93 protein-coding genes and 2 tRNA genes (1 of these 95 only partly in view) are annotated in these 115343 nt (G+C 70.1%); 58 read left to right on the top strand and 37 right to left on the bottom strand.

Going from position 1 to position 115343, the window contains the following annotated elements; genetic code table 11:
- Window positions 1-262 precede the first annotated feature (262 nt).
- The 4 genes from V6R91_RS05425 to V6R91_RS05440 all read right to left on the bottom strand — a co-directional run bounded on the left by V6R91_RS05425 (window position 263) and on the right by V6R91_RS05440 (window position 5516).
- A complete protein-coding gene (locus tag V6R91_RS05425) occupies window positions 263-1237 on the bottom strand; it encodes a family 43 glycosylhydrolase (RefSeq protein WP_336394561.1) in 975 nt (324 codons plus the stop codon).
- On the bottom strand, window positions 1234-2328 hold the full coding sequence (locus V6R91_RS05430) for a Gfo/Idh/MocA family protein (RefSeq protein WP_336394562.1): 1095 nt from the start codon (window positions 2326-2328) through the stop codon (window positions 1234-1236). The genes V6R91_RS05425 and V6R91_RS05430 overlap by 4 nt, the downstream gene beginning before the upstream one ends.
- A gap of 230 nt (window positions 2329-2558) precedes the next feature.
- Complete coding sequence (locus V6R91_RS05435) at window positions 2559-4346, bottom strand: ABC transporter ATP-binding protein (RefSeq protein ID WP_336394563.1); 1788 nt, start codon at window positions 4344-4346, stop codon at window positions 2559-2561.
- A gap of 162 nt (window positions 4347-4508) precedes the next feature.
- Window positions 4509-5516 carry a LacI family DNA-binding transcriptional regulator gene (locus tag V6R91_RS05440; protein ID WP_336394564.1) on the bottom strand — a complete coding sequence of 336 codons (1008 nt, stop codon included), beginning with the start codon at window positions 5514-5516 and terminating at the stop codon, window positions 4509-4511.
- A gap of 325 nt (window positions 5517-5841) precedes the next feature.
- Here V6R91_RS05440 and V6R91_RS05445 point away from each other — a divergent pair, with 325 nt between their 5' ends.
- The 3 genes from V6R91_RS05445 to V6R91_RS05455 are packed head-to-tail and all read left to right on the top strand — an operon-like array spanning window position 5842 to window position 9594.
- On the top strand, window positions 5842-6843 hold the full coding sequence (locus V6R91_RS05445; protein ID WP_336394565.1) for an ABC transporter permease: 1002 nt from the start codon (window positions 5842-5844) through the stop codon (window positions 6841-6843).
- A 10-nt stretch (window positions 6844-6853) separates the two neighbouring features.
- On the top strand, window positions 6854-7810 hold the full coding sequence (locus tag V6R91_RS05450) for a carbohydrate ABC transporter permease (RefSeq protein ID WP_336394566.1): 957 nt from the start codon (window positions 6854-6856) through the stop codon (window positions 7808-7810).
- Window positions 7811-7842: 32 nt separating this feature from the next.
- Complete coding sequence (locus tag V6R91_RS05455) at window positions 7843-9594, top strand: ABC transporter substrate-binding protein (protein ID WP_336394567.1); 1752 nt, start codon at window positions 7843-7845, stop codon at window positions 9592-9594.
- A 324-nt stretch (window positions 9595-9918) separates the two neighbouring features.
- On the opposite strand, the gene V6R91_RS05460 is transcribed toward V6R91_RS05455, so the two are convergent.
- Genes V6R91_RS05460 through V6R91_RS05470 form a run of 3 tightly spaced genes read right to left on the bottom strand, consistent with a single transcriptional unit; the run spans window position 9919 to window position 14020 of the window.
- Window positions 9919-10524: a YesL family protein gene (locus tag V6R91_RS05460; protein ID WP_336394568.1), complete on the bottom strand. Its 606-nt coding sequence runs from the start codon at window positions 10522-10524 to the stop codon at window positions 9919-9921.
- Window positions 10525-10568: 44 nt separating this feature from the next.
- Window positions 10569-11558: a LacI family DNA-binding transcriptional regulator gene (locus V6R91_RS05465; RefSeq protein ID WP_336394569.1), complete on the bottom strand. Its 990-nt coding sequence runs from the start codon at window positions 11556-11558 to the stop codon at window positions 10569-10571.
- On the bottom strand, window positions 11552-14020 hold the full coding sequence (locus tag V6R91_RS05470; RefSeq protein ID WP_336395048.1) for a glycosyl hydrolase family 95 catalytic domain-containing protein: 2469 nt from the start codon (window positions 14018-14020) through the stop codon (window positions 11552-11554). The genes V6R91_RS05465 and V6R91_RS05470 overlap by 7 nt, the downstream gene beginning before the upstream one ends.
- A 122-nt stretch (window positions 14021-14142) precedes the next feature.
- On the opposite strand from V6R91_RS05470, the gene V6R91_RS05475 reads away from it, so the two are divergent.
- The 9 genes from V6R91_RS05475 to V6R91_RS05515 all read left to right on the top strand — a co-directional run bounded on the left by V6R91_RS05475 (window position 14143) and on the right by V6R91_RS05515 (window position 29406).
- A complete protein-coding gene (locus tag V6R91_RS05475) occupies window positions 14143-16191 on the top strand; it encodes a beta-galactosidase (protein WP_336394570.1) in 2049 nt (682 codons plus the stop codon).
- A complete protein-coding gene (gene yicI / locus V6R91_RS05480; RefSeq protein ID WP_336394571.1) occupies window positions 16188-18545 on the top strand; it encodes an alpha-xylosidase in 2358 nt (785 codons plus the stop codon). The genes V6R91_RS05475 and yicI overlap by 4 nt, the downstream gene beginning before the upstream one ends.
- Complete coding sequence (locus V6R91_RS05485) at window positions 18542-21139, top strand: glycoside hydrolase family 3 C-terminal domain-containing protein (RefSeq protein WP_336394572.1); 2598 nt, start codon at window positions 18542-18544, stop codon at window positions 21137-21139. Before yicI ends, V6R91_RS05485 begins: the two co-directional genes overlap by 4 nt.
- Before the next feature lie 299 nt (window positions 21140-21438).
- Window positions 21439-22317, top strand: coding sequence for an ABC transporter permease (locus tag V6R91_RS05490; protein ID WP_336394573.1), 879 nt, complete (start codon window positions 21439-21441; stop codon window positions 22315-22317).
- The gene (locus tag V6R91_RS05495; protein WP_336394574.1) at window positions 22304-23287 is read left to right on the top strand and encodes a carbohydrate ABC transporter permease; all 984 of its coding nucleotides are present in this window, start codon (window positions 22304-22306) and stop codon (window positions 23285-23287) included. Before V6R91_RS05490 ends, V6R91_RS05495 begins: the two co-directional genes overlap by 14 nt.
- A gap of 111 nt (window positions 23288-23398) precedes the next feature.
- Window positions 23399-24955 carry an ABC transporter substrate-binding protein gene (locus V6R91_RS05500; RefSeq protein WP_336394575.1) on the top strand — a complete coding sequence of 519 codons (1557 nt, stop codon included), beginning with the start codon at window positions 23399-23401 and terminating at the stop codon, window positions 24953-24955.
- Between the two features lie 88 nt (window positions 24956-25043).
- Complete coding sequence (locus V6R91_RS05505; RefSeq protein WP_336394576.1) at window positions 25044-25700, top strand: YesL family protein; 657 nt, start codon at window positions 25044-25046, stop codon at window positions 25698-25700.
- A 6-nt stretch (window positions 25701-25706) separates the two neighbouring features.
- Window positions 25707-28097: a glycoside hydrolase family 2 TIM barrel-domain containing protein gene (locus tag V6R91_RS05510; protein WP_336394577.1), complete on the top strand. Its 2391-nt coding sequence runs from the start codon at window positions 25707-25709 to the stop codon at window positions 28095-28097.
- Window positions 28098-28176: 79 nt separating this feature from the next.
- On the top strand, window positions 28177-29406 hold the full coding sequence (locus V6R91_RS05515; protein WP_336395049.1) for an ROK family transcriptional regulator: 1230 nt from the start codon (window positions 28177-28179) through the stop codon (window positions 29404-29406).
- A gap of 55 nt (window positions 29407-29461) precedes the next feature.
- Here V6R91_RS05515 and V6R91_RS05520 read toward each other — a convergent pair whose 3' ends face one another.
- Complete coding sequence (locus tag V6R91_RS05520; RefSeq protein ID WP_336394578.1) at window positions 29462-30376, bottom strand: PmoA family protein; 915 nt, start codon at window positions 30374-30376, stop codon at window positions 29462-29464.
- A 196-nt stretch (window positions 30377-30572) separates the two neighbouring features.
- Here V6R91_RS05520 and V6R91_RS05525 point away from each other — a divergent pair, with 196 nt between their 5' ends.
- The gene (locus V6R91_RS05525; RefSeq protein WP_336394579.1) at window positions 30573-30851 is read left to right on the top strand and encodes a GlsB/YeaQ/YmgE family stress response membrane protein; all 279 of its coding nucleotides are present in this window, start codon (window positions 30573-30575) and stop codon (window positions 30849-30851) included.
- A 187-nt stretch (window positions 30852-31038) separates the two neighbouring features.
- Here the strand turns inward: V6R91_RS05525 and pgm are convergent, their stop codons facing one another.
- Window positions 31039-32682: a phosphoglucomutase (alpha-D-glucose-1,6-bisphosphate-dependent) gene (gene pgm / locus V6R91_RS05530; RefSeq protein WP_336394580.1), complete on the bottom strand. Its 1644-nt coding sequence runs from the start codon at window positions 32680-32682 to the stop codon at window positions 31039-31041.
- A 205-nt stretch (window positions 32683-32887) separates the two neighbouring features.
- Here pgm and pheA point away from each other — a divergent pair, with 205 nt between their 5' ends.
- Window positions 32888-33868, top strand: a complete 981-nt coding sequence (gene pheA, locus V6R91_RS05535; protein ID WP_336394581.1) for a prephenate dehydratase — start codon at window positions 32888-32890, stop codon at window positions 33866-33868.
- Between the two features lie 16 nt (window positions 33869-33884).
- Here the strand turns inward: pheA and V6R91_RS05540 are convergent, their stop codons facing one another.
- Together V6R91_RS05540 and V6R91_RS05545 are read right to left on the bottom strand one after the other, a co-directional pair.
- Entirely contained in the window at window positions 33885-34952 is a 1068-nt protein-coding gene (locus V6R91_RS05540) for an LLM class flavin-dependent oxidoreductase (protein ID WP_336394582.1), read from the bottom strand.
- A 194-nt stretch (window positions 34953-35146) separates the two neighbouring features.
- The gene (locus V6R91_RS05545; RefSeq protein ID WP_336394583.1) at window positions 35147-36166 is read right to left on the bottom strand and encodes a LacI family DNA-binding transcriptional regulator; all 1020 of its coding nucleotides are present in this window, start codon (window positions 36164-36166) and stop codon (window positions 35147-35149) included.
- Between the two features lie 144 nt (window positions 36167-36310).
- Between V6R91_RS05545 and V6R91_RS05550 the strand changes: the two genes are divergently transcribed.
- The 4 genes from V6R91_RS05550 (at window position 36311) to V6R91_RS05565 (ending at window position 41547) form a co-directional block, all read left to right on the top strand.
- Window positions 36311-38326, top strand: coding sequence for a beta-galactosidase (locus V6R91_RS05550; protein WP_336394584.1), 2016 nt, complete (start codon window positions 36311-36313; stop codon window positions 38324-38326).
- Window positions 38323-39255, top strand: a complete 933-nt coding sequence (locus V6R91_RS05555; protein WP_336394585.1) for a carbohydrate ABC transporter permease — start codon at window positions 38323-38325, stop codon at window positions 39253-39255. The genes V6R91_RS05550 and V6R91_RS05555 overlap by 4 nt, the downstream gene beginning before the upstream one ends.
- Window positions 39252-40151: a carbohydrate ABC transporter permease gene (locus V6R91_RS05560; protein ID WP_336394586.1), complete on the top strand. Its 900-nt coding sequence runs from the start codon at window positions 39252-39254 to the stop codon at window positions 40149-40151. The genes V6R91_RS05555 and V6R91_RS05560 overlap by 4 nt, the downstream gene beginning before the upstream one ends.
- Before the next feature lie 67 nt (window positions 40152-40218).
- Window positions 40219-41547, top strand: coding sequence for an ABC transporter substrate-binding protein (locus V6R91_RS05565; protein WP_336394587.1), 1329 nt, complete (start codon window positions 40219-40221; stop codon window positions 41545-41547).
- Between the two features lie 269 nt (window positions 41548-41816).
- Here V6R91_RS05565 and V6R91_RS05570 read toward each other — a convergent pair whose 3' ends face one another.
- Window positions 41817-42458 carry an NADPH-dependent F420 reductase gene (locus tag V6R91_RS05570; RefSeq protein ID WP_336394588.1) on the bottom strand — a complete coding sequence of 214 codons (642 nt, stop codon included), beginning with the start codon at window positions 42456-42458 and terminating at the stop codon, window positions 41817-41819.
- A 115-nt stretch (window positions 42459-42573) separates the two neighbouring features.
- Between V6R91_RS05570 and V6R91_RS05575 the strand changes: the two genes are divergently transcribed.
- Window positions 42574-43560 (top strand): aldo/keto reductase, encoded by a 987-nt coding sequence (locus tag V6R91_RS05575; RefSeq protein WP_336394589.1) that lies wholly within the window; start codon window positions 42574-42576, stop codon window positions 43558-43560.
- A 69-nt stretch (window positions 43561-43629) separates the two neighbouring features.
- Here the strand turns inward: V6R91_RS05575 and V6R91_RS05580 are convergent, their stop codons facing one another.
- Together V6R91_RS05580 and V6R91_RS05585 are read right to left on the bottom strand one after the other, a co-directional pair.
- Window positions 43630-44985 carry a cryptochrome/photolyase family protein gene (locus V6R91_RS05580; RefSeq protein WP_336394590.1) on the bottom strand — a complete coding sequence of 452 codons (1356 nt, stop codon included), beginning with the start codon at window positions 44983-44985 and terminating at the stop codon, window positions 43630-43632.
- 82 nt (window positions 44986-45067) lie between these two features.
- A complete protein-coding gene (locus V6R91_RS05585; RefSeq protein WP_336394591.1) occupies window positions 45068-46384 on the bottom strand; it encodes a diacylglycerol kinase family protein in 1317 nt (438 codons plus the stop codon).
- Window positions 46385-46482: 98 nt separating this feature from the next.
- Here V6R91_RS05585 and serS point away from each other — a divergent pair, with 98 nt between their 5' ends.
- The 6 genes from serS (at window position 46483) to V6R91_RS05615 (ending at window position 52974) form a co-directional block, all read left to right on the top strand.
- Window positions 46483-47748, top strand: a complete 1266-nt coding sequence (serS, locus tag V6R91_RS05590) for a serine--tRNA ligase (protein ID WP_336394592.1) — start codon at window positions 46483-46485, stop codon at window positions 47746-47748.
- On the top strand, window positions 47745-48719 hold the full coding sequence (locus V6R91_RS05595; RefSeq protein WP_336394593.1) for an HAD family hydrolase: 975 nt from the start codon (window positions 47745-47747) through the stop codon (window positions 48717-48719). The genes serS and V6R91_RS05595 overlap by 4 nt, the downstream gene beginning before the upstream one ends.
- 134 nt (window positions 48720-48853) lie before the next feature.
- Window positions 48854-48938: transfer RNA gene (locus V6R91_RS05600), tRNA-Ser, on the top strand.
- Window positions 48939-48987: 49 nt separating this feature from the next.
- Complete coding sequence (locus V6R91_RS05605; protein ID WP_336394594.1) at window positions 48988-50268, top strand: LCP family protein; 1281 nt, start codon at window positions 48988-48990, stop codon at window positions 50266-50268.
- Window positions 50268-51566, top strand: coding sequence for an LCP family protein (locus V6R91_RS05610; RefSeq protein WP_336394595.1), 1299 nt, complete (start codon window positions 50268-50270; stop codon window positions 51564-51566). Before V6R91_RS05605 ends, V6R91_RS05610 begins: the two co-directional genes overlap by 1 nt.
- A 112-nt stretch (window positions 51567-51678) precedes the next feature.
- Window positions 51679-52974, top strand: coding sequence for a GGDEF domain-containing protein (locus tag V6R91_RS05615; protein ID WP_336394596.1), 1296 nt, complete (start codon window positions 51679-51681; stop codon window positions 52972-52974).
- 41 nt (window positions 52975-53015) lie between these two features.
- Here V6R91_RS05615 and V6R91_RS05620 read toward each other — a convergent pair whose 3' ends face one another.
- A complete protein-coding gene (locus tag V6R91_RS05620; RefSeq protein ID WP_336394597.1) occupies window positions 53016-53708 on the bottom strand; it encodes a DUF2278 family protein in 693 nt (230 codons plus the stop codon).
- A 130-nt stretch (window positions 53709-53838) separates the two neighbouring features.
- Here V6R91_RS05620 and V6R91_RS05625 point away from each other — a divergent pair.
- Window positions 53839-53927 (top strand) — tRNA-Ser (locus V6R91_RS05625).
- A gap of 278 nt (window positions 53928-54205) precedes the next feature.
- On the opposite strand, the gene V6R91_RS05630 is transcribed toward V6R91_RS05625, so the two are convergent.
- Complete coding sequence (locus V6R91_RS05630; RefSeq protein ID WP_336394598.1) at window positions 54206-54640, bottom strand: hypothetical protein; 435 nt, start codon at window positions 54638-54640, stop codon at window positions 54206-54208.
- Here V6R91_RS05630 and V6R91_RS05635 point away from each other — a divergent pair.
- A complete protein-coding gene (locus V6R91_RS05635) occupies window positions 54612-55208 on the top strand; it encodes a hypothetical protein (RefSeq protein WP_336394599.1) in 597 nt (198 codons plus the stop codon). The genes V6R91_RS05630 and V6R91_RS05635 overlap by 29 nt on opposite strands.
- A 146-nt stretch (window positions 55209-55354) precedes the next feature.
- On the opposite strand, the gene V6R91_RS05640 is transcribed toward V6R91_RS05635, so the two are convergent.
- On the bottom strand, window positions 55355-56029 hold the full coding sequence (locus V6R91_RS05640; protein ID WP_336394600.1) for a TetR/AcrR family transcriptional regulator: 675 nt from the start codon (window positions 56027-56029) through the stop codon (window positions 55355-55357).
- A 117-nt stretch (window positions 56030-56146) separates the two neighbouring features.
- On the opposite strand from V6R91_RS05640, the gene V6R91_RS05645 reads away from it, so the two are divergent.
- From V6R91_RS05645 to V6R91_RS05685, 9 genes are all read left to right on the top strand, one after another.
- The gene (locus V6R91_RS05645; RefSeq protein WP_336394601.1) at window positions 56147-57148 is read left to right on the top strand and encodes an NAD(P)-dependent alcohol dehydrogenase; all 1002 of its coding nucleotides are present in this window, start codon (window positions 56147-56149) and stop codon (window positions 57146-57148) included.
- A 95-nt stretch (window positions 57149-57243) separates the two neighbouring features.
- Window positions 57244-57732, top strand: a complete 489-nt coding sequence (locus V6R91_RS05650) for a DUF6326 family protein (RefSeq protein ID WP_336394602.1) — start codon at window positions 57244-57246, stop codon at window positions 57730-57732.
- 87 nt (window positions 57733-57819) lie between these two features.
- On the top strand, window positions 57820-58236 hold the full coding sequence (locus tag V6R91_RS05655; protein WP_336394603.1) for a DUF6153 family protein: 417 nt from the start codon (window positions 57820-57822) through the stop codon (window positions 58234-58236).
- Window positions 58237-58327: 91 nt separating this feature from the next.
- The gene (locus tag V6R91_RS05660) at window positions 58328-58915 is read left to right on the top strand and encodes a DUF305 domain-containing protein (RefSeq protein ID WP_336394604.1); all 588 of its coding nucleotides are present in this window, start codon (window positions 58328-58330) and stop codon (window positions 58913-58915) included.
- A gap of 198 nt (window positions 58916-59113) precedes the next feature.
- A complete protein-coding gene (locus tag V6R91_RS05665; RefSeq protein WP_336394605.1) occupies window positions 59114-59308 on the top strand; it encodes a hypothetical protein in 195 nt (64 codons plus the stop codon).
- Window positions 59309-59432: 124 nt separating this feature from the next.
- Window positions 59433-60005 (top strand): dihydrofolate reductase family protein, encoded by a 573-nt coding sequence (locus V6R91_RS05670; protein ID WP_336394606.1) that lies wholly within the window; start codon window positions 59433-59435, stop codon window positions 60003-60005.
- Window positions 60006-60251: 246 nt separating this feature from the next.
- The gene (locus V6R91_RS05675) at window positions 60252-64616 is read left to right on the top strand and encodes an Ig-like domain-containing protein (protein ID WP_336394607.1); all 4365 of its coding nucleotides are present in this window, start codon (window positions 60252-60254) and stop codon (window positions 64614-64616) included.
- A gap of 91 nt (window positions 64617-64707) precedes the next feature.
- Window positions 64708-65328 (top strand): SGNH/GDSL hydrolase family protein, encoded by a 621-nt coding sequence (locus V6R91_RS05680; protein ID WP_336394608.1) that lies wholly within the window; start codon window positions 64708-64710, stop codon window positions 65326-65328.
- 30 nt (window positions 65329-65358) lie between these two features.
- Window positions 65359-66045: a GntR family transcriptional regulator gene (locus V6R91_RS05685; RefSeq protein WP_336394609.1), complete on the top strand. Its 687-nt coding sequence runs from the start codon at window positions 65359-65361 to the stop codon at window positions 66043-66045.
- Here the strand turns inward: V6R91_RS05685 and V6R91_RS05690 are convergent.
- The 8 genes from V6R91_RS05690 to V6R91_RS05725 all read right to left on the bottom strand — a co-directional run bounded on the left by V6R91_RS05690 (window position 66021) and on the right by V6R91_RS05725 (window position 74731).
- Entirely contained in the window at window positions 66021-66881 is an 861-nt protein-coding gene (locus tag V6R91_RS05690) for an amidohydrolase family protein (RefSeq protein ID WP_336394610.1), read from the bottom strand. The genes V6R91_RS05685 and V6R91_RS05690 overlap by 25 nt on opposite strands.
- The gene (locus tag V6R91_RS05695) at window positions 66878-67819 is read right to left on the bottom strand and encodes an aldo/keto reductase (RefSeq protein WP_336394611.1); all 942 of its coding nucleotides are present in this window, start codon (window positions 67817-67819) and stop codon (window positions 66878-66880) included. The genes V6R91_RS05690 and V6R91_RS05695 overlap by 4 nt, the downstream gene beginning before the upstream one ends.
- On the bottom strand, window positions 67789-68577 hold the full coding sequence (locus V6R91_RS05700; RefSeq protein ID WP_336394612.1) for a ribonuclease activity regulator RraA: 789 nt from the start codon (window positions 68575-68577) through the stop codon (window positions 67789-67791). Before V6R91_RS05700 ends, V6R91_RS05695 begins: the two co-directional genes overlap by 31 nt.
- A gap of 46 nt (window positions 68578-68623) precedes the next feature.
- On the bottom strand, window positions 68624-70564 hold the full coding sequence (locus tag V6R91_RS05705; RefSeq protein WP_336394613.1) for a hypothetical protein: 1941 nt from the start codon (window positions 70562-70564) through the stop codon (window positions 68624-68626).
- A gap of 3 nt (window positions 70565-70567) precedes the next feature.
- Window positions 70568-71527, bottom strand: coding sequence for a carbohydrate ABC transporter permease (locus tag V6R91_RS05710; RefSeq protein WP_336394614.1), 960 nt, complete (start codon window positions 71525-71527; stop codon window positions 70568-70570).
- On the bottom strand, window positions 71527-72465 hold the full coding sequence (locus V6R91_RS05715) for a carbohydrate ABC transporter permease (RefSeq protein WP_336394615.1): 939 nt from the start codon (window positions 72463-72465) through the stop codon (window positions 71527-71529). Before V6R91_RS05715 ends, V6R91_RS05710 begins: the two co-directional genes overlap by 1 nt.
- Before the next feature lie 69 nt (window positions 72466-72534).
- The gene (locus V6R91_RS05720; RefSeq protein WP_336394616.1) at window positions 72535-73794 is read right to left on the bottom strand and encodes an ABC transporter substrate-binding protein; all 1260 of its coding nucleotides are present in this window, start codon (window positions 73792-73794) and stop codon (window positions 72535-72537) included.
- A 142-nt stretch (window positions 73795-73936) separates the two neighbouring features.
- On the bottom strand, window positions 73937-74731 hold the full coding sequence (locus V6R91_RS05725; protein WP_336394617.1) for an IclR family transcriptional regulator: 795 nt from the start codon (window positions 74729-74731) through the stop codon (window positions 73937-73939).
- A gap of 174 nt (window positions 74732-74905) precedes the next feature.
- Here V6R91_RS05725 and V6R91_RS05730 point away from each other — a divergent pair, with 174 nt between their 5' ends.
- From V6R91_RS05730 to V6R91_RS05750, 5 genes are all read left to right on the top strand, one after another.
- On the top strand, window positions 74906-75835 hold the full coding sequence (locus V6R91_RS05730; RefSeq protein ID WP_336394618.1) for a carbohydrate ABC transporter permease: 930 nt from the start codon (window positions 74906-74908) through the stop codon (window positions 75833-75835).
- Window positions 75832-76725 (top strand): carbohydrate ABC transporter permease, encoded by an 894-nt coding sequence (locus tag V6R91_RS05735; RefSeq protein ID WP_336394619.1) that lies wholly within the window; start codon window positions 75832-75834, stop codon window positions 76723-76725. Before V6R91_RS05730 ends, V6R91_RS05735 begins: the two co-directional genes overlap by 4 nt.
- Window positions 76726-76783: 58 nt before the next feature.
- A complete protein-coding gene (locus V6R91_RS05740) occupies window positions 76784-78070 on the top strand; it encodes an extracellular solute-binding protein (protein ID WP_336394620.1) in 1287 nt (428 codons plus the stop codon).
- A gap of 77 nt (window positions 78071-78147) precedes the next feature.
- Window positions 78148-80397 carry an FAD-dependent oxidoreductase gene (locus tag V6R91_RS05745; RefSeq protein WP_336394621.1) on the top strand — a complete coding sequence of 750 codons (2250 nt, stop codon included), beginning with the start codon at window positions 78148-78150 and terminating at the stop codon, window positions 80395-80397.
- A gap of 71 nt (window positions 80398-80468) precedes the next feature.
- Window positions 80469-82355 (top strand): alginate lyase family protein, encoded by a 1887-nt coding sequence (locus V6R91_RS05750; RefSeq protein WP_336394622.1) that lies wholly within the window; start codon window positions 80469-80471, stop codon window positions 82353-82355.
- A 102-nt stretch (window positions 82356-82457) separates the two neighbouring features.
- Here V6R91_RS05750 and V6R91_RS05755 read toward each other — a convergent pair whose 3' ends face one another.
- Complete coding sequence (locus V6R91_RS05755; RefSeq protein ID WP_336394623.1) at window positions 82458-82964, bottom strand: hypothetical protein; 507 nt, start codon at window positions 82962-82964, stop codon at window positions 82458-82460.
- A 189-nt stretch (window positions 82965-83153) separates the two neighbouring features.
- Here V6R91_RS05755 and V6R91_RS05760 point away from each other — a divergent pair, with 189 nt between their 5' ends.
- Both V6R91_RS05760 and V6R91_RS05765 read left to right on the top strand, forming a co-directional pair.
- Window positions 83154-83324 carry a hypothetical protein gene (locus tag V6R91_RS05760; protein WP_336394624.1) on the top strand — a complete coding sequence of 57 codons (171 nt, stop codon included), beginning with the start codon at window positions 83154-83156 and terminating at the stop codon, window positions 83322-83324.
- A gap of 283 nt (window positions 83325-83607) precedes the next feature.
- Window positions 83608-84105 carry a flavodoxin family protein gene (locus V6R91_RS05765; RefSeq protein ID WP_336394625.1) on the top strand — a complete coding sequence of 166 codons (498 nt, stop codon included), beginning with the start codon at window positions 83608-83610 and terminating at the stop codon, window positions 84103-84105.
- A 53-nt stretch (window positions 84106-84158) separates the two neighbouring features.
- Here V6R91_RS05765 and dinB read toward each other — a convergent pair whose 3' ends face one another.
- Window positions 84159-85355 carry a DNA polymerase IV gene (gene dinB / locus V6R91_RS05770; RefSeq protein ID WP_336394626.1) on the bottom strand — a complete coding sequence of 399 codons (1197 nt, stop codon included), beginning with the start codon at window positions 85353-85355 and terminating at the stop codon, window positions 84159-84161.
- A gap of 66 nt (window positions 85356-85421) precedes the next feature.
- Window positions 85422-85847 carry a pyridoxamine 5'-phosphate oxidase family protein gene (locus V6R91_RS05775; protein WP_336394627.1) on the bottom strand — a complete coding sequence of 142 codons (426 nt, stop codon included), beginning with the start codon at window positions 85845-85847 and terminating at the stop codon, window positions 85422-85424.
- A gap of 244 nt (window positions 85848-86091) precedes the next feature.
- Here V6R91_RS05775 and V6R91_RS05780 point away from each other — a divergent pair, with 244 nt between their 5' ends.
- The 3 genes from V6R91_RS05780 (at window position 86092) to V6R91_RS05790 (ending at window position 88752) form a co-directional block, all read left to right on the top strand.
- On the top strand, window positions 86092-87057 hold the full coding sequence (locus V6R91_RS05780) for a ThuA domain-containing protein (protein ID WP_336394628.1): 966 nt from the start codon (window positions 86092-86094) through the stop codon (window positions 87055-87057).
- Window positions 87058-87241: 184 nt separating this feature from the next.
- On the top strand, window positions 87242-87982 hold the full coding sequence (locus tag V6R91_RS05785) for an IclR family transcriptional regulator (RefSeq protein WP_336394629.1): 741 nt from the start codon (window positions 87242-87244) through the stop codon (window positions 87980-87982).
- A 2-nt stretch (window positions 87983-87984) separates the two neighbouring features.
- The gene (locus tag V6R91_RS05790) at window positions 87985-88752 is read left to right on the top strand and encodes an IclR family transcriptional regulator (RefSeq protein WP_336394630.1); all 768 of its coding nucleotides are present in this window, start codon (window positions 87985-87987) and stop codon (window positions 88750-88752) included.
- Window positions 88753-88790: 38 nt separating this feature from the next.
- Here V6R91_RS05790 and V6R91_RS05795 read toward each other — a convergent pair whose 3' ends face one another.
- From V6R91_RS05795 to V6R91_RS05810, 4 genes are read right to left on the bottom strand one after another with little or no spacing between them, the layout of a single operon-like run.
- Window positions 88791-89465 (bottom strand): TetR/AcrR family transcriptional regulator, encoded by a 675-nt coding sequence (locus V6R91_RS05795; RefSeq protein ID WP_336394631.1) that lies wholly within the window; start codon window positions 89463-89465, stop codon window positions 88791-88793.
- Window positions 89462-90394, bottom strand: a complete 933-nt coding sequence (locus V6R91_RS05800) for a shikimate dehydrogenase (protein ID WP_336394632.1) — start codon at window positions 90392-90394, stop codon at window positions 89462-89464. The genes V6R91_RS05795 and V6R91_RS05800 overlap by 4 nt, the downstream gene beginning before the upstream one ends.
- Window positions 90391-90693: a Dabb family protein gene (locus tag V6R91_RS05805; protein WP_336394633.1), complete on the bottom strand. Its 303-nt coding sequence runs from the start codon at window positions 90691-90693 to the stop codon at window positions 90391-90393. The genes V6R91_RS05800 and V6R91_RS05805 overlap by 4 nt, the downstream gene beginning before the upstream one ends.
- A complete protein-coding gene (locus V6R91_RS05810; RefSeq protein WP_336394634.1) occupies window positions 90690-92537 on the bottom strand; it encodes a bifunctional sugar phosphate isomerase/epimerase/4-hydroxyphenylpyruvate dioxygenase family protein in 1848 nt (615 codons plus the stop codon). Before V6R91_RS05810 ends, V6R91_RS05805 begins: the two co-directional genes overlap by 4 nt.
- 132 nt (window positions 92538-92669) lie before the next feature.
- On the opposite strand from V6R91_RS05810, the gene V6R91_RS05815 reads away from it, so the two are divergent.
- Both V6R91_RS05815 and V6R91_RS05820 read left to right on the top strand, forming a co-directional pair.
- Window positions 92670-93428, top strand: coding sequence for an IclR family transcriptional regulator (locus V6R91_RS05815; protein ID WP_336394635.1), 759 nt, complete (start codon window positions 92670-92672; stop codon window positions 93426-93428).
- 5 nt (window positions 93429-93433) lie between these two features.
- Entirely contained in the window at window positions 93434-94195 is a 762-nt protein-coding gene (locus V6R91_RS05820; RefSeq protein WP_336394636.1) for an IclR family transcriptional regulator, read from the top strand.
- A gap of 62 nt (window positions 94196-94257) precedes the next feature.
- On the opposite strand, the gene dctP is transcribed toward V6R91_RS05820, so the two are convergent.
- Window positions 94258-95316 (bottom strand): TRAP transporter substrate-binding protein DctP, encoded by a 1059-nt coding sequence (gene dctP / locus V6R91_RS05825; RefSeq protein ID WP_336394637.1) that lies wholly within the window; start codon window positions 95314-95316, stop codon window positions 94258-94260.
- A 315-nt stretch (window positions 95317-95631) separates the two neighbouring features.
- On the opposite strand from dctP, the gene V6R91_RS05830 reads away from it, so the two are divergent.
- Both V6R91_RS05830 and V6R91_RS05835 read left to right on the top strand, forming a co-directional pair.
- Complete coding sequence (locus V6R91_RS05830) at window positions 95632-96714, top strand: Gfo/Idh/MocA family protein (protein ID WP_336394638.1); 1083 nt, start codon at window positions 95632-95634, stop codon at window positions 96712-96714.
- Window positions 96715-96742: 28 nt separating this feature from the next.
- Window positions 96743-98104: an FAD-dependent oxidoreductase gene (locus V6R91_RS05835; RefSeq protein ID WP_336394639.1), complete on the top strand. Its 1362-nt coding sequence runs from the start codon at window positions 96743-96745 to the stop codon at window positions 98102-98104.
- A gap of 9 nt (window positions 98105-98113) precedes the next feature.
- Here the strand turns inward: V6R91_RS05835 and V6R91_RS05840 are convergent, their stop codons facing one another.
- The 4 genes from V6R91_RS05840 to V6R91_RS05855 all read right to left on the bottom strand — a co-directional run bounded on the left by V6R91_RS05840 (window position 98114) and on the right by V6R91_RS05855 (window position 103491).
- A complete protein-coding gene (locus tag V6R91_RS05840; protein WP_336394640.1) occupies window positions 98114-98569 on the bottom strand; it encodes a type II 3-dehydroquinate dehydratase in 456 nt (151 codons plus the stop codon).
- An 82-nt stretch (window positions 98570-98651) separates the two neighbouring features.
- Complete coding sequence (locus V6R91_RS05845) at window positions 98652-99932, bottom strand: TRAP transporter large permease (protein ID WP_336394641.1); 1281 nt, start codon at window positions 99930-99932, stop codon at window positions 98652-98654.
- A gap of 4 nt (window positions 99933-99936) precedes the next feature.
- Window positions 99937-100590, bottom strand: a complete 654-nt coding sequence (locus V6R91_RS05850) for a TRAP transporter small permease (RefSeq protein WP_336394642.1) — start codon at window positions 100588-100590, stop codon at window positions 99937-99939.
- A 207-nt stretch (window positions 100591-100797) separates the two neighbouring features.
- Window positions 100798-103491, bottom strand: a complete 2694-nt coding sequence (locus V6R91_RS05855; protein WP_336394643.1) for an outer membrane protein assembly factor BamB family protein — start codon at window positions 103489-103491, stop codon at window positions 100798-100800.
- Between the two features lie 306 nt (window positions 103492-103797).
- On the opposite strand from V6R91_RS05855, the gene V6R91_RS05860 reads away from it, so the two are divergent.
- From V6R91_RS05860 to V6R91_RS05895, 8 genes are all read left to right on the top strand, one after another.
- On the top strand, window positions 103798-105252 hold the full coding sequence (locus V6R91_RS05860; RefSeq protein WP_336394644.1) for an aldehyde dehydrogenase family protein: 1455 nt from the start codon (window positions 103798-103800) through the stop codon (window positions 105250-105252).
- Between the two features lie 61 nt (window positions 105253-105313).
- Window positions 105314-106174, top strand: a complete 861-nt coding sequence (locus V6R91_RS05865; RefSeq protein WP_336394645.1) for a citryl-CoA lyase — start codon at window positions 105314-105316, stop codon at window positions 106172-106174.
- The gene (locus V6R91_RS05870; protein ID WP_336394646.1) at window positions 106171-107934 is read left to right on the top strand and encodes a thiamine pyrophosphate-binding protein; all 1764 of its coding nucleotides are present in this window, start codon (window positions 106171-106173) and stop codon (window positions 107932-107934) included. The genes V6R91_RS05865 and V6R91_RS05870 overlap by 4 nt, the downstream gene beginning before the upstream one ends.
- 44 nt (window positions 107935-107978) lie before the next feature.
- Window positions 107979-110702 (top strand): TIM barrel protein, encoded by a 2724-nt coding sequence (locus V6R91_RS05875; protein ID WP_336394647.1) that lies wholly within the window; start codon window positions 107979-107981, stop codon window positions 110700-110702.
- A 101-nt stretch (window positions 110703-110803) separates the two neighbouring features.
- The gene (locus tag V6R91_RS05880; protein WP_442928105.1) at window positions 110804-112651 is read left to right on the top strand and encodes an alpha-amylase family protein; all 1848 of its coding nucleotides are present in this window, start codon (window positions 110804-110806) and stop codon (window positions 112649-112651) included.
- Between the two features lie 97 nt (window positions 112652-112748).
- Window positions 112749-113738, top strand: coding sequence for an NADP-dependent oxidoreductase (locus V6R91_RS05885; protein WP_336394648.1), 990 nt, complete (start codon window positions 112749-112751; stop codon window positions 113736-113738).
- A gap of 213 nt (window positions 113739-113951) precedes the next feature.
- Window positions 113952-115088 carry a hypothetical protein gene (locus V6R91_RS05890; RefSeq protein WP_336394649.1) on the top strand — a complete coding sequence of 379 codons (1137 nt, stop codon included), beginning with the start codon at window positions 113952-113954 and terminating at the stop codon, window positions 115086-115088.
- Window positions 115085-115343, top strand: partial view of an O-antigen ligase family protein gene (locus tag V6R91_RS05895; RefSeq protein WP_336394650.1) — the 5' end (the start) only. It continues 908 nt past the right edge of the window; 259 of the gene's 1167 nt are visible here — the first part of the coding sequence; its start codon is at window positions 115085-115087; its stop codon lies off the right edge, out of view. Before V6R91_RS05890 ends, V6R91_RS05895 begins: the two co-directional genes overlap by 4 nt.

The raw sequence follows: 115343 nt of genomic DNA on the forward strand, positions 1-115343 counted from the left end.
TGTCCTCTCTTGAACGTCTGCGTTCGTGTTCGCCGCGAGACGTTCGTCGTCTGGTGTGCGGTGTGGCGCGTCCCTCAGTGCGGAAAATGCGGTGCTGGAAAGCGCTTGCCCGCTACGGTACCCGAGGCAAAAACGTTTCGCAAGACATGAAGGCGAGAAATTTAAACGATTCAGTAACGGCGTGCCGTTCTCCGCGCACAGGAACTGTGCCCGGTCACAGTCCAGGTTGCGGACGGCGACGGGTATGCCGGCCCGGCTCGCGTCAGCGCTCGGCGATCAGCTCGCCGTCCACCACGCGGAGGCGGGCGACGTGGATCGCGCTGCGGCGATGCGTGCGCTCGTCGGCGTCGGCGAGCTCGCTGCCGTCCCACCACGGGTGGGTGAAGAAGTACAGTCGCGCCTCACCGTCCGTGACCACGGCAGACCCGTGGCGCCCGATCTGCACGCCGTCGGCCGGAGCGCCGCTCTCGCCGAGGATGACGGCATCCGCCCCACCCTGTCGCGTCCACGACACGGCGTCGTCGCTGCGGTAGACCGCCATGCCGCGCCACTCGTCGGTGAGCATCCACCACCAGTCGCCGAGCTCGAAGACGTACGGGCCTTCGTGCGGGCGCCCGCCGATCGCGGTGCCGACGGGATGCCACGTCTCGAGGTCGTCCGAGACCGCGACGGCCGTCGTCGAGTCGGCGGCCTCGTCCTTGCACCAGAGCCGCCACCGTCCGTCCGGGCAGCGGGCGACGGCGGCGTCGATGACCCGGTCGCTCGCGAGGGGCACGACGCCGCGCCTGGTCCACGTGCGCAGGTCGTCCGAGACGTATTCGACGATGTGGCGCTCGTGTCCCTCCCACCGCGTCGGGATGCCGTCGATACGGGTCAGGTACATGCGCCAGCGCGTGCCGTCGTGCACAACCTCGGGTGCCCAGTGCGTCTCGGAGACCACGAGCGGAGGCGCGCCGGCCCGGAGGACAAGCGCGTCTTCGCTCGCCTCGAGCGTGCCGGCGTAGCGCCAGCGAAGGCCGTCGTCGCTGTGGGCGACGCCGATCCGGCTGCCGTGCACCCACGCCACCCCGGGTCCGGGGTCATGATGCGTCGCGCGCCGCTGCGTGTAGAACAGCCACCACTGGCCGTCGCCGTCGCGGACGACGGTCGGGTCGGTGGCGCCGTCGTACACCGGATCCCGGTACAGCTCGCGGGGCGCGGGCGCTCCGGGGTCGATCGACGGGGCCGTGGTCGTCATCGATCCGCGCGCAGGTCGATCACGGTGCTCGCGAAGCTGCGGCGGTGCGTCGGGTGGGCCGCCAGGTCCGCCGGAGTGATGACCGCACCGTCGGCGTCCGCCGACGCGTACATCGCCGCCACCAGCTCGAACGTCCGCGCGGGCGCGTCGGCCGTCGAGGGCAGCGGTGCGCCGGACCGCAGCGCGTCGAACACGTCGCGCAGCAGGAACTCGTGGTCGCTGCGCTCCTCGGGTCCGGTGAGCTCCCACGCCGCAGCCTCGGCGGGGTCGATGTGCGCCGCCGGCGTGATCAGCCAGTTCTCGTGGCCGTGGCCGTACAGGTGATCGACGGTGATCGTGGCCTTCTCGGTGTCGATGCGGATCGAGCTGACCTCGCGGGGCGAGAGCGTGCTCGAGACGACCTGCGCGACGACGCCGCCCTGGAAGACGACGGTCGCCGTCGAGACGTCCTCGGTCTGCGTCTCGCGGTCCAGCCGCCACATGCGGCCCTCGACCCGCTCCCAGTCCCCGAGCAGGTACGACAGCAGATCGAGCTGGTGGATGCCGTGCCCCAGGGTCGTGCCGCCGCCCTCGGTCTCCCACTTCCCGCGCCACGGCACCGCGAAGTAGGCGGCGTCCCGGTACCAGAGGGTCTGGCACTGGGCGAGCAGGGGACGCCCGAGCGCGCCGGAGTCGAGGAGCCGCTTCACGTGAGCGGCGGCTGTGCCGGTGCGCTGCTGGAAGATGACCGCGAGCTCGCGACCGGCGGCGGAGGCGGCATCCGTCATCTGTTCCAGCTCGTCCAGCGACGGCGCCGGGGGCTTCTCCACGACGACGTGCGCGCCGGCGGCGAAGGCGGCGATCGCCTGCGACGTGTGCGCGACCGGGGGCGTGCAGATGTGGACGACGTCGGGCTTCGCGTCCGCGAGGAGCTCGTCGAGGTCGTCGTAGACCGCGGGCCCGCCGTACTGCTGCGCGAACGCCTCGGCCGACGCCCGCGAGAGGTCGGTGACGGCGACGAGCTCGGCGTTCGGGTAGGCCGCGATCGCTCGGATGTGCGAGTGCGCGATGGCTCCGGTGCCCACGATGGCGCAGCGAAGGGTGTCGGTCACGGTGGCTCCTCGGGATCGAGCGGATGCCGCAGCCGCCGGCATCCCGTCCCCTCCAGGGTAGGCGTTCGCAGCGGAAAGCGCTATCCCATTCCCGCGCCGCCGCCCTTTGCGCCGATCCGGAGTTCGGACTTCCGCACGTTTTCCGGACCGCCGCCGGCGCGTCGCTCCGGAAAGGCGCCCGATCTCCGAATTCCGGATCGCGCCCGCCGGAGGGGACACGCCGCGCCCGCTCAGCGCTGGAGGCCGGCCTGGGTCGCGTGCAGATGGGCATAGCGGCCACCGGCGGCGACGAGGTCGTCGTGGCTGCCGATCTCGACCACCTCGCCGTGCTCGAGCACGACGATGCGGTCGGCCTGGCGAATCGTCGACAGGCGGTGCGCGACGACGAGTGTCGTGCGCCCCCGCATGAGACGGTTGAGCGCCTCCTTGACGAGCTCCTCGGACTCGGGGTCGAGCGCCGACGTCGCCTCGTCGAGGAGCAGGATCCGCGGATCGCGCACGAGCGCCCTGGCGATGGCGAGCCGCTGCCGCTGTCCTCCCGAGAGGCGGGCGCCGCGCTCGCCCACGACGGTGTCCCAGCCGTCGGGCAGCGCGTCGACGAACTCGGCGGCGTTGGCGTCGCGCAGCGCCGCGCGCAGCCGCTCGTCCGACACGTCGTCGAGGCCGTAGGCGATGTTCTCGCGGATGCTGCCCTCGAAGAGCACCGACTCCTGCGGCACCACCGACACCGCGCGCCGGACGGTGCGCAGGTCGAGGTCCTGCATGTCGTCGCCGTCCAGCAGGAGGCGCCCGGAGGTCGGGCGCACGAAGCCGAGGACGAGGTTGAGCATCGTGGACTTGCCCGAGCCGGACGAGCCGACGAAGGCCACCGTCTCGCCGGGCCGGATGTCGAGCGACACGTCGTGGACGGCATCCCGGTCGGCGCCGTCGTAGCGGTGCGAGACGTGCTGCAGCTCGAGGCGCCCGTCCACCGTCGCGACCGGGCGCTTGCCCTCGTTCTGCTCGAGGTCCGGCTCCTGGAGCACCTCCGAGATCGAGCGCATGGACTCCATGCCGCGCGCGCCGACGGGGATCAGCATCAGCAGCGACGTGAGGCCCTGGGTCAGCAGCGTGAAGTAGGTCGACAGCAGCACGACTTCGCCGGGCGTGATGGGGAGGATCCCGGTGAGGGCGAAGATGGCGGCGGCGACGAGGCATCCGAGTCCGAGCAGCTGCATCGCGACCCACGAGATCGAGGCCACGTGGCCGTTGAGCATGTCGAGGTGCAGCCCCGCGCGGCGCACCCCGTCCGCGCCCGCCTGGACGCGCGAGACGGCGGTGCGCTCGAGCCCGTGCGCTCGCGTCACCGGGATGAGGGATGCCATCTCTCCGACGCGGGCGGCGAAGCCCTCGACCTCGCGCCGGAACACCTCGTTGCGGGCGCGGGAACGGCGGCTGAGCGCCCACCGCAGGCCGAGCGCGATGGGGACCGCGAGTGCGTAGACGGGCAGGAACTGCGGCACAGCGATCGCGGTCATGGCGACCGCGCCGATCAGCACCATGGTCGCCGACAGCAGCGGGTGGGTGACCTGCTGCAGCATGAGCTCGACGTTCTCGACGTCGCGCACGACCTTGGTCTGCACGATCGAGGAGCTCACGCGCGTGTGGTAGCCGATCGAGAGGCTCTGCAGTCGCGCGGCGAGGGCGTTGCGCAGGTCGGCCCCGGTGTCGCGCACGACGGTCATGAAGTTGCGCGTGTACGCAATGTGCATCGGGTAGTTCTGGATCAGCAGCACCGCCGCCACGACGAACCAGATGAGCACCGTCGACACGTCGCCGCCCGTCGCCACGAGGTCGATGATCCGCGCCGTCACCACCGGGAGGAACCACAGTGGGATCTCTTTGCACGCGAAGGCGAGGATGGCGAGCGTCATCCGCCCGGGCCGACGGGCGAGCAGGCGCAGGACGGAGCGGCCCGGCTTGGGATGCTGGGCGATCGCGATGACGCGGATGGGCCCGGTAAACGCTTTCTGCGCCATGATGACATGGTAGACGGATGCCGCCCCCGCGGGCCCGGAGAGGACGAAGAGCGGGGCGCACGGCGCATCGCGGCCTTCGTCGCACGCTCGCTCCGCGCGATCGAGAGGCGCGACGGCGACGAGCCCGCCCGGGGTTCGCAGCTCGTCAGCTGAGCGGTGCCGCTACCGCGCGGTGGACGCCCGCACGATCAGCTCCGGCTGGTAGACGACCTCGGTGAGGTCGAGACCGGCGGTTCCCGAGATCCGCGCGAGCAGCATCTCGGCGGCGGTCCGGCCCATCTCGCGCGCCGGCTGGCGCACCGACGTGAGCGGCACCGCCGCGATGGCCGCGAACTCGATGTCGTCGTAGCCGACGACGGCGACGTCCTCGGGCACGCGCACGCCTCCCGCGATGAGACCGTGGACCAGTCCGATCGCGAGGTGGTCGTTGGAGGCGACCAGGCCGTCGGGCCGTTCGGCCGGGGGGCGGGCGGCCAGCTGCTCGCCGAAGGCGAGCCCTCGCGCGGACGTCGTGCGCTCGGTCCAGATCGGCTCGATGGTCGCCCCCGGGCAGGCCGCCACGGCCTGCCGCGCGCCATCGAGCCGCTCGCGCACCTGCCGCACGGCCTGACGGGCGCCGACGAAGGCGAGCCGGCGTCGTCCCGTCGCGAGGAGGTGCTCTGCGGCGAGCCGACCGCCGGCGACATCGTCGAAAGAGACCGACGGGAGCTCGCCGGCGTCGTCGACGGCGTCGACGAGGACGACGGGGATGCCGCGCCCGCGCAGCCGGTCGAGCCACGGTGCGAGCGGGCCGAACGGGCTCACCAGCGCGCCCTCGACCTGGACGCGCTCGAACAGCTCGAGGTGGTCCCGCTCCTTCGCGATGTCGTCGGAGCTGTTGCCGACGAGGACGCGGAGGCCTGCGGCGGATGCCGCGTCCTCGGCGCCGGCGACCATGTCGGCGAAGAAGGGATTGGCGATGTTGATCACCGTCATGCCGAGCAGGCCGGAGCGTCCGGCGCGCAGCGCCTGCGCCGCCTGCAGCGGAACGTAACCCAGCTGATCGGCCGCGGACCGGACGCGGGCGACGAGCCGCTCGCTCACCATGTGCGGCCGGTTGAGCGCGTTGGAGACCGTGCTGATCGAGACGCCGGCGCGCTCCGCGACATCGCGGATGCCCACTCGCTTCATCTCGGTCGTCCCGTTCTGCTCCCTGTCGCGGGCGTGGATGCCGCCCGCGCGCTCGGTCCGACTATGGTAGGCGCTTTCCGACGCACGCCGCCGCTGCGCCCACGGCGACGATCGTTACCCCCGCGTTACGAGAAGACATTTGACGAACCGAACACGTCCCGCCTACTCTTCAATCGAAGCGGTTCGAAATCGAAGCGGTTCGACTGATCACCACGGATCCCGCCCCCCGCCCGGGGCACCCACGTACACGAAGGAGTGACATGGAAGCGCGGCATGCTCACCCGACGGCATCCGACCCGGACGCCCTTCTCCGAGTCACGGTCCGATGACCACGCAGGCTCAGGCGCAGACGGTCTTCCAGGAGGCGGCCGTCCACAACCTCGAGAAGAACACCCGCAAGCGCCGCGGCCCGCGGATCCGCCCGGCCGGCAGCAGGACGTCGTTCAAGCTCTTCCTCTGCATCGTGCCGTTCCTGGTGCTGGCGTTCCTGTTCTCCTACCTCCCGCTGTACGGCTGGGTCTACTCGCTCTACGACTACAAGCCCGCGCTCGGCCTCGAGGGCAGCGAGTTCGTCGGCCTGCAGTGGTTCCAGATGCTCGTCAGCTCGCCGACCCAGATGGCGCAGATCGGGCAGGTGCTGATGAACACCCTCGCGATCAGCTTCCTGGGGATCGCGACATCCGTCCTCCCGCTCTTCTTCGCGATCCTCCTCAACGAGGTGAAGGCGCCGTGGTTCCGCAACTCGGTGCAGACGCTCACGGCGCTCCCCAACTTCATCTCGTGGGTGCTCGTGTACATGATCGCGTTCTCGCTGTTCTCGAGCTCGGGTCTCGTCAACGACGTGCTGATCGACGCGGGGCTCGTCACGGCCCCGGTCAAGTTCCTCGACACCGACGAGAACGTCTGGCTCACCATGACGCTCTGGAGCATCTGGAAGGGGCTGGGCTGGGGCGCGATCATCTACCTCGCCGCGATCGCCGGCATCGACCAGTCGCTGTACGAGTCGGCGCGCATCGACGGTGCCGGACGCTTCCAGCTGATGCGCCACATCACCATCCCGCAGCTGATGCCGACGTACCTGGTGCTGCTGCTGCTGTCGATCGCGAACATCCTCAACAACGGCATGGAGCAGTACTACGTGTTCCAGAACGCGTTCAACAAGGAGTGGATCCAGGTGCTCGACCTGTACGTCTACAACATCGGCATGACGGGCAACAGCCTGTCGCTGGCCACCGCGATCGGCATGCTGAAGAGCCTCATCTCGGTCGCGCTGCTGCTCACCGTCAACGCGGTCTCCAAGCGTGTCCGCGGCGAATCGATCGTCTGAGGGCCGGGCCATGACCACGACGATGACCAAGACGCTCACGACCGCCCACCGAGGCGACAGCTCGGCCCGGTACCGGCCGTCGGCCGGAGACATCCTGTTCCGGTTTCTGAACTACGTGCTGTTCGCGGTGTTCGCCCTGATCTGCGCGTACCCGTTCTACTACCTGATCATCAACTCCGTCAGCGCCAACGACGTCTCGGCGCTCGGCGATGTGCGACTGTGGCCGGTCGACTTCCACCTGTCGAACTACGGGCAGGTGTTCCAGCTGCCCGGCCTGCCGATGGCGACGGTCGTCTCCATCGGCCGCACGGTGATCGGGACGATCCTGACCGTCCTCGCCTCGGCGTTCCTGGGCTTCATGTTCACGCAGACGCGCATGTGGGGCCGCAAGTTCTGGTACCGCTTCCTCATCATCACGATGTACTTCAGCGCGGGCCTGATCCCGGTGTTCATCATCATGAAGTCGCTCGGGCTCACGAACAACTTCTGGGTCTACGTCCTGCCGTTCGTCGTCCAGCCGTTCAACGTGATCCTCGCCAAGACGTACGTCGAGTCGATGCCGAAGGAGCTCCAGGAGGCGGCGGAGGTCGACGGCGCCAACATCCTCCAGGTGTTCTTCCGCGTGTACCTGCCCAACATGACGCCGATCCTCGCGACGATCGCGATCTTCAGCGCTGTCATGCAGTGGAACAGCTTCCAGGACACCCTCATCTACATCACCGACCAGAGCCTGTACACGCTGCAGTACCTGCTCTACATGTTCATCAACCAGGCGTCGAGCCTGGCCCAGGCGGCGCAGGACGCCGGCGGCAATCTCGGGCAGATCGCGGGCGCGGCGACGACCCAGACGCCGACGTCGATCCGCATGACGGTCTCCGTGCTCGTCGTGCTGCCCATCATCTTCATCTACCCCCTGTTCCAGCGCTTCTTCGTGAAGGGCATCATGCTGGGCGCCGTCAAGGGTTGACGGCGGCCACGCACCACCGAGAAAGGAAAGCAATGAAGCTGAGGAAGAAGGTGTCCCTCGCACTCGTGGCGCTGCTCGCCGCGGGATCGCTGGCATCGTGCAGCGCGGGGGGAGGTGACGAGCAGGGCGCGATCGACGAGTTCCCCGAGAAGTGGGACGAGCAGATCACGATCGACGTCTTCGACGGCCTCGCCAACTACATGGGCGTGCAGCAGGGCTGGTTCGCCAAGATCGTCGAAGACGAGTTCAACATGAAGCTGAACATCATCGCCCCCAACGTGGCCGGCGGCGGTGACACGCTCTACAACACCCGCGTCGCCGCGGGCGAGCTGGGCGACCTCATCATCGTCAACAAGGGCGAGCAGCTCGACGAGCTCGTGCAGGGCGGCCTGGTGCTCGACGCCGCCGACTACTACCCGGCGATGGAGAGCGTGTCGAAGTTCGACAAGGCCGTCGAGCACCTCAACGACGGCAAGGACGGCGTCTTCGCCTTCCCGTCGTCGGTGTCGTCGCTGAAGCCGACCGAGCCGTCGGAGGGTCTCAACCCGACGTTCGGCCCCTTCGTGCGGTGGGACTACTACAAGGAGCTCGGCTACCCCGACGTCGGCACGCTCGAGGACCTGCTGCCGGTGCTCGCCGACATGCAGGCCGCGCACCCGACCACCGACAACGGCCAGCCCGTCTACGGCTTCTCGCTGTTCAAGGACTGGGACGGCAACATGATGGTCACCGCGAAGCAGCCCGCCTGCTTCTACGGCTACGACGAGATCGGCTTCGTGCTGGCCAAGGCCGACGGCTCGGACTACCAGGGCATCCTGGATCCGGACGGCGAGTACATGCGCAGCCTGAAGCTCTACTTCGACGCCAACCAGCTCGGACTCGTCGACCCGGAGTCGACGACGCAGAACTACGACACCCTGTTCTCGAAGTTCCAGAACGGCCAGGTGCTCTTCTCGTGGTGGCCGTGGCTCGGCCAGTCGGCGTTCAACACCGAGGAGAACATGGCCGCGGGCAAGGGCTTCCAGATGGTGCCCATGGAGGACCAGGAGATCTTCTCCTACGGCGCCGAGGCGTACGGCGGCAAGCCGATCTTCGCGATCGGCTCCAAGGCCGAGGACCCGGAGCGGATCGCCGCGTTCATCGATTGGCTGTACTCGGCCGATGGCGCCTACGCCAACAACGCGCAGACGGGCGCCTCGGCGGGGCCGCAGGGTCTCACGTGGGATGTCAACGACGCCGGCGAGCCGGAGCTCACCGACTTCGGCAAGCAGGTCTTCCTCGAGGGCGGCGGGACCGTCCCCGAGGAGTGGGGCGGCGGCGACTACGCCGACGGCGTCTCGGCCCTCAACATCAGCGCCGTGCTGCCGATCGAGGTCGACACCGAGACGGGCTTCCCGTACAGCTACACCTTCTGGCCCACCTATCAGGCGGCGATCGCGAACCCGCTGACCGAGGACTGGTCGGCCAAGATGGGCGGCGCGACCTCGACGATGGAGTACCTGCAGACCAACGACCAGGTGCTCGTGGCCCCCGGCGCCAGTTACGCGCCGCCGGCGGACAGCTCCGAGATCGAGACGCTGCGCAATCAGGTCAAGGAGATCGTCAAGCAGTTCTCGTGGCAGATGGTCTTCGCCGACAGCGAGGCGAAGTTCGAGTCGCTGCGCGACGAGCTGATCGAGACCGCGAACGGTCTCGGCTACGAGAAGGTGCTCGAGTTCGACATGGAGAACGCCAAGGCGCAGGACGACGCCCGCGTCGCCGTGACGGAGGAGTTCGCCGGCTGACACAGGCCGGCAGGCGAGGGGCTCGGGATGCTGCGGCATTCCGGGCCCTTCTGCCGTCCCACCCCGCGCCGGGGCGTCGACCGCGTCCCGTCGTCACCCCGCGTTCCGTCGCCCTGAGGCGGCCGATACACCGCGTTCGCGACGAGACACGACGCCGCGCGCTGGTGTGTCGTCGCATCTGCGGTGTTTGCCCACATACTCGGGACCCGGCGTCCGACCGCGGGGACGACGAGGCGTGCGTCGCCGCGCCGGGGAGGGGAGGGGAGGGGAGGGGGGACGGATGCCGTGGGGCCGAGGCATCCGTCGACGCGGACGCCGCGGCGATCAGGCCTCGTGGCGGGCGAAGACGCTGCGGAAGAGGAACGCCGTCGCGTACGCGCCGACGGAGAAGCCGATCGTGAGCACGAGGAAGCCCACCGGCGGGAAGAGGATCGTGAGGGCGACGGCCGTCACCGGGATGATGAGCAGCCCCAGGGTGCGCACCGGCTCGGCGGCGGGGAGGAGCAGCGCGTTGCGGAGGGTCTGGCGCACGGTGTTGCGGAAGTACGCGACCTGGGCCATGGCGTACAGGAACGCCGCGAACAGGTACACCGCGCCGATGATCGCGAGCACGCCCGCCACCCCTGCGAACAGCGCGGGATGGGCGAACCAGAACACGCTCGAGAACCCCAGCAGTGCGGCCGGCGCGAGCAGGCACAGCATGAGGACGCTCGCCCGCCCGAAGTTCGCCCGGAATGCCGGGAGGTAGTCCTTGAGCGGCCGGCCGCTCTCGTCGTCGGAGTACCGGATCGTGACCTCGAACAGGGCGCTCGTGGCGGCCCCGATCGTCACGACCGGCAGGCACAGCACGATGTAGAGCAGGTTCAGCGCGACGAACGTGAGGAAGGTCGAGAAGCCGTTCAGGGCGCGGCTGTCGGGGTCGATGCGCATCCGTGGTCACCTGCCGCCGCGCGGGCGGGCGGCTCGTCTCGCCCTCACAGGGCCGGCGTGCTTCCGGTCAGCGCCGGCGGCAGCAGGCGCACGGCCGGCTTCGCGCCGTTCGCGAGGATCTCGCAGATCATGTCGGTCGCGGCGGCCCCGATGTCCTCGGCCGGCACGGCGATGCTGTCGGCGAGTCCCGCCACGGAACGGGCGACGTCCTCGGGGCAGAGGGCCACCACCGAGAGCTCGTCGCTGCGCCTGCGGCCGTGCTGCGCGATCGTGGCGGCGACGTGGGGGAGCGCGCCCTCGTTGTGCACGAAGAAGCCGGTGATATCGGGGTTCTCGTCCATCACCGCGTCGACCGTGGCCGCCGCCTCGGCCGTGCTCGGGCAGGCATGGACGGTCCCGGTCACGCCGTTCGCCTCGCACGCGGCCAGGAAGCCGCGCACGAGCCGGTCGGCATAGGACGTGTGCCGCGACATGACCTCGGGCGGCGAGCCGATCAGCGCGATGCGCCGGTGTCCCAGATCGACGAGCCGGTCGACGGCGAGCCATCCGGCGGCCTCGAAGTCGAAGTCGACGCAGGGGATCGCGCGGCGGCCCTCGGGAAGGCCGATGAGGACGCTCGGATGCCCCAGCCCCGACAGCGTCTCGATGCGCGGGTCGTCGGACTCGACATCCATCACCAGCAGGGCGTCGACCATCGACCCCTTCGCCGCCCGCTGCAGCGCCTTCGCGTCGTCGCTGGCCAGCAGCAGGATGTCGTACCCGTGCTTGCGCGCCTGCGTCACGACGCCGGTCACGATCTGCATCACCACGTGGACGTCGACGCCGGTGCGCAGCGGGGCCTGCAGGCCGATGACGTTGGTCGACCGCGACGCGAGCGACCGGGCACCCGCGTGCGGGCTGAATCCGAGGCTGTCGATCGCCTTCTCGACGCGCACGCGCGTCTCCTGCGAGATGGCGCGCTTGCCGCTCATCACGTAGGAGACGGTCGAGATCGACACGCCCGCCGCCTGTGCGACGTCCGCGATCGTCACCATGAGGTACCCAGCTCTCTCGCGTCGATCACCCTCGAGGTTCCGGGGGCGAGTTCGAACGTGTCGATCGGACCGTCGGGTCCGCTCACACTCATTGTCGTCGTTCGCGACCCCGCCTCGAACCGGGCGCGCACGAGGCGTCCGCCCGCCCACTCCAGGTCGACCGCCACATCGCCACGCGAGCGGATGCCGCGCACCGCCCCGTCCGGCCACGCCGGCGGGAGCGCGGGGAGCAGCTTCACCCGCACACGTGCGGGCGCCGGCGCGTCCTGCGCCACCCCGGGGCCGGGATCGCCCGCGGCGACCGGCTCGTGGAAGGACTGCACCAGCGCCTCGGCGATGGCCGCGGTCACCCCCAGGTTGCCGTCGATCTGATACGGCGGGTGGGCGCTGAGGAGGTTCGGGTACACGCCGCCGCGGTGCTCGTGCGAGTCCTCGTCGGCCGGTCGCAGCGCCAGGCGCAGCTGCGCGTGGACGGCCTCGCCGTCGCCGAGCCTGGCCTGCATGCCGGCCCGCCAGGCGAGCGCCCAGCCGGTCGACTCGGGGCCGCGCAGGCGGATCGACTCGGCCGCCGCGCGCGCGAGCTCAGGCGTCGCCTCCGGCGTGATCTGCGCGTACGGGAACAGCCCGACGAGGTGGGAGAGGTGACGGTGCAGCGGCTCGGCCTCGACGCGGTCGCGGTCCCATTCGAGCAGCTCGCCGCGCGCCGACACCTGCGGATCCGGCAGCGCGCCGGTGCGGGCCGTGAGCTCCTCCACCCAGGGCTCGGAGAGGCCGAGGGCGCTCGCGGCGGCTCGGCACACCACGGCCAGCTCCCGCAGCAGCGCGACGTCCATCGTCGCGGTCGTCGCGACGCCGCGCTCGCGGCCGTCGTCGTCGACGTAATGGTTCTCGGGCGAGGTCGAGGGGCTCGTCCACGCGCGCTCGTCGTCGCCCTGGATCCACGACAGCGCGAAGGCCGCGGCGGAGGCCAGCACGGGCCACGCCTCGTCGCGCAGGTACGCGCGGTCGCCCCCGAACGCGTAGTGCTCCCACAGGTGCAACGCGAGCCACACGCCCCCGAGCGACCAGTTCGCCCACGCCGGGTCGCCGTGCCCGGCGCCGACCGGCGCGGCGTGCGCCCAGGCATCCGAATTGTGGTGCGCCACCCAGCCGTCGGCGCCGTAGAGCTCGCGGGCGACGACCGGGCCCGTCGTCTCGGAGAGCCGCCGGACGAAGCGCAGCAGCGGCTCGTGGCACTGCGCGAGCCCCGTCGTCTCGGCCGGCCAGTACGCCATCTGCGTGTTGATGTTGAGGGTGTAGGCGCTCGACCACGGGCCGGGCAGCTCGGCGTTCCAGAGCCCCTGCAGCGTCACGGGGAGGCCGCCGGGCTGCGACGACGCGATCAGCAGGTAGCGCCCGTAGTGGAAGGTCAGCGCCGCGAGGGCCGGATCGTCGCGCTCCTGGGCGCGGCGGACGCGCTCCACCGTGTCGATCGCCTCGCCGTCCGCGGGGTCGGGGAGTTCGAGCAGGCAGCGCTCGTAGAGCGCGCGGTGGGCGGCGGCGTGCGTCTGCGCGCGGTCCGCTGCGGTGGCGGCGACATCGGACAGGGCCGGGATGCCGTGCAGCAGCGCGGCGGCCCTCTCGAGCGCGTCGCCGGCGACGTCCGGATCGCCGGGCAGCGACGGGGCCGTCGCCGTGGCCACCGCGAACAGCAGCGTGGTCCCCGGCTCGGTGACCAGCGCGCCCTCGGCGACCGCGGACGGACCCAGGGCGCGCACGACGACGGCGCCGTGGCGCCCTGCCGCATCGTCGTACCGGATCGGCTCGGCGGGATCCTCGTGGCCGGGTGCGACGTCGACCGGGAACCACCAGTCGGTGGCGAGGTCGCCGTCGCGGTCCGCTGCGGCGGAGCGGCTCCGCAGCAGCGATCCCACCGTGAGTCGTGCGCGCACGGGGGCGTCGGCGGTGATCTCGTGCATGAGGGCGCCGGTCACGAGATCGGCCCACGTGCGGTGGCGCACGGCGGCGTCGCCGATCCGGTACTCGTGCGCCGCGATGCCGGTCGGGAGGTCGAGCCGGCGCGTGAACGCGCCCGCCGGGGGTGCGGCATCCACATCCAGCACCTGGATGTCGATCCAGCCGAGCGGAAGGTACGCCTGCACCCACGGGGTCTGCATCCGCTGCAGCAGGCCTTCGGCGGCGTCGAGGTCACCGTGGTCGATCGCCGCGCGGACGGCGCCCAGCGCGTCGGCGCCGCGGGCGGTCGTACCCTCGAGCGGGTCGCGGTCGGCGTGGCCGGACCACGCCGTGATGTCGTTCAGCCAAAGGCGATCGCCGCCCGCGAGCCCTGCGCACATCGCGCCGCGCACGCCGTTGCCGACGGGGTAGGCCTCGAGCCAGCGGGAGGCGGGGGCAGAGGCGCGCAGCACGTGGAGCGCTTCGGCGGCGGGCTGGTCGGTCGCATCATCGCGGCGCGTGGACATCGTCACAGTCCCTAGTATATGGTCTCGGTGTTGAAGCGCTTCGAAAGCCGATGGCAGAGTCGTGGCGCTCAGACATCAGACCGCCGCTCCGACCGAAACTCAGCGAAGAGGTTCTCCCCGCCATGGCCCGCACCCCGCTCCCGCGCCGCGCCGACGCCCTGTCGCAGCTCACCGGCGATCTCGGCATCTGCTTCGGCGGCGACTACAACCCGGAGCAGTGGCCGCGCGAGGTGTGGCGCGAGGACGCCGAGCTGATGGTGCGCGCCGGGGTGAATCTCGTCACCGTGGGCGTCTTCAGCTGGGCCCGCCTGGAGCCGTCGCCGGGGGAGCGGGACTTCGCCTGGCTCGACGAGGTGCTCGACATCCTCCACGCGCACGGCATCGCGGTGGACCTGGCGACCCCGACGGCGTCGCCGCCGCCATGGCTGGGCGTGCTCCACCCCGAAACGCTGCCGGTGAACCCCGACGGGGTGCGGCTCGTCGCGGGCTCCCGCAACCAGTTCACCCCCGCCTCGCGCGTCTACCGCGAGCACGCCCGGTCCATCGCGACCGCGCTGGCCGAGCGCTACGTCGCGCACCCGGCGGTGCGCATGTGGCACGTCGGGAACGAGTTCGGCCAGATCGACTTCGGAGATGAGGCGGCCCGCGAGTTCCGGCTCTGGCTGCGCGAGCGGTACGGCACCATCGACGCGCTCAACGACGCGTGGGGCACGCTGGTGTGGGCGCAGCGCTATCGCGACTTCGACGAGATCCTGCCGCCGCGGCGCATGCCGTACCTCGTCAACCCCGCGCAGTCGCTCGACTTCCGGCGCTACACGTCGTGGGCGCTGCAGCGCGTGTACGCCGAGCAGCGCGACGCCATCCGGGCCACCGGTGCCGAGCAGCCCATCACCACGAACTTCATGGGCTTCGAGCCGCTCACCGACCTGTGGGAGTGGGCGGACGAGGTCGACGTCGTCGCCGACGACCAGTACCCCGACCACGGTTCGGCCACAGCCTCCTCCGACATCGCCCTCGTGCAGGACCTCATGCGCTCCCTCGGCGCCGGAAGCCCCTGGGTGCTGATGGAGCAGTCGGTGAGCGCGACGTCCTGGCGTGCGCACAACCTCCCCAAGACGGCGCAGCGCGCCCGCCTGGACTCGCTGCAGGCCGTCGCGCGCGGGGCCGACGCGATCTGCTTCTTCCAGTGGCGGCAGGCGCGCACCGGCGCCGAGCGCTTCCACTCCGCCCTCGTGCCGCACGCCGGCGCCGACACCGACGTCTTCCGGGGCGCGATCGCGCTCGGCGCCGACCTGCGCAGGCTCCGGCCCGTCGTGGGCGAGCGGGTGGAGGCATCCGTCGCCGTCCTGTTCGACTGGCCTTCGTGGTGGGCGGCGGAGGAGCCGGCACGTCCCACCGAGCGCCTGCGCACGCTCGAGCAGGTGCAGCGCTGGCACCGGGCGCTGTGGCGCCGCGGGATCGCGGTCGACCTGGTGCGCCCGGGTGCGGACCTGTCGGCCTACCGCGTCGTGCTCGTACCGCACTCCTACATCGTCGAGACGGATGCCGCGACCGCCCTGCGCCGGGCGGTCGAGGCGGGCGCGAGCCTCGTCGTCGGCCCCTTCTCCGGCGTCGCCGATGCGAACGCGGGGGTGCTCACCGGGCGGTCGCCCGTGCTCCTGCGCGACCTCGTCGGCGTGAGCGGCGAGGAGTGGGTCGGCCTGCCGGACGACCCCACCCCGCTCACCGCGGAGCCCCACTGGGACTCCGCACCCGCGACGCCGGAGGCCGGCGTGCTGGGCGAGCGGCTCCGCGCCGAGGGTGCCGACGTCCTGGCGCGCTTCGCCTCCGGCCACCTCACGGGGGCGCCCGCCGTCACGCGGCATCGCGTCGGCGCCGGCATCGCATGGTATCTCGGCGCCCTCGTCGCGGACGACACGCTCTCCGCCGTGCTCGACGACGCGCTCGACGCCGCCGACGTGACCGGCGTGCTTCCCGAGCGTGTGCTGCCGGACGGCGTCGAAGCCGTCCGCCGCGGGGCGGCTCTCTTCCTCCTCAACCACGGCGACCAGGCGCAGCACGTCACCGTGCCCGGCCGGCGCCGGGATCTCCTGACCGACGCGGACGTCGAGGGGCGGGTCGCACTGGCCCCCGGCGCCGCCATGGTGCTCATCGAAAGGCACGCAGAGTGAAGTTCACCGATGGCTATTGGCTCACCAGGCCCGGGCTCGCCCCGCTCTACGCGGTCGAGGTCGACGACATCCGCCACGACGAGGCGGCGGGGACCATGACCGTCTACGCGCCGACGGCCGTCATCCGCGACCGCGGCGACACGCTGAACCGGCCGATGCTCACGGTCACGTTCTCGGCCCCGGCCCCGGGCGTGGTCAAGGTGCGGCTCGAGCGGCACGCCGGCGCGGTGCGCCGGGGTCCGGACTTCGAGGTGACAGGGCAAGACGGCTTCCGCCCCGAGGTCTCGATCGACGGCGAGGGCGGCATCCTCGACTCCGGCCCGCTGCGGGTGCGCGTGGTGAAGTCGGCGGGGCAGTGGCGGGTCGACTTCGAGAGCGACGGCCGCGTGCTCACCAGCTCGCTGCCGCGTTCCATCGGCCACTTCACCGACACGACGGGCACGTACTGCACCCCGGGCACGGCCGGCACCGCGGGGACGGCGGGCACGGCCGCCGGGGGAACCCAGCCCACGTGGGTGCACCAGCAGCTGACCATCGAGCCCGGCGAGCGCGTCTACGGGCTCGGCGAGCGGTTCGGCGCCTTCGTCAAGAACGGCCAGGTCGTCGACACCTGGAACGCCGACGGCGGCACCTCCAGCGAGCAGTCGTACAAGAACGTGCCGCTCTACCTCACGAGCCGCGGTTACGGCGTGTTCGTCGACAACCCCGCCAATGTCTCCTTCGAGGTCGCCAGCGAGGTCAACTCGCGCGTGCAGTTCTCGGTCGAGGGCGAGTCGCTGGAGTACTACGTGATCGCCGGCCCCGAGCCGAAGGACGTGCTGCGCCGCTACACCGCCCTCACCGGGCGTCCCGCCCGCGTGCCCGCGTGGTCGTTCGGGCTGTGGCTGACGACGTCGTTCACCGCCAGCTATGACGAGGACACCGTCAGCGCCTTCGTCGACGGCATGGCCGAGCGCGACATCCCGCTGTCGGTGTTCCACTACGACTGCTTCTGGATGCGCGAGTACCAGTGGACCGACTTCGAGTGGGACTCCCGCGCCTTCCACGATCCCGTCGGCCAGATCGCCCGCATGCACGAGCGGGGCGTCCACGTGTCGGTGTGGATCAACCCGTACATCGCGCAGCGCTCGGCGCTGTTCCGCGAGGCGGCCGACCGGGGCTACCTCCTCAAGCGCACCGACGGCAGCGTCTGGCAGTGGGACATGTGGCAGGCGGGCATGGCGCTCGTCGACTTCACGAACCCCGATGCCGCCCAGTGGTACGTCGGCAAGCTCCAGGGCCTGCTCGACCAGGGCGTCGACGCGTTCAAGACCGACTTCGGCGAGCGGATCCCCGTCGAGGGCGTCGCGTGGCACGACGGGTCGGACCCGCACCGCATGCACAACTACTACGCGAAGCTGTACAACGAGGTGGTGTTCCGCGCCCTCGAGCAGCACCGCGGCGTCGGCGACGCGGTCGTGTTCGCCCGCTCGGCGACCGCGGGCTCGCAGCAGTTCCCGGTGCACTGGGGCGGCGACAACGACTCCACCTTCCTCTCGATGGCCGAGTCGCTGCGCGGCGGGCTGTCGCTGGCGATGTCGGGCTTCGGATACTGGAGCCACGACATCGGCGGCTTCGAGGGGACGCCCGACCCCGGGCTGTTCAAGCGGTGGCTCGCGTTCGGCCTGCTGTCGTCGCACTCCCGCCTGCACGGCTCGTCGTCGGTCCGGGTGCCGTGGGCCTTCGACGACGAGGCCGTCGACGTCGCGCGGGAGTTCACCCGCCTGAAGATGAGTCTCATGCCCTATCTCGCCCGCGTCGCGGAGGAGGCGCACACCGACGGCACGCCGATGATGCGCCCGATGGTGCTGGAGTTCCCCGGCGACCGCACCGGCTTCGACGCCGACTGCCAGTACATGCTGGGTGACGCGCTGCTGGTGGCGCCGGTGCTCACCGCCGACGGATCGGTGGAGTACTACCTGCCCGACGGGGAGTGGACGTCGCTGCTCGACGGCTCCGTCGCCGACGGACGCCGGTGGGTGACCGAGTCGCACGGCTACGACTCGGTGCCGCTGCGGGTGCGGCCGGGGACGGTGCTGCCGATCGGCGCCGTCGAGGACCGCCCCGACTACGACTGGGCGGACGGCGTGACGCTGCGCTGCTTCCGGCTCCCCGACGGCTACGACGCCGTCACGACCGTGCCCGGGCACGATGGAGCACCGGCGACGACCTTCCGGGTCCGTCGCGAGGGCGCGGCGATCATCGCGTCGTCGGACGACGCGCGCGCGCCGTGGGCGCTGCAGACGGGCGACCGGATCGCCCGGACCGAGGCATCCGGCGAGCTCCGGATCGAGATCGAGGAGGACCAGCGATGACCGAGACGATGACGGATGATCTCGATACGGGCGCAGAGCGCCCACTCGATCCGGCGGCCGCGGCCCCGCGGCCTGCGGCGGACATGGCCGGCGGACAGCCGCTGTTCCGGCAGGTCGACCAGCCCCTGGCGGCGCGGGCGCGCGACCTCCTGGATCGGCTGACGCCGGACGAGCGCCTCGCGATGCTGCATCAGGCGGCCCCCGCGATCGAGCGGCTCGGCGTGGCCGAGTGGCGCACGGGCTGCGAAGCGCTCCATGGCGCCGCGTGGCTCGGCCGGGCGACGGTGTTCCCCCAGTCGGTCGGACTCGCCGCGACATGGGACACCGACCTGCTCGAGCGGGTGGGGGAGGTGGCGGGGGTCGAGGTGCGCGCGAAGCGCGCCGAGAACCCGCTGGTGAGCCTCAACGTGTGGGCGCCCGTCGTCAACACGCTGCGCCACCCGGGGTGGGGGCGCAACGAGGAGGGCTACTCCGAGGACCCGCACGTGACCGCTGTCTTCGGCACGGCGTACTCCCGGGGCCTGCGCGGGAACCATCCGCGCGTGTGGCGCACCGTCCCGGCGCTCAAGCACTTCCTCGGCTACAGCAACGAGACGGACCGCTCGACGACGTCGTCCGAGATGTCGCTGCGCACCCTCCACGAGGAGGAGCTGCCCGCCTTCCGCGGCGCGATCGAGGCGGGCGCTGCGGGCGGCATGATGCTCGCCTACAACCGGGTGAACGGCGTCCCCGCGCACACGCAGCCCGAGCTGGTCGCCGAGGCGCGGTCCTGGGCGGACGAGTCGATCGCGGTGGTGTCGGATGCCGGGGCCCCGACCTTCCTCGTCACCACGCAGCGCGCGCAGCCCGACCACGTCCATGCCGCGGCCGCCCTCGTGCGCTCCGGGCTGGACTCGTTCACCGACAACGACGCGGACGCGGCGCCGACGATCGGTTACCTGCGCGACGCCCTCGCCCAGGGCCTGCTCTCGACGGACGACATCGACCAGGCGGCGCTGCGCCTGCTGGAGCTGAGGATCCGCACCGGCGAGTTCGACGGCGACGCCGACCCCTATGGGGGCATCGGCGCCGACGCGATCGACGCGCCGGGTGCGCGCGAGCTGGCCCGGGAGGCGGTGGTGCGCTCGGTCGTCGTGCTGCGGAACGACGCCGGCGTCCTGCCGCTCTCCCGGGCCTCACGGGTCGCGGTGGTCGGCAACCTCGCCGACCTGGTGCTCACCGACTGGTACGCCGGCACGCCGCCGTACGCGGTCGGGATCGGTGCGGCGGCGACCGAGCGCTTCAGCGAGGCCGAGGTCGTCACGGGAGCCGACACGGTCGCGCTCCGCGCGGTCTCGACCGGCCGCTACGTCGTGACGGACGCAGAGGGATCGGTCGTCGAGGCGGCAGGCGCCGCCGCCGGCGCGGACGCGCTGTTCGACGTGACCGACTGGGGCGACGGCATCCTGACCCTCCGCTCCCACGCGAGCGGTCTGCTCCTCACCGGCGGGAAGTGGCCGATGCGGGCCGACGCGGCACGGGTGGGCGAGTGGGTCGTGCAGGAGAGCTTCCGCCGGCACGTCCACGCCGACGGGACGTGGTCGCTGCTGCACCTCGGATCGGGTCGCTGGGTGCGGGTGTTCCGCGACTCGGGCCTGCTCGCCGCCGAGGCGGTCACGCTCGAGCAGGCGGAGCGGTTCGGCGTGCGCGTCATCCGGTCCGGCGCGGAGGCGGTGGCCGAGGCGGCTGCGGCGGCGGACGCCGTCATCGTCGCCGTCGGCAACGACCCGCACCTCAACGGGCGCGAGACCGAGGACCGCCCCCACCTGCGACTGCCGGAGGCGTGGGCAGAGCTGTGGCGCGTCGCCCGCGAGGCGAACCCCCGCGCGGTGCTCACGATCGTCTCGAGCTACCCGTACGTCCTGGCCGGCGTCGATGCCGAGACCGTCGTGTGGTCGAGCCACGGCGGGCAGGAGCTCGGGCACGGGGTGATCGACGTGCTCTCGGGCGACCGCGAGCCGTCGGGCCGGCTGTCGCAGACCTGGCCCGCGACCGAGGCGCAGGCCGGTGACCTGTTCGACTACGACACGCTCCGGCAGGGGGCCACGTACCGGCATCAGGCCGAGGAGCCGACGTTCGCCTTCGGTCACGGCCTCACCTACACCGAGGTGGTCTACGAGCGCGTCGAGCTGTCGGATGCCGCGACCGCGGCGCCGCCGCCGACCCACCGGCATCCGTCCTTCGAGCCGCGGCCCGGCGAGGCCGCCGTCCGCGCCGTCGTGCGGGTGCGCAACGCGGGGGAGCGGGCTGCGGAGGAACTCGTGCAGCTCTACGCGCTCCCGGCCGATGACCTCGCCCTGGCGGCGCCGCGCCGGCTCCTCGTCGCCTACCGGCGCGTCGTCCTCTCCCCGGGTGAGGTGCGGGAGGTCGAGCTCTCGTTCTCGCCCGGGCGCCTGGCCGTATGGGACGACGCCGTGCGCCTGCCCGGCGCCGTCGACGACTGGCTCCATCAGGGTGCCCTTCGGGTGCAGCCGGGCTCGTACACGATCGCCGCTGGACCCTCGGCGTGGGATCTCCGGACAGACGCCTCACTCGAGATCGCCGACGGCGGCTAGAGCTCGGGCAGTCCTCGCCCCGGACCGCGGAAACACCGCCGGTCCGGGGCTTTTTCATGTCCGGACAAATTGGGGCTTGTGCTCGGAATGCCCCTCACCATACTCTGGCCGAAGTTTCTTCGAGGGTTAGTTTTATCCTCATTCCTGGTGTCGGCGTCGATGCCCGGCCCACCGCAGAGAGGCGGAGGATGTCTGTACTGGAAGCACGGCAAGAGAGCGCGCCGCCCGCCCCGGCGTGGCCCGACGACACGCCGCCGCGCCGTCGCCGATCGTTCTGGCGGCACGTCAAGGACAGCAGGATGCTCCTGCTCATGTGCGTGCCGGCGGTGCTGTTCTTCCTCGTGTTCAGCTACGGCCCGCTGCCCGGCGTGTGGATCGCGTTCACGAACTTCAACTACACCGACGGCGTCTTCGGCAGCCCGTTCGTGGGGTTCCAGAACTTCGAGTTCCTCATCAAGTCCGGCCAGCTGTGGGTGCTCACCCGCAACACGATCCTGTACAACCTCGCGTTCATCGTGGTGGGCAACGTGCTCCAGATCGCCATCGCGATCATGTTCAACGAGGTGCGCCTGAAGTTCTTCAAGAAGATCACGCAGGGCGTGATGTTCCTGCCGTACTTCATCTCGGTGGTCCTGGTCGGCGTCATCGCCTTCAACCTGCTCAACTACGACACCGGTGCGCTCAACACGCTCATCGAGCAGACCGGCGGCGACCCGATCAAGATCTACAGCATGGCCGGCGCCTGGCCGCTCATCATCATCATCGTCTTCCTGTGGCAGAGCACCGGCTACGGATCGATCGTCTACTTCGCGGCGATCATGGGCATCGACAAGGGGCTCTTCGAGGCGGCGGCGATCGACGGCGCCTCGGCGTGGCAGCGCATCCGCTACGTGATCCTGCCGAGCCTGAAGCCGACCTTCATCATCCTCCTGCTGTTCTCGCTCGGCGGGATCATGCACGGCAACTTCGGGCTGTTCTGGAACCTCGTGGGCAACAACGCCGCCCTCTTCCAGACCACCGACATCATCGAGACCTCCGTCTACCGGATGGTCATGTCGCAGAACAACTTCACCACGTCCACCGCCGTCGGCCTGTATCAATCCCTGTTCGGCTTCGCCATCGTCCTGCTGGCGAACTGGATCGTCCGAAAGATGAACAAGGACTATGCCCTCTTCTGATCTGCTGCTGCCCTCGGTGACCGAGACGCTCACGACGGCCCCCGGCAAACGGCGCTGGTGGACGGCATCCAACCGCGCTCGGCCGGTCCGCCTCTCGCGCAGCGACTACGTGCTCCGCGGCATCTCGTACGTCTTCATCTCGCTGTTCTCGCTGTTCTGCCTGCTGCCCTTCGTGCTGATCCTGTCGGCGTCGCTCTCGAGCGAGGACGAGATCATGAAGACCGGGTTCGGGCTGCTGCCGAAGGGGTTCACCTTCACGGCGTACGAGTACATCTTCGCCGCCCCGCAGCAGGTGATCGGCTCGTACATCGTCACCGTCACGATGACGGTGACCGGTACCGCGGTCGGCCTCCTCATCATCGCGATGACGGGGTACGCGCTCTACCGGCAGGATTTCCGCTTCCGCAACCAGATCACGTTCTTCATCTACTTCACGACCCTGTTCTCGGCAGGACTCGCACCCACGTTCCTCTGGATCAGCCGCACGCTCGGCCTGCGCGGCAGCTACCTCGCCGTCTGGCTGCCGCTGCTGATGACGCCGTGGCTCATCATCCTGATGAAGAACTTCATGCGCACCGTCCCGTACGAGATCGTCGAGTCGGGCAAGGTCGACGGGGCGGGCGACTTCCGGATCTTCTGGCAGCTGTCGCTGCCGATGATGAAGCCCGCGCTCGCGACGGTCGGACTGTTCCTCGCCCTCGGCTACTGGAACGAGTGGTATCTGTCCTCGCTCTATCTCGGCAGCACCGTCGAGTTCAAACCGCTGCAGTACTACCTCTACAACGTGATCAACACGGCCAACGCTCTGCGCACCTCCGTCGCGGGCGCGAACGTCAGCATCGCCGAACTGCCCAGCAACACCCTCCAGATGGCGAGCGCGGTCATCGCGACGGGCCCGATCCTGCTCGCCTACCCCTACGTCCAGCGGTACTTCGTCAGCGGCATCACCGTCGGCGCCGTGAAGGGCTGAACTCCCCGCTGACGATCAGCGGTCCGCCCCCGCGCGGACCGCGACGAGGGATGCCGCCCACCGGCGCGGCATCCCGCACCCCCTCCAAGAAATGAGTCGAAGGAGCCTCACATGACACACCGCCTGATCAAGGGCGCGGCGGGACTCGCCGCCCTCGGCCTCGCCACGGCCGCGCTCGCCGGCTGCACAGCCGACAGCCAGGACGACCCCGACAAGCCCACGGAGATCACCATGCTCGTGCTGGGCAACAAGCCCACCAACGGGCGGCTCGAGGCGATGCTCGAGAAGCTCAACGAGAACCTCGTCGAGCAGGCGAACGCCACGCTCGACCTCTTCTACGTCGAATGGGCCGACTGGCAGACGCAGTACAACCTGCAGCTGCTCTCGGGCGACGACAACGTCGACCTCATCACCACCGCGACCGACTGGCTCTTCGCGTGGGAGAACGCCGAGAAGGGCGCCTTCCTGCCGCTCACCGAGGAGATGCTCAAGGAGCACGCGCCCAAGACATGGGAGCAGGTCGACGCCGACGGCGACTGGGAGCTGACCAAGCTCGACGGCAGCATCTACTTCATCCCCGAGGACAACTACACCCAGTACACGAACCACGGCTTCTTCTACCGGGGCGACTGGGCCACCGAGGCCGGCTTCGCGGACGGCGAGATCACGCAGTTCGAGGACTTCACCACCTACTTCCAGTGGATCAAGGACAACAAGCCCGATGTCTACCCCTGGGACGTGGTCGGCGCGAACGAGTCGGCGCTGACCGGCTACCTCCAGGGCCACACCGACCTGCAGACCATCCAGCAGGTGACCGCGGGCAACTACTTCCCGTTCCAGACGTCGGAGTCCGACCCCACGAGCGTGACCTCCTGGTACACCGAGGGCGACGATCTGATCGAGGCCGCGGAGCTCGCGAAGGAGTGGAACGACATCGGCGTGTGGCGGGAGGACGCGCTCAACTACGACGGCGACACGCGCGAGTCGCTCTACGCCGGGCTGACGGGCGCCGACCAGCACCACACGCAGACGTTCGTGACGCAGATCGTCTACAACATGAACGAGAAGCAGCCCGGCTCCGACCCGCGGATGTTCTCGTGGGGCCAGGAGAACGGCAACTTCTTCAAGGACATCAAGACGCACGGGGCGATGGCGGTCAGCGCGAACTCCAAGCACCCCGAGAAGGCTCTCGAGGTCTACGACCTGCTCCGCAACGACGAGGAGAACTACGGCCTGCTCAACTTCGGCATCGAGGGCACGGACTACGTCATGACCGAGGACGGCAAGCTCGGGTACCCGGAGGGCTACGACCCGTCGACCGATTCGCTCGGCTCCAACTTCTGGGCCGGACGCATGGACGAGTTCGAGCCGGACAAGGTGACCGACGCGCCGAACAAGCAGGAGATCTACGACGAGCTCTCGGCGGTGGCCAAGGACTACCCGTACTCGACCTTCGTGGTCGACAAGACGCCGCTGGACTCGACGCTCGCAGCCGTCAGCGGAGTGCTGTCGGAGTACATCCCGCAGCTGCAGTACGGCAAGTTCGAGGACCCGGAGGCCGCGGTCGCCGAGATGCGGCAGAAGCTCGCCGACGTCGGGTTCGAGGACGCGCGCGCCGAACTGGAGCGCCAGGTCCAGGAATGGGCCGACGCGGGCGGCCTCGACTGATCGTCCTCGTCCCCCGTCCGGGCGGGCCCGCGCGCCCGCGGGCCCGCCCGGCATCCCACACGATCGCTCTGCGAGGAAGGCAGAACACATGAGCAGCATCTTCGCGCCCGACTCAGCGCTGATGCGGTTCCTCACGCGGATCGCCGATCTGATGATCCTCAACGTCCTCTTCATCGTGACGTCGCTGCCGATCGTTACCCTCGGCGCGTCGCTGACGGCGCTCAACTTCGTCACGCTGCGCATCGCCTCCGACACCGACCGGACGATCGTGGGGGACTACCTTCGGTCGTTCCGGCAGAACTTCCGGCAGGCGACGCTCGCCGGACTCGTCGTCGGGGCGTTCGCCGCCGCGCTCGCCGCCTGGTATCTCGTGGTGACCGAGCTGGTCACCGCGCCCGTCGCGCAGTTCGCACTGCTGGCGGTCTGGTACGCGCTCGCCTTCCTCGCCGCCATGGCCGCGCTGTACGTCTTCCCCTACCTGGCGAGCTTCGAGGGCACGCTGGGTGAGGTCCTGCGCAATGCGCGGCTGCTGTCGCTGCGGCATCCGCTCGCCCCGCTCGCGGTCCTCGTGCTGACCTTCCTCGCCGCTGTCGTCACGATCTTCTCGCCCCAGGCGACCGGCTACGGGCTGCTGTGGCTGTTCATCGGCTTCGCCGGCCTCGCCTACCTGGGCGCCCTGCTCTTCGCGCGCGTCTTCGCGCGCTACGCCCCGATGCCCGCCGCCCACTCCCCGGAACAGGACTGACCCACCATGCGCACCCTCCCGCTCGAACGCTGGTCGTTCGCGCTCGCCGACGACGCCGGCGCCCGTGCCAAGCGCTACGACGACTCGGGGTGGCGTGCCGTGCGCGTCCCCCACGACTGGAGCGTCGAGCAGCCGTTCTCGGCAGCGCACTCCAGCGGCACCGGCTACCTGCCCGGCGGTGTCGGCTGGTACCGCGCCCATGTCTCGCTGCGCGAGCTCGCCGCACAGGCCGACCAGCATGTGCGGCTGGCGTTCCACGGCGTGTACAAGAACGCCGACGTCTGGGTCAACGGCTACCACGTGGGCGGTCGACCCTCGGGCTACGCGCCGTTCTCCTTCGACCTGACCGAGATCCTCTCCTACGCGCCCGACGACGACCTCGTGGTGAGCGTGCGCGTCGACCACACCGACATCTCGGACTCCCGCTGGTACAACGGCTCTGGCATCACCCGAGGCGTCGAGCTGCAGGTGCACGAGCGGGTGCGGCTGCGCGAGCACGGCACGTCGGTCACGACAGTGTCGGCGGATGCCGCGACCGCGACGCTGCGCATCGGCCAGACGGTCTGCAACGACGGCGACGAGGCCGTGGCCGTGCGCGTGCTCCACGAGCTGCGCTCGCTGACGACGGATCGCGTCCACCGCTTCGGAGCCGAGGCGCAGGTGCCCGCCGGCGACTCCGCCGAGATCGCCCTCGAGGCCGTCCTCCCCGACCCCGAGCTGTGGTCCGACGACGACCCTGCGCTGCACCGGCTGACGACGACGCTGGAGTGGCGGGGGGACGGCGCGGAGCGCCGTGCGTCGTACGACCTCGTCACCGGCATCCGCACCTTCGCCTTCGACGCCGACCGCGGGTTCTCCATCAACGGGCAGCCGCGGGTGCTGCGAGGGGTCTGCCTCCACGAGGACGCCGGATGCCTCGGCACCGCCGTGCCCGCCGCGGTCTGGGTGCGCCGGCTGCTGTCGCTCAAGCGGATGGGCTGCAACGCGGTGCGCATGGCCCACAACCCGCACGCGCCCGAGCTGTACGCGCTGTGCGACCTGCTGGGCTTCTACGTCGTCGACGAGGCGTTCGACGAGTGGGAGAACCCGAAGAACAAGTGGTGGCAGGGCCACAACGTCTATCCGCCGCGCCACGAGGGCTACGCGAAGGACTTCCTCGAGTGGCATGAGCGCGACCTCGTCGCGATGATCGAGGCGCACCGCCACCACCCGTCGGTCATCGCGTGGAGCATCGGCAACGAGGTCGACTACCCGAACGACCCCTACGCGAGCCCGCTGTTCGCCGAGATGACCGGCAACAACGACGCGAACAAGCCCGCCGCCGAGCGCCTGTACGACGCCAGCCGGCCCGATGTGCGGCGGCTCACCACGATCGCGCGGCGGCTGGCCGGCATCGTGCGGCGCGCGGACCCGTCGCGTCCGGTGACGCTCGCCGCCGCGTTCCCCGAGCTGTCGAGCCGCACGGGCCTCCTCGACGACCTGGACGTCGTCGGCTACAACTACAAGGAGCACCTCTACGAGGCCGATCACGCGCGGTTCCCTGACAAGCCGCTGCTGGGCAGCGAGAACGGGCACGGCTATGCGCAATGGCTGCCGGTGACGCGTCACGACTTCGTCGCGGGCCAGTTCCTCTGGACCGGGATCGACTACCTCGGCGAGGCCCGCGGCTGGCCCGTGCGCGGCTCCGGTGCGGGGCTGCTGACGCTGGCCGGCCACGAGAAGCACACGTGGCACCTGCGGCGCAGCTGGTGGGCGGACGACCCGGTTGCCTACCTCGTCACCCGCCCTCACACCGGCGACGAGGAGCGCTCGTTCTGGACCCACCCGGTATCCCGGACGTGGGATGCCGCGGTCCCAGGCGAGCTCGAGGTGCTCGCGTTCGCGAACGGAGACGAGCTCTCGCTCTCGAGCGGCGGCGAGCGGATACCGCTCGAGCGCGACGACGAGCACGGCTGGTGGGCGGCGGTGACCGATCCCCGGGACGAGCCGCTCGTGCTGGAGTCGTGGCGCGACGGTCGCGTCGTCGCGCGGGACGAGCTGCGCGCGCGCGGCGAGGCCGTGGCGATCGCCGCCGCGGTCTGGGAGCCTCCCGCCGACGTCGCCGACGCGTGCCGGCGCGCCGGAATCGCGCTGGAGGGCATCGTCCAGATCGAATGCGTGCTCCGCGACGCCAACGACGGCGTCGCCTGCGATGACAGCGTCATCGAGGTGGCGGTCGAAGGTGGGGAGCTCCTGGGCATCGAGAACGGCGACCTCGCTGACGACACCCCCTACGACAGCGCCGCGCGGCGCACGCTGGACGGCCGGCTGGTGGTGTTCGTGCGTGCCTCCGAGGGTGCTTCGGTCCGGCTCAGCAGCCCGGGCCTCGACGGCGCCCTGGTGGTGCAGGGGGCGTGACATACTGGCCAGATCCGAGTCGCAGCCCATCCGATCCGGGCGTTCCGGCGTCGGCGGCCGCCAGGGTGCAGAGGTGAGCATGGGGGTGCTTCGACGGACGTCGCGCGACATCCGGAGCGATTCGCGCCTCGACGTCCTCCACGCGGTGCTGTCGGCCGGTGAGACGACGCGCAACGAGCTCGCCCAGCTGACGGGGCTCAGCGCCGCCACGATCGCCACGGTCGTGGGCGAGCTGATGGCCGGGGGGTTCGTCGTCGAGACGAAGACCACCGCCGGCCGCATCGGCCGCCCCACCGCGACCCTCGCGATGAACGGCGCGCGCGGTCGCGTCATCGGCATCGACGTGGCCGAGACGTACATCCGCGCTGTCCTGTTCGACGCCGCGCTGGTCGAGATCGCCCACGCGCAGGTGGTGCGCGACGAGCACGTGCTCGACCCGGATTCGGTGGTCGAGGGGATCGGCACGGCGCTGGAGCGCGTCATCGCCGAGGCCGGCATCGCGCGCTCCGACGTGCTGGGCGTCGGCGTGTCGCTGCCCGGCCTCGTGCAGGGTCCCACGTCGGTGTCGGTCGTGGTGCCGAAATGGTCGTGGCATCAGCTGGAGTTCGACCGGCTCCGCGAGCGCGTGGGACTGCCGCTGGTGATCGACAACCCGCTGAAGGCGATGACGACGGCCGAGCTGTGGCTCGGTCGCGGCCGCTACAGCTCCAGCCTCGTGACGATCAACCTCGGCACCGGCGTCGGCGCGGGCATCGTGCTCGAGCGGCGCATCCTGCGCGGCGCGACGAACTCTGCGGGGGAGTGGGGGCATTCGCTGCTGGTGCTCGACGGCCGCCGGTGCCGCTGCGGGCGTCACGGCTGCGTGGAGGCCTACCTCGGTGTGCCCGGCATCCAGCAGACGCTCCGGGAGCTCGCGCCCGACCACGCCCTGGTGGTGCTCGACCAGAGCGACTTCATCGCCGCCCTCGCGCGCGCGGCCGACAGTGCCGATCCGGATCCCGCCGTGACCGAGACGATCGAGCGCACCGCGTACTACCTCGGCTCGGCGATCGCCGATCTCGTCGCGATCGTGAACCCCGAGGCCGTCGTGCTCACCGGCTGGACGGTCTGGGCGCTGGCCGACAAGCTCCTCCCCGCGACGGGGATGCACCTGCGCGAGCAGTCCCCGGGGTGGTCGGCCCGCGAGCTCGAGCTGGAGGTCTCGACCATCAGCCGCAACTCGGTCGCGACGGGCGTCGCCACCACCGCGCTCGAGCGATTCCTCGCCGACGCCGGACTGCTCACCAGCCGCGTCCCCATCGCCCTCTGAGCCACCCGAGCGGTGGGCCGCTCGCGGGGCGCCGTGCGAGGGCGCCCGGCGATCGTCAGAGCGCGAACTCCTCCGCGAGGGCACGCGTCTGCTCGGGGGTCCAGATCCGGGCGCCGAACACGTGCCGATGGCGCAGGGCCAGCTCCTCGCCCGGCGCGAGCACGATGTGCTCGTCGAACGAGGGCGACGGTGCGACGATCGGGAACGGCTCGCTGCGCACGAACCAGCGGATGGCGGGGCCGCCCGTGGACGTGCCGGCGAACGCGAGCACCGTGCCGCCGCCGTCGACCTCGTCGTGCTCACCCGAGAAGGCGACCCATTCGGCCACGCGGCCCATCACGGCGTCGGCCCCGGCGTCGTCGGCGAGGCCCGCAGCCAGCACCCGGGCGCCCGTCCAGGCGCGCGGCATCCGGATCGCATAGCCGGTGTAGCCGGCGTTCGGCCGGCCCTGCGTCGTCGGGCTGCCGAACTCGAGGTCCTGGTCGGCGACGTTGCGCAGCGTCGTGGCGAAGTCGAGCGCCCAGATGCCCCGACCCTCGTCGAGGCTGTGGAAGCGATGCGTGCGCACCTCGCTGAGCCACTCGTGGCCGGCCTGCGTGATCCAGGTCAGGTCCTCGCTGAAGGACGCCTCGGATCCGGCATCGCGTACCGACGTGAAGCCGTCGTGGCGGATGCGGCCGACGTTGTCGAGAAGGACGTAGTCGCCCTGCTCCGGTCGGTACGTGTTGCCGCCCCAGAAGTTCTGCCCCGACACGTGCGTCCACGTGAACTGCAGCCCCTTGTGCCAGCGGTGGTCCCACGGCCGGTACGCGGTCAGCGGTGCGCCGTCCAGCGCGCGCACGGGGTGGAAGAAGGGCTTCGGGCCTTCGGCCGCGGGTCCGCCCGGGTCGAACGCATAGCGGGCGATGTCCACGCCTGCGGCAGTGACGGTCAGGGAGGTTTCATCGAGGTGGAGGAGGAAATCGGGCACGTCCTCCATTGTGGCGCAGGATGACGGAAAACGCTTCCCCCGACGCGGCGGCCGGCGATTGTAGCGTTCGCAGACGCGGATGGGTAGGGGTATCCGCATTCTCACAGGAGGGTCGACAGTCGCTGTAGCGTCTTCGTCATCTCACACGAGACGCCGCAACCCCCCGCAGCGTCCACGAGAAAAGGAGAGAGATCAAATGCTCTGGACAATCCTCGGACTCATCCTCATCGGCCTCATCGCCGGTCTCATCGCTCGCGCCGTCATCCCCGGCAAGCAGAGCATCGGGATACTCATGACGATCGTGCTCGGCATCGTCGGCTCGTTCGTCGGCGGCTTCCTCGGCTTCCTGATCTTCGGCGCCGACCCCAACGGCGGCTTCCTGCAGCCGTCGGGCATCATCGGCTCGATCATCGGCGCGATCATCGTCCTCGGCATCTACGTGGCCGTTACGCGCCGCCGCGGCGTCACGCGCTGACACCTGCTGCGACGGTCCGCCCGCGGGCGCACGTCCGAAGGCCCGCAGAACGCGCGAACCCCCATGCTCCGGCATGGGGGTTCGCGCGTTCTCGTGTCCGGGGGCGCCTCGCGGAGGCGGCCCCTGCGGTCGTGGGCGCTCGCCGCGGGGCGGCCCGGCGACGTTCCGTCCGGGGAGCGGCCCGGCGTCAGGCGCCGGCGATGGCAGCGGCCACCACCTCGCGCGCCTCGGCCTGCACCTGCGCCAGGTGCTCGGGACCGCGCAGCGACTCGGCGTAGAGCTTGTACACATCCTCGGTGCCCGACGGCCGCGCGGCGAACCACGCGTGCTCGGTCTGCACCTTGAGCCCGCCGATCGCGGCGCCGTTGCCCGGCGCGTGCGAGAGCTTGGCGGTGATCGGCTCGCCGGCGAGCTCGGTCGCCGACACCGACTCGGGCGCCAGCTTCGCCAGCGCCGCCTTCTGCGCGGCGGAGGCCGGGGCGTCGACGCGCTGATACGCCGACGCACCGAACTCGGCCTCGAGCTCCGCGTAGCGCTGCGACGGGGTCTTGCCCGTCACCGCGAGGATCTCGGCGGCGAGGAGGCAGAGCAGGATGCCGTCCTTGTCGGTCGTCCAGACAGTGCCGTCCTTGCGGAGGAACGACGCGCCCGCCGACTCCTCGCCTCCGAAGGCGACGGAGCCGTCCAGGAGCCCGGGGACGAACCACTTGAACCCGACCGGCACCTCGAGCAGGGCGCGGCCCAGCGACCCGGCCACGCGGTCGATGATCATCGAGCTGACGAGGGTCTTGCCGATCGCGGCATCCGTCGGCCATTCCGGACGATGCGAGTAGAGATAGTCGATCGCGACGGCCAGGTAGTGGTTGGGGTTCATCAGCCCGGCGTCGGGGGTGACGATGCCGTGCCGGTCGGCGTCGGCGTCGTTGCCGGTGAGGATGTCGTACTCGTGGCGGCGGCCGATGAGCCCGGCCATGGCCGACGGCGACGACGGATCCATGCGGATCTTCTCGTCCCAGTCGAGGGTCATGAACTTCCACGTCGGGTCGACGTCGGGGTTCACGACGGTCAGGTCGAGGCCGTGCACCTCGGCGATGAGCGCCCAGTACTCGACCGACGCGCCGCCCAGCGGGTCGGCGCCGATGCGCACGCCGGCCGAGCGGATCGCGTCGACGTCGATGATGGTCGCGAGGTCGCGGACGTAGGCGTCACGGAAGTCGTACTGGCCGAGGGTGTCGCCGTCGAGGTCCTTGAAGGGCGTGCGCTCGACGCCCTCGAGGCGGGCCGCGATGAGCTCGTTCGCGCGGTCCGCGATCCAGCCGGTGGCGTCCGTGTCGGCCGGTCCGCCGTTCGGCGGGTTGTACTTGAACCCGCCGTCGCGCGGCGGGTTGTGGCTGGGCGTCACGACGATGCCGTCCGCGCGGCCCGGGTCGGCGGCATCCCGCCCGCGGTTGTAGGTCAGGATGGCGTGACTGAGTGCCGGCGTGGGCACCCACGAGTCGCGGGCGTCGACGCGGACGTCGATGCCGTTCGCCACGAGCACCTCGATCGCGCTCCGCTCGGCGGGCAGGGAGAGACCGTGGGTGTCGCGGCCGAGGAAGAGCGGCCCCTCGATGCCCTGCGCCCGGCGGTAGTCCACGATCGCCTGGGTCGTGGCGAGGATGTGGGTCTCGTTGAAGCTTCCCGACAGGGAGGAGCCGCGGTGCCCGCTCGTTCCGAACACGACGCGCTGCTCGGGAGCGGCGGGATCGGGTACGACGTCGTAGTACGCGGCGATCAGCTCATCGATGTCGATGAGGTCGGAAGCTTCAGCGGGCTGTCCTGCTCGACTCATGCGTCCCAGTCTGCCCGCCCGCCGGTCCCGCTGCACAGGCTTGACCCGGTATGACGCGTACCGTACGCAGGACCGGTCCTCGGGGCGCGGCTCGCAGGCCGCGGATTTCCGCGGCCGGCGGCCGATCCGAACGGCTCCGGTCCTGCGAACGGTACGCCGCCGGCGGCCGACAGCTGGTCGCGCGCACCGGGATAGGCTGGCACGCGTGACTTCCGAGGCCGCCGCCCCCGGGGCATCCGCTCCCGCCCGACGCACCTACAGCTATCTGGGTCCCGCCGGCACGTTCACCGAGGCGGCGCTCGCGCAGGTGCCCGAGGCTCGCGGACACGAGTGGCGGCCGGTGCGCAACGTGGGCGAGGCCCTGGCCGACGTGGTCGACGGCCGGTCCGACGCGGCCATGATCGCGATCGAGAACTCCGTCGACGGCGGCGTCTCGACCGCGCAGGACGCGCTGGCGACGGTGCCGGGCCTGCGGATCGTCGGGGAGTACCTGGTTCCCGTCGAGTTCGTGCTCGTGGGCCGCCCCGGCACCCGGCTCGACGACGTCTCGCTCATCGCCGCGCACCCGGTCGCATACGCCCAGTGCCTCCAGTGGCTCTCGCGGGCGCTGCCGGCCCATGCGCACGTCCCGGCCGCGAGCAACGTCGCCAGCGCCATGGGGCTGCTCGACGGGTCGAGCGACGCGGATGCCGCGATCGCGCCTCCGGGGATCCTCGAGCACCACGAGCTCGAGCTGCTCGCCTCGAACATCGGCGACAACGCCAACGCGGTCACGCGCTTCGTCCTGGTGAGCCGGACGGTCGTCCCGCCGCCCCCCACCGGTGCGGACAAGACGTCGCTGATCGTCGAGCTGCCCGACGACCATCCCGGCGCGCTGCTGGAGATGCTCGAGCAGTTCGCGACCCGCGGCATCAACCTCTCGCTGCTCGCCTCGCGTCCGATCGGCGACGAGCTCGGCCGGTACCGCTTCGTCGTCGACGCCGACGGCCACCTCGAGGACGAGCGCATGGCCGACGCGCTCCTCGGGCTGCGCCGCTTCAGCCCGAGGGTCACGTTCCTCGGCTCGTACCCGCGCGCGGACCGCGCCGTCGTGCACTACCCCGAGCGCTACGCCGACGACGTGTTCGTCGAGGCGCGGGACTGGCTGCGCGGCCTCATCTCCGGAGAGCCGGAGATGCAGGACTGAGACCGGCTCGGCCGGGTCACCCCAGGTCGTACTCGGCGGCGAGCAGCTCGAGGGTCTGCAGGCGGCCGGGCGCGGCATCCATCGGCTCTTCCTCGTACGACCCCGCGATGGGCGAGATCATGATCTCGTCGACGCCGTGCTGTGCGGCGAAGGAGCGGAGATCGGATGCCACCGCCGACGGCGTCCCCACGAACCACTTCGCGCGCGCCGACGCCATGAACGTCTCGCCCAGGCCGGCGAAGTCCGCGGCGTTCGCGATCGAGTGCTCCACGGTCTCGAGGGCGACCAGCGGACGGTTCGTGCGCAGCCGTGCCGTCATGCGGAGGTTCGGGAGCGCGCGCTCATCGGCCTCGCCCTGCGTGGGTGCCACGAGCACGTTCGCGGTGAGGAAGGTGCGCGGAGCGGCGAGGGTCTCGGAGGGCACGAACGCCGACCGGTACAGGTCGAGGGCGCGCTCGAGGCCCTCGCCCGAGAAGTGGTTGGCGAACACGTAGGGCAGACCCAGCGCCGCGGCCAGCTGCGCCGAGTAGTCGCTCGAGCCCAGCAGCCACACCTCGGGCGTCGTCGTGGCTGCGGGCGTCGCGTGCACGTCGTACGTGCCGCCCGAGGTGAACCGCAGGGCGGCGCCGTCGGGCGCGACGAGGCGCAGGATGTCGCGCACGTGGTCGGGGAAGCGCTCGACGTCGCTCGTGGTGCCGCTCTGGCGGAGCAGCTGGGTGATGACGGGATCGGAGCCCGGCGCGCGGCCGAGACCCAGGTCGATGCGACCCGGAGCCAGCGCCTCGAGCGCCGCGAACTGCTCGGCCACCACGAGGGGGGAGTGGTTGGGGAGCATGACGCCGCCGGACCCCAGCCGGATGCGGGTTGTGCGTGCGGCGGCGGCCGCCGCCAGCACCGGCGGGGTGGTCGAGGCGACGGCGGGCATGTTGTGGTGCTCGGCGAACCAGTACCGGCGGTATCCGAGTCGGTCGGCGGCGTCGACGAGGGAGAGGGATGCCGCGACCGCCTGTGCGCTGGTCTGCCCGGTGCGCACCGGGACGAGGTCGAGGACGGACAGGGCCGGGGCGGAGGTGGCGGTGCTCATCGCTGTAGCCAACCTCCGCCCCGGCCGTCGCATTCCGCGCGTGCCGCGTTCGAGGCCGCAGGCCTGCGGCCCGGGGTTTCGCGGATCCGGAATTCGGGCATTCCGCGCCTTTCCGGAGCCTCGGGGTCCCAGGGCTCCGGAAAGCGGCCAGAAGTCCGATTTCCGGAGCAGCGAGCCGGCTGGCGCAATCCGGGTCAGGCGGACTCGCGCCACACGACGGGGCACGCCAGGACGCTGCCCCCTGTGCCGGGATCCTCGCCGCGCAGCTGGCGCAGCACGGACTCCGCGGCGGCCCGCCCGAGTTCGTTCGCCGGCTGGTGGACCGTCGACAGGGGCGGGTCGCAGCGCAGAGCCCAGGAGCTGTCGTCGAACCCGACGATGCCCACGTCGCGGGGCACGACTTTGCCCGCGGACTGGAGGACATCCATCGCCCCGGCGGCCACCGCGTCGCTGGACGCGAAGACGCCGTCGATGTCGGGCACGCGGTCCAGGAGCGCCCGCATGCCCGCCTGGCCGTCGGAGTACGAGTACAGCGGAACGCTCTGCACGAGCTGAGGGTCGAACCGATGGCCGAGGGCGTCGACGAAGCCCGCAAGTCGATCGGAGCCCGAGTCCCGGTCGAGGGCTGCGGCGATCATGCCGATGCGGTGCCGCCCGGTCGCGGCCAGGCGGCTGGTGATCTCGCGCGCGGCGCCGCGGTTGTCGATGGCCACGTAGGCGGCATCCCCGATGTCCCGCGGGTGACCCACGAAAGCGGCGGGAAGTCCGAGGTCGGCGATCGCGCGCGTGATGGGGTCTCCGACGCGGGCCGAGACGATGATCACGCCGTCGATCAGTCCGCCGCTCAGGTAGCGGGCGAGGCGCTCGATGTCGCGGGTGGTGTCGGCGATCATGAACGACAGCTGGTAGTCGGCATCCGAGAGGGCGGCGTTCGCGCCGAGCAGGATCGACCCGATGTTCGGATCTTCGACGAAGAGCGAATGCGGCTCGTGGACGATCAGCCCGATCGCCTGCGAACTCTGCATCACGAGGCTGCGCGCCGCGCGGTTGGGAACGAAGCCGACCTTCGCGATGGCGGCGTCGATGGCCGTGCGGGCCTCGTCCGAGACGTAGGGCTGCCCGTTGAGCACGCGGCTGACCGTGCCTCGCGACACCCCGGCCTCGATCGCGACGTCTTTCACCGTCGCCCGACGCTTGCGTCCCGTGGTCTCCACGCGAACATCGTATGTGCACGCGCACACACTTGCAGGACCCGATTGACAAGACACGCGGGCCTGCATACTCTGTACACGTTCACAGAACCTCAGCGCAGAGGAACCTCGCTCGGATCTGTGCACGTTCACAGATCCGAGGAGAGCATGAAGGTCCCCGCCCGCCCCTTCGCCCATGAGGGCATCGCGTTCGGCTGCGATTACAACCCCGAACAGTGGACCCCCGAGGTATGGGACGAAGACATCACCCTCATGCGTGAGGCCGGCGTCGATCTCGTGGCCATCAACATCTTCGGCTGGTCGCACGTCGAGCCGCGGGAGGGCGAGTTCGACTTCGCACGCCTCGACGACATCATCAGCAGGCTCCATGCGGCGGGGATCCGCGTCAACCTCGGCACGGGGACCGCCTCACCGCCGGCGTGGCTGGCGCGGTCGCACCCCGAGATCCTCCCGATGGCAGAGGACGGCACCCGCCGGTATCCGGGCGGGCGTCAGGCGTGGTGCCCCAGCTCGCCCGTCTTCCGTGCCGCCGCGCTCCGCCTCGTCGATGCCGTGGCCGGTCGCTACGGCAGCCACCCCGCCGTCGAGCTCTGGCACGTCTCCAATGAGCTCGGCTGCCACAACGCGCTGTGCTACTGCGACGACAGCGCCGCCGCGTTCCGCGGCTGGCTGCGTCGCAAGTACACGACGCTCGACGCGCTCAACGATGCGTGGGGGACCGCCTTCTGGAGCCAGACCTACGGCGATTGGGACGAGATCCTCCCGCCCCGCGCCACGATCTCGACACGCAACCCCGGGCAGTTCCTCGACTTCCACCGCTTCAGCTCCGACGAACTGCTCTCGTACTACCGCGCCGAGGCCGACGCGATCCGGGCGGTGAGCGACGTGCCCATCACGACGAACTTCATGGTCACGGCGCACATCGAGAACCTTGACTACTGGTCGTGGGCCGCCGACATGGACGTCATCGCCAACGACCACTACCTCGACCACCGACTCGCGACCCCGACCGTGGAGCTCGCGTTCGCGGCCGACCTCTCACGCGGTCTCGGCCGGGGCGCCCCCTGGATCCTCATGGAGCACTCGACGGGCGCCGTGAACTGGCAGCCGTTGAACAAGCCCAAGGCTCCGGGCGAGATCCTGCGCAACTCGCTGACCCATGTGGCGCGGGGCGCGGACGGCGTGTGCTTCTTCCAGTGGCGCGCCTCCGTCCAGGGCAGCGAGAAGTTCCACTCGGCGATGCTCCCGCACGCCGGCACGGACAGCGCCGTCTGGCGCGAGGTGGTGGAGCTCGGCGGGATCGTCGATCGCATCGGGGAGGTGGCCGGCAGTCGCGTCGAAGCAGACGTCGCGCTGGTCTTCTCGTGGGAATCGTGGTGGGCGACCCAGACCGAGTCCCGCCCCAGTCAGGCGCTCGGCTACCTCGACCAGGTCCACGCCGCCTACGGAGCGCTCCACGCGCTCGGTCTCACGGTCGATGTCGTGCCACCGGGCGCCGACCTCTCGGCCTACGGGCTCGTGGTGGTCCCCGGGCTGCACCTCGTACGCGCCGGCGAGGCGGCGGTCATCACCGACTGGATCGCCGCGGGCGGCACCGCTCTCGTCACCTTCTACAGCGGCACGGTCGACGAGAAGGACCGCGTCTGGACGGGCGGCTACACCGGGCCCTTCCGGGACGCGCTCGGCATCCGCATCGAGGAGTTCGCGCCGGTGGCACCCGATGCGTCGCTCGCCCTCTCGGACGGCGCCACCGCCCGCCTGTGGTCGGAGCGCTCGCGCACCACCACGGCCGAGATCGAGGCATCCTTCGTCGACGGGCCGGCAGCCGGCCATCCCGCCGTCACCCGCAACACGTGGGGCGGCGGAGAGGCGTGGTATCTCGCCACGCTGCCCGATCCCGCGGACTACCGGTCACTGCTCGCCCGCATCGCCGAACGGGCGGGCGTGCGTCCGGCGGCAGAAGTGCGCGGACCCGAGGGCGCCGTGGAGATCGTGCGCCGGCGGGGAGCGGATGCCTCGTACCTGTTCATCGTCAACCACTCGGAGTCCGACGCGGAGCTCACCGCGACCGGATTCGAGCTCGTCACCGGGATGCCGGCTGCCGGATGCGTCAGCGTGCCCGGCGGCGCCGTGCGCATCATCAGAGAGGAGGCGGCCGCATGACCGCCACAGAGGTCCTCGTCACGCGGGGCGGGAAGACTCCGCGCGAGGGGAAGCCGCCGCGTCGCAGGACGCCGCACAAGGGTGCGATCGCGATCTTCACCGGTCCGTTCAGCATCCTGTTCCTGCTGTTCTACCTGATCCCCATCGGCTACGCCGTCTACCAGTCGCTGCTCGTCGTCGAGCGCGACGGCCTCTACGGCGAACCGCGAGAGGTCTTCGGCGGCCTGACCCAGTACGTCCAGGTGTTCCAGAACGCCCCGTTCTGGGAATCCGTTTGGCGCGTGCTGCTGTTCGGTGTCGTGCAGGTGCCGGTGATGCTCGGGCTCGCCCTGCTCTTCGCACTGCTCCTGGACTCCCCGGCTCTCAAGGGCAAGAGGTTCTTCCGGCTGGCGTTCTTCGCCCCCTACGCCGTGCCGGGCGTCATCGCCGCGATCATGTGGGGCTTCCTCTACTCGCCGAACCTGTCGCCGTTCACGGACGTGACCCGGACGATCGACTTCCTCTCGCCGGAGCTCGTGCTCTGGTCGATCGCGAACGTCGTGACGTGGGTCTTCGTCGGCTACAACATGCTGATCATCTATTCCGCGCTCCTGGCGATCCCGTCCGAGGTGTACGAGGCGGCACGGCTGGACGGTGCGGGGCAGATCCGCATCGCGTGGTCGATCAAGATTCCGATGGTGGCCCCCGCGCTCATCCTCACGACCGTCTTCTCGATCATCGGAACGCTGCAGCTGCTGGCCGAGCCGCAGGTGTTCCGGTCGTTCAGCGCCGCGGTCTCGTCCACGTACACCCCGAACATGACCATCTACGCGACGAACTCGATCCCGAACCCCTATCTGGCCGCCGCGTTCTCGGTGGTCCTCGCTCTCGCGACGTTCGTGCTGTCGTTCGCGTTCCTCAAGTTCACCCAGCGGAAGGCCGAGCAATGAGCCTGCTGACACGTACGCGCGGTGCGACCGCCGATGACCTCGCCCCCTCGCGCGGGCCCCGGGAGAGCATCCTCTCGCGCGGTGCGGCGCTGCTGGTCATGGGCGTGTTCACGCTCTACTTCCTGGTGCCGATCTGGTGGCTGTTCATCGCGTCGACCAAGGATCGCAGCGACCTTCTGAGCACGAACCCGCTGTGGTTCGCCGATCTCAACCTCTTCGCGAACATCGGGGATCTCCTGTCCTTCGGCGACGGCATCTACCTGCGGTGGATCCTCAACAGCCTCGGCTACGCGGGGCTCGGCGCGCTGCTGGCGACCGTGTTCGCCGGCATGTGCGGCTACGCGCTGGCCAAGTACCGCTTCCGCGGCCGCGAGGTCTACTTCAACGTCGTGCTGGGCGGCGTGCTCGTCCCCGCGACGGCACTCGCTCTGCCCCTCTTCCTGCTGTTCAGCCAGGTGAACCTGACGAACACCTTCTGGGCGGTGCTGCTGCCCAGCATCGTCAGCCCGTTCGGCGTGTATCTGAGCCGCATCTACGCCGCGGCATCCGTCCCCGACGAGCTCATCGAAGCAGGCCGGATCGACGGAGCGGGGGAGGTGCGCACGTTCTTCACCGTGTCGATGCGCCTGATGATGCCCGCGCTCATCACGGTCTTCCTCTTCCAGTTCGTGGCCATCTGGAACAACTTCTTCCTGCCGCTGATCATGCTGCGCAGCGAGGAGCTCTTCCCGGTCACCTACGGCCTCTACACGTGGAACACCCAGCTCAACCAGATCCCCGAGCTGCGCACCTACGTCCTGGTCGGCTCGTTCCTGTCGATCGTGCCGCTCATCATCGCGTTCCTCCTCCTTCAGCGCTTCTGGCGCAACGGACTCGGCACCGGGTCCGTGAAGTGAGCCCGCCGGAGGGCGCCGCCCACCGGCATCCCTGTAATCCCGCACCACCCACCAAGTAAGGAAGATCATGCAGCACACCAAGAGGGCAGTCGCCACCGGCGTCGCACTGCTCAGCGCGCTGGCGCTGGCCGGATGCACCTCCGCGAGCACCGGAGGCGGTGACGCGGAGGCCGCAGCCTGCACCCCCGCAGGCGAGGACGTCACGCTGGAGTTCACGTCATGGATCCCCGGCATCGAAGACGTCGTCGCGCTGTGGAACGAGGAGAACCCCGACATCCAGGTCGAGGTCCAGACCGGACCCAACGGCAACTCCGGCACCTACCAGAGCTTCTTCAGCCAGCTGGAGGCCGGCAACGCGCCCGACCTCGGCCAGATCGAGTACGACGCGCTGTCGAGCTTCCGCGTGCAGGACGGGCTCGAGGATCTGTCGGCGTGCGAGGACGTCGTGGCGGCCGAGAGCGAGTTCATCCCGTGGACGTGGGGCCAGGTGACGCTCGGCGGCGACGGCGTCTACGGCGTTCCGCAGGACTCCGGTCCTATGGCGCTCTTCTACCGAGCCGACCTCTTCGAGGCGAACGGCATCGCCGTGCCGACGACGTGGGAGGAGTACAAGGAGGCAGCGAAGGCGGTGCGCGCCGCGGGCGGCTACATCACCAACTTCTCGACCGCCGACATCAACCAGTTCGCGGGCTTCGTCTGGCAGGCGAACGGCGACTGGTTCTCCAACGACGGCGAGGAGTGGACTGTCGATCTGACCGGCGACCAGTCCACCACCGTGGCCGACTACTGGCAGCAGCTCCTCGACGAGGACCTCGTGGCCACGTACCCGGCATGGACGGAGGAATGGAACAACGCGTACAACTCCGGTGAGGTCTGGACGTGGAACTCTGCCGTGTGGGGCGCGAACTCCATCTCGTCCGGTGCACCCGACACCGCCGGCAACTGGGCCGTCGCCCCGTCCCCGCAGTGGGAGGCCGGCGGCGAGAGCGCCGGCAACTGGGGCGGCTCCTCGATCGCCGTCTTCAAGGGCACAGACCACCTCTACGAGGCGGCCAAGTTCGCCCTCTGGCTCAACACCTCCGATGAGGCGCTGACCGCACTCAACCAGTCCGCGAACATCTACCCCGCCACGACGGCCGGCCTGCAGCTGCCGTCGCTTCAAGAGGGCGTGGAGTTCTACGGCGGCCAGAAGATCTACGACGTGTTCGCCGCGGCCGCGGAGCAGGTCAACCCCGACTTCGTGTGGGGCCCGACCATGACGCAGACGTACGCCGACGTCTCGGACGGCTTCCAGAAGGCGGTCACCGGTCAGGGCACGCTGCTCGAGGCGCTCGAATCCGCGCAGGAGTCGACGATCTCGACGCTCGAGGCCCAGTCGATCCCGGTCGCGCAGTAACGCGATCCGCACGCCGCGCCGCGGGAGCCCTCGGGCTTCCGCGGCGCGGCCGTGTCTCCGGTCCCAGGCGTTCCGCTCCCCGCGGGTCGCCCTCCCGCGGATCCGGAAATCGGAGAATCGCCCGCATTCCGGAGCCGTAGGGCCCGAGGACTCCGGAAACCGGCGAGAAGTCCGATCTCCGGAGCCGCGCCCGCGCCGGAGCCGTGCCGTAGCCGCGCCGGACGCGCGCCGGAGCCGCAGCGGCGCCCGCGCGCCGCGCGGCGGGCGGGTCAGGGCAGCCGGTTCGCCTTGGCGAGGTTCGCGCGCAGCTCGGCCGCCGTCTGCCGGGCGACGTAGGCCGGGCGATCGCGCTCCAGGCGCCAGGACTCGCTCAGCGGGCCGGCGCTCACGGTGTCGAACCCGAGCGCGTCGTAGACGCCGGTGACGAACTCGACGGCCTCGGGGACGTCGCTCGCGGTGCCGAGCGCGCGCCGGTCCGGGTCGCCCGCCGGCAGACCGTCGGCGTTGATGTCGCAGGCGTAGAGGTGGTTGAAGGCCTTGACGACCTTCGACGTGGGGAGGTGGTCCTGAAGCAGCTGCGACGTGGTGGTCTCGCCGCGGTCCAGGGCGTCGACGTGCCCGTCGCGCTCGAAGTAGTAGTTGTTGGTGTCGAGCACGATCTTGCCGGCCAGGGGCTCGACCGGCACGTCCTTCAGCGCCTTCAGCGGCACCGTGACGACGGCGATGTCGGCGGCGGCGGCCGCCTCCTCCGCGGTCGCGGCGGTGACCTTCGGACCCAGCTCGGCCACGAGGCCGGTGAGGGTCTCGGGGCCCCGCGAGTTCGAGATCACGACGTCGTAGCCCAGTCCGGAGAAGGCGCGGGCGAGCGCGCTGCCGATGTGTCCTGCACCGATGATTCCGATCGTTGTCATGTCGGCCCGCAACCGCGGGGAGCCTCCGCCCATTCCGCCGACGACCCGGAAAGTAACCGGGAAACGTTTCCGCAAAACGGCCCGGACGCCGCCCCGGCCGTGTGACGATGTCCGAATGGACTACGTGCACCTCGGACGAACAGGCACCTCCGTCTCGCGGATCGTGCTGGGAACGATGAACTTCGGCGACCGCACCTCGGAAGAGGACTCGTTCGCGATCATGGACCGCGCACTGGAGCTCGGCGTGAACTTCTTCGACACCGCGAACGGCTACGGCGGGGCCGGCGGCCGCGGGCGGACGGAGGAGATCATCGGGCGGTGGCTGCAGGCCCGCCGTGGCGTGCGCGACGACATCGTGCTGGCGACCAAGGTGCACTCACCGATGGTCGACCCGACGCCCGACGGCGACGTCGTGAACGCCCGCGGCGCGTCCGCGTGGCAGGTGCGGCGCGAGGCCGTCGGCTCGCTGCGGCGTCTGCAGACCGACCGGATCGACCTCTACCAGTTCCACCACATCGACCGCCACATCTCCTGGGAGGAGCTGTGGCAGTCGATGGAGGTCCTCGTCGCCCGCGGCGAGGTCGTCTACACCGGCAGCTCCAACTTCGCGGCGTGGAACATCGCCCAGGCGAACGAGATCGCCAAGCAGCGCCACTTCCTCGGCCTGGTGAGCGAGCAGTCGCTGTACAACCTCGTGCAGCGCTCGATCGAGCTCGAGGTCATCCCGGCGGCGCAGAACTACGGGCTCGGCATCCTGCCGTGGTCGCCGCTTGCCGGCGGGCTGCTCAGCGGCGGGTCCACCGACGCGAAGGCGCGCTCGGCCGGGGAGCGCATCACCTCGCAGCGCGAGGAGCGCCGCGACCAGCTCGACGCCTACGAGCGCTTCGCTCAGGAGCGCGGCTGGACGCCCTCGGCGCTCGGCCTGGCGTGGCTGCTGCACCAGCCGGGCGTCACCGGGCCGATCATCGGCCCGCGCACCGTGGAGCAGCTGGAGTCGGCCGTCTCGGCGCTGGAGATCCGGCTGAGCGAGGACGACCTGCAGGCGCTCGACGAGCTGTTCCCCGGCCCGGGTGGACAGGCGCCGGAGGCCTACGCCTGGTAGCCGCGGCAGCCCACCCGCCCCGGCAGCCCACCCGCCCCGGCAGCCCACCCGCCGAAGCCCCGCCCGAGTTCAGCGGCGGGCGGCGCGCTTGACGTGCTCGTACGCGTCCAGCGCCGCCCGCCGGGTCTCGCCGAGGTCGACGATCGGCGCGGGCGCGTCGCCCGAGAGGTGCTCCGGCGCCCACTCGCGCACGTAGAGCCCGTCGGGGTCGAACTTCTTCGCCTGCAGCTCGGGGTTGAAGATGCGGAAGTACGGCGCCGCGTCGGCGCCCGACCCCGCGACCCACTGCCAGTTGAACGCGTTGTTAGCGCCGTCGGCGTCGACGAGCGTGTCCCAGAACCACTCCTCGCCGCGCCGCCAGTCGATGAGCAGGTTCTTGATGAGGAAGGATGCCGCGACCATCCGCACGCGGTTGTGCATGTAGCCCGTGCGCCAGAGCTCCTTCATGCCCGCGTCGACGAGGGCGACGCCGGTGCGGCCGTGCTGCCAGGCCTCCAGGGCGCTGGGCTTCAGGCGCGGCCACGGGAACGCGTCGAACTCGGGGCGCAGGTTCCTCGTCGCGAGGTCGGGGTGGTGGTACAGGATGTGCCAGGCGAACTCCCGCCAGCCGAGCTCCGACAGGAACCGCCCGCCGTTCCCGGCGGCGACCGTCTCGTGCCACACCGTGTGCGGGCTGACCTCGCCCCATCGCAGCCGGGGTGACAGCAGCGACGTCGCACCGGCAGCGGGCTCGTCGCGGGCGCGGTCGTAGCTCGCCAGGTCGTCGCGCAGGAACTCGCGCAGCCGCTGGCGCGCGCCGGGCTCGCCGGGCTCCCACGTGTCGCGCAGCCCGGCCGCCCAGTCGGGCGCGGTGGGCAGCAGCGACCAGTCGTCGAGGGCGTCGGATGCCGCGGCCCGGCGCGGCCCCGGCACCTCGCGCGGCTCGGGGAGCGGATCCCGTGGTGACGGCAGGGCCTGGCACGCGCGCCAGAACGGCGAGTACACCGAGAACGGCGTACCGGCCCCGGTCTTCACCGTCCACGGTTCGAACAGCAGCGACGCGGCGAACGATGCGACGTCGACGCCGTCGTCGCGGAGTGCGGCCTTGAGCCCCGCGTCGATGTCGCGCTCCGGTCCGCCGTAGCGCCGGTTCCAGAAGACGGCGCCGGCCGCGGCATCCGTCACCGTCTCGCGCACCACGCGGTCGGCCGGACCGCGCCGCAGCACCAGCGTCCCGCCCCGCTCCCGCAGGCGCTCGCCGAGCGAGGCGAGGGAGTGGTGCAGCCACCACCGGGCGGCGCCGCCGAGCGGGCGCACGCCGGGGCTCTCGTCGTCGAGCACGTACAGGCCGATGACGGGCTCGTCGCGGTCGAGCGCCGCGCGCAGCGCCGGATTGTCGGCGAGGCGCAGGTCGTCGCGGAACCACACGATCGAGGGTCCGGGCATGGGAGTCATCCTGCCCCGCGCGGGAGCCGGCGAGGCGGTCTTGACAAGATCGCCTCGCGCCGGGCCGCGCTCACGCGGAGGCTCAGAGGTCGTCGGTGGAGTGGCCCTTGGGCACCACGACCAGGAGCGCCGCCGGCTCCACGCGGGTCTTCACCGAGAGGGCTTCGCCGAACTCGTCGCCGTCCAGCTGCACCGGCTGCGCTTCCCGCGTCGCCAGTTCGATGCCCGCGCCGCGCGAGTACAGCACCGAGTTGTCCTTGGTGCGCAGCGACAGCACGCGGCGCCCGGTGCGGAAGCGTCGCAGGAAGCTGTTGTCCCACGCCACCCGGCGCCATACGAACAGCCAGCCGAACGGACCCTTCGGCTGGAAGATGACGATGTCCAGAGCGCCGTCGGCGACGGATGCCTCGGGGATGAGCTCGAGTCCCGCCGGCAGCTTGCCGCAGTTGGCGAACAGCACGCTCTGCACCCGGGACGAGTGCAGGCGGTGTCCGGGCAGCTCGTAGACGACGCGGAACGGCTTGGCGCTGGGGAGTGCCCGTGCCGCGCCGTCGACGTACGCGACCCATCCGACGGTCTTCTTCAGCTGCGGGTTGGTGTTGGCGATCATCGCGGCGTCGAGGCCGATGCCGCCCATCACCACGAACGCGTGCTCGGCCGTCGTGCCGTCGGGCCGGGCGAGCTCGCTCCACCCGACGTCCATCGGCATCGTGTCGCCGTCGAAGACCGCGCGCACCATCGCCTCGGGCTCGGCCAGCGGCAGCCTGAGGTTGCGGGCGAGCAGGTTGCCGGTGCCGCTGGGGACGATGGACAGCGGCACGCCGCTCCCGCTCATCGCCTCGGACACGGCGCGCACGGTGCCGTCGCCGCCGGCCACCAGCACGGCGTCGACGCCCTCATCGAGCGCCTGGCGCGTCACGTCGTCGCCGAGGTCGTCGACCGTCGTCTCGTAGAAGAGGGGCTCCGACCAGCCGGCCTCCGCGGCGAGCCGCGTCACCGTCTGACGCAGGGCGTCGGCGTCGACCTTCGTCGGGTTGTAGACCAGGGCCGCCTTCGGGGACGGACGCTCGGCGCCCTCCTCCATCGGGCGGGGCTCGCCCTCCGGGCCAACGCGCCGCGCCTCGCCGGCCTCGCCATCGGCGGTGTCGGACTCGACGTCCTGCGGCTCGTGGATCACATCGTCGGGCTCGGCCGCCCGAGCCGGGTCGGGCGCATTCTCCTCGGCCGCGTCGGCCGTGGCCGAGGCGTCGGCCGCAGCGGCACCCGTCCCGTCGGCTGCCACATCGGCGAGATCGAGCTCCTCGGTCGAGGGGCCGTCGGCGTAGACGGCGTCGGCCGGGTGAGGGGTCAGATCGCCGTCGCGCGCAGGGCCCTCGCCCGATCCGGATACCGCTGCCATGTCGTACAGATTAGGTCCCGGAATGGTCCGCGCGGTGCAAACCGGTGCGCGACCGGGCAGTCGGATGCCGGTGCGCGGGCGCCGACTAAGCTTGCAGGGTGATCGATCCCGTGCTGCTCCGCGAGAATCCCGAGCTGGTCAAGCGCTCGCAGGAGGCGCGCGGCGAGTCGCCCGAGACCGTCGACGCCGCACTGGAGGCCGACCGCGCACGCCGTGCCGCGATCACCGCCTTCGAAGAGCTCCGCGCCGCGCAGAACGCGCACGGAAAGAAGGTCGCGCAGGCTCCGAGAGAGGAGAAGGCGGCCCTCGTCGCCGAGGCCAAAGACCTCAGCGAGCGCGTGAAGCAGGCCCAGCACGCGGTCGCCGCCGCGGAGGAGGCATCCGCCGCGGCCTTCGCAGCGATCGAGAACCTCGTGATCGACGGCGTGCCCGCCGGCGGTGAGGACGACTTCGTCACCCTGCGCACGCACGGCGAGGTCCCGGCCTTCGCGTTCGAGCCGCGCGACCACCTCGAGCTCGGCGAGCGGCTCGGCGCGATCGACATGGAGCGCGGCACGAAGGTGTCGGGCAGCCGCTTCTACTTCCTCACCGGCATCGGCGCCCGCCTCGAGCTCGCCCTGATGAACCTCGCGCTCGACCGGGCGCTCCAGGCCGGGTTCACGCCGATGATCCCGCCGACGCTGGTGCGTCCCGAGGTGATGCAGGGCACCGGCTTCCTCGGCAAGCATTCCGCCGAGGTCTACCACCTCGAGGACGACGACCTGTACCTCGTCGGCACCAGCGAGGTGCCGCTCGCCGGGTATCACATGGGCGAGATCCTCGACCTGACCCGGGGCGCCAAGCGCTACGCCGGGTGGTCCACCTGCTACCGCAGCGAGGCGGGGTCGTACGGCAAGGACACCCGCGGGATCATCCGCGTGCACCAGTTCAACAAGCTCGAGATGTTCGTCTACACCACGCCCGAGGAGTCGGAGGCCGAGCACCTTCGCCTGGTCGAGATGCAGGAGCGGATGCTCCAGGATCTGGGCCTGTCGTACCGCGTGATCGACGTCGCCGCGGGCGACCTCGGCTCGAGCGCAGCCCGCAAGTACGACATCGAGGCGTGGGTGCCGACCCAGCAGGCGTATCGCGAGCTCACGTCGACCTCGAACTGCACGACGTACCAGGCGCGCCGCCTCGACATCCGCCACCGCCCGGAGGGCGGCAGGACGCAGCCGGTCGCGACGCTCAACGGCACGCTCGCCACCACCCGGTGGATCGTCGCCCTTCTCGAGACCCACCAGCGCGAGGACGGGTCGGTCGCCGTGCCGGAGGTGCTGCGGCCCCTGCTCGGCGGGCTCGAGGTGATGGAGCCGGTCGGGTGAACCAGGCCCACGACGGCATCGGCGACCTGGCCCGCACCGCCGACGACATCGACACCGACCCCGCCGTCGAGGAGGCCCTGCCCGACACCGGCCGGATCGACGTCGAGCCGCAGGAGGACGCGGCCGAGCTGGTCGACGAGCTGGCGCGCGAGACCGAGGCGCCCGGCGTGTCCGTGGCCCGCATGCTCATCGTGCTCGACATCGACGGCACGGTGCTGCTCGAGGACGAGTCGCTCAGCCCCGGCGTCGTCGAGGCGGTCGCCCACGCGCAGGACGCGGGCCACGAGGTGATGATCGCGACCGGTCGCAGCTGGGAGGGCACCCGCGGCATCCTGCGCGTGCTCGAGCTCGCTCCCGAGTACGTCGTGTGCTCCAACGGCGCCGTCGTGCTCAAGCGCGTCGACGCCGAGGAGCTGATCTACGAGCGGTGGCACGTCGAGACGTTCGACCCGAGCGAGGTGCTGACGCTGCTGCGCGAGCATCTCCCGCAGGCGCGATACCTCGTGGAGCTGCCCGACGGCGTGCGCCTGTACACCGAGTACCTCGAGGACTGGAACCTCGTCCATGCCCGCCGCGTGCCCTTCGAGGAGCTGGGGCGCCAGCGCGTCTGCCGTGTCGTGGTGGTCTCGCCGGAGCAGGACGAGCAGGACTACCTCGAGCTGGTGCGCGACATCGGGCTCCACGAGGTCTCGTACGCTGTGGGCTGGACGGCGTGGCTCGATATCGCCCCGCAGGGCGTCGACAAGAGCACGGGGCTGGAACGCGTGCGGGCCGAGCTGGGGATCGAGGCCGAGAACGTCCTCGTGATCGGCGACGGCCGCAACGACGTCGGCATGTTCCGATGGGCGCTGGAGCACGGCGGCCGCGCCGTGGCGATGGAGCAGGGCCCGCAGGAGGTGCGGGACGCCGCGGGGGAGACGACCGGCTCGGTGCAGGCCGGCGGCGTGGCAGCGGTGCTGCGCGCGCTCTGACGGGCACCCACGGCGCTCGAGCGCGTCCTTCAGAGGATTGCCAGCCGCCGTTGGAAGAATGGGTCGACAGTGCTGTCGGCTAGACTCGACGCCTGTTCGACGGATGCCGCGCTCCTTGCGAGCCGGGATCCTCGGGAGGGTTGTCCGAGCGGCCGATGGACCTGGTCTTGAAAACCAGTGGGCAGCGATGTCCCGTGGGTTCGAATCCCACACCCTCCGCAGAACGCGTGTGCCGGGGGCTTGAGAGCAGATCCCGGAGAGGAACCGAGTGAGCCAGACCCGCCGACCCGCCCGCCAGGGCCGCCGCACCGTGGCGCGCCATGGTGAGCTGTCGTCGCCCGGGCCGCTGGCGTTCGTGCTCAAGCTCGTCGGCGTCATCGCCGCGGTCGCCCTCGTCGCCGGGTTCGGCGTCGCCGCCTACGCGCTGTCCGACCTCACCTCCAGCTTCGCCGACGACGCCGTCGAACTCGAGGGTCAGGGGACCGTTCCGCCCGACATCGGCGCCATCGAGGGCGGCGTCGACGTGCTCCTCGTCGGCACCGACGAGTGCGAGCCGGAATACGCGCACATCTTCGGCGACCGCTGCACCGGGCCCGAAGCCGAGGGACAGCTCAACGACGTCAACATGCTCGTCCACATCTCGGACGACCCGCGCCGGGTGACCGTGGTGTCGTTCCCGCGAGACCTGATGGTTCCCATCCCGTCGTGCACGAGCGAGGACGGCACGACCACCGCCGGCAGCTCGTACGCGCAGATCAACTCCGCGTGGGGCGACGGCGGGCTCTCGTGCGTCGCGAAGACGATCAAGGAGCTGAGCGGACAGAACGTGCCGCTGGCGGCCAAGGTGAGCTTCGGCAACGTCATCAACATCACCGACGCGATCGGGGGCGTCGAGGTCTGCATCGGCAACGGCGGCATCAAGGACGTCTATACCGGCATCGACTGGGAGGCCGGGGCTCGAACGGTCCAGGGCGTCGAGGCGCTGCAGTTCCTCCGCACGCGTCACGGCCTGGCCAACGGCAGCGACCTGGCGCGCATCAGCAACCAGCAGCAGTACATGTCCAGCCTCGCGCGCAAGCTCGTGAGCGAAGAGGTCATCTCCAACCCCGCGACGCTGTACAAGCTGGCGACCACGGCGGTGGACAACATCACTCCGAGCGCGGGGCTGACCAATCCGATGACGCTCGCGCAGATCGCGCTCGCGGTGAAGGACGTGCCCTTCCAGGACATCGTGTTCCTGCAGTACCCGGTGCTCGAGGACCCGGCCGATCCGAACCGCGTCGTTCCCGACTACGATGCGGCTGAGCAGATGTGGGCGGCCCTGGCCGCCAACGAGCCGATCGAGGTCACGCACGACCAGGATCTGACCGGAGGAGTGATCGTGGCCGACCCGCAGCCCACCGAGGCGCCCGCCGACCCCACCCCCAGCGCCGATCCGAACGCGACCCCCGCCCCGAGCGAGACCGCGGTGGCGCTTCCCGAGAACATCCCCGGCCAGAACGCCGCGCAGCAGACCTGCTCCGCCGGCAACGTCAGGGCCGAGGGCTGATGCCGGCGACCAGGCGACCCTCGACGGAGGGTCGCGGGCCCCTCGCGCGCCACGGAGTGCTGCCGACGAGGCATCCGCTCATCACCCTGATCTCGATGCTCGGCGTCGCGGTGGCGGTCTTCGGCGTGAGCGCGGCCGGCATCGCGGCGTACAACGTGTGGGACGCCACGCGGGCGATCGCGGCGAACGCGGTGGTGCTCGACGACGAGAGGCCGCTGCCGCCGTCGCTCGGCGCCATCGAGGGCGGCGTGAACGTGCTCCTGGTCGGCTCGGACTCGTGCGAGGGTCAGGACGTCGCGCTGTTCCCGCGCTGCGCCGAAGACGACTCACCGGGCGAGCGCAACGACGTCACGATGCTCGTGCACATCTCGGACGAACCGCGCCGTGTCACCGTCGTCTCGTTCCCACGCGACATGCTGGTGCCGATTCCGGCGTGCGCCAAGGAGGACGGCAGCGGTGACCACCCGGCGATGTCGCAGCAGATGATCAACGCGTCGTACATGTACGGCGGGCTGGGCTGCACGGTGCGCACCGTCGAGGCGCTCACGGGCGAGCAGGTCCACTTCGCGGCGGCCATCCGCTGGACCGGCGTCATCAACATGTCCGACGCGATCGGCGGCGTGGACGTCTGCGTCGCGGGTGACATCCAGGACCGCCACACCGGCCTCGACCTCGCCGCCGGCACCCACACGCTCGTGGGTGTCGAGGCGCTGCAGTTCCTGCGGGTCCGCCACGGCATCGGCGACGGATCCGACCTCGGGCGCATCTCGAACCAGCAGCAGTTCATGTCGTCGATGGTGCGCAAGCTGCAGTCCGACGCCGTGCTGGCCAATCCCGCGACGCTCCTCAACCTCGCGACCACGGCCGTGAACCAGGTGCAGCAGGGGCAGCTCGTGCTCAGCTCGGGGCTGACGAATCCGAACCTCATGGTGCAGATCGCGATGGCGATGAAGGACGTGCCTTACGAGGACATCGTGTTCGTGCAGTACCCGACGCGCTACTCGTCTGGTGACGGCGCCAGTCGCGTGATGCCGGTGACGGATGCCGCGGACGTGCTGTTCGAGGCGCTGCGGGCGAACCAGCCGCTCACCCTCACCGGCGAGGCCAGCCAGGGCTACGGCGTCGAGGTCACCGGCGAGGCCGTGAAGCCGGATGCCGCCGCCACGCCTGCACCGGGCGGTGAAGCCGTCGAGACCCCGGCAGCCGAGGCGCCGGTGGCCGAGGAGCGCGTGGAGCTGCCCTCGGAGATCGCCGGCCAGACGGCAGCGCAGACGACGTGCACGCTGCCCGAGAACTGACCGCTGTGCATCCGGTGCGTGCACTGCGTTTTCCTTCCTGTCGTCCCGCGGGCATCGCGCGATGCGATACATTTCGGACGGATGCCGCGTGCCCGGCGCGGGAAGGATGCCCATGAGCGGTGTGGAGATCGATGCGCTGCCCGTCGGCGTCGTCCGCGTGGACCGCGACGAGCGCGTGGTGGAGGCCAACGCCTGGTTCCGTCGATGGCTGGCGGAGGAGCCCACCGGCCGGCTGCTGAGCGAGATCCTGGTCCCGGTCGCCGATTTCCTCGAGGGCGCCGGCCGCTCCTCCAGGATGATGTCGTGCCCCGAGCATCCGGAGCGCGCGGTCCTCGTCGCGCGGGCTGAGGATCGCGACGGCACGGTGCTGACGGTGATGGATGCCGCCGACCGGTACGCCTCCGGCACGCGTCTGCGCAACATGCACGGCCTCGCCGACCGGACGCAGAGCCGACTGCAGCTGATCATGGACGCGTCCATCGCCTTCGCCGCCGCGACGACGGAGGAGCGTCTCAGCCGGGTCCTCGCCGACACGGCGTCGCAGGCGTACCGCGCCGAGGAGTCCGTCGTCATGCTGTTCTCCGAGAGCGGGGTGCTGCGGCGGACGGCCGGCACGAACCCGTTCGAGCACACGATCCCCGAATTCACGATCTCGGCACGTGTGCGGCAGATGCGCGACGTCGTGAAGATCAGCGGTGAGGCCGACGCCGAACGCCTTTCCCCCTCCCTCGCGGAGGCGATGCGCACGGCCGGCGTGCAGGCGGCGATCGTCGCGCCGCTGCACCTCGAGGACGTCTCGCTCGGCCTCTTCGCGTGTTTCTTCCGGCATCCGCGCGTGTTCGACGACGAGGCATCCCCTCTCGCGGAGGCCCTCGCGGGCCAGGCCGCGCAGAAGCTCGCGACGCTGAGGCTCGAGCGCCGCCTGCAGCACGCGGCGATGCACGACGACATCACCGACCTCCCCAACCGGCGCAGCCTCGAGGATCTGCCGTCGCTCGGCGACCACACGCCCGCGTCGGTGATCTTCATCGACCTGGACGGCTTCAAGGAGGTAAACGACACCCTCGGCCACGACCGTGGCGACGAGGTGCTCCGCGAGGTCGCGCGCCGGCTGCAGGAGAACCTCCGCGAGGGCGACGTCGTCGCCCGGTACGGGGGCGACGAGTTCGTGGTCGTGTGCGGGGCGGATGCCGCAGCCGCCGTCGAGATCGCCGAGAGGGTGCGCGCCGCCGTGGGGGAGGAGTACACGTTCCTGCCCGCGTCGTTGCCGATCGCCGCGAGCATCGGCGTCGCGACCGCCCGTGTGGGCGACGGCCTGCTGAACGTCGACCGCCTCATCCGGCGTGCGGACCAGGCGATGTACGCCGCGAAGAACAGCGGCGGCAATCAGGTGGCCATCGCGGACTGAGCCCGCGGTCGGCTCGTTCGGCGGGTGCGGGCTCCGGTGAGTCAGAGCGGGTGCCCTTGTGCGTCGGTGTGATCGCGCTGGGTGGAGAACTTCGAGACGAACACGAGCCAGCTGCCGTCGGACTGCTGCGTCGCCACGGCGCCGTCCTGCCAGATGCCGTTCTCGGCCCACCACGGGGATCCGGCCGGGTCGCCCTGGTTCTGGTGCACGTTGTGCATGCCCTGTATCGAGGTCGGCGCGGCGCCCTCGGGGAACGGCTCTCCCCACACGAGGGTGACCGCACCCGGGCGCAGGGTCGTCTCCAGCGCCTCCGAGGCTTCGAGATGATCGCCCGAGCGCCAGGGCCGGAGGGCCGGGATCCAGAACCACGAGCGTGCGGCCGGCACGGCGCCGCTCACGCGGAGGAGCCGCAGCAGGAACCGCCGCATCCCGACGACGCGCAGAGCCGGATGCCGGATGACGTCGATCGCGCCCGTCCCGGGCGCCGACGCCAGCGCGGTGAACCCGGACGCGGGTACCGCAGGCCACCCGAGCGCCGCCCCGCCCGCGCGGACGACCTTCCACTGCACCCCCACCGCGGAGTCCTTGCTGTCGACGTCGACGGCGACCCGGAAGTCGCGCCCGCCGCTGCGCACCCTGAGGTTGACGTGCCGCCAGCGCCCGAAGTCATCGGGGTCGTCGCGGTGGTGCGCGACGAGGGTTCCGCTGAGGACTCCGTACTGTGTGAACGGCATGTCTGGAAGAGCCGCCCGGTGGCTGCGGTGATACCGGCGCGCCGGAGGGGCCGGCCGATCGCGTGCAAGAAGCGCCACGGGACTCGGTTATGATTGCTGGGTGCATCCGTGCCCATCCGGTCGGATGCCTGGAGACGTCGCATAGTCAGGCCTAGTGCACCACCCTGCTAAGGTGGAGTCCCCTTACGGGGACCGAGGGTTCAAATCCCTCCGTCTCCGCAGAAAACCCCTGGTAAACCGGGGGTTTTTCTTTCGAGAATTCCGGTCGAGCGCCGTCAAGATGGGCGACTGCGGCGTCCAGGGGTCCCCCAGGGGGACCCTTCGGGGACCTCTGCGGTGCGCCACCCTGACCATGTTGCTGCTGCGTGGTTCGTCGGAGCCGCGTGATTCCGCGGTAGTGATCGGCGTCGACCGTTCAGAGTGCGGTACCCCGCACAGATGGTGCCCCCTCGCGCGCCACGATCGTCGTCTAGGACGCTCCTCAGACGGAATGCGGCTCAGTCGTAGTCTTCGACGCGCCATTCGTCGTGCCAGTCGATCCTCGGCACATCGCCGTCGAATCGGATGGGGAGCCAGACGTAGTCAGCGATCGCAGTGTTCTCACCGTTCGCGAGCGACATGATCGCCTGGAGATTCTCCGCGCCGGCGGGCCGGGGTCGTCCTTCCATGCGTGCGGCGATGGCGTCGAAGACGTTGGGCACGTCGTCGGGGAGCTGTGGCAGCCAGCGGTCGGCGAGCGCGATGTAGAGGTCATTCTTCGCGGGGTGCTTGAAGACCGAGCTGACCTGCGAGCGGAACGACGTCCCCGACGGGTCAGTCGGATGCGCGTTGCCCACAACGGTCCACGGCCCGTGGAAGTCGTCTGCGCGCGCGAACTCGGACGGGTTCGGGAAGTACCCGGTCGTGCTCGACGGCCAGATAGTGGACCCCATCGCGCATGAAGTGGGTGGGACCTTCGCGGTTGAACGGCGGGCCGGAGTGGTGGAAATGGATGCTCGAGACCCCGGACACGTCTGTGTAGTCGTCCGTCAGTTCGGCGCAGACCAGATCTGTGTGCACCTTCTCGAAGAAGTAGTACCCCTTCTTCGTGTCCGGATCGATGACGAGGTCGTCCTCGCCGTCGCGGCCCTCGTCCTGCTGATCGTCCTCCTCGCCGTTTTCGTCCTGCGGCAGGGCCGCGGACGCACTGATCGTCTCGTGACGGCTGGTTCACGGACGGACGGCACCACAGTCGTCGACACGGCTCTCGCCGCAGATGTCCTCACCGACGCGCTGTCCAGCCAGCCGGACCTCGTCGGTTCGCACGTGTCGGCGTACCGCGTGCGCACGACGCCGATGCTCGACGTGACCGTGACATGCCGAAGGGGCGCGTCGCCGCGCGCGGTGAGCGATGTCATCGACGATTCGCTGAGCGACCTGGAGAACCTGGTCGGCGCGGAGATCCCGGCGCTTGTGCAGATTCGCGGACGCTTCTGGAGCCGCCGCCGTGGCGGCGCGTGAGGAGGGAATGAGACGGCCGAGCCCCGCGGCACCGGGGCCGCTCGATTCCCTGCAGGGCCTCCGGCCCGCGGCTGCAACCGACCGTCGCCCCGTGCCGACGCTTCTTCGTCATCGGGCGACGACCCGAGAACGTTCCGGGGGCGTCGCTACGCGGGGGCTCTCAGGGGCTCGAGGGCGGCGAGGACGAGGTCGAGGCCGAAGGTGAACTGCTCCGTCGGGTCGAAGCCGGCAGCGGCAAGCGCCGCGGCGGACTCGTTGAGGTAGGGGAACTCGTCGGGAGGAAGCTGGGGGAGGTAGACGTCCTCGGCCATGTCCGCGAGCTCATCGGCGGTGTCGAACGGCAGGCTGGAGGCCTGCAGTGCGAAGCCGTAGACATAGCTGTCGAGCAGCCAGTTGGCATGCGTGGCCATCAAGACGGAGAAGCCGGCCTTGCGCAAGCAGGCGATGACCGCTTCGTGGTGCCGGAGGTTCGCGGGCCCCGGCGACGTCCGCGACTCCATCAGGCCGATCGCCCACGGGTGGCGTGCGAGAGCCTGGCGGGCGGATATCGCCCGCCGTCTCATCGCCGATTGCCAGTCCGTCTCTTCGGACGGGAGCTCGATCTCCTCGAAGACGACGTCGGTCATGGCATCCAGCAGCTCATCCTTGTTCGCTACGTAGTGGTAGAGCGACATCGCGCCCGCCTCGAGCGCGTCGGCGAGCCGGCGCATGCTCAGCCCGTCGACTCCCTCGCGGTCGGCGAGCCGGATCGCCTCGAGCACCACCCTGTGCTTGCTCAGACCCGCGGCTGAAGCGGCCTGGCGTCGTGCTCTCGCAGGCATGGGTCTCCTCGGTCACTCGAACGGCTTGACAATCGTACAGCGTACGCCTATCGTACAGCGTACTAGTACGGTGTACGAGACAGCGAGGGTCGCTGTTCGACCGTGAAGGAGGCATCCGTGCACGTCGAGCAGCGATCGAGGGCGGCGACGATGCGGGCCGCCGTCCAGCACCGTTACGGCCCGCCGTCCGTGCTCGAGGTGCGCGAGGTCGGGATCCCGTCGCCGGGTCGAGGCGATGTCCTCGTCCGGGTGCGCGCGGCCTCGGTGCATCCCGGCGACTACTTCGTCATGACCGGCGAGCCGTACGTGGTGCGCCTCGTGTTCGGGCTCCGCCGCCCGCGCCACGGCATCCCCGGCAGGGACCTCGCCGGCGCGGTGGCGGCGGTCGGAGAGGGCGTCACCGCTCTCCGTCCCGGCGACGAGGTGTTCGGCTGGAGCACCACGGGAACGCTCGCCGAGTATGCCTGCGTCCCGGCGGACCACCTCGTGTCGGTGCCCGCCAACGTGTCGGTCGTGGACGCGGCAGCGGTGCCCACGTCGGCACTGACGGCGTTGCAGGCGCTGCGCAGGATCGCGGACGTCCGACCGGGCCAGAAGGTGCTGGTCACCGGCGCGTCGGGTGGTGTGGGCTCCTTCGCCGTCCAGATCGCCAAGGCTCTCGGGGCCGAGGTGACGGGGGTGTGCAGCGCCGGCAACGTCGAATTGGTCCGCTCACTCGGGGCCGACCACGTCGTCGACTACACGACGACCGACTTCACCTGCGGCGAGAAGCGCTACGACGTCATCCTCGACAACGTGGAAGCCCAGCCGCTGGCGGCTGTCCGCCGAGCGCTGACGTCGACCGGGGTCCTCATTCCCAACAGCGGGCGCGGTGGCCGGTGGCTCGGCCCCCTCCTCCGGATCGTCAGAGCGCGCCTGCTCTCGCTGTTCACCCGTCAGCGACTGAGGCCTTTCACGTCGGTCGAGAAGCGTGAGGACCTGCTCGCCCTGGCTGACCTGATCGCGACCGGGCAGGTCATGCCTGTCCTGGATCGCACCTACCCTCTCGACGACGCAGCCGGTGCCCTCCGCCACCTGGCGTCCGGCCACACCCGAGGGAAGGTCGTCGTCACCGTCTGACGACCGAGCCGACCCGAACGACCAACCCGTGCCTCTGCACGCTCCCACCTGCCGCCAGTCCGGCGGACGGACCGCCCCTCTCGAAAGAAGAAACGATGACCATCCGAATGACAACCGCGAACCTGCTCGAGGCCCCGCCGGTCCCCGTGCGAGCCAAGCTCGCCGCCGCGTGGACCAGCTTCATGTTCCTGTACGTCTACGTCGACATCCTCAACTTCTACAAACCCGGCGTCGTCGACGGCATCCTGAACGGCCTCGTCTGGAGGTTCGAGGTCAGCTCGGCATTGCTGACCGTCATGCTCGCGTCCGTGGCCATCCCGGCCGTGATGGTGATGCTCTCCATGACGCTGCCCGCCCGGGTGAGCCGCCCCGTGAACCTCGTCGTGGCATCGCTCTACATCCCCTATTCGGTGTTCAACGCTGCAGGGGCCACCTGGGAGTGGACCTTCTTCTACGGCCTCTCCATCGGAATCGAGGTGCTGCTGCTGGCCTTCATCCTGCGCTCCGCCTGGACCTGGCCTCGGATTCCCGCCGTACCGGCCGGTCCTGCGACGACCGACCTCCGACAGGGAGCTCGCCCGTAGGCATCCGTCTTCGTCACGGTCCTGCCAGGCGGCTTGAGCGCCGAGGGATGCGGACGATTACCCTCGAGATGAGGAGGTGGGATCTCGATGATCGCTCTCGCGCAGCATCTTCGTCGCAGTCCGTCCGGGCTCGGCCGTTCTGTGCTGCTGCTCATCGCCCTCACTGCCGCCCTCATCGCCGGGCTGCTGGCGATGCACACCCTGCATGCGCCCACCGCCCACGCCGAGCCTGCCGCGGTTGTGTCGGTGCTGGAATCCGGCGCGGGCCACGGCCACGACATGCCACAGACCGATACCGGCTGCGCGGACTGCGGCGGGCACGACGCCATGCTCGCAATGGCGTGCGTGCTCGCCCTGCTCGTCGTGTCGCTCCTCTTCGTCTTGCCTCGCGCGGGCCCCACGTGGACTGCCGGGCTCGGTCGGGCCCGACCCCGCCTTTTCGTCGGCCGGACTGCGCGGTGCCGGCCACCGTCTCTTCTCGTTCTCTGCATCAGTCGTACGTGACGGCAACTCGCCGGCCTTCGTGGAGGTCAGCACGCTTCCGCGCTCGATCAGACGATCCTGCGCGCCACACAGACGACTGAGGAGAAACCAAGTGAAGAACCGTGCCGCGGCGACCGCCGCGATCACCCTGGCAGCCCTGCTCGCCCTCGCCGGGTGCACCGGCACCGCCGGGAACGGCGGGATGGACAACATGCCCGGAATGGGCTCATCGGCATCCCCTGCCGCCGACGTGAACAACGCCGACATGCAGTTCACGATGATGATGATCCCGCACCACGAACAGGCCGTCGAGATGGCCGACATGATCCTCGCGAAAGACGGCATCGACGAGCGCGTCATCACCCTGGCCGAGCAGATCAAGGCCGCCCAGGGCCCCGAGATCGAGCTGATGGAGTCGTGGCTCGATGACTGGGGCAGCCCTATGGGGGACATGGACGGAATGGACCACGGGGGGATGATGTCGGGCGCCGACATGCAGGCCCTCGAGGACGCCACCGGAGTGGAGGCATCCCGCCTCTTCCTGGAGCAGATGATCGTCCACCACGAGGGCGCCATCGACATGGCGCAGGCCGAGGTCGACAACGGTGAGAACGCCGATGTGATCGCCCTCGCAGAGGACATCATCGCCTCGCAGACCGCCGAGATCACCACGATGGAGGACATTCTGACGACACTGTGATCGTCAGGGGCCGGCTGCGCCCGGTAGCCGGCCCCTGACGACAGATCCCACCAGCGCGGGACGTTCGACCCAACGGGATAGTGCCGTCCCGACGCACCATGAAGGCAAGGACCGACCACCTGGTCGGGCATGAGGGGCAGTCGGCTCATGATGTACGGAAATGGCTTCGGGTGGGGCTGGATGTGGTTCGGCGGCGTCATGCTGCTGCTCATCTTGGCGGCACTCATCATCTTGATCATCCGTGCCGGGACGTCGGGCTCCTCCCCGCGCCGGGAGCAGTGGACGCCGTCGGCGAACACGGCCCGTCAGATCGCAGAAGAACGCCTTGCGCGTGGCGAGATCACCCCGGACGAGTTCCGGCAGATCTCACGTGCGCTGGATGAACGGACCTGACACCGCCCGTCCGATCCGGCTACGGTGACAGCGTGAAATCTCCGACGCGAGTCCGCGCTGTCTTCGGTGCCGCTGGGTCGGTGGCCGTCCGCTGCGGGTGTTCCACCACATGCGGGGGAACACGATGAGGCCGCTTCGATATGCGATCAACGTCACGCTCGACGGCTGCTGCCACCACGAGGCCGGGCTCGCCCCCGACGAGGAGTCGATGCGCTACTGGACGGCGGAGATCGAACGAGCCGACGCCCTCCTCTTCGGCCGGGTGACCTACGAGATGATGCGGTCCTTGTGGCGGCGGCCGGCGACGGGCACCTGGCCTGACTGGATGAGGGAATGGGAGACCCCGTTCGCCGAGGCCATCGACCCGGCGAAGAAGTACGTCGTGTCGAGCACGCTGCGAGACGTCGACTGGAACGCCGAACTCCTGCAAGGCGACCTGGGACAGGCCGTTCAGCGGCTGAAGCAGGAGCCGGGCGAAGGCCTGTTCGTGGGCGGTGTCACGCTTCCGCTCGCATTGGCCGACCTGGGGCTGATCGACGAGTATCTGTTCGTGGTGCAGCCCATCGTCGCCGGACACGGGCCGACGCTGCTCGCCGGCCTTCGCGAGCGCCTCCAGCTCGAGCTCGTGGAACGCCGCGATTTCCGGTCCGGCGCGGTCGCCCAGCGGTACCGGCATCTGGGAGCTGTCGCACGCTGACGACGACGCTCTTCTCACACTGATAAAGCCGCCTGAGGGCTCGATCGCTGCGTATGCGGCGGCTCGCGCCGGGCGGCTGCGCGCCTGCGCCTCGGATGCGCCGAGCTCTTGATAGGCGATTATCGATTAGTGTAATGTCGCGCTCGTTCCGCCTTCGCCACCGCCGCGGAGAGGGACCAACCCGTCAGGAGACCGCGTCGTCGCGGTCGCACACGAAAGGGCTGGAACATCGCGATGAAGCGATTCTTGTCAGTACTCGCGCTCGTGGGCACGTTGGTCGCCGCGTCGGCGACCGCCGCTCATGCCGCGCCCGACCCGCAGACCACCGCACACACCGAACTCTTCGTCGCTCCGGACGGTGATGACGGCGCGAGCGGCACGATGGACGCGCCGCTGCGCACCCTGGAAGGTGCGCGCGATGCCATCCGCGCGCTGAAGTCGTCGAGTGGTCTGCCGGAGGGCGGCGTCACCGTGTCCCTTCGTGAGGGCGTATACCCACGCGCCGAGGCGTTCGAGCTCGGCGCCGACGACTCCGGCACAGCGGACGCCCCCATCACGTACCGGTCGTACCCGGGCGAGACCGTCACTCTGACGGGAGGCGTGCAGCTCGACTCAGCCGGCTTCGAGCCGGTCGCCGACGAAGCGGTGCTCACCCGCATCGTCGACGAGTCGGCTCGCGGTCGGGTGATCGGGATCGATCTCGCCGCAGCCGGCATCACCGACTACGGCCAGCTCAGCCGCCACGGGTATTGGAAGGCGAACGACGTCAGCTCGGTGCCGCCCATGGAGCTCTACGTCGGCGGCGAGGGCATGACCCTGGCGCGCTGGCCCAACGAGGGGGGCACGGTGCAGATGGACGAGATCATCGACGCGGGACCCACGCGAAAGGACGCCGACCTGCAGGAGCGGGGAGGCACGTTCAGCTACACGTACGACCGTCCGCAGCACTGGACGCAAGCCGACGACGTGTGGCTCGACGGTATCTTCGGATACAGCTGGGAGTGGTCGTACAACAAGATCGCCGCCATCGACGCCGAGGCCAAGACGATCACGCTGCGCTACGGCGAGATGTCGGGGCTCATGAAGACATGGTTCGAGGATTTCCACTTCGCCGAGAACCTCCTGGAGGAACTCGACGCTCCGGGCGAGTACTTCATCGACCGTGCCACCGGGATGCTCTACCTGATCCCGAACCAGGCGTTCCTCGGCGGCGCGGACGCGACGGTGACGATGTTGAGCGAGCCGATGCTGCGCACGGACGGAACGTCGCATGTCGCGTTCGAAGAGCTCGTTCTCGAGTACGGCCGCGCGAACGCGGCGGTCATCCTCGGCGGCAGCAACGTCACGATCGAGCGCAGCGACATCCGGAACTTCGCGGACGGCGGTGTACTCATCAACTCGCCCGGCCGCTACACCTACGACGGCATCCCGGTGAACCGGGGCGGACGTGATCACGCGGTCATCGACTCGCACCTTCGTCACATCGGCGGGGTCCCGGTCGTGCTGCAGGGGGGCGACAAATCGACCCTCGAGCCGGGACGCAACCGGGTCGAGAACTCGCACATCCACGACTTCGCGTACTACCACAAGGCCTACAACCCCGGCGTGATGTTCGATGGCGTCGGCAACATCGCCCGGAACAACGAGATCCACGACGCTCCGCACCCGGGCATCATCGTGCACGGCAACGATCACCTGATCGAACGCAACGACATCTACGACGTCTGCAAGACGTTCCAGGACCTCGGCGCGATCTACATGAACGCCGGAGCGACGCCGCAGCAGCGCGGCACGATCATCCGGCAGAACTACTTCCACGACACCGGCATCGGGCGGCTCGGCGTGGAGGGCATCTACCCCGACAACCTCACGATGGGGCTGACGATCGAGGAGAACGTCTTCTACCGGATGGGCAACGACGCGATCAAGAGCGGGTCCGGCGACTACATCACCGCGCGCAACAACGTGTTCGTCGACACCCACGTGCCGTACGACAACTACGAGATGTGGATGGGCGATCAGCCGGGCAACACCGTCGACACGTCGTACATGCCGGGGTGGGTCGAGCTCTTCGAGGCCAACAACGGCTTCGTCGGCACGCCGTACGCCGAGAAGTACCCGGAGCTGCTGACGTTCTTCGACGAGAACCACTACTTCCCCGCGAACAACGTGTTCGAGCGGAACGTGACCTGGAACCCGACACTCAGCCGGTCGGGGCAGGTGAACGAGCACGGGGCACGTGATGTGAAGAACCTGATGAACTACGCCGACAACTGGGTGACGGGTGAGGACCCCGGCTTCGTCGACTGGCAGGCGGGCGACTTCCGCCTCCGCGAGGATTCGCCCGTGTTCGACCGCATTCCCGGATTCGCGGCGATTCCGTTCGAGCTCATCGGCCCGCAGGGCAAGATCGGCCTGCCGCACGCACCGGATTCCGTCGCCATCGAGAGCATCCACCTTCCGGCGGAGCAGCTGACCGTCGATCTGGGCAAGACCGCGCGCTTCGGCGCCGAGATCGTGCCGTGGAACGCATCGAACCCTGCGGTCGACTACGTGTCGAGCGATCCCTCTGTCGCGACGATCGACGCAGCGGGCACGATCACGGCGCTTCTGCCGGGTGAGACCGTCATCACGGCGACCTCCCAAGCCGATACCGCGATCACCGATCAGGCTGTCGTCGTGGTCGCGGACGGCGACGGAGTGATGCACACGACAGACTTCGAGTCCGGGGCGAACGGATGGCCGGTCGACCCGAACCGCTCGATCGTCGAGGACGCCGACGGCGAGCATTGGTACCGCATCAAGGGCGGCGCCAACTCGCAGTTGCCCCGCAACTTCACCGACTATGTACTCGACTTCAAGGTGCGCACACCGGCGGTCGTACCCGAAGGCGGGATCATGCTCGTCTACGACCGGACCGGCTCGAACCCCGGCGGATATGTGCGGTACCGGCACGCTGAGGCAGGCCCGACCTGGACGATCTACGGCGCGCAGTGGCAGACCTTGAAGGAGGTGACGATGCCCGCCGGGTCCGGCTTCACTGCCGACTCCGTCTACGACGTGCGGCTCGTGGTCAAGGGCTCGGGCGTGCAGGTGACCGTCGACGGCGAGCCGGTGATCGAGGGGCCCAATCCCTCGGCGACGGCGTCCGGAAAGGTCGGCTTCTACGTCGAGAGGTTCACGGCGCTCGACTTCGACGACGTGACCTTCTCCATCGTGCCGACGGCTGTGACCGGAATCGACGTGTCGCCCGATCTGGCGACGCTGGAACCCGGGGAGCGACTCACACTCGATCTCTCGGTAACGCCGTCCGACGCGACGAATCCTCGTGTCGAGTGGGCTTCGAGTGCGCCGGACGTCGTGACCGTCGACGAATCGGGCACCGTGACGGCGCTCGCCGCAGGGCAGGCGACCATCACCGCGACATCGGCGGCGGATGCCTCGTTCACGGCGACCTCGACCATCGAGGTGCAGGCGGCCGAGCATCCGGTCATCGATCTCGTGAACCCGCTGCTCGATCCCGCCGGCTGGCCGACCGCGGACGCGGTCGACTTCGATGAGGGGACGCTCCGGATCGACGCCGAGGGCGTGTTCGGCTACGCGCCCGAGACGTTCGGGAGCGGCCTGCTGCGTTTCAAGGCCGCCGTGGACGCATTCGACGGCGGATGGTACGGCTTCGCCGTCCGCTCCGACCGCGCGGGCGACCCGGCGTGGGTGGGCGGCAACAAGGGCTACCTGGTCGTGATCAAAGAGGACGTGATCGAGTTCCAGAGCTGGAAGCCTCAGCAGACCATGATCGACGTCGTCACGAACACCGCAGTCCGTGCCGGAGAGGAGCACGAACTCGAATTCGGCGCCGTCACCGTCGACGGCGGCACACGCCTCGTCCTTCGCGTCGACGGCGAGACCGTGTGGAGCCACCTCGACGCGGGGGCCTCCAACCCGATCGCCGGGGAGGGGTACCTGAACATCTACCACTACGTCGAACAGAATGCGCTGCGACTGCGGCCGGCTGCCCTCGACGACGGTGCGACCGCCGCTCCTGGCAGGGCATCTCTCTCGAACACGAGCGGATGGGAGTACGGTCTGCACGACGGCAACTACGACGTCGTGATGAACCTGTGGCGGGGGACTCCCGGCACGATCTTCCGCCTTTACGAGAACGGTGCGCTCGTCTCGACGCGCGTGCTCGACTCGACCGGAACGATGTCGCAGAGCACCGGCGTCACGTTCACGGGCAAGCCCAACGGCACCTACGTCTACACCGGTGAACTCGTGAACTCCCAGGGCGTGACGGCGACGACGTCCACAACCGTGCAGGTGAGCCATGCCGCGCCGGGCGTGCCGACGGTGTCGCACGACAACAAGGACCGCGACGGCTCGTTCACGGCGAAGGCCGACCTGTGGTGGGGCACCAACGCGACGTCCTACCGGTTCGAGCTGAACGGCCAGGTCGTCGGTGAGGGCGAGCTGATCGCGGCGACGCCGGGCGCGCAGACCGCATCGGTGCAGGTGACGGGGATCGCGCCTGGAGAGCACACGCTGGTCGCCGTCTTCGCCAACGCCAACGGCGAGACCGCATCCAAGGCAGTCAAGGTGACCGTGCGGTGAGCCGGCGAAGGGCGCGGGGGAGGGGGAGCGGTGCCCCCGCCCCCGGGCCCTGCCTAGGATGGCGCCAGACCCGCGAAGGAGCGACACCGGAATGACCTCACTCGAACCCACGCTCGTCTTCGTCGGCGACTCGATCACGGACGCCGGGCGCGACCGCGCAGACGCAAGCTCGCTCGGCGACGGCTACGTCCGCATCGTCGCCGACGAGCTTGCGCGCCGCGGGACACCCGCACGCGTCGCCAACGTCGGCATCGCGGGCGATCGCGCAGTCGATCTCGAGAGACGATGGCAGACGGATGTCACCCCGCACGCCGCGCGCGTGTTGACGATCTTCGTCGGGGTCAACGACATGTGGCGTCGATTCGACAACAACGATCCCACCACCGCGGAGGCCTTCGAAGCCACATACCGACGACTTCTCGATGCGTGCGGTAGGGCGGAACGCCTGATTCTCATGGAGCCGTTCTTCCTCGCCACCCGCGTTGAGCAGCGGGCGTGGCTCGACGACCTCGACGCCAAGCGTGACGTCGTTCGCGCGCTCGTTGCGGAGTCGGGCGCCGCCCTGGTGCCCCTCCACGAGACCATGACGGCGGCAGCGGCCGCGGAGGGGGTGGCGGCCCTTGCACCGGATGGCGTGCATCCGACCGCTCGCGGATCGCGGCTCATCGCCGAGGCGTGGCTGGCCGCATACGACGCGGGGCGCCGGAATTAACGATTCTCGATTATGAAGTACTCTGAAGAGATGACGGACCCGCTCCATTCGCTCACTGGACTCAAGCGCGGGCTCCTCTCGGATCAGATCTACGACCTCATCAAGGCCATGATCAAGGAGGCGACGCTCGAGCCGGGGGAGCAGCTCGTCGAATCGCAGCTCGCGCGTCGCCTGCAGGTGAGTCAGGCCCCCGTGCGCGACGCGCTCAAGCGTCTGTCGCACGAGGGGCTGGTGACGCACGTCCGCCACCAGGGGAACTTCGTCGCCAGCTACACGCCGGAGGATGCGGAGCAGGCGAAGGTCGCGCGCGCCGCGTTGGAGGAGCTCGCAGGCGAGCTCGCGTGGCACCGGCTCGACGACGCGACGCGCACGACGCTCGAGTCGCTCATAGACCGGATGCATGAGGCTGCCGGTGAGCGAAACCTCAGCGAGTTCCGGGAGCTCGACTTCACCTTCCATCGCACCGTCATCGAGGCGAGCGGAAACGCCTACCTGCCACGCATGTGGGACATCATCGAGCCGAGCCTGCGGTCGATGCACGTGCTGGGCGACCCCGAGTTCGCGGGCGACTGGCACGAGGTCGCCGAATGGCACCGGAGCCTGCTGGACCAGCTCAACAGGGACGACCGGGATGCCTGTGCCGCGCTGTTCCGCGCGCATGCGGCCGGCACGCTGCTAGACGGCACCGACGGTCAGCCTCGCGAAGGCAGCTCGTAGACACGGGCGGCCGTGTCCGCCCAGAATTCGCGCCGCTCGGCGTCAGTGAGGCGGGGGAGCGCTGCGTCGGTGCGCTCTACGATCTCGCGGTAGCCGGCGAACCGCGCACTCACAGGCCAGTCGCTGCCGAACATGACGCGGCCGGCACCGAAGACGTCGACGGCGTGCCCGACCGCAGCACGCAGGCGCTCGGTCTCGGCCGGACCGGATCGTACGAGTCCCGACACCTTGGCAGCCGTCGCGGGCTGTTCGGCGAACGCGGCCAGCGCCGAGCGCCAGTCGTCACCAGGGTCGTCGCCGCCGATGCCGAGATGGCACAGCACGATCCGCAACCCAGGGTGCCGGGCCGCGAGAGCCGCAGCGGCGGGCAGCTGCTCGGCGCGGAGGAGAAGCTCCAGCACCCGGTTGCTCGCACTCAGTCCGGCCGCGAGGTCGTCTAGTCTCGGCACGTCTGCGAGATCCAGGGCGCCCGCCGGAGTCGCGAGACGGATTCCTGCGACGCGGGCCCGCAGATCGCCGGCGTCGATGCGATCGATGACGGACTGCGCCATGCCCGCCCAGGCCGCGGCATCCGCTCTCGCGTCGTACTGCAACACGACGGCGCGGATGAAGGAACCGAGTGCTGCCGAGGACGTCAGCCACTCCGCTTCCTGGACCGTGTCGGCCGCCTGCACCGCGATCGCTCCCGCGATCGGCGCCGGCGCGGCGACGGTGACATGACGAAGCTCCCCGAGCGCGGCTCTGCGCGGCAGGCCGAGCGCCGGACGCCACCATGACAGCGGATGCCGATCCGCATCCCACAGGTGCACGTGCGCGTCGAGGATCGACGTCGTCATCCGCGCTCCAGTTCCTCCCACAGCGCGGCCGGCATGTCGACTGCGGCGCCGTCGGCGAAGTCATCGACTTCGACCGGTGTGCGGGCCCCGATCACGACGGCCTCAACGGCCTCGCGGCGCAACGGGAACCGCGCGGCCGCGTGCCGCAGCGCGACGCCGCGGGCGGCACATGCCCCGCGCAACCGCCGCGCGCGGTCGACCAGGTCGGAGGGTGCGGGCTTGTAGTCGAAGTACGGCGCGGTCTCGGGGTCGGCCAGGATGCCCGAGTTGAACACGCCGGCGGCGATGACGCCGACTCCGTGTTCCCGCGCGGCGGGGAGCAGGTCGGTCTCCGCCCTGCGGTCGAGCAAGGTCGTGCGGCCCGCGATCATGACCACGTCCACCGGCGCTTCGCGCACGAATCGCGTGAGGGGGCCGCTCCACACCATGCCGACGCCGATCGCGCGCACGACGCCCTGCGCGCGAAGCTCCGCCAGAGCCGGGAGCGCGGTGCGCAGCGCTTCGTCGACGTCTTCGGGGTCGTGCAGATACAGCAGATCGACGCGGTGGGTGCCGAGGCGGGCGAGACTGCCTTCAAGACTCCTCAGCACGCCGTCGCGGCTCAGGTCACCGACGGTTCCCGCGCCGACGGCGCCGGGTGCGAGATCCTTCCCGTCTCGGTCGACGATTCGACGCCCGACCTTCGTCGCGATCACGACGGAGTCGCGCTCGACCGCGGTCAGGGCGCGCCCGAGCCGCTGCTCGCTCACGCCTGCACCGTAGTGCGGGGCGGTGTCGAAGAAGCGGATGCCACGGCTCAGCGCACGTTCGATCGTCGCCACCGCGTCGGCCTCCGCGACGCTCTCGTACAGGTTGCCGATGGGGGCGCAGCCGAGCCCCATCGTGTCGGAGGCCTCGTCCGCGCGGATCAGCGGACGAAGGTCCGGGCGGAACGCCACGACTCGTACTCCTCACGGGTGTCAGGCGTGAGGGGGTAGTAATCGCTGAGCCGGGCCCCCTCGTCCAGGCGGTGCCGGCTGAAGACCTCCCACTCCTCGTGGTCGCGCGCCGAGGCGATGACCTCGTCCGCCATCGCCTGCGGGATGATGACCGGCCCGTCGTCGTCTGCCACGACCAAGTCGCCCGGCAGGCAGAGGGCGCCCCCCACCGCGACCGGCACGTCGTAGGCCCAGGGGAAGAGCTCGGACTGCGACGCGTAGTGCGGCGTCGAGCCCGTCGACCAGACCGGCAGGCCGAGATCGCGGATGCGGCCGGAGTCGCGGATGCGGCCGTCGACGATGATGCCCGCGCCGCCCTTCCGCTGGAAGTAGCGCGCGAGGATGTCGCCGATGCAGCCGGAGAACTGGCTGCCGTACGCCTGGATCACGAGGACGTCGCCCGGCTGCACGGTCTCCATGACGGCCCACAGTGCGGTGTGACGCTCGACATACTCCTGTCCCAGGCCGGACGCGAGGTCTTCGCGCTGCGGCATGAACTGCAGTGTGATGGCCGAGCCGACGACGCGTTGCCCGGGTGCGAGCGGCCGCGGCCCTTCCACGAACGAGCGGGAGACGCCGAGGCCATGCAGCTTCGCACACGCCGTCGCGGCCGACACCCGGTCGAGGCCGAGGATCGCGTCGGCGCTCGCGCGTTCGAATGCGTCGCCACGCACCGGCAGTCGCAGACTCGGTCGGGGCAATGGAGAGATGTCGGTCATGTGGTCCTCCTCGAGAGGGTCGATCGATCGTGGGCGGGCCGGGGGATCACCCGGCTGTCCCGATCGGGGCGTGAGCGGCGGTGCCGACGTGGTGCGGGCGCCCGGGGGCGGGAGCGGTGATGAGCGTGAGGTCTGCGCGGTGCGAGGGGGGCAGCTCGACCAGCACGTCGGGAGCGTGGACCTCCGCCGTCGTCACGACGGGGGAGCCGACCGTCGAGGCGTAGGCGGTCGAGCGGCCGGGCCAGTCGGCGTCGCGCGCGCCGCGCGATGCGACCGCGGCCACGACCTGCTGGCCGAAGCGCGAGGGGCGCACGCGCACGCGACGCGATCGCGTCGACGACAGATTCACGAGCTGCAGCTCGACACGGTCGCCGTCAAGGCGCGTGACAAGCGCCGCGACGTCCGGCGGGAGTCCCGGCCGGTGGCGGTCGGCGTCCTGATAGGCCACGGCGGCGAACGGCAGTCCGCCGTTGTAGAGGACCTGCGGTGTTCCGGTGATCAGCTGACCGAGGACCTCCGTGACGACGGGGTTCACGCGCTGCCAGAAGTGCAGATGCACCGCCGCGGGATCGAGCACCTCGGTCTGCATCACCGCCATGCGCCGTGCCACCTGACCGAGCGCCATCGACAGCGCCTGGACGGGGTAGTCGTCGAGCTCACCCTCCAGGAACGAGATCCACGGGGCCTCGTGCCCGGCCTCCGCCTTGTCGCGGAACGCCTTGACAGGCTCGTCGGTGGCCGGGAGTCCGTCGATCACGCGACGCAGGCGCGCGCGGTCGCCATCGTCGCGGGACCACCACCAGAGCCACGTCGGTAGCTCCAGCGGCATCGGGCCGTAGTCGAACCAGCCGTGGCGACCGTGCCGATACGGCACGAGCAGCGCCGGCTTCACGGCATCCGCTCCCAGTCTCGCGAGGGCTCCACCGCGAAGGCTGAACCGCGTCTCCGCGACGGGCGCCGTGATCGCACGGTCCAGCACGGTGTCGAGCATCGTACGCGTGAGGTCGAGCGCGCCGTGATCGCCCGAGACGAGCGACGCGTTGAGGCCGCCGATGAGCGTGCTCATGCCGACGGAGTGCAGACCGTGCGGCCAGGTCCACCCGTAGTGGCCGCCGTACCAGCGTCCTTCGTGCAGCCCGCCGACCGTTCCGTCGGGTGCGACGTTGTCGGGCAGGAGGCCACCGTTGCCGGCTGCGCGCTCGCGCCACCCGTCGACGTATCGGATGATCCACTCGGCAGACGCGGTGTCGCCGTCGTAGAGCCATCGGTTGGCGGCGAGGCTCGTAGCCGCGAGATTGACCGGCACGTCCCCCACCGCGAGGCGCTGCATCTCGCGACCCATCGCCTCGGCGAGGGCGGGATCCTCCAGGTCCTCCCACCGTTCGACGCCCGGCACGTGCTCGAGGGGGAGGCCGTACGGTCGCATCTCATGCTGGCCGGCGGAGTACGCCTGCCACTCGGGTCCGAGCCCGTCGAGCGGACCTCGCGCGCCGGTGTGAGGCGCGCGGATGATGTTCCGGTCCGGGTCCCAGTTGCCGCGAGCGGGGTCGGTGTACAGCTCGGCGAACCGCCGCGCCCGCTCAGCGAAGGCGTCGTCGCCCGGGTCCGCGGCGCACAGCCCGTACAAGAACAGGAGCGATTCTCCCTGGTGGAACCAGTCGTAGCCGTTCTCGTACTCGTCGGTGAGCATCCCGGCCTCGGTCAGCTGGCGTGTGACGCCCTCCCAGTGATGCTTCGCCTGAGCGAGGATCTCATCGCTGCCGCCGAGCGCGTAGAAGGCCGGCCAATTGAAGAAGGGTTCGTACAGGTCGTCCACGCCGTCGCGCGAGTCGAAGCCTCCGGCGCCGCGGATGCGCCCGTCGGGTTCGCAGTACTCCGCGGAGAACGCGCGCCATGCGGCTTCGATCTCATCGAAGAGGCGACGCTCCAGCACGGCCCATGCGGGGACCTCGCGCAAGGGTGTGGTCAGGATCCGGACTTCAGGCACGGTTCAGCCCTTCGTGGCCCCGGCGACGAGGCCGCCGATGATGTGGCGCTGCATGATGATGAAGAAGATCACAGCAGGCGCGATGGCGAGCAGGAGTGTGGGGAAGACGGTCGTGTAGTCCGTCGAGAACTCCCCGACCGCCGCGTAGACGCCGGTGGTCACGGTGTAGATGCCCGAGCTCGGCCCGAGGATCACCTGCGGGCTCACGAAATCGTTCCAGACGCCGATCGAGTTCAGGACGATCACGGTCGCGACGATGGGTCGCATGATCGGGAAGACGCACGACCAGAAGGCCCGAATGCGCCCGGCGCCGTCGAGAGCCGCCGCCTCGTCGATGTCGCGTGGAACGGTGCGCAGGTACGCAGCGAACAGGAAGATGGTGACCGGCAGCGTGGCCGCGGTCTCGAACAGGATGAACCCCGGGATGGTGTTGATGAGCCCGAGCAGGCGGAGCACGAAGACGACGGGAATCAGCGTCACCTGGCCGGGGATGAACAGCCCCGACACGAACAACAGCAGCAGCGCGAGGTGCCACTTCGAGCGGCCCCGGGCGATGACGTAGGCGACGGGCGCCGCCAGTGCGATGCAGCAGATGTTGACCAGCGCGACGAACAGCAGCGTGATGCCGTAGGCGCCGATCACATTGAACTTCTCGCTCGTGATGGCCTGCAACAGGAACTCGACCGTGAACATTTCGGGACTGATGGCCAGCGGATGCCGCAGGATGTCCTCCTGCGTCTTGAAGGCGCTGATCACCATGATGTAGAAAGGCACGAGCATCACGAGGGCGCCGGCGCCGAGAACGATCCACTTGAGCGCCGCCGCGAGCGTGGAGGCGCGCATGCTCCGCGGTCCTGTGCGGGCCCCGGGGCGGCGGCGCCGGCGGCTTCCGCCGACGTTGCGGGGATCGGCGAGCATGAGCTCCGCGGCCGGATTGACCGAGGTCTGTGTCGTCAGTGTCATCAGTCGGTCACCTTCTTCTCGGCCCCACGGCGGGCGAGTGTCACTGACAGGCCGAGGACGGCCGTCACGATCAGCAGGATCACCGATTGCGCGGCGCCGAAGCCCAGGTTCGCCTGCGCGAACGAGTCCTTGAGCACCTGGTAGACGATGGTCTGCGTCGAGCCCGCCGGCCCGCCGTCGGTGAGCGCCAGCACGATGTCGTAGGTCTTGAGCAGGCCCACCAGCGTGAGCACAAGGTTGACGGTCAGCACGGGGGCGATGAGCGGGAGGGTGACGCTGCGGAACTGCTGCCAGCGCGTCGCGCCGTCCACGGTGGCGGCCTCGTAGTACTCCGCGGGAACCGACTTGATGCCGGCGAGGAAGAGGATCATGTTGAAGCCGAAGTGCGACCACACGATCGTGAGGATGACGCTGGCCTTTGCGAACGTCACGTCCGTGAGGAACGGCAGTGCGGGGATGCCGACCTGCCCGAGGAGGCTGTTCACGACACCCTGCGGTGCGAGCATCGCCGACCACAGGAAGCCGATGATGAGCGCGCTGATGATGTACGGATAGAAGAACACGGTGCGAACGAGCGTGTTCGGCCGGCCAGGACCGGCGATGAGCACCGCCGTGGCGAGACCGATGGCGTTGCACAGCACCGTGCCGATGATGGCCACGACGAACGTGAAGATGGCGGCGTTCACCGTGCGCGGGTTCTGGAACGCGTGCAGATAGTTCTCGAACCCGATGAAGTTCAGGTTGACGCTGTACCCGTTCCAGTCCGTCAAGCTCAGCACGAACGCGAGGATCATCGGCGCGATGAACATCGCAAGGAAGACGATGACCGCCGGTGCTGCCATGACGAAGCCGGGGAAGAGGCGGTGCCAGGTCGCGAGCGTGCGGCGACGTTGTTCGGCCGGGTGGACGCGCGGGGCGCGCAGCGCGGTGTCTGCCATCGTCGGTGGACCTCCGGTGAGTGGTGCGTCCGGGGTGCGGGATCACCGCACCCCGGACGGGGAGATGGATCAGCCTGCGTTGGCTGCGAACCAGTCGTCCATGGCCTTCAGGACGGCGTCGGCGGGTGTGCCGCCGAGCAGCGCCTGCGTCTGCGCATTGAGTTCGGTGGAGTACCCGTTGGGAACAGTGCGCTCACCGTATCCCTGGCCGGTGGGGGTGTAGTCGGCCGCGGGGGTGTCCGCCACGATCGCGAGCAGCTCCTCGCCGAGTGGAGTGGTCTCGTAGGCGTAGCCGTCACGGAAGTTTCCGTCGACCTCGAGCTGCGAGGTCACGGCGTCCTCGTCGGTGACGAGGAACTCCACCAGCCTGGCAGCCGCCTCCTGGTGATCCGATGACTTCATGATGGAGTACGGACTCGCGATGTTGGCGCCCATCGCGGGGTTGTCGACGCCGCCGACGGCGGGACCGCGGAACACGCCGATCTCGGGTGCATCGGGCGTCTTGGCTTCCGTGCCCGCGAACCAGCTCCCCATCGGGTAGAGCGCGGTGCTGCCCGCGAGGAAGCTCTGCTCGGCGTCGGGGTACTTCACGCCCAGCGCATCGGAGTTGAGGTAGCCCGCGGCCACCCAGTCGGCGTAGCGCTCGATCGTGTCGCCGTAGGTCTCGCTGAACGTCAGCTCGCCGTCGCTCATGCCGGCGAACCAGTCGGGGTGCTCGGCGATGATGCTGGGCAGGCCGAGTGTCTGGAGGGCGTGACTGGACATCCAGTCCCCACCCGTCTGGATCGGGGTCCAGCCGGCGTCCTTGAGCTTGCCGAGAGCCTCGTCGAGCTCCTCCACGGTCGCGGGGAGCTCGGTGATCCCAGCCTCGGTGAACGCCTGCTTGTTGTAGAACCACAGGCTCTGCAACTGCACGCCGATGCCCGCCATGTAGATCTTGCCGTCGATCGAGTACTGGTCGGCGAGCGGCGCCGCTGCCGCCCAGTCGTACTCGGTCAGGTCGACCAGCTCCGGGGCCAGCTCCACCGACGGCGGCAGCGACTGCACGATGTCCGGCGCGTCCCCGGCCGCCAGCAGCCGCGGCACGGCGGCGGCGACGCCTTCGGCGCCGGGGTTCTGGATCACGACGTCGATGTCGGGATTGGCCTCCTCGAACGGTGCGACGAGCTCGTTCCAGAACTCCTCGGTCAGGTTGGGAGTGACGTTCACGAGCATCCGCAGCTCAGCCGCATCGCCGCCATCCCCGCTCGCGGTGGTCGAGCACCCCGCGAGGGTGCACGCGGTCACGGTGACCGCGCCGAGTGCGGCAATGGTACGTCTCTTGATCATCATCGATCCTCTCGTGTGCACGACCTTGGTGTCTGCGGCACGACCTTACACTAATCGATAATCGCTTGCAATGCATTCATCGTGCCTGCAGCTTGCGGGGGCGAGCCCGATCGAGGCGCGAACTCACGCTCCCCGTTCGGCCTCACCACGCTGACGGCTCGACCGGGCCCTGGTAGCCGAGGCCGGAGCTGATGCGATCCGCCGTCTCGATGACGATCCTTCCGAGCTCCGCCTCGCGCGCCTCGAGATCGATGGTGGATCGGGGGCCCGAGATCGACACGGCCGCCACGATGCGACCTGATTGATCCAGCACGGGCGCGGCGACGGAGGCTCTGCCGAGGACGAACTCCTCGACTTCGGTGGCATATCCGCGGCGGGCGCTGAGAGACACGTCCCTGTCGAGGGCCTCGTGCGTGGTGATCGTCGCCTCCGTGTACCGGGCGAGCTGCGGCATCAGCGCCTGTCGCGAGTGACGAGACGTTCCCACGAGAGTCGACTTGCCGATGCTGGTGGCGTGCAACGGTACGCGCTGGCCCATGAGAGTGTGAGACTTCGGCGACAGAGGGCCCTCGAAGTTGCAGAGATAGATGAGCTCGGCTCCCCGCAGCAGCGCGAGGTTCACGCCGAGCCCGAGCTTGCCTGCGAGACTCTGGGCGATCTGCCGCCCTACCCGATGAACCCGATTCTGGTTGATGGCTATACCTGCCAGTGTCAGCAGCTCGGAGCCGAGGAAGTACAGGGTGGTCTGCGGGTCGCGCTCGACCAGCCCTCCCGCCTCGAGTGTGGCGAGCAGTCGCGACGCTGTGGATTGACCGATCCCGGCGGCGCGGGCCACGTCGCCCACGCGCATCGGCTCCCCGCTCACGAACGTCTCGAGGACGGCGATCGCCTTCTCCACGCTCTGGTTCGCTTGGTTCGCACCTTTGTCGGCAGCCATGTGTTCTCCGCTTCGTCGTCGGCCCTGCAAGCACAGCCAGTACAGCACATGTATGCACTATGTGCATAGCAGTTGCGGATATTGCGCACGTCGTGCACTCTGTAGGCGGCGTCCAATCGCGGACGCCCCGCCGATGCTCGCTGACGATGCCCGGCCCGACTGCGAAGGACGACGATGACCACATCCCGCGTGGCCGCACCCGCCGCCAGGCGCATGCGCGGCACACCGCTGAGTGACCGAGCATTCCTGGCGTTCCTGCTGCTGCCCGGCATCGTGCTGCTGTGCACGATCGTGCTCTACCCGCTGATTCGTTCCCTGATCTCCGGCTTCTTCGACGAGAACCTGCTCTATCCGGGGATGACGTTCGTCGGCCTCGACAACATCGTCCAGGTGCTCACGACCGAGTTCGGGCCGCTGCTCGTGCAGACGCTCATCTTCACGGTGGGGGCGACGGTGGCGCCGTTCGTGCTCGGCCTCGCGCTCGCGCTCGTCCTCAACCAGAGCTTTCCTGGGCAGCGTTTCCTCCGCGGCGCATTCCTCATCCCATGGCTGATACCGGGCGTGGTCGTCTCATTCCTCTGGATGTGGATCTTCGACGCCAACTACGGCGTACTCAACGGCATGCTGATGAGTCTCGGGGCGATCGACAGCCCTATCGCGTGGCTCTTCCAGACGGATACGGCGCGGGTGGCGCTCATCGTTGCCAAGACCTGGAACACCTTCCCGTGGATCATGGTGATGCTGCTCGCCGCCCTGCAGACGGTCCCCGCTGAGCTTCATGAAGCGGCGGCGATGGATGGCGCGGGCACCGTTCGCCGGTTCTTCACGGTGACGTGGCCGCACATCCGTGGCGTCGCGGGACTCGTGGTGCTGCTCGAGTTCATTTGGAACTTCCAGCACTTCGACACGATCTTCGTCCTCACCGGCGGTGGCCCCGCGGGCACGACGCAGACATTCGCGACCGAGGTGTACGACACCGCTTTCAGGGGATACGACCTGGGGCACGCCGGCGCACTGGGCATCGTCTGGATGGCGTTGCTGACGGTCCTGGTCGTGGTCTATGTGTGGCTCTCCGAGCGCGGCGAGAAGGGAGCAAGCCGATGACCACCATGACGGCCACGCCCATCGAGGTCCTCGCTCAGGACCCGCCGCCCGTGCAGACACGTCGCCGGCGCCGACGCACGCGCTGGGGGACGTGGATCACGCTCGCCGTCATCGCCTTCTTCGGATTCGCTCCGGTCTACTGGCTGCTGGTCACGTCGCTCACCCCCAGTGGGCTGGTGTTCGCGTTTCCGCCGACGCTGTTCCCCAAAGAGGTGACGTTCGCCCACTACGCGACGGTGTTCGGAAACGAGGCGATCTTCGTCTACTTCCGCAACAGCGTGATCGTGTCGGTGATCACCGCCGTGCTCTCCGTCATCGTGTCGATGTACATGGGTTACGCGTTCTCGAAGTACCGCTTCGCGGGCCGGAAGTCCCTGATGTACTTCGTCCTGTCGAGCCAGATGTTCCCGCAGGCGCTGCTTCTCGTGACGCTGTACCTCGTGTTCGCCCAGTTCGGACTGCTGAACACCTACCTCGCACTCATCCTGTCGTTCACCACGTTCACACTGCCGCTGTGCGTGTGGATGCTGAAGGGATTCTTCGACGCGCTTCCCGACGACCTCATCGAGGCCGCGCGGATCGATGGCGCGGGTCCGTGGCGCATCTTCCACTCGATCGTGCTTCCGCTCGCCGCCCCGGGCCTGGTCGCGGCGGGACTGTTCGCCTTCGTGCGGGGCTGGAACGACTTCATCTTCGCGCTCACCCTTGCCGGGCCCGACCGGCAGACCCTTCCCCCGGGCCTCGTGAACACCTTCATCTCCGAAGCGAGCACGTCGTGGCCCGCGCTCATGGCGGCCTCGCTCGTGGTCTCGGTTCCCGTCTGCATCGCCTTCATCCTGCTCCAGCGCTTCCTCGTCGGCGGGATCACCGCCGGTGCAGTCAAGGGCTGAACCTCACGTTCGTTCCTCTCCCACCATCACCCGATCGCACTGTTTCGAAGGAGAACTCATGGCAAACGACATCTCGCGGCGGTCTCTGCTGCGCTACTCCGTGCTGGGGCTCGGCGGGGCCGCTCTGCTCGGCCTCGCGGGCTGCTCGACCGGAGGCGTCGGCGCCCCGGGCCCGACTCCGGGCGCAGCGGAGCCGACGGACTTCGCGTTCGCGTCGTGGAGCCTGTCCGAGGAAGCGGCCAAACCCACGATCGAGGCGGCGCTCAAGAGCTTCTCGAGCGCCGAGGGCATCTCGATCGACACCAGCGCGTACCCGTACAACGAGTACCTGAATCAGCTCACCCTGCAGGTTCGGGGCGGGCAGTTCTCCGGTGCGGCACAGCTCGACGTCGCGTGGCTGTCGGCCCTCGCTGCTCTGGGAAAGCTGACCGACCTGTCCGCATACACCGGCGACCGCGGCTACACGGATGCCGCACTGGGCGCCGGCACGTCGGGCGGCAAGCAGCTCGGACTCCCGTGGACGATCGGAGCGATCGGCCTCATCGGCAACGCCGAGCTGTTCGACAAGGCGGGAACCTCGCTCACGCCCGGCACGATCGACGAATTCGAGGATGGCCTCCGCGCGTTGAAGGGCATCGGGGTGATCCCCTATGCCGCGAGCACGAAGGCCGCGCAGCTGAAGGACATCGTCGTCTGGATGCAGACCTTCGGCTCGCCCATCATCGAGGACGGGAAGTCGACGATCGGCGACGACGCGTCAGTCGAGGCCGTCGAGTGGTACAAGAAGCTGTACGACGACGGCCTGATCGCGGCCGACGTCGATCGCGCGGCAGCCCGCACCCTCTTCTCTCAGGGCGCCACCGCACTCTACGACGACGCGCCGGTCGGCAAGTCGTCGGTCGTGTCGCAGTCGCCCGATGCCACGCTCGGCGACAAGATGACCCCCCTCGCGCGACCCGTTCTCAAGGGGGGATCCACGCCTCAGCACGTGCTGTGGGGCCACCTCGTCGTCGTCGTCGACGGCGAGGGCGCCGGCACCGCCGCCGAGTTCGCGCAGTGGCTCACGAGCGACCCGCAGCAGAGCGAGGACTACTTCGCCGCACTCGGGCTGCCGCCGACCACCGAAGCGGCGCTCGCCTCCGACACGGTCACCGCGAACGCGTTCGTCCAGGCCTTCACCGAGACCGTGACCTCCACCGCGAAGCCGAGCCCGCTGTGGGAGTACCCGTCCTACGCGCAGATGGAGACCGCGATCGCCGAGCAGGTCCAAGCCGTCCTGATCGGCCAGAAGTCGGCATCCGACGCCATGAAAGCCGCCGGCGACACAATCAACGGCCTCATCTGAACACCCCTCTCCGCTGGCCCGGGCTCGTGCCCGGGCCGGCGACCTCCCATGCCCCACCGCGAACCGCCGAAGGAACCATGCGCACTCAGAACGTCGAAGCCGATATCACCGTGGTCGGAGGCGGCCTGGCCGGCGTCTGCGCCGCAATCAGCGCGGCGCGGCTCGGCAAGCGGGTGGCCCTCATCGGCAATCGACCGGTGCTCGGCGGCAACTCGTCGTCGGAGGTGCGCGTCTGGGTCGTGGGTGCGACCGGGCACGGCGTACAGCGGTTCGCCCGCGAAAGCGGAGTCATCGGCGAGCTCTACGTCGAGAATCAGTACCGCAACCCCGAAGGCAACCCGATCATCTGGGACGAGGTGGTCTTCGACGCGGTGCGGGCCGAGCCGAACATCACCGTCTTCCTCAACACCGACGTGCGCGAGGTCGACGCCGCCGACATCGACGGCGAGCGCGTCGTCACCGCGGTGCGCGGATGGACGATCGGATCCGAGACCCTCACCACCTTCACGAGCCCCTACTTCCTGGACTGCACCGGCGACGGCCTCGTAGGCCACCTCGCCGGCGCCGAGTACCGCATCGGGCGCGAGGCGTCGCGTGAGCTCGGCGAGTCGTGGGCACCCGAGGAAGCCGACGGCGAGCTACTGGGCTCGACCATTCTCTTCTACACGAAGGATCTCGGCCGCCCGGTCGACTTCGTCGCGCCCGACTCGGCCAAGGACATCACCCAGACTCCGATCCCGGCGTCCCGCATCCTGCGATCGGGGGACTCCGGAGCGCACTACTGGTGGATCGAGTGGGGCGGGCATCTCGACACCGTCCACGACAACGAGGCGATTCGGGACGAGCTGCGGTCGGTGATCTTCGGCATCTGGGACTACATCAAGAACTCGGGCAAGTTCGACGCCGCCACGCTCGACCTCGAGTGGGTCGGCGCGCTCCCCGGCAAGCGCGAATACCGACGCTTCCTGGGCGACCATGTGCTGACACAGAACGACATCCTGGATCAGGTCGACCACCCGGACGCCGTCGCCTTCGGCGGATGGTCGATCGACCTCCACCCCGTGGAGGGGATGTACGCCGCCGAAGCCGGGGCGCATCAGCGGTACTCGAACGGGATCTACGGCATCCCCTTCCGCAGCTACTACTCGCGCAACGTCGTGAACCTGCTCATGGCCGGGCGCGACATCTCGGCGAGCCATGTGGCGTTCGGCTCCACCCGGGTCATGGCGACATGCGGAGCCGGTGGCGAGGCAGCCGGCACCGGCGCCGCCCTCGCACTCGACCTCGGCGTGCGACCGCGCGAGCTCGCCGCCACGCACGCCCACACCCTGCGCCAGACGCTGCTGCGACAGGATGCCTCGGTCTTCGGCATCCGCAACGGCGATCCCGGCGATCTGGCAAGACGAGCCCGCGTGACCGCGTCGACCACCGCGCGCACGCTCGACCCGCGTGAACTCGATCCGGCGGCCGGGCAAGCACCGTTCCCCCTGGAGCGGGATCTCGGTCTGCTCCTGCCTGCCGACCCGCGGATCGACCACGTCGACGTGCTGCTGCATGTCGCCGGGGACACCCGACTGGCCGCGTCGCTCTGGACGACCGGACACCGGCAGAACGCCGTGCCGATCGATCGGCGCGCGAGGGTCGAGGTCGAGGCGGCCGGATCCGACGAACCGCAGTGGGTCCGCTTCCCGCTGAGCTGGGCGCCAGACGAGCCGGAGAGTGTCGTCATCGTGCTCGAAGCGGCTGAGGGTGTCTCAGCGGTGCTCGTCGACGCGCAGGTGCCCGGCGTGCTGGCCCTCCCTCACCGCCCGCAGGCCGACGGAGATGCGAACGTCGCGGTCGACGAATCGGAGAGCGTCATCGCCTGGCCGGCGATCCCGCTGCGCGGTCGCTCGCCGAGGGTTCGCGTGAGCCCGGCCACCGAGGCGTTCGCCGAGTCCAAGGCCGTGGGCGGGTACCAGCGCTTCTACGGGGGCCCGAACCTGTGGATGTCGCAGCCGTCCGACGACGCCACCCTGACGTTGGAATGGCGCGAAGCGTGCCGCGTGCGCAGCATCCGACTCGTCTTCGACGACGACACCGACGTGGAACTGAACACGCTCCACCACCACCGCACGCCCGAGCGTGTCTTCCCCGAGCTCGTCCGGGACTACGTCCTCGAGGTCTGTGAAGGAGACGGGTGGCGCGAGCTGGTTCGGGTCGAGGCCAATCGTCGCCGCCAACGCGTCCACGAGACAGATGTCGCGGCCGCCACTGCTCTGCGTCTGAGGGTCCTCGCCACGAACGGCGCCCCGCAAGCTCGCGTGGTGTCCATACGCGTGTACTGAGCAGGGGGCGCCGCGCTGCCGGCCGGACCCCGCTCGCTCGATTTGCGACCACATACAAGAGGAGGAAACGGATGATGAAGGTTCGATGGCGAGCCGCGCTCGCCGCAGTCGTCGCTGTCGCCATAGTCGGCGCGGCCCAGCCGGCGCTCGCACAGACCGGCGATGGCGGCATGTTCCGAGACGATTTCGACACGCTGGGCAGCGCGTGGACGGCCGCCGCAGGTGATTGGCAGGCCTCCGACGGTGCGGCGCGAGTCGTGACGCCCGGGTCGACGCGCGGCTCGGTGCTCGCGCTGACCGAGCTCGGCCTCGATACGACCAGCACGGCGACCGCGACGTTCCGCACGGAGGGCGGCGGCGCGACCGCGTGGGCCGGCTTCACCGTCCACCGCGCGAGCACGACGGACGATTACACGCAGTCCGGCTACACCGTTCTGCTCCGCAACAACGGCGAGCTCGCAGTGATCAAGGCGGCGGGCGGCTCCGCCGTGACATATCTCGGCTCGTCGGCGACGGCCGCCCGTCCGGGGGCGTCCTGGGTGACGGTGACCGTCCGCCTCGATGGCGACCGCCTGGATGTCTCGCTCGGCGGTGCCGATCAGCCCCTGCTGTCGGTGACGGATTCGACCTTCGACGCCGGCGGCTTCTCGCTCGCGGCGCACCGCGATGTGCGAATGGCCGTCGACGCCGTAGAACTGACGGGCGCGATCGAGCGCGACGAGCCTGCTCCCGCGGACTGCGTAGCGTGGTCCGGTGAGCCGGCCACCGTCGGCGAGCGGGGACTCGTCCTGAACAGCCCGGAGCGCATCGCGGAGGTGGCACGGCGCGTGGAGCGGAACGTGGAGCCGCAGGCTTCCGGGTTCGACCGACTCATGGAGGACGTCACCGCCGGGATGGCGCGGACGCCGGCGCCGCCCGAGGTCTTCTTCGTGCCGTTCTTCTACAACAACCCCACGGCGCACCGGGCGGCGCGCGACGGCCTGCAGAACGATGCGAACACGGCCTACCAGCTGGCGCTGGCCTACCGCCTCACCGGAGATGAGAGGTACGGGGCACACGCCGCCGCCTTCATCGACGCCTGGATGGGAACGGTCGACTGCGTCCGCACCAGCGAGGACTCCGCTCTGGCGTTCAGCTACCACTTCCCCGCCTTCGTCTTCGCCGCCGAGCTGCTCCGCGGCACGCCCGCGTGGTCGGAAGAGGGGGAGCGCGCCTTCGCCGGCTTCCTCTCGGAGACGGCGACTCCCGTGGCCGGCTCGATTCTCCATCGCACCAACAACTGGGGCAGCTGGGCTCTCGAGCTGACCGCAGCGAGCGCGGCGTACCTCGGCGACACAGCCGCCATCGATGCGGCGTACGTGCGGACGACGGAGCTGATCGAGCACCAGGTCGACGCGAACGGTCATATGCCTGAGGAGGTCACCCGCAACAACGGCGTCGGCGACTACGGGATCTGGTACACCCACTTCTCTCTGCTGCCGCTCATGCTCGTCGCCGAGACGCTCGCCGGTCACGGCTACGACGTCCACTCGTATGTCAACGCCCACGGCACCGGCCTCGGTGATGCGGTCGACGCCGCTGCCTCGTGGGTGGCCGCTCCGGAGAGCTTCCCGTACTACACCGGGGATCTCGCGAAGCTGGCCAACGTGCGGACGATCGACTACCTGAGGGCTGTGGGGGTCATCGCGCACAGCATGAGCTACTTCGAACTCGGGGCGAACCACTACCCGTCCGCCACGATCGATGCGCTGCTGGCAGAGGAGGGGGCGATGACGACGATCCACTCAGCGCCGCACCTCAGTCTCACGCACGGTGGCCTCGCCGACCCGGCGGCCCCGGGAGGCGACCACGGTCGAGCGCCCGGTCACGCCGGAGTCCCCGGCCCACCCGATCACGCCGGGGTGCCCGGCATGCCGGGTCATGCCAATGGTGGCGGGCTGCCCCAGGGTGCCGCGTGAGCTGACGTCGAAGACAGGGTGCACTGCGCGGTGCGCCCGCGGGCCTGGGTGGCGCTGATGCGCCTCCCAGGCCTGACGTTCGCGGATGCGTGCACCGATGCGTCACTCCTGCCGTGAAGCAGGTTCTTGACGTCCCCCCTCGCTGCCCCAGCCCGCGAGCTGGGTGCCGTCGTCGACGGCGACAGCATCCGCCGACAGGCCTGCGGGAGTGCCCGTACTCTGCGTGGTCCGGAACGCGATCGACTCCGCGAGGGTCTCGACAGCCGCTGCCCGGTCGTGCTCGCTCGATGCGGCTTCCTGCAGCAGCATCGCGGCTGCTTCCTGCTTCTGGTGGAGCATCGTGCTGATCCCAGCGAGCATGTCCGCGATGACGCCGGCGAGCCCATCGCGCAGCTCTTCGAGGTTCGTGTTCTCGATCACCAGGCGACGGTCGGCGACGGTCAGTTCCACCGTCGGATACCCGGCGTTCGCGAGATGGTCGCGCGTCCCGGTCCCCAGGATCTCTCTCACTTCGTCCTTCTCGGGTCGGCGAGTGAATACCGCCTCGACCGTGTAACGGTCCGGGGCGTCGTCTGTCATCAGCTCAGCAGGCAACGAACCCACCAGCACCGATCCCAGGCCCAGCGTCGCGGCATCCGCACCGCTCGTTCGTGTCTGTGTGTCCATAACCGGACGTTACGCCCCCAACATGTACGCCTCACAGGTTCGGCCGCACGGCCGAGCCGTTCGAAGAGGGACTCGTACCCCCGCGGGAGCAGGGGCCCATCCGTGCCTGGGTGGGGTCGCTAGCATGAGGAAATGCTGACGGCGATCATCATCCTCCTGGTCGTATGGGCGGTCCTCGCGGTCGTGGGATTCGCTCTCGAAGGGCTTCTCTGGCTCGGCATCATCGGCGCCATTCTCTTCGTGGGAACGCTGATCTTCGGCTTCGTGCGCCGAGCGGCCGGCCGCCGCGGCAAGGGCGCCTGACGCCGGCTCGAGATACCGGTGTCGTCGACCGTCGCCGGGCAGACCAATTCGACCTTCCGCAGGGCTCGGCGGCCGACGCGGGACCAAAGGCCCGGATGCGCGCCGCTGGCCTGTCGAGACTGGTGTCGGGCACGCCGGCTGGTGGTGTATCTCGTCCGCCTCATCCGCGCGGTCCGCTCGCCGCTCGATGCGCAGACGGCGCCGGCTGAGCGTCCGGGCGATCGGCCCTGAAGAGAACCATTCATCCCATGAGGCGGCCGCACCACGCGGGCGCGAAGGAGGCATGATGCATGCAGTAGTGGTGTTCGAGACGCTCTGGGGCAACACGGAGCAGCTCGCCCGCGAGATCGCCGCCGGCCTCGGGCTCGAATCCACGGACGTGGTCGACGCCGTCTCGGCCCCGGCGGTGCTCGAGGGCGACGTCGACCTCCTCGTCGTGGGCGGCCCGACGCACGCGTTCTCGATGTCGACGGAGAAGACGAGGGAGTCGGCGCAGCAGCAGGGGGCGGAGAACATCCCGCCCCGAGGCATCCGTGAATGGATCGCATCGCTGGCCTCGCCCGGTCGCGACATCCCGGTCGCGACGTTCGACACCCGCGTCACCAGCCCGCGCCTGCCGGGATCGGCCGCGAAGAAGGCGATGAAGCGCCTCGTCGCACTCGGCTTCCGGCCCGCGGCCAAACCGCAGACGTTCGGCGTGCACGGCTACTCGGGGCCGGTCGCCGACGGCGAGCTCGAGCGGGCCCGCCGGTGGGGCGAGGAGCTCGCGGCCGCGTTGTAACGGGAGGTCCGCGAGACGGTCGTCGTTACGCCGGAGCGCGACCCCTCGACGCGTCACTCGTGCTCGGGCAGGAGCGGTGTCGACCACCCGGGATCACGCCCCAGCTGGGTCGCTCGCGAGACCGAGCCCGCGCCGAAGCGGGTGCGCACCGCATCCAGTGCGACGTCGAGACGAGCGCCGTCGTCCCAGTCGATCGGCAGTTCCGGGGGGATGCTGTCGGCCCGGCCGAGCTGAGACAGCGAGACGCCGATCAGGGTGATGCCGCGCTCGTCGATCTCGGGCTGCGACCCGGCGAGCAGCGCTCGAGCCACGGCGAGGAGCACCGCGGTGCGGTCGGTGGGGGAGCGGACGGTGTGGGAGCGGGTGGCCTTCGCGAAGTCGCCGTACCGGAGGCGCAGCACCACCGTGCGGCAGACCCGGTCGCCGTCGCGGAGACGGCGGGCGAGCCGGTCGACGATCTGACTGAGGATCACGTCGAGCTCCTCGGCCGTGCGCGGGCGGCTCCCGAGCGCGCGCTGGGAGCCGATGGACCCGCGACGCCGCGTGGTGTCGACGGGTCGTGGATCGCGCAGTCTCGCCAGCGCGTGCAGATGCGAACCCGCCGCCCTCCCGAGCAGCCGCTCGGCGGTCGACGACTCCAGATCCGCCAGCTCTCCGACGGTGTGGATGCCCAGGCCGTGCAGCTTCGCAGCCGTCGCGGCCCCGACCCCCCAGAGCCGCTCTACCGGGAGGGGGAGGAGGAACGCCTGCTCCTGCTCGGGCTCGACGACCAGCAGGCCGTCGGGCTTGCTGACGGCGCTGGCCACTTTGGCGAGGAACTTGGTCCTCGCCACGCCGACGGAGATCGCGAGCCCCACCTCGGCGCGCACCCGCTGGCGCAGCCGCACGGCGATCTGCTCGGGGGTGCCGGCCAGCCGGCGCAGCCCGCCCACTTCGAGGAACGCCTCGTCGATGGACAGGCCCTCCACGAGGGGGGTCGTATCGCGGAAGATCGCGAAGACCGCCTTGCTCGCGGCGGAGTAGGCGTCCATCCGCGGCGGGACCACCACCGCATCCGGGCAGAGGTCGCGGGCCTGGCGGCCGCCCATCGCGGTGCGCACGCCCCGCGCCTTGGCCTCATAGCTCGCGGCGAGCACCACCCCGCCGCCGACGATGACCGGTCGGCCGCGGAGGGCGGGCGCGTCGCGCTGCTCGACCGACGCGTAGAAGGCGTCGAGATCGGCGTGCAGCACGGTCGCCTCGCCCCTCATGCCGCCTCCCGCCGCTCACCCCGTCGTGCGAATCGTCGCACCGACCGCGGACACCGTTTGCGCGGTTCAGGTGGTGTGGTCGTCCGCCGACGCCCGGTAGCGGTCGGGCTCGGGAGTCCGCCGGAACCACCGCCCGCTGATCTGCGTCGGAGTGATGCGCACCCAGCGGTACTTGAGGGTCGGGATCCACGGCCGCAGCGGCAGCGCGTCGGCGTCATCGATGTCGCGCTGACGGTCGAGGCGCTCCGCCACGCCTTTGACGATCACGCTCGCTGCGAACGTGTCGTCGTACTCGTCCACCTCGAAGGCGACGCGAGGGCTCACTGCGAGGGTCGCCAGCTTCGAGCCCGGCGCGGTCCGGAAGAGGATCCGCGACCCGTCCACGACGTAGTTCACGGGGAAGATATCGGGCTCGCCGTCGGCGTCCAAAGCCAGACGGCCGAGCTCGCGTCGCGCGAGCAGGTTCCAGCACCGCTCCTCGCTGAGTGTCACGACCGCATCGTTCGTGTCCTGCATGACGCCATCACCGCCGATACTCGTCCGCCCGTTTCGCTTCCTTTGTACTCGCTCCGCGCGGAGATGTCGCTAGCGGATGCCGCGTCGATCCTCGCGCGCGGCTTACTGGGTGGAACGGGCTTTGCCCGCCGCGACGGGCCCCGCCTAGATTCGCACCAGCCCCGGGCGGACGGCGTCTCGCGCACCCGAGGAATCTGCAGCAACGATCAAAGGAGATCACATGAAATCGCTCATACGCTCCGGAGTCGCTCTCGTCGCCGCGGCTGCGCTCGGCGCGGGCATGGTCGTCGGATCGGCCGCCCTGAGCAGCAAGGACAACGGGAACGGGCTCGGCGGCCAGCCCGCGACCGCGAGCCAGATCTACCTCGACGAGATCAAGGACTACGGCGTGTGCCGCGGCGTCGACCCGGAGTGCTACAACGAGTGGGGCAACGGCTGGAAGGAGGGTGAGCAGAAGCGCATCCTGATCTGGAGCCGCACCGCCGGACCTCGTCACGCGCACCTCGGAACCGCGCTCGGCCCGGGGATGAACCCGCCGCTCAACGCCAACAACGTCGCGCAGTCGGCGCTGAAGGCGTGGGCGGAGGAGCGCGGGATCGCCGTGGACTACACCGAGGATCTGGCCAGCTTCACCCGCCTGAACAATTACCAGGCCGTCGTCTTCCTGAGCTCGAACCGCGACACGCTCGATGACACGGCGCAGACCAACCTGATGCAGTACCTCCGCGGCGGCGGCGGCTTCGTCGGGATCCACAACGCCTTCGGCGCCGAGTACCACTGGGAGCACTACGAGGGCCTCCTCGGCGGTGCGAACTTCTACAACCACGGCCCGAACCGCGAAGGGACGGTCGAGACCGTCAACAACCGGGACGTCTCGACGTCGTTCATGCCCGAGACGTGGGGGTTCAAGGACGAGTGGTACAACCTGACGCCGTACCCGAGCTTCGTCAACGTCCTCCTCGAGGTGGACCAGGCCACGAGCGAGGCCACGGTGGCCGGCCACGGTGAGCACCACCCGGTGAGCTGGTGCCAGTACTACGACGGCGGCCGCTCGTGGCTGACCACGCTGGGACACGACGTCGCCGCCTGGACGGATGCGCCGCTCACGGGCGACGACTTCTTCCAGCAGCACGTGGTGGAGGGCCTGGAGAGCGTCATGGGGATCAAGCCGTTCTGCACGGCCTGACACCCGCGGAGCCCCTCGAAGAGTGATTCCACAAGGGGCCCGAACCCGCCGGCCGCGGCGGGTTCGGGCCCCTCCGCCGTGCACCGACGGTTCTGCGCGGGCGCTGTTCCACTGGGCGGGACCATCGCGGGGTGAGGGGCCGGTTTGCTTGCCGGGCCTTCGGAACTGGACGGATACTGCCCACATGCGATCCGCCCACAGAGACGAGCCGGTCTCCGTGCTCGACCGGATCCTCGCCATCCTCGAGACCGTCCGGGAGTCCAACGGCTCGACCACCATCACCCAGCTCGCCGTCGCCACCGGCATTCCCAAGTCCACCGTCTCGCGCCTCGTCGCCGATCTCGTGCGCCAGCGGTACCTCACCCGCGGAGAGGACGGCGTGGTCATCGGGCTCCGGCTCTTCGAGCTCGGGGCGCGCGCCAGCACCCCGCGCCGGCTGAGCCTGGCCGCCCTTCCCGTGCTCGCCGAGCTGTCCCATGCCACAGGTGAGCACCTCAACGTCGCCGTTCGGGAGGGATGCCAGATGCTCTCTGTGATCTCCGTCCGCGGCCGGCTGCGGCCGGTGCCGTCCCGGGCGGGGGTTCGGGTGCCGTCGGCGACGACGGCCCTCGGCAAGGCGGTGCTCGCGTTCACGCCCGACGGCGCCGTCATCGACGCGGTGATGGCGGGCTCCGACCGGTACGAGCGCGGCAGGCTCGAGCAGGAGCTGGCGGCGGTCCGCTCGGACGGAATCGCCGTGGACCGCTGCGAGACCTTCCCGGGCGTGGTGGGCGTGGCCAGCCCCATCCTCTCGCCCGAGCGTCTGCCGGTCGCCGCGATCTCCGTCGCGGGTCCGGTGAGCGACATGGATCCGAAGCGGATCGCGCCGCTCGTGCGCCACGCGGCGCTCGCGCTCACGCACAGGCTGGCGTCGCAGGTGGCCTGAGCATGGCAGCGGATGCCTCCACCGACGCGCTCGGCGTGCTCGACCGGATGACGGCCATCCTGGACGCCTTCGACGAGGATGACCGTGGCCTGGGGCTGTCGGAGCTGGCGACGCGCGCGGGCCTGCCGAAGTCGACGGTGTCGCGCCTCGTCGCGACGCTCGTGCGACAGCGGTACCTCGAGCGGGATGGGCGGCGGATCCACCTGGGGCTGCGGCTCTTCGAGCTCGGCCAGCTCGCGAAGGAGCCCCGCGAGCTGCGGATCGCCGCTCTGCCGGTGATGGCAGGGCTGCGCAATGCGACGGGGGAGAACGTCCTCCTGGCGATCCGCGACGGCGGGCAGATGGTGTGCCTCGCCGCGATGCGCGGGCGTGCCGGAACCCCGCTCGCGATCCGGACCGGCGGACGGTTCCCGGTGGCCGCTACGGCCCTCGGCAAGGCGGTGCTCGCACACGCCGAGCCGGAAGACGTCGATGCCGCCCTCGGGCCGGCGCCGACGGCATCCGTCTCCGCCACCGTCATGGATCCCACGCAGATCCGGCGCCAGCTCGCCTCGATCCGCGAAGGGCGGCCGGCCGTCGAGCTGGAGGAGTCCACGGCGGGCGTCTGGGCGGTGGCGAGCCCGGTCTTCGCACCGGACGGGGCGGTGGCGGCGGCCATCGGCGTGTCGGGCGCGGCAGACGCCTTCGACCTCGACCGGGCCGCGGAGGCGGTGGACGCCGCAGCCCTGTCCCTGTCGCGCCGCATCGCGCAGGCCGCTCGCGGCGGGTGAGCGGTCCGGCCTCGTCCGCGCGCGGCGATCCGCGTGGCTCAGGGCTGCGGGCGGGCGGCTCCGCGATCGGTCATCGTCGCGACCACCAGATCGCCGATGAGGCGCCGGTGGGAGTCCTGCAGGGACGGATCGAGCATGTCGCGCCCGAAGATGGCGGCGAAGGTGTGACGGTTGGCGACGTGGAAGCAGGCATAGGCGCTGATGATCATGTGCACGTCCACCGCGTCCACGTCATCGCGGAAGGAGCCGTCCTGAACGCCCCGCTCGATGACCTCCTGCAACAGGGTGATGGCAGTGGCGTTCTCGCGGAGGATCGTCTGGGACTGGCGGACGTGCTCCGCCCGGTGGATGTTCTCGATGCTCACCAGCTGGATGAACGCCTCGTGCGTCGTGTGGTGGTGATACGTGGCCTCGGCGACCGTGCGCAGGGCGTCGGCGGGGGAGAGCTTCTCGATGTTGATGCCGCGCTCGACCCGCCGGATCTGGGCGTACACGCGCTCGAGGACGGCGAGGTACAGCCCCTCCTTCGAGCCGAAGTAGTAGTAGATCATGCGCTTGGTCGTGCGGGTCCGCGCCGCGATCTCGTCGACGCGGGCGCCCGCGTATCCGTTCGCCGCGAACTCGGCGGTGGCCACCTCGAGGATGTCGTCCTGCGTCCTGGCGGCGCGCTCGGTCGTCCCGCCGTCGCGCAGCTCGCTCGCCTCGTCGCTCATCGCGGGCTCCCTCCAGCGCTGGAGTCCTCCTCAGCGCTGATGAGCGCACGGAAGTGTCGCTCCATCCGTTCCCGATCGGGCGCCACGCCCGTGATGATTCGGAGACTAGCGCACGCCTGACCCACGGCCATCCGTCCGCCGTCGAGCACGGCATGGCCGCGCTCGCGCGCTCGCCGGATGAGCTCGGTCTCGAGCGGCCGGTACACGACGTCCGACACCCAGGCGCCCGGCTGCAGCAGCCCGACGTCGAAGGCGACGCCCGGGTGGTGGAGCATGCCGAGCGGGGTCGCGTGGACGACACCGTCGGCCTGCGCGATGATCCCGGGGAGGTCGTCCGGCATGGCGGTCGCGACGGTCTGCGAGGGGAAGTGGGCGCGCATGCGCGCGGCGAGGTCGTCGGCGCGGGCGGGGTCGGCATCGAAGAGGTCGAGTCTCGACGTGCCGTGGGAGAGCAGCGCGTAGGCGGTCGCCGCGCCGGCGCCGCCGCAGCCGATCTGCACAACGCGGTCGAACGCCACGCCGGGGAGACCGGCGTCCAGGCCCTCCCGGAAGCCCATCCAGTCCGTGTTGTAGCCGACGAGGCCGCCCTCGTCGAAAACGACGAGATTCACCGCCTGCAGGTGCGCGGCATCCGCGTCGAGTTCGTCGACGAGGTCGACGACGAGCTGCTTGCAGGGATGGGTGATGTTCATGGCGGTGAACCCGGCCGACCGCGCCTCGGCGAGGAGGTCGCCGACGTCGGTGGCCGGCCGTCCCAGGGCGATGAGGTCGAGGATGCGGTACTCGTAGTCCAGTCCGAGCGCGGCCGCCTCCGCCTCGTGCATCGGGGGAGTGAGGGATGCCGCGATCCCCTCGCCGATCAGGCCGACGAGGTAGCGCCCCCGAGGCGGGTGGGGCGACGATCCGGGGCGAGGTGTCTGATCGGTCACGTCGCGTCGGGGATCTCGAAGTCGACCGTGGCGAGCGAGGCCTTGACCGGCGCGGAGATGCGCAGCACTTCCTCGTGGGCGGGATGACGTGTGTACGCAGCGAGCCCGTCCAGGTCGTCGAAGTCCGCGACGATCGCGAGCTCGTGCGACGCCGGACCCGCGAGCACGTCTTCGCCGACGCTCATGCTGCGCAGCTCGGGGATCTGCGCGGGCAGCGCCCGCAGGAGCGACATCCAGTGGCGGCGCTCCTCCGCGGTGAACGCGGAGACGAACCGGAACACGGCGACGTGCCGGATCATCGGGCGACCTCCTCTCGGGCCGCGCGCCGATGCTGATACTGGGCGGCGAGGCGGACCGGGGCGTTGAGCGCGCCGTACCCGGCGTACCCCTCGCGCCGTTCGACGACTTCGAGGAACACCGTGCCGACCGGCTGCGTGTAGAAGTGCAGGAACTCACCGGAGTCGTCCCGGTCGTACATCACGTTCAGCTCCCGGAGGTCGGCGAGCAGCCCGGGGTCGATCAGGTAGCGCGCCTCGATGTCGTCGTAGTAGTTCGCGGGGATGTCCAGCGGCGCGAACCCGCGGTCGCGCGCGGCCCGCGCCAGCGCGAGCACATCGCTGCTCGCGAAGGCGATGTGCTGGGGCAGGATCGCGTCGTCGCGGGCGCCCGACGGCACGAGGTTGAGGGCGATCCGCACGATGCCGTCGGCGCTGCGCAGCACCTGACTGCGCACGAGCCCCACCGGTGCGGCGACCTCGACGGATGCCTCGGCGTGCAGGTCCAGCACCGAGAGGAAGAAGAGCACGGCCGCATCGAAGTGCTGCCACGGCTGGGCGAGGTTGATGTGGTCCACCCGTTCGATGAGTCCCGCATCGGGGTCCGAGGGGCGCCCGAACTCGCCGACCCAGCGAGGTTCGCCGCCGCCGTCCGCGCCGAAGAACACCTCCGACCCGTCCGGGGTGCGCACCCCCACGAGCGGCTCCTCGCCTGCACCCTCCTTTCGCGGCACGTCGGGCGCGAACAGGTCCTCGGCGCGACGCACGGCCGTGGCGGGGTCGCTCACCGAGAAGCCGATGCCGGCGACGGTCGGCTGCCGGTGATCGGTGTCGGGCGCTCCGAGCACGACCCGCGCGGCACCCTGCGACCACAGCTCGACGGCCTTGCTGCGGTGCGCGCCGTGCGAGCGGAAGCCCAGCTGCCCGAGCAGGCGCCGCAGCTCGGGCAGCTCGGTCGTCCTGAGCTCGACGTAGTTGACGTCGGCGGGGGACGCGACGCCCGGCAGCCGGCTCGTCCGCATGCGGGCGGCGCCGCCGCCCGCGCCCGAGCCCAGCGCCGCCGCCGCCTCGTGCTCGAGCCAGCGCAGCGAGCGGCGCCCGTCGATCGCCGTGGCGAGGGCGTCGGTCTGGCGGAACGTGTCGTTGAAGATCTCGAGCGAGACCGGGCCGTCGTAGCCGGTGCGGATGAGGTGCGCCATGAAGGCGCCGAGATCGAAGCCGCCCTCGCCGGGGAAGACGCGGTGGTGCCGGCTCCAGGAGAGCACGTCCATCGTGAGAAGCGGCGCGTCAGCCATCTGCACGAAGAAGATCTTCTCGGCGGGGATGGTCTCGATGGCCTCGGGGCTGTGCCCCTTCGACAGGATGTGGAAGCTGTCCAGGCAGAGCCCGATGGCGGGATGGTCGGCGATGCGCACGATGCGCGCCGCGGTCTCGTAGCTGTCGACGAACCGGCCCCAGGCGAGCGCCTCGTACGCGACCCGGACGCCGAAGCCCTGCGCCAGATCGCCGAGCTGCCGCAGCTGCGCCGCCGCCAGCTGCTCGTCGCCGCTGCGAGCGGTCGCGACGTTGCTGCACAGCAGGATCGTGTCGATCCCCAGGCGGTTCATGAGGCCGAACTTCGCGGCGGCGCGGCGCAGGTTGCGCTCGAGGAGCTCGGGACCCACACCTTCGAAATCGCGGAACGGCTGATACAGGTCGAGGGTCAATCCGAGCTCGTCCGCCCGCGCCCGGATCTCCTCCGGGGACCGGGGGGAGGCGACCAGGTCGGGCTCGAAGATCTCCACTCCGTCGAAGCCCGCGGCCTGCGCTGCGACGAGCTTCTCATCGAGGGTGCCACTCAGGCAGACCGTGGCGATCGAGGTGCGCATGGCGCCTTTCTGGAGCACCGACGCTGGTGCCCGCGTGATTCTCGGAACAGCATTGCATGGATGTGTACTAACTAGTACGTTCGAAGCGAAGCGCGATCGACGACGATTCAAGCCGCTGGGAGGGGATGCTCGATGGAGAGTCTCGCCGAATGGAACACGAGTCCGGCTCGCCACGACGCACCGGTGTCCGTGCTCGACCGCATGATCAGCATCCTCGACGCGGTGAAGGACTCGGGCGGGTCGCTCTCGGTCACCGACCTCGCCGCCCTGACCCGCCTGCCGAAGTCGACCGTCTCCCGGCTCGTGGCCGAGCTGGCCGGCCAGCGCTATCTCGAGCGCACCGATGAGGGAGTGACCCTCGGGCTGCGGCTGTTCGAGCTCGGCGCCCGTGCGAGCGTTCCTCGCCGGCTCCTCGGCGCCGCGGCGCCCGTCATCCGTCAACTGCGGGAGGTCACCGGCGAACGCGTCGGCCTCTGGGTGCAGCAAGGCACCGACATGGTCTCGATCGCGACGGTCGCCGGCCGGGTCCCCATGCTCCCGACACGCGCGGGCATGCGCACCCCGGCGCTGACGACCGCCAGCGGCAAGGCCTACCTCGCGTTCTGCGGCGACCAGGGGATCGTCGATCGCGTGAGCGCGCCGCTCGCCCGTGCCGACGCCGACCACTTCCGCGACGAGCTCTCGCATGTGCGCCACTCCGTCGTCGCGCTGGACATGGGCGAGTCCTATCCCGGCATCCTCGCCGTCGCGAGCCCGGTGCTCTCGAACGACCGTGCCGTGCTCGGCGCGATCTCGATCGCGGGCCCGAGCGGTGCCATGGACCCCGAGCGCGTGGCCCCGCTGGTGCGCGCGGCCGGAACGAACGTGAGCCGCCGGCTCACGGCCGCCTGAGCTCCATGCGCACCGCAGGATGGACCGACTCGGTCACCGTGCTGGACCGTGTGACCGCGGTCTTCGACGCGTTCGGAGAGCACGACGAGGGGCTGGGGGTGTCGGAGCTGGCCCGCCGCGCGAACCTCCCGAAGTCGACGGTGTCGCGCATCGCGGGCGATCTCGTGGCGCAGCGCTTCCTCGACCGCGAGGGCGACAAGCTCTACCTCGGCGTCCGGCTGTTCGAGCTGGCGCAGACCGTCGAGAAGCCGCGCCGCCTGCGGCACCTCGCGCACCCGGTGATGACCGAGCTGCGCGATGTCACCGGTCGCACGGCGAGCCTCGCCGTGCTGGAGGGCGCCGATGTCGTGATCCTCGCGATCGTTCGCGCGGAGGGCGGCTGCGCGCCGCCGGCGAGCATCGGCGGACGCCTGCCCGCTCACGCGACCGCTCTCGGCAAGGTCCTGCTGGCGTTCTCGCGCCGGGAGGGGGTGGAGCGACTCAAGGACGGGCTGCCGCAGCGCACGCCCCGCACGATCTCCGACCCCGCGGTCCTGGCGCGTGAACTCACCGACGTCCGGCGGCTCGGCGTCGCCACCGACACGGAGGAGTGCTCAAAGGACCGCGTGTGCGTGGCATCCGCGATCCTGGGCCACGGCGGCGAGCCGGTCGCGGCGATCTCGGTGACCGCCCCCGCATCGGAGGCGGCGCCCGACCGCCTCGCGCCGGCCGTGCGCGCGGCCGCGCTCACGCTGAGCCGCCGGCTGGACACGACGCATGACGCCTGACCCGCCGGCGACGACGAACGGGGTGGGCGCCGGCGCCCACCCCGTTCGTCGTCTGCGTCAGATCAGCCCGCGGTCTCGCGGATCGCCTGGTAGGCCTCGAGGTTCTCACCGGTGAAGTAGCCGTTGAAGAACTCCTCCGCCTGGCTGATGAAGGCGTCCATGTCGACGTCCTCCGTCTCGACCACGGTGAAGTTGTCGTCACCGCGGTACTCGTCGAGGATCTCCTCGGTCGCCTCGTCCACGCAGTCGCGGTTCTCGGGGCGGATCTCGCGGATCGTCTCCTCGAGGAGCGCGGTCTGCTCGTCGCTCATCTTCTCGTAGGTCTTGTCGCTGACGAGGATCCAGTGGATGCCGACGTTGTGGTTGTTCAGGATCGCGGTGTTGAGCACCTCGTCGTAGCTCGACGAGCGGGTCGCCACGATCGGGTTCTCCTGTCCGACGGCGATGCCCTGCTGCAGGGCGGTGTAGACCTCCTCGACCGCCACCGACACCGGGCTCGTCACGCCGAGCGCCTCGGCGTTGGCGAGGAAGATCGGCGAGTTGGGGAACCGGATGGGGACGCCGGCCAGGTCGTCGGGGCTGGTGACCTCGACGTCCTTGGTGGTGAAGGTGCGGTTGCCGAAGAACCAGCCGTCCACGATGTTGACGCCGGTCGCCTCGTGGAAGCCCGTGAACAGGTCCTCCGAGTTCTCGTCGATCCATTGGAACGCGTGGTCGACGTCGTCGAAGGCGTACGCCGCGTCGACCACCCCGATGGGCTCGTAGGTGGCGCTGAGCGCGGACGCGCCCTGCAGATCGATGTCGATGTCGCCGGCCTGCACCTGCGGGAAGCGGTCGGCGTCCGGGCCGAGCTGGCTGGCGGGGTAGAGGTCGACGGTGAAGCCCATGTCTGCCTCCTCCAGTCGCTCCTTGAGCAGCTCGACACCGCAGAAGTAGTTCGGCGTCTGCTCGTTCTGGCTCGTGGCGACGGTGAGCGTGACCGGGCTGTTCTCGGATGTGGCTCCGTCGCCGGTCTCGTCGGGCGCGGCCTCGCCGCCGGCGCAGCCGGTGACGACGAGGGCGGTGGCTGCGAGCACCGACGCGGCGAATCGGCGTCGGCGCGTCGAGCGGGCTGTGCTCATGGGACTCTCCTCTGTTCTGTGCACGTCCTCGTGCAAGGTCTGACGTGACATTCGATGGCCGGAGCGGGACTTCGGGATCGACGCCTTCGCACGGGAGTTCGTCGTCGACCACGATGTCACGTTTCGGCCCGGTGGCAGTGCCGACTCTGACCGACTTCGAACCGTTGGCAAAGCGATGTCCCGTCGAGTGGAACAGGCGGATGCGGCGCTGTCCGCTGCGCTCCTCACCGCTGAATGGAACGCGCCGCGAGCGCCGGTCGCCGGTGTCGTACGCTCGGTCCGCACCCGCCGACGGTCAGCATGCAGGGAGGCCCGGTGACCGAATCCGATCCCGCGATCATCCGGCTCGGCGTGGTCGGCGCCGGCTTCATGGGACGCCAGCACATCGACTTCATCCGGGCGGCGCCCGGGATGGCGCTCACGGCGGTCGCCGATCCGGTGCTGCCGCCGGACGCCTTCGGGTGTGCGGTGCACGAGTCGACCGAGCGGATGCTGGATGCCGGCCAGGTCGACGCGGTGATCATCGCCAACCCGAACGCGCTGCACGTCGACACCGCCCTCGAGTGCCTCGAGGCGGGCGTCGCGGTGCTGCTGGAGAAGCCCGCCGCGGTGGACTACGCCCAGTCGCTGCGGCTGGTCGAGGCCGTCGAGCGCAGGCGCGGCCGACTCCTCGTCGGGCACCACCGGCGCCACCACCCCGCCGTGGCACGGGCCCGCGCGGCGATACGCGACGGCGAGCTCGGCCAGGTCGTCGCGGTCAGCGGACTGTGGTCGGCTCGCAAGGAGGACGCGTACTTCACCGACATGCCGTGGCACAGCCGGCCGGGCGCCGGTGTGCTCCTCATCAACGTGGTGCACGACCTCGACCTGCTGCGGCATCTCTGCGGCGAGGTGGTCGAGATCCAGGCGATGCAGAGCTCGCACGCGCGCGGTCTCGAGGTCGAGGACACGGTGTCGCTGAGCCTCCGGTTCGAGAACGGCGTCGTGGGCAGCTTCCTCGCCTCCGACGCGGGCGTCTCGCCGTGGGGATGGGACCAGGCCACAGAGGAGACCGCGGCGTTCCCCTTCCTGCCCGACGGCGTCGCCTACCGCTTCGTCGGCACCCGGGCCGCGCTCTCCGTGCCGAACCTCGCTCGGTACGCGTACGACGCGTCCGTCGAGCCGGACTGGCACTCGCCGCTGTCGCGCACCTACCTGCCCGTCGTGCCGCGCGGATCGTTCCAGCGTCAGCTAGAGCACTTCGCCGACGTCGTCCGCGGCGAGGCGGAGCCCCTCGTCTCGGCCGAGGACGCGTCGCGCACGCTCGCGCTCGTCGAGGCCGCAGCGCTGGCCGCGCGCACGCGGCGCACCGTCGACGTCGCGCGGTTCCGCACCGACGTGGAAGCGGGACGGGAATGACCCGGGCGGGGGCGGGGAAGGAGCATTCATGACGCAGCGGGGCGGCGGGCAGTTCGACGCGATCGTCGTCGGCGGCGGGCTCGCGGGAGTGGCGGCGGCGCAGCGCCTCGCCGCGAGCGGCCGGCGCGTCGCCCTCGTCGAGAAGCGCTCCCACCTCGGCGGCAGCACAGCGCTCAGCGGCGGGTGGTTCGCGCTGTCGGGCACGGCGCTCCAGCGACGCGCGGCGGTGGCCGACTCCGACGATCTCTTCCTCTCCGACATGCGCGACACCGGCGGCGGGTTCGCGGACGAGTCGCTGCTGCGCGCGCTCGTCGCCGGCCAGGCGCACGCCGTCGAGGCGATCGACCGCGCCGGCGCGTGGACGGACGAGCTCAAGGTCAGCGCGGGCATGTCCGTCGCGCGGGCGCACCTGGTGCGCGTCCGGGACCTGGCGGCGCATCTCGAGGCCGAAGCCGCCGCCGCCGGAGCGGTGATCCTTCCCGGCCGCGCCGCCGAACGCCTCATCGTGGAGGGTTCCCGGGTCGTCGGCATCGAGTCGGCCGGCGAGGTGCTCCCGGCCCCCGCGGGCGTCGTTCTCGCGAGCGGGGGCTTCTCGCGCAGCCGCGAGCTGCTGGACCTCTTCGTCCCCGCCCAGGCCGCCGCCATGCCGTACGGCGGCGTCGGCAACACCGGCGACGGGCTGCGCATGGCATGGCTGCTGGGGGCCGGCCTCGCCGACATCGGCCATGTCTCGGGCACCTATGGACAGCACGCCGAGGCGACTGACGACGAGCATGAGCTCCTCACCGCCAACTACCTCGGCGCCATCCTCGTGAACGCGCTCGGGGAGCGCTTCGCCGACGAGTCCGAGTCGTACAAGGTGCTCGGCGCCGCGGTGCTGAGCCAGCCCGGCCGCACCGCCTTCCAGATCTTCGACGCCGTCGTGCGGGCGCGCTCGCGGCCCGGCGTGCCTCTGTCCGACATGGAGCGCCTCGAGGAGCTGGGACACCTCGTGAGCGCCCCGACGATCCCGGACCTGGCGGCCGGGCTCGGCATCCCGCCGCGCAGCCTGGAGCGCACCGTCTCGGAATACAACCGTGCCGTGTCGGCGTCCGGTGGCGACCCCTTCGGCCGCACGGGCCTGGTCAACGGCGTGGGGGCCCTCACCCCGCTCGATTCGCCGCCGTTCTACGCGTACGCCGCCGTGACGGCCATGACCTCGACCTTCGGCGGGCTGCGCGTCGCGCCCGATGCCGGCGTGCTGCGCGTGGACGGCACCCGCATCGACGGCCTCTACGCCGCCGGCGAGGTCGCCGGCGGATTCCACGGCGCGTCGTATATGACCGGCACCGCGCTCACCAAGGCGCTCGTCTTCGGCGTCACCGCCGCCGACTCGATCGCGGCCGCCTGATCGAGGCGCTCAGCCGTCGTCGCCGGCGCGGGCGGTGAGCCGGCCGGCGGCCCGGATGGCCAGCTCGTACCCGTAGACGCCCGCTCCGGCGATGACGACCCGGGCCACGGTCGAGATCAGGGAGCGCTGGTGGACGGCGTCGCGGGCGTGGATGTTCGTGATGTGCACCTCGATGACCGGCGTCGTCAGCATGTGGAGCGCATCCAGCAGCGGCACCGAGTTGAAGCTGAAACCTGCCGGGTTGATCACGATGACCGCCTCCTGACGGAACGCCTCGTGCACCCACTCGACGAGTTGGTGCTCGGCGTTGGTCTGCGCGAAGAGCAGCTCGAAGCCGAGCTCGGCGGCGACACGTTCGCAGTCGGCCCGCACATCCTCGAGCGTGGCGGTCCCGTACAGCTCCGGCTCCCGCATGCCGAGCATGTTGAGGTTGGAGCCGTTGAGCACGAAGAGCCTGTTCGTCATGCTGCTTCCTCTCTGCGGCGGCATCCTGCCCGAAGGGTCCCACGGATCGGCTTCGTGAGACCCGCCGGCCAGGATCACCGAGCTACATCAGGCCGAGCAGTGTCGGCAGGAACGTGACGATCACCGGGAACACCGTCAGCAGCAGCAGCACGGCTCCCAGCGGGATCAGGAACGGCAGGATGCCCCGGAACAGCTCGCCCATCGGCCTTCGGGTGATGGAGCCGACGACGAACAGCACTGCGCCGACCGGTGGTGTCAGCGATCCGATCATCAGGTTGAGGATCATGATGACGCCGAGCTGCACCGGGTCGATCCCGAACTGCCCGATGATCGGCATGAGGATCGGCACGAGCACGAGGATCACCGGCGGCGCCTCGAGCGGGATGCCGAGCAGGATGAGCAGGACGTTGAGCATCAGCAGGAACAGGAGCGGGTTGTCGGTGAGCCCGGTGAGCCATTCACCCAGCGCCCGCGAAACCTGCTCACGTGCGAGCACCTGTCCCATGAGGTTCGACGCGCCGAGGATCAGCAGGATGCCGCCCGAGATGACGACCGTCTCCTTCGCGGCCCTCCAGAACACCTGCAGGGTGAGCGTGCGGTAGATCAGACCCAGCAGGAGCATGTAGACCGCCGCGATGCCCGCGCTCTCGGTGGGGGTGAACCATCCGCTGAAGATGCCGCCGAGGATGATGACCGGAAGCAGCGCGGGACCGATCACCCGCACGGAGGCCTTCGCCAGCATCGAGCCGTCGAAAGGCCGGGCCACGGCCACCTTCGGGTGGCGCTTGACCCAGATGAAGATGTACAGCGCGAGGCCGAGCGCCATGAGCATGGCGGGGATGATGGAGCCCGCGAACAGCGCGCCGGTCGAGATCGACGCCGTCGCGGCGAAGAGCACGGCGGGGATGCTCGGCGGCATGACGGTGCTCATGAGCGATCCCGAGGCCGTCAGGCCCGCGGAGAACCCGTAGGGGTATCCGGCCTTGAGCATCTGCGGGATCTGCACCTTGCTCGTGGAGGCGGCGTCGGCCAGGGCGGAGCCGCTGATCCATGAGAACCCGATCGCGGTGCCGAGGTTGACGTAGGCGAGGTTGCCGGGCAGCCGCGGCAGCAGGGCGCGGGCGAGGTCGTACAGCCGCGTCGCGATGCCGAGGTGGTTGGCGATGGTGCCGACGAAGATGAAGAGCGGGACGGCCAGCAGGGGGAAGCTGTTGATGCCGTTCACGACCGAGGTGATCGCATATCCCGCCGACAGGCCGTGGCTGTAGAAGTACAGCATGCTCGCCGCGATCATCGAGAACGCGACGGGCACCCGCAGCAGCAGGAGGACGACGAACAGCAGGATGTAGAGCCAGAGATCCAATTCGTCAGCCTTCCATCTCGCCGATGTCGAGCTTGCGCTCGGGGCGGTTCGCGTACGGGATCTTGAACGCGGAGTGGATCGCCGCCGAGACGAAGCCGACGAGCGCGAAGACGTACAGCACGCCGATCGGCACGTGCATCGCGGCGCTGAGCCGGCCCCATTCGACGTCGATCTTCACCCACGCTTCGTAGGCGAGGACGAGGCACGTGGCCACCATGATCACCGCGGAGATCACGCGCAGCGCGACGAAGAGCTTCGTGCCGGCGAGCAGCTCGTCGAAGATCTCGAGCACGATGTGGCCGTTGCGTCCCACGAGGTAGCCGGTCGTGATGAAGGTCAGCGCGATCATCGACAGCAGCGCGACCTCACCGGCACCGACCCAGCTGATCGAGGGGAAGTAGCGGCCGAGCACCTGGTACATCACGCCGAAGACGATGAGAGCGAACAGGACGACGCCGATCGTGATCTCGATCGTCGACAGGATCCGGATGAACATCGGGTCCGCCGGCACGCCCTGGTTGAGCTTGGGGCTGGTGTAGTACGTGTTGGTGTGGGGGTAGATCGAGTCCCCGACCCCCGGCTCCGCCGGGCGGGGGGCGGACCGGTCGGGGTCGGGTGCCGGGCCCTGGTCGGGCTCCTCCCCGGGCTTGTCTGTCATGGCGTCACCGCCACGGTCTGCTGGTGCATTGCCAACCTCTCTGTCGATGCGGGGCGAAGCGGGGTCGAACGTGCACCGCCCCTGCGACTCTGGCCGCCGCGCGCCTGCCTGCAAAGACGAGTTTCGCCGAATGGGACACGGGCCGCACACGCCGGTCCGCCCCCGTCGCGGGCGACGGGGGCGGGCCGGTGCGAGGTGCGGAGCGGACTACTTGACGACGGTCACCGCGGCCGTCGAGGTCAGCTGCTCCTGAACCCCCTGGGGGTTCAGGGCGTTGACCCTCACGGTGAGGCTCGCCTCCCCGGTCGGCACGTTGTTGTCGACCTCAGTCGCGTCGAACTGGAGGATGATCCGGTTCTTGTTGGCCGTCACCTTCGAGGCGTCCACCGGCGTGGACGAGAGCGGCGTCACGAGCACCGCGCCACTGTCATAGGTGTACCCGGCGGGCAGGTCGAACTGCGCCGTGACCTTGCCGTTCACACCGGTGAACAGCCCGGTGCCCGACCCCAGCTGCAGCGTGCCCGGAGTGAAGGTGAGGGCGCCCGGCTGGTCCTGCGGAGCCAGGTAGACCTCGATCTTGCCGGTCGGCCGCGGGTCGGTGCAGTCGTTGAAGAAGTACTCGCCGGCACGCGTGAACGTGTGCTGGTACGTCTCTCCCGGCTGCAGCTTGACGTTGAACTCGCCCTCGAAGAACTGCGTGGCGCAGTGCGGCTTCAGGTTGGGGAAGTTCGGGAACGTCTCGGCCCCCGGGTTGCGGAACGTCACCGTCGTGCCGACCGGCACCCGCAGGTTGGTCGGCTGCATGCCGGCCTGCGCCACGCTGTCGCGTGCCGCCGCCGTGTCGGCGGTTCGGCTGGACCGCGCGAGCAGCACGGTGTTGTTCACCGTGGCGCCCTCCACGGCCGCGCCGCTCACCGGGCGACGGATCGACAGCGGTGCGGTCATCGGCCCCTCCTGGCTGCCCGACTCGGTGGTGTAGCGACCGCCGAGCTTGAACGACCACAGCGAGTCGCCCTGGGTGACCGAGTTGCCGTACGGGTTCGTCGACCCGGCCGCGAAGACCGCGACGTACTGCTCGCCGTCGACCTCGTAGGTGACGGGCGCCGCCGCGATGCCGGAGCCGGTCTGGAACTCCCAGAGCACCTCGCCCGACCCGGCGTCCATGGCCAGCACGCGTCCGTCGATCTGGCCGACGAAGAGCAGATCGGATGCCGTGGTCATCGGTCCCTGGCCGTGCGACATGTCCGTGCCGAGGTGGTTCTGCCACGCGACCTCGCCGGTGGACGCGTCGTAGGCGAGGATGCCGCCGGTCTGGTACTGGCCGATCGCGCGCTGGCCGTTGGCCGCTGCGCCGTTCCAGTGCGCCACCGGGTTGGTGCCGTACGGGAAGTACACGAGGTTCGTGCTGTGGCTGTACGAGTTGTTCGACCAGTCGCCGCCGCCGTTCTGGCTCGTCGTCGACAGGATCGGCACGTCCCACTGCGGGTCGTACATGCAGCCCTCGCGGTGACCGACGTGGCCCTCCGGGTACGACAGGTACGGCTCGTCGACCGCGACGTAGCTGTCGGGGTTGAAGACGAGGTTGCCCTCGGCGTCCGGCTGGTAGCCGTTGTAGTTCGGCACCGCACGCCACGGGTCGCCCGGGATGTTGTCGGGGTCGAGCTTCTGCCACACGAGGCACTCGGGCAGCAGGCGGTGCTCCGGGAACGGCTGCGTCTCGGAGTGCAGCTGCCGCGAGTCGGTGATCATCTCCTTCTCGGTGACGGGGAGCGCCGGCTGGCCGTTCGTGCGGTCGAGCACGAACTGGTGACCCGACTTGCTGCCGTAGAACACGACCTTGCGCTCCGCGCCGTCGATCTCGATGTCGGCGAGGGTCGGCGGATGCACGTTGTCCATGTCCCACACGTCGTGGTGGATCGACTGGTAGTGCCACTTGTAGGCGCCGGTCGAGGCATCCACCGCCACCATGGTGGTCGAGAACAGGTTGTCGCCGGGGCGGAGCGACCCGTTCTGCGAGGACGTGCAGCTGCGGGCGTTGCCGAACGTCATGTAGTAGAAGTTCAGCTCGGGGTCGACGGCGCCGTGGATCCACGACGTCGCGCCGCCTTCCTCGGCGCAGTCCGTGCCGTCGGGAAGGACCGGGCCCCACGTCTCGGAGGCGTCGAAGGTGACGCCGTCCACGCCGGTGAACTGCTCGCCGCGCTTGGGGCCGCCGAAGAAGTGCCACAGGTACGAGCCGTCGCTCGAGTCCAGCGCCACGACCGCACCCCGGTCGCCGTCGGCGGCGTGGGCGTAGACGATTCCGTCGTAGTACACGGTCGCGACCTTGCCGACGCGCCCGAGGTCCTCGCCGTTCGCGCCGGTGGGCTGCACCGCCCAGACTTCGGCGCCGGTCTCCTGGTCCAGGGCCACGACGCGATTGCCGCCCGCGAGCGTGAAGATCAGGCCGTCGCCGGCCGACACGCCGCGGCGGGTGCCCGACAGCCCGTAGACGGTGTTCTCCCACTTCCAGACGGGATCGCCCGTCACGCCGTCGACCGCGATGACGCCGCCGCTCGGGGTGTCGAGGTAGAGGACGCCGTCCACGACGATGGGGGTCGTCTGCTGGCCCGTGTCGTCGCTCGCGGGCGCGACCGCCGACACGTGCGTGCGCCACGCCGGCGCCAGATCCTTCAGGTTCTGCTTCGTGATCTGCGTCAGGCCGGAGTAGTGCTGATTGCCGAGGTTCCCTCCCACCGTCGGCATGTCGGCGCCCGTCGGGTCGACGCCGGTCAGTCCCGCAGGGGGGACCGGCTCGGCGGGCCTCACCAGTCCGTAGGCGGGTGAGGCGGCGACGGCGAGCGCCAGCGCCAGCGCCCCGATCCCCGCAGCTCCCAACCTCGTGGTCAGTCGTTTGCGCATCCCTTGCTCCTTGATCATCTTCGATCCGGCCCCGGGCGGGCTCGCGCCCGCCCGGAGCCATCGTGGGGAATGCCGTCCGGACTCCCGATCCGAGGGATCGGTCGAACGGTCGGCGCTCGGACGCTAACCCCGGGCACACGGCGGGACAACCCTGCGGCCCATCGAGTGGCACAACCTCTCGTGGCGGGGTGGCCCGGTGACCGGAGTGCCGTGGGCTTACTGCCCAGTGGGACACCCTTTGTCGGCGGTGACCGGGCGTGCATAGCATGCGGCAGTCGGCACCCCACGCCCATGGACGGAGTTGTCATGGCTGCTTCAGCACCCAAATCCCTGTCGCCGGAACAGGAGCAGGAACTCGACGAGGTCTTCGCCCGCGCGCGTGCGGCTCTCGCCGTCATCGAGACCTACGACCAGGCGCGCGTCGACCGCCTGATCCAGGCCGTCGCGTGGGCGGTGGCCAACCGCTCCACCTTTCACCGGCTCGTCGGGATGGGCATCGAGGAGTCGGGACTCGGCGATTTCGACAGCCGGATGAACAAGCGCATGAAGATCCGCGGCGTGCTCCGCGACGCGCTGCGCAGCCCCTCGGTCGGCGTGATCGAGGAGGACGCCGAGAAGGGCCTCGTCAAGTACGGCAAGCCGGTCGGCATCATCGGCTGCATCGTGCCGACCACGAATCCCGACCTGACCCCGGCGGGCAACGCGATCTACGCGATCAAGGCGCGCGACGTCGTCGTGTTCTCGCCGCACCCCCGTTCGAAGCACACGACGTTCGAGACCGTGCGGCTCATGCGGGAGGCCCTCGAGGCGGAGGGCGCCCCCGCCGACATCCTGCAGTGCATCACCCTGCCGAGCCTCGCCGCATCCCAGGAGATCATGGCGCGCTCCGACCTCGTGATCGCCACCGGTGGTCAGGGGCTCGTGCGCGCCGCGTACAGTTCCGGGACCCCGGCGTACGGGGTCGGCGCGGGAAACGCCACGGAGTTCGTCGACGAGACGGCCGACATCGGCGAGACCGCCCGCAACTGCATGATCTCCAAGACCTCGGACTTCGGCTCGGGGTGCTCGGCGGACGGCAACGTGCTGGTGCCGGCGTCGCGCTACCGCGAGATGCTCGAGGCCCTGCAGGCCGAAGGGGGGTATCTGGCGTCCACCGACGAGCGGTCGGCGCTGCAGCGCGTGATGTGGGACGACGAAGGGCATCGGCTGCCCGACACGGTGGCCATCTCGCCCCAGGCGCTCGCGAAGGCGGCGGGCTTCGAGATCCCCGCGGAGTCGCGGTTCATCCTCGTCGAGGGCGACGGCATCGCCGAGGATCGGCAGTTCTGCAAGGAGAAGCTCACGACGCTGATGGCGGTGCACCCGTACGACGGCACCTTCGAGGACGGCGTCGAGGTCGCCAAGCGGCTGTACGACATCGGCGGCAAGGGGCACTCGTGCGGCATCGCGTCGACCGACGACGCGCACATCGACTACTTCGCGCAGCACATGCCGGTCTCGCGGATCATGGTGCGACAGCCCAACTCGAAGGCGAACGCGGGGGCCTTCACGAACGGGATGCCGATGACCTCGTCGATGGGCTGCGGCACCTGGGGCGGGAACATCACCTCCGAGAACGTCTCGCTGCGGCACTACCTGAACACGACATGGGTCTCGCGCGCCATCGCCGAGGACCGCCCCTCGGACGAGGAGCTGTTCGGCGACTTCTACGACGCCGCGCTCGAGTCGGCAGCGGCGGCGGCGACGGCGGTGACCCGGTGACGGCCGCGGCGGCCGCGGCACGTGCGAGACCAGCGACGGCCGCGACGGAGAGGGCGCAGCGATGAGCGGCGAGTCGGCCGAAGACCTCGTCGCGCAGGCGCGACAGTGGTGGAGCACCGACATCATCGACGTCCAGCCCGGTGAGATCGCCCTGCGCGGCTACCCGATCCAGGAGCTCCTGGGACGGGTCGGCTTCGTCGAGACGATCTGGCTCATGTTGCGGGGCGAGCTGCCGTCCCCCGCGGAGGCGGCCCTCTTCGAGGCCGCCCTCGTCGCCTCCGTCGACCACGGCCCGCAAGCGCCGTCGATCGCGATCGCCCGCATGGCCACCACGTGCGGCGTGCCGGTCAACGCCGCGATGGCCTCGGCGATCAACGTGCTCGGCGACGTGCACGGCGGTCCGGGCCAGCAGTGCATGGAGGTGTACCTCGCGATCGACGAGGAGCTGCAGCGGACGGGTGATGTCGAGCAGGCCACGCGGCTCGTGCTGCAGCGGCAGCGCGAGGCCGGCGTGACCTACGTCCCCGGCTTCGGCCACCGCTTCCATCCGCTCGACCCGCGCACGCCGCGTTTGCTGTCCCTCGTCGACGCCGCGGCGGCCGACGGGGTCATCGACGGGCGCTTCGCCGCCATCGGCCGTGCCGTGGAGGACGCCATCAGCGCCGGCCGGCCCCGGCGCATCCCCATGAACGTCGACGGCGTGACAGCCGTCATCTACTGCGAGCTGAGATTCACTCCCGAGCTCGGGCGCGGGGTGTTCATCCTGGCGCGCTCGGTGGGGATCCTGGCGCACGCCGCCGAGCAGATGACGCAGGGCGGGCGGATCAAGGGACCGCTGCCCAAGTCGATCGGCTACACGTACACGGGACCGGCTCACAGGTCCGTCCCGCTCGACCTCGATGAGAGAGGAACATCCCGATGAAGGACCTGGTGTCCAACCAGATCGTCCGCTACCTGGAGGCCCGCGACGTCGCGCACGTCTTCGGGCTCTGCGGCCACACCAACATCGCCCTGCTGGCGGCGCTGGAGAAGAGCGAGAGCATCTCGTTCGTGAATGTGCGCCACGAGCAGATCGCCTCGCACGCCGCGGACGGGTACGCCCGGGTGACCAAGCGGGCCGGTGTCGTGCTGACGCACCTCGGGCCGGGACTGACCAACGCGGCGACCGGCGTCGCCAACGCCGCGCTGGACTCGATCCCGCTGGTCGTGATCGCGGGGGACGTGCCGACGCACTACTTCGGCAAGCATCCCCACCAGGAGATCAACCTCCACGCCGATGCCGCGCAGTACGAGATCTACCGCCCGTTCGTCAAGCGCGCCTGGCGTGTGGACCAGCCCCACCTCGTCGCCGAGGTGCTCGACAAGGCCTTCACCCTCGCCGAGAGCGGGCGCCCGGGGCCGGTCCTCGTCGATGTGCCGATGGACGTCTTCTCCGCGGAGGTCGACGTCGCCCTGTTCGACAGGGTGATGGGAAACACCCGCTCGCTCGCGCGGCCGTCCCTGGACGAGAGGGTCGCCGAGCAGATCGTCCGGAATCTGCTGGATGCCTCGCACCCGGTGCTCTACGTCGGCGGCGGCGTCGTGGCCGCCGACGCTGCGGCCGAACTCGCCGAGTTCGCCGAACTGCTCTCACTGCCAGTCGCGCACAGCCTGATGGGCAAGGGCGCCGTGCCGGACGACAACCCGCTCGTGCTCGGCATGACGGGCTTCTGGGGCACCGCGTTCACCAACGAGGCGACGCGCACGGCCGACTGGATCCTCGCCCTGGGCACCCGGTTCGCGGAGGCCGACTCGAGCTCGTGGTACGCGGAGTACACGTTCGACATCCCCGGGACCAAGCTCATGCAGGTCGACATCGACCCGGCCGAGCTCGGCCGCAACTACCCTCTCGAGGTCGGCGCGCTCGCCGACCTGAAAGCCGCGCTCACCGTGCTGATCCGGGTCGCGCGCCGAATGGCGCCGGACGGAGTCGACCGTGGCGAGCTCCGCGCGCAGATCGCCGCGAACCGGGCGACCGTGAAGCTGCAGAACGCGGACGCCCAGGTCTCCGACGCGTGGCCGATGCGGCCCGAGCGGATCCTCGCCGAGACCCGGGAGGTGCTCCCTGCTGACGCGATCATCACGACGGATGTCGGGTGGAACAAGAACGGCGTCGGCCAGCAGTTCGACATCCTGACGCCCGGCACGTTCCTCACCCCCGGCGGATTCGCGACGATGGGCTTCGGTGCGCCGGCTGCCGTCGGTGCGAAGATCGCCCACCCCGACCGCGTGGTCGTATCGCTCGTGGGCGACGGCGGGTTCGGACAGAACCCGGCGGTCCTGGCCACGGCGCGCGAGGAGAACGTGCCCGTGGTGTGGGTCGTGATGAACAACAACGCGTTCGGCACGATCGCCGGGCTGGAGAAGGCCGCGTTCGACACCACGTACGGCACGGTGTTCGGAAGCGCGGACGACCCGATGTACACCGACTTCGCCGCGATCGCGGAGGCGTACGGCGTCACCGGCATCAAGGTCGACGCCGCAGCGGAGTTCAAGCCCGCGCTCGAACGTGCGGTCGCGCTCGGGCGCCCGGTCGTCATCGACGTGTCGATGGTGAACGTCCCGACTCCGACGACGGGGCACTGGAACATCCTCGACATCTACTCGCCCGACCGGGCGATCGAGCACGTCGCGACCCACTGACCCGTCGCCCCCGCGGGCGCACAGAATGCGAGGCGGACCCCGAGATGGAGACGGCGCAGGGTGTGCTGGACGTCTCGATCTCGAGCGTGTGCCTGTCGGGCACGCTCGAGGACAAGCTTCGCGCCGCCGCCGCGGCCGGGTTCTCGGGCGTGGAGATGCTCGAGTACGACCTCATCATGTCGCCGTGGTCTCCCGGGCGTCTCGCCCGGGAGGCCGCCGGCCTCGGCCTGTCGATCGACGTCTACCAGCCTTTCCACGTCGAGACCGTGTCGCCGGACCTCTTCGGCGGCGCCCTGCGCCGTGCCGAGCGCAAGTTCGACCTGTTGTCCGACCTCGGTGCGCGCGTCCTCGTGTGCTGCTCGTCGCGGACCGAGAACGGTGTCGACGACGACGGCCTGACGGCGGCGCAGCTGCACGCCCTGGCGGAGCGGGCCGCGCGCAGCGGCATCCGGCTCGCGTACGAGGCCGTGCCCTGGGGGCGCGTGCGCACACACGCGGAGGCGTGGCGTCTGATCGAGCAGATCGATCACCCGGCTCTCGGCCTCTGCCTCGACAGCTTCCACGTGCTGTCGGCCGAGAACGATGCGAGCGCCGTCTCGCGGGTGGCCGCCGAGAAGATCTTCCACGTGCAGCTCGCCGACGCCCCGCGTGTGGACATGGACGTGCGGGAGTGGAGCCTTCACTACCGGATGTTCCCAGGCCAGGGTGCGCTCGACGTCGCCGGCTTCCTCGCACGCGTGCTCGCGACGGGCTACCGCGGCCCCATCGCGCTCGAGGTCTTCAACGACGTCTATCAGCAGGAGGATCCCCGGCACGCCGCCGTCGACGCCATGCGCTCGCTGCGCGCGCTCGCCGAGACCGTGACGGCGCGCGGATCCGGCGATGCGCCGGCGCCGCTGAGCGGCGAGCAGCTCCCGCCGGCGCCGCGGCTCGAGGGCTTCGCGTTCGCCGAGCTGGCGGTCGACGAGGTCTCGGGGCCGCTCCTCTCGCGGGCCCTCGCCCGTCTCGGCTTCGCGCACGTCGGGCAGCATCGCTCCAAGCCGGTGCAGCTGTGGCAGCAGGGCGACGCCCGCGTGCTCCTCAACTCGGCCCCGGAGCGATCTATCGATCCCGCGACCTCGGCGATCTGCGCGCTGGGCGTGCAGACCGCCGACGCCTCGGCATCGATGCGGCGCGCCCAGAGCCTGCTGGCTCCGAAGCTCGCCCGCCGGCGGGCACCGGGCGAGACCGACCTCGCCGCCGTGGCGACGCCGGACGGCACCGCCCTGTTCTTCTGCGACGCCGACGGACGCCCCGGCTGGATGGACGACTTCGCCGCCACCGGCGCCGAGGCCGGCTCGTCGGCGCTGCTGACCCGGATCGACCATGTCGCGGTCACCGAGTCGATCGACGACTTCGACCAGTCCGCGCTCTTCTTCCACTCGGTGCTCGGCCTCGTCCCGCGCGAGCTGACGGAGGTGACCGCGCCCTTCGGCCTGATCCGCACGTGGTCGGCCAGCGGCTCCGACGGCTGCGTGCGGATCGCGCTCAGCACCAACCCGCTGCGGCGCGGGGACTGGTCGCCGGGGGTGTCGAGCCCGCAGCTGGTGGCGTTCGCCACCGACGATGCCATCGCTTGTGCGCGAGCGCTCCGTGAGCGGGGAGCGCCCGTCCTCGAGATCCCCGCCAACTACTACGACGATCTCGAGGCGCGTGTCGCTCTCCCCGGCGACATCCTCGCCGCGCTCCGTGAGAACTCGATCCTCTACGACCGCGACGAGCGCGGAGAGTTCCTCCACTTCTTCACCGAGATGCTCGGCTCGCGGGTGTTCTTCGAAGTCGTGCAGCGGATCGACGGGTATGACGGCTTCGGCGACGCCCGCAGCGTCCCCCTGCGCATGGCCGCACACCGCCGGCAGCGCATGCGCACGCTGGCGAGCGACCCGGCCGAGGCACCCGTGGCGCACCGGCACGACTACTCGCTCGCTCATCTCACGGCGCTGAGCCTGTCTCCGCCGGAATTGGTGGATGCCGCGGCCGCAGGCGGCTACCGCTACGTCGGCCTGCGCATGACGCGGGTCACCCCGCAGGAGCCGCACTACCCGCTGGCGTACGACCCGGCGCTGATGCGCGCGACGAAGACGCACCTGGCCGCGACCGGCGTCGAGGTACTCGACATCGAGCTCGCGCGCATCACGTCCGGCGACAGTCCGCGCGACTACCTGCGGTTCCTCGAGGCCGGGGCCGAGCTCGGCGCCCGCCACGTCATCGCGCAGCTGCCGGACTCGGACTTCGCCCGCAAGACCGACCGGTTCGCGGAGCTGTGCGAGCTGGCCAGACCGCTGGGGCTGACGATCGACCTGGAGTTCCCGTCCTGGACCGAGACGCCCGACCTGAGCGAGGCCACGCGCGTGCTCCGCGCGGCGGATCAGCCCAATGCGGGACTTCTCGTCGACCTGCTGCACTTCGCCCGGTCGCGATCCAGCGTGGAGGAGCTGCGCGGGCTGCCGCGCGAATGGTTCCACTACGTGCACGTGTGCGATGCGCCGGGTGAGATCCCCGACGCGACGGCGGAGCTGATCCACACCGCGCGCTTCGAGCGGCTCTTCCCCGGGGAGGGCGGGATCGACATGCTGGGCATCCTCGCCGCCCTGCCGTCGGGTCTTCCGTTCGCGCTCGAGATCCCACGGGCCATGCTCGTGGCCCAGGTGGGCGGGAAGGAGCACGCCCGGCTCGCCATGGCCGCAGCCCGCCGCCACCTCGACACCGCGGACATCGCGTCACGGTGAGCAGCGCAGCCGGCGCCGGACGGGGATGGACCGCAGGCATCCGGTGCGCAAGAGTGGGCATCGTGTTCGCCTTCGCTGACGAGGCCGCCGACGTCGCCGGCATCCTCGACGACCTGGTGGTGGCCGGTGCCGATGCGGAGCTCCTGGCCCGCGTCCGCCGGCACCTGCCGCGCCTCCACGGACTTTTCGGGCGTCTCTACGGCGACCGCCCGGACGCGTTCGACAGGCTGCGGTCGGTGGTGGCGCTCGCCGCGGAGTCGTGGCATGCCCGGCCGGAGTCGCTCAAGCAGCTGGATCGAGAGCGGGAGAGGCATCCGGACTGGTTCCAGTCGCAGCGCATGCTGGGCGGCGTCTGCTACGTCGACCGGTACGCCGGCGGACTCGCCGGCATCCGCGACCGCATCCCGTACTTCCGTGAACTGGGCCTGACCTATCTGCACCTGATGCCGCTCTTCGAGAGTCCGGAGGGTAACAGCGACGGCGGCTATGCGGTCTCCAGCTACCGGCGGGTGAACCCCAGGCTCGGCACGATGGCCGAGCTGTCCGACCTCGCAGCCGAGCTGCGGCAGGCCGGCATCTCGCTCGTCGTCGACTTCATCTTCAACCACACCAGCAACGAGCACGAGTGGGCCCGCAAGGCGGTCGCGGGAGTGGCCGGCTACGAGGACTTCTACCTGATCTTCCCCGACCGCACCATGCCGGACGCGTACGAGCGGACCACCCGCGAGATCTTCCCCGACGATCATCGCGGCTCGTTCGTGCAGCTGCCGGACGGACGCTGGATCTGGGCCACCTTCTACTCGTTCCAGTGGGACCTGAACTACGCGAATCCCGCCGTCTTCGAGGCCATGGCCGGGGAGATGCTGTTCCTCGCGAACCAGGGTGTGGAGGTGCTGCGCATGGACGCCGTCGCCTTCATCTGGAAGAGGCTCGGCACCGCGTGCGAGTCGCTGCCCGAGGCCCACCTGCTGCTGCAGGCGTTCAACGCCGTGCTGCGCATGGCCGCGCCGAGCCTGCTGTTCAAGTCCGAGGCCATCGTGCATCCCGACGAGGTGGCGGAGTACATCTCGCCCGACGAGTGTCAGCTCTCGTATAACCCGCTCCAGATGGCCCTCACCTGGGAGGCGCTCGCGACACGGGACGGGCGGATGCTGCAACAGGCGCTCGAACGTCGCCATGCGCTGCCCGAGGGCACGGCGTGGGTGAACTACGTGCGCAGTCACGACGACATCGGCTGGACGTTCGCCGACGAGGATGCCGCGGAACTCGGCATCTACGGCTACCCGCACCGCAGGTTCCTGAACGACTTCTACGTGGGACGGGTCGCCGGGTCGTTCGCCCGCGGCGTGCCGTTCCAGGAGAACCCGCGCACCGGGGACGCGCGCGTCACCGGAACCACTGCTTCGCTGGCGGGGATCGAGGCGGGCGACGACGGCGGCGAGGACCGGGTGATCCTCGCCCACGCGCTCGCACTCTCCACCGGCGGCATCCCGCTCCTGTACCTCGGCGACGAGGTGGCGCAGCTGAACGACTACTCCTACGAGAACGACCCCGCGCAAGCCGGGGACAGTCGGTGGGTGCATCGCCCGCATCGACCCGAGCATGCCTACGCCCACAGAACCGACCCCACCACCGCCGCCGGCCGCGTCTTCTCGCGTCTGACGACGCTGATCGCGTCACGGCGCGACGCCCCCGAACTCGCCGGCAACGACCTCTGGCCGTTCGACGCTCACGACGACCACGTGGTCGGCTTCCTCCGCCCCGGCCCGAGCTCCGCGATCCTGGTGCTGGCCAACGTCGGCGATCACCCGGTGGAGGTCGACGCGCTCACGCTGTCGGGGATGGAGCCTGACGCCGAGGACCTCGTGCTCGGACGACCGGTGTCACTGCGGGAGGGGCTCCTGCTCGCCGCTCACCAGGTGGCCTGGCACCGCGTCCGGCTGCGCTGACGCGGAACCCCCGGGTGCATCCATCCGGGGGCCCCGGCCGGAATACTTTTTCGAGGCCGGCGCAGGCCTCGGGCCCGGACGGCTGGAGGGGATCGCGATGAGAGCACCCACTGAGGCATTCACCTACCGCTACACCCACTACGGCGACGCCGAGGTGCTCAAGCGCCACCGGTATCCGCTGCCTTCCCCGGGCCCCGGCGAGGTGCTCGTCGAGGTGATCTCCACGTCGATCAACCACATGGACGCGTTCCTGCGCAACGGCAAGGAGGACACGTGGCACGACGATCCGTGGCCGCGTGCGTCCGGCTGCGACTTCGCGGGGATCGTCCGCGGAGCAGGTCCCGGGGTGACCGCGTTCCGCGCGGCGGCCGAGGTCGTCGGGCACACCCGCACGGGGGCGCACGGCAGCCACATCGTCGTTCCCGCCGCCCAGCTCGTGCGGAAACCCAGGAACCTCGAGTGGGAAGTGGCCGGGGGCCTCTTCCTCGCCGGGGCGACAGGGCTCGACACCCTCGACGATCTTCGGATCGACAGCTCCGACACCGTCGTGATCTCCGCCGCCGCAGGCGGTGTGGGCAGTATCCAGGCGCAGCTGGCGAAGCACCGTGGCGCTCGCGTCATCGGCACCTGCGGTGCGCGCAACTTCGACTATCTGCGCCAGCTCGGCATCACGCCCGTGAGCTACGACGACGGCATGGCCGAACGGATCCAGCGCGTCGCCGGGGGACCGGTCACGGCGTACATCGACAACTACGGCAAGGACGGCCGCGCGGTCGCCGACGCGCTCGGCGTGCCCGACGAGCGGTACCGCTCGAGCGCGGACAGGCGCGAGGTCGAGCTCCGCCTGCTGCGGGACGATCCGGAGTCGACGGCGCATGCGACCCAGGTGCTGCAGCGCGTCGTCGATCTCGCCGCGGCCGGGGCGTTCCGCCTGCTCGTGTCGGGGCTGTACCCGATCGACGACATCGTCGACGCTTTCGAGGACCTGGCGAAGCTCCACGCGAGGGGGAAGATCGTGCTGGCCACCCGTCCGGTGACGAGGGTCCGCTCCTTGCGCGCACGAGAGATCTTCGAGCGCATGCCCTGACCGGCGCATCCAGACGGGAACGGATGCCGCGGACTCGCGGCCGCGGCATCCGTACCGTCGTCGACGGTCCCACCCGTATCACCCCCGCCCGGGCGCACCTCGTAGGAGTCGGGCAGCGGAACTGCGGGCGAGGGCGCCCCCTGGCGGCTGTGGCAGGCCGGGGCTAACATGGCGGCCATCACCCCTGGGCGACTGCGCTCGAGGGAGGGGCTGATGAATGGCGAATCCACGCACGCGCGCTGGTGGCGCACAGGGCTGATCGTCGCGGGAGCCACCGCGCTCGCGATCGCGTTGCCGACGGCGGCGATGCCGCTCTACCTGGCGGCGTACCCCGATCTGGACGTCGACACGTTCGCCGAGGCTCTCATCCCCGCCGACATCGACGCAGGGTTCGGCGCGGCCGAGGTCACGCAGTTCGAGACGCTGCCGTTCCATGCGACCTTGATCTACGACGCACCGGTCGATGACCCCGAGCTCTTCACCATCCAGGTCGCGCAGAGCAACGCCGCCGCGCTCACGGCGGAGTCGCCCGACGCCTTCGCGATCACGCCCACCTCGCCGTCGGTGATGTTCCTCAACGCGGGGACGGCGCGACCCGAGGGCGGCTTCGCCCTCACCTGGACGTGGGACGTGACACCGCTGATCGCCGGCGAGCAGAAGCTCAACGTGCAGATCATCCCGCAGGCGTTCGTCAACGGCGTCCGGCAGGAGCTGAGCGACATCAACGCCCCCGTCGCCGTCACGGTGCAGGTCCATCCGGCGCAGGTGGACTTCGAGGAGGTGGTGTCATCGGTCGCTGCGATGGAGACGGACGTCCCGGACGACATGACGGTGGGACGGGAGCACGACGTCTCCGCGACGCTGTCGATGGCGGGCAACGGTGACACGGTGAGCGCGGACATCGGCCTGACGGCCGCGGAGGACTCCGTGAGGGTGACGATCCTGCCGGCGGAGGCGGTAGCGAGAGCGGCCGCCGGAACCGCCGACGACGATGTCGTGGAGCGCCACTGGACCGTGATCCCAGAGGAAGCGGGTCCGGTCTCCCTCGTCTTCACGGTTCACGTCGGCGGCACGGCGGGAAGTCAGGAGCTGAGTCGGGACGTGCCCCGCACCATCGCCGCGCGGGCCGAGGATCCGCCGGAGCCCGTGTGGGAGGTGATCCGTGGCCCGGTGACGGTGCTGGGCGCGATCATCGCAGTCATCACGGGTGCGATCGGGCTGTGGGCGATGCTGCGCAACCGCTCGAACAAGAAGGCTGCGGCCGACGAGCACGACGAGGGGGATGACGCGGTCGAAGACGACGCCGCTGACGTCCGGCCGGCGGGACGCGCGAGGGACGGTGAGTCATGACGGCCTGCCTCGTGCTGACGGCGATCGCGTGGGCCGTCGCGACGCGGGGCGCCACCGACCTCCGCGACCTGGCCGTGCTGCTCGGGCTGCTCGTCGCTGCCGTCGTCGTCGCGCGGGCCTGGCCCCGGCGGGACCCGGCACTGTGGACCGCGATCGGCGCGGTGATCGTGTGGCTGATCGCGAACGGACCGCTGCGCACGGGCTGGTCGCTGGAGAGCGTTCGAGTCCCGATCCTCGTCGTCCTCGTGACTCTCA

It is taken from the genome of Microbacterium sp. CCNWLW41, from assembly GCF_037083505.1.

Coding starts and splice junctions, on each gene's coding strand:
- V6R91_RS05850 (WP_336394642.1), bottom strand. CDS start 100,590: ATGACAGACAAGCCCGGGGAGGAGCCCGACCAGGGCCCGGCACCCGAC.
- V6R91_RS05835 (WP_336394639.1), top strand. CDS start 96,743: ATGACGCAGCGGGGCGGCGGGCAGTTCGACGCGATCGTCGTCGGCGGC.
- V6R91_RS05785 (WP_336394629.1), top strand. CDS start 87,242: ATGCGATCCGCCCACAGAGACGAGCCGGTCTCCGTGCTCGACCGGATC.
- V6R91_RS05870 (WP_336394646.1), top strand. CDS start 106,171: ATGAAGGACCTGGTGTCCAACCAGATCGTCCGCTACCTGGAGGCCCGC.
- V6R91_RS05740 (WP_336394620.1), top strand. CDS start 76,784: ATGGCAAACGACATCTCGCGGCGGTCTCTGCTGCGCTACTCCGTGCTG.
- V6R91_RS05585 (WP_336394591.1), bottom strand. CDS start 46,384: ATGGCAGCGGTATCCGGATCGGGCGAGGGCCCTGCGCGCGACGGCGAT.
- V6R91_RS05455 (WP_336394567.1), top strand. CDS start 7,843: ATGAAGCTGAGGAAGAAGGTGTCCCTCGCACTCGTGGCGCTGCTCGCC.
- V6R91_RS05715 (WP_336394615.1), bottom strand. CDS start 72,465: ATGGCAGACACCGCGCTGCGCGCCCCGCGCGTCCACCCGGCCGAACAA.
- V6R91_RS05445 (WP_336394565.1), top strand. CDS start 5,842: ATGACCACGCAGGCTCAGGCGCAGACGGTCTTCCAGGAGGCGGCCGTC.
- V6R91_RS05630 (WP_336394598.1), bottom strand. CDS start 54,640: ATGGGGTCCACTATCTGGCCGTCGAGCACGACCGGGTACTTCCCGAAC.
- V6R91_RS05555 (WP_336394585.1), top strand. CDS start 38,323: ATGACCGCCACAGAGGTCCTCGTCACGCGGGGCGGGAAGACTCCGCGC.
- V6R91_RS05505 (WP_336394576.1), top strand. CDS start 25,044: ATGAGCAGCATCTTCGCGCCCGACTCAGCGCTGATGCGGTTCCTCACG.
- V6R91_RS05795 (WP_336394631.1), bottom strand. CDS start 89,465: ATGAGCGACGAGGCGAGCGAGCTGCGCGACGGCGGGACGACCGAGCGC.
- V6R91_RS05515 (WP_336395049.1), top strand. CDS start 28,177: ATGGGGGTGCTTCGACGGACGTCGCGCGACATCCGGAGCGATTCGCGC.
- V6R91_RS05885 (WP_336394648.1), top strand. CDS start 112,749: ATGAGAGCACCCACTGAGGCATTCACCTACCGCTACACCCACTACGGC.
- V6R91_RS05465 (WP_336394569.1), bottom strand. CDS start 11,558: ATGGTGACGATCGCGGACGTCGCACAGGCGGCGGGCGTGTCGATCTCG.
- V6R91_RS05730 (WP_336394618.1), top strand. CDS start 74,906: ATGACCACATCCCGCGTGGCCGCACCCGCCGCCAGGCGCATGCGCGGC.
- V6R91_RS05470 (WP_336395048.1), bottom strand. CDS start 14,020: ATGTCCACGCGCCGCGATGATGCGACCGACCAGCCCGCCGCCGAAGCG.
- V6R91_RS05640 (WP_336394600.1), bottom strand. CDS start 56,029: ATGCCTGCGAGAGCACGACGCCAGGCCGCTTCAGCCGCGGGTCTGAGC.
- V6R91_RS05440 (WP_336394564.1), bottom strand. CDS start 5,516: ATGAAGCGAGTGGGCATCCGCGATGTCGCGGAGCGCGCCGGCGTCTCG.
- V6R91_RS05575 (WP_336394589.1), top strand. CDS start 42,574: ATGGACTACGTGCACCTCGGACGAACAGGCACCTCCGTCTCGCGGATC.
- V6R91_RS05710 (WP_336394614.1), bottom strand. CDS start 71,527: ATGACACTGACGACACAGACCTCGGTCAATCCGGCCGCGGAGCTCATG.
- V6R91_RS05495 (WP_336394574.1), top strand. CDS start 22,304: ATGCCCTCTTCTGATCTGCTGCTGCCCTCGGTGACCGAGACGCTCACG.
- V6R91_RS05805 (WP_336394633.1), bottom strand. CDS start 90,693: ATGATCCGGCACGTCGCCGTGTTCCGGTTCGTCTCCGCGTTCACCGCG.
- V6R91_RS05550 (WP_336394584.1), top strand. CDS start 36,311: ATGAAGGTCCCCGCCCGCCCCTTCGCCCATGAGGGCATCGCGTTCGGC.
- V6R91_RS05720 (WP_336394616.1), bottom strand. CDS start 73,794: ATGATCAAGAGACGTACCATTGCCGCACTCGGCGCGGTCACCGTGACC.
- V6R91_RS05690 (WP_336394610.1), bottom strand. CDS start 66,881: ATGACGACGTCGATCCTCGACGCGCACGTGCACCTGTGGGATGCGGAT.
- V6R91_RS05840 (WP_336394640.1), bottom strand. CDS start 98,569: ATGACGAACAGGCTCTTCGTGCTCAACGGCTCCAACCTCAACATGCTC.
- V6R91_RS05475 (WP_336394570.1), top strand. CDS start 14,143: ATGGCCCGCACCCCGCTCCCGCGCCGCGCCGACGCCCTGTCGCAGCTC.
- V6R91_RS05820 (WP_336394636.1), top strand. CDS start 93,434: ATGCGCACCGCAGGATGGACCGACTCGGTCACCGTGCTGGACCGTGTG.
- V6R91_RS05670 (WP_336394606.1), top strand. CDS start 59,433: ATGAGGCCGCTTCGATATGCGATCAACGTCACGCTCGACGGCTGCTGC.
- V6R91_RS05620 (WP_336394597.1), bottom strand. CDS start 53,708: ATGCCGTTCACACAGTACGGAGTCCTCAGCGGAACCCTCGTCGCGCAC.
- V6R91_RS05485 (WP_336394572.1), top strand. CDS start 18,542: ATGACCGAGACGATGACGGATGATCTCGATACGGGCGCAGAGCGCCCA.
- V6R91_RS05685 (WP_336394609.1), top strand. CDS start 65,359: ATGACGGACCCGCTCCATTCGCTCACTGGACTCAAGCGCGGGCTCCTC.
- V6R91_RS05610 (WP_336394595.1), top strand. CDS start 50,268: ATGCCGGCGACCAGGCGACCCTCGACGGAGGGTCGCGGGCCCCTCGCG.
- V6R91_RS05540 (WP_336394582.1), bottom strand. CDS start 34,952: ATGAGCACCGCCACCTCCGCCCCGGCCCTGTCCGTCCTCGACCTCGTC.
- V6R91_RS05750 (WP_336394622.1), top strand. CDS start 80,469: ATGATGAAGGTTCGATGGCGAGCCGCGCTCGCCGCAGTCGTCGCTGTC.
- V6R91_RS05875 (WP_336394647.1), top strand. CDS start 107,979: ATGGAGACGGCGCAGGGTGTGCTGGACGTCTCGATCTCGAGCGTGTGC.
- V6R91_RS05650 (WP_336394602.1), top strand. CDS start 57,244: ATGACCATCCGAATGACAACCGCGAACCTGCTCGAGGCCCCGCCGGTC.
- dctP (WP_336394637.1), bottom strand. CDS start 95,316: ATGAGCACAGCCCGCTCGACGCGCCGACGCCGATTCGCCGCGTCGGTG.
- V6R91_RS05525 (WP_336394579.1), top strand. CDS start 30,573: ATGCTCTGGACAATCCTCGGACTCATCCTCATCGGCCTCATCGCCGGT.
- V6R91_RS05855 (WP_336394643.1), bottom strand. CDS start 103,491: ATGCGCAAACGACTGACCACGAGGTTGGGAGCTGCGGGGATCGGGGCG.
- V6R91_RS05450 (WP_336394566.1), top strand. CDS start 6,854: ATGACCACGACGATGACCAAGACGCTCACGACCGCCCACCGAGGCGAC.
- V6R91_RS05790 (WP_336394630.1), top strand. CDS start 87,985: ATGGCAGCGGATGCCTCCACCGACGCGCTCGGCGTGCTCGACCGGATG.
- V6R91_RS05810 (WP_336394634.1), bottom strand. CDS start 92,537: ATGCGCACCTCGATCGCCACGGTCTGCCTGAGTGGCACCCTCGATGAG.
- V6R91_RS05615 (WP_336394596.1), top strand. CDS start 51,679: ATGAGCGGTGTGGAGATCGATGCGCTGCCCGTCGGCGTCGTCCGCGTG.
- pgm (WP_336394580.1), bottom strand. CDS start 32,682: ATGAGTCGAGCAGGACAGCCCGCTGAAGCTTCCGACCTCATCGACATC.
- V6R91_RS05725 (WP_336394617.1), bottom strand. CDS start 74,731: ATGGCTGCCGACAAAGGTGCGAACCAAGCGAACCAGAGCGTGGAGAAG.
- V6R91_RS05655 (WP_336394603.1), top strand. CDS start 57,820: ATGATCGCTCTCGCGCAGCATCTTCGTCGCAGTCCGTCCGGGCTCGGC.
- V6R91_RS05435 (WP_336394563.1), bottom strand. CDS start 4,346: ATGGCGCAGAAAGCGTTTACCGGGCCCATCCGCGTCATCGCGATCGCC.
- V6R91_RS05760 (WP_336394624.1), top strand. CDS start 83,154: ATGCTGACGGCGATCATCATCCTCCTGGTCGTATGGGCGGTCCTCGCG.
- V6R91_RS05460 (WP_336394568.1), bottom strand. CDS start 10,524: ATGCGCATCGACCCCGACAGCCGCGCCCTGAACGGCTTCTCGACCTTC.
- V6R91_RS05665 (WP_336394605.1), top strand. CDS start 59,114: ATGCTGCTGCTCATCTTGGCGGCACTCATCATCTTGATCATCCGTGCC.
- V6R91_RS05745 (WP_336394621.1), top strand. CDS start 78,148: ATGCGCACTCAGAACGTCGAAGCCGATATCACCGTGGTCGGAGGCGGC.
- V6R91_RS05815 (WP_336394635.1), top strand. CDS start 92,670: ATGGAGAGTCTCGCCGAATGGAACACGAGTCCGGCTCGCCACGACGCA.
- dinB (WP_336394626.1), bottom strand. CDS start 85,355: ATGAGGGGCGAGGCGACCGTGCTGCACGCCGATCTCGACGCCTTCTAC.
- V6R91_RS05860 (WP_336394644.1), top strand. CDS start 103,798: ATGGCTGCTTCAGCACCCAAATCCCTGTCGCCGGAACAGGAGCAGGAA.
- V6R91_RS05570 (WP_336394588.1), bottom strand. CDS start 42,458: ATGACAACGATCGGAATCATCGGTGCAGGACACATCGGCAGCGCGCTC.
- V6R91_RS05490 (WP_336394573.1), top strand. CDS start 21,439: ATGCTCCTGCTCATGTGCGTGCCGGCGGTGCTGTTCTTCCTCGTGTTC.
- V6R91_RS05780 (WP_336394628.1), top strand. CDS start 86,092: ATGAAATCGCTCATACGCTCCGGAGTCGCTCTCGTCGCCGCGGCTGCG.
- V6R91_RS05700 (WP_336394612.1), bottom strand. CDS start 68,577: ATGACCGACATCTCTCCATTGCCCCGACCGAGTCTGCGACTGCCGGTG.
- V6R91_RS05765 (WP_336394625.1), top strand. CDS start 83,608: ATGATGCATGCAGTAGTGGTGTTCGAGACGCTCTGGGGCAACACGGAG.
- V6R91_RS05890 (WP_336394649.1), top strand. CDS start 113,952: ATGAATGGCGAATCCACGCACGCGCGCTGGTGGCGCACAGGGCTGATC.
- V6R91_RS05580 (WP_336394590.1), bottom strand. CDS start 44,985: ATGCCCGGACCCTCGATCGTGTGGTTCCGCGACGACCTGCGCCTCGCC.
- V6R91_RS05560 (WP_336394586.1), top strand. CDS start 39,252: ATGAGCCTGCTGACACGTACGCGCGGTGCGACCGCCGATGACCTCGCC.
- V6R91_RS05510 (WP_336394577.1), top strand. CDS start 25,707: ATGCGCACCCTCCCGCTCGAACGCTGGTCGTTCGCGCTCGCCGACGAC.
- V6R91_RS05735 (WP_336394619.1), top strand. CDS start 75,832: ATGACCACCATGACGGCCACGCCCATCGAGGTCCTCGCTCAGGACCCG.
- V6R91_RS05680 (WP_336394608.1), top strand. CDS start 64,708: ATGACCTCACTCGAACCCACGCTCGTCTTCGTCGGCGACTCGATCACG.
- V6R91_RS05425 (WP_336394561.1), bottom strand. CDS start 1,237: ATGACGACCACGGCCCCGTCGATCGACCCCGGAGCGCCCGCGCCCCGC.
- V6R91_RS05565 (WP_336394587.1), top strand. CDS start 40,219: ATGCAGCACACCAAGAGGGCAGTCGCCACCGGCGTCGCACTGCTCAGC.
- V6R91_RS05865 (WP_336394645.1), top strand. CDS start 105,314: ATGAGCGGCGAGTCGGCCGAAGACCTCGTCGCGCAGGCGCGACAGTGG.
- V6R91_RS05500 (WP_336394575.1), top strand. CDS start 23,399: ATGACACACCGCCTGATCAAGGGCGCGGCGGGACTCGCCGCCCTCGGC.